The organism is Neisseria chenwenguii (assembly GCF_002216145.1).
Lineage (GTDB): Bacteria > Pseudomonadota > Gammaproteobacteria > Burkholderiales > Neisseriaceae > Neisseria > Neisseria chenwenguii.
The window spans coordinates 1,069,873-1,184,404 of the sequence record NZ_CP022278.1 but is presented as its reverse complement, the minus strand read 5'-3'; the positions used below and the strand labels follow the sequence as shown (position 1 = coordinate 1,184,404).

General features: G+C 52.3%; 115 protein-coding genes, 2 tRNA genes, 3 rRNA genes and 4 pseudogenes (1 of these 124 cut by a window edge). 91 read left to right on the top strand and 33 right to left on the bottom strand.

Annotation, left to right across the window (positions count from 1 at the left end; translation table 11 throughout):
• The 4 genes from gnd to BG910_RS05840 form a co-directional block, all read left to right on the top strand.
• Nucleotides 1-152 carry the 3' end of a decarboxylating NADP(+)-dependent phosphogluconate dehydrogenase gene (gnd, locus tag BG910_RS05855; protein WP_089036031.1) on the top strand. Its footprint begins 1,297 nt before the window's first position, so only the last 152 of its 1,449 coding nucleotides appear in the window; its start codon lies beyond the left edge, outside the window; it ends in the stop codon at nt 150-152.
• A gap of 216 nt (nt 153-368) precedes the next feature.
• Nucleotides 369-1,124, top strand: coding sequence for an ABC transporter permease (locus tag BG910_RS05850; RefSeq protein WP_089037163.1), 756 nt, complete (start codon nt 369-371; stop codon nt 1,122-1,124).
• A gap of 124 nt (nt 1,125-1,248) precedes the next feature.
• The gene (locus BG910_RS05845) at nt 1,249-2,577 is read left to right on the top strand and encodes a M16 family metallopeptidase (protein WP_089036030.1); all 1,329 of its coding nucleotides are present in this window, start codon (nt 1,249-1,251) and stop codon (nt 2,575-2,577) included.
• Nucleotides 2,578-3,169: 592 nt separating this feature from the next.
• Nucleotides 3,170-4,474: a M16 family metallopeptidase gene (locus tag BG910_RS05840; protein ID WP_089036029.1), complete on the top strand. Its 1,305-nt coding sequence runs from the start codon at nt 3,170-3,172 to the stop codon at nt 4,472-4,474.
• A 69-nt stretch (nt 4,475-4,543) separates the two neighbouring features.
• Here BG910_RS05840 and BG910_RS05835 read toward each other — a convergent pair whose 3' ends face one another.
• Together BG910_RS05835 and BG910_RS05830 are read right to left on the bottom strand one after the other, a co-directional pair.
• Entirely contained in the window at nt 4,544-5,773 is a 1,230-nt protein-coding gene (locus BG910_RS05835) for a PilT/PilU family type 4a pilus ATPase (protein ID WP_089036028.1), read from the bottom strand.
• Between the two features lie 56 nt (nt 5,774-5,829).
• Nucleotides 5,830-6,873: a type IV pilus twitching motility protein PilT gene (locus BG910_RS05830; RefSeq protein ID WP_089036027.1), complete on the bottom strand. Its 1,044-nt coding sequence runs from the start codon at nt 6,871-6,873 to the stop codon at nt 5,830-5,832.
• A gap of 138 nt (nt 6,874-7,011) precedes the next feature.
• Between BG910_RS05830 and BG910_RS05825 the strand changes: the two genes are divergently transcribed.
• The 3 genes from BG910_RS05825 (at nt 7,012) to dksA (ending at nt 9,495) form a co-directional block, all read left to right on the top strand.
• Entirely contained in the window at nt 7,012-7,698 is a 687-nt protein-coding gene (locus BG910_RS05825; RefSeq protein ID WP_089036026.1) for a YggS family pyridoxal phosphate-dependent enzyme, read from the top strand.
• A gap of 250 nt (nt 7,699-7,948) precedes the next feature.
• On the top strand, nt 7,949-8,746 hold the full coding sequence (gene proC / locus BG910_RS05820) for a pyrroline-5-carboxylate reductase (RefSeq protein WP_089036025.1): 798 nt from the start codon (nt 7,949-7,951) through the stop codon (nt 8,744-8,746).
• A 332-nt stretch (nt 8,747-9,078) separates the two neighbouring features.
• Entirely contained in the window at nt 9,079-9,495 is a 417-nt protein-coding gene (gene dksA / locus BG910_RS05815) for an RNA polymerase-binding protein DksA (protein WP_089036024.1), read from the top strand.
• A gap of 283 nt (nt 9,496-9,778) precedes the next feature.
• Here the strand turns inward: dksA and BG910_RS05810 are convergent, their stop codons facing one another.
• A complete protein-coding gene (locus tag BG910_RS05810) occupies nt 9,779-10,726 on the bottom strand; it encodes a D-2-hydroxyacid dehydrogenase (RefSeq protein WP_089036023.1) in 948 nt (315 codons plus the stop codon).
• A 129-nt stretch (nt 10,727-10,855) separates the two neighbouring features.
• Here BG910_RS05810 and BG910_RS05805 point away from each other — a divergent pair, with 129 nt between their 5' ends.
• The 6 genes from BG910_RS05805 (at nt 10,856) to rarD (ending at nt 13,645) form a co-directional block, all read left to right on the top strand.
• Nucleotides 10,856-11,185 carry an FKBP-type peptidyl-prolyl cis-trans isomerase gene (locus BG910_RS05805; RefSeq protein WP_089037162.1) on the top strand — a complete coding sequence of 110 codons (330 nt, stop codon included), beginning with the start codon at nt 10,856-10,858 and terminating at the stop codon, nt 11,183-11,185.
• Between the two features lie 332 nt (nt 11,186-11,517).
• Nucleotides 11,518-11,775 (top strand): bacteriocin, encoded by a 258-nt coding sequence (locus tag BG910_RS05800; protein WP_089036022.1) that lies wholly within the window; start codon nt 11,518-11,520, stop codon nt 11,773-11,775.
• Between the two features lie 50 nt (nt 11,776-11,825).
• Nucleotides 11,826-12,131: a hypothetical protein gene (locus tag BG910_RS05795; protein WP_232462247.1), complete on the top strand. Its 306-nt coding sequence runs from the start codon at nt 11,826-11,828 to the stop codon at nt 12,129-12,131.
• Between the two features lie 212 nt (nt 12,132-12,343).
• Entirely contained in the window at nt 12,344-12,610 is a 267-nt protein-coding gene (locus tag BG910_RS05790) for a DUF3079 domain-containing protein (RefSeq protein ID WP_089036021.1), read from the top strand.
• 10 nt (nt 12,611-12,620) lie between these two features.
• Nucleotides 12,621-12,746, top strand: a complete 126-nt coding sequence (locus BG910_RS12980; protein WP_267897791.1) for a hypothetical protein — start codon at nt 12,621-12,623, stop codon at nt 12,744-12,746.
• Entirely contained in the window at nt 12,743-13,645 is a 903-nt protein-coding gene (gene rarD, locus BG910_RS05785; protein WP_089036020.1) for an EamA family transporter RarD, read from the top strand. The genes BG910_RS12980 and rarD overlap by 4 nt, the downstream gene beginning before the upstream one ends.
• Before the next feature lie 62 nt (nt 13,646-13,707).
• Here rarD and glmS read toward each other — a convergent pair whose 3' ends face one another.
• The 4 genes from glmS to BG910_RS05765 form a co-directional block, all read right to left on the bottom strand.
• Nucleotides 13,708-15,546 carry a glutamine--fructose-6-phosphate transaminase (isomerizing) gene (glmS, locus tag BG910_RS05780; RefSeq protein WP_089036019.1) on the bottom strand — a complete coding sequence of 613 codons (1,839 nt, stop codon included), beginning with the start codon at nt 15,544-15,546 and terminating at the stop codon, nt 13,708-13,710.
• 520 nt (nt 15,547-16,066) lie between these two features.
• Entirely contained in the window at nt 16,067-17,434 is a 1,368-nt protein-coding gene (gene glmU / locus BG910_RS05775) for a bifunctional UDP-N-acetylglucosamine diphosphorylase/glucosamine-1-phosphate N-acetyltransferase GlmU (RefSeq protein WP_089036018.1), read from the bottom strand.
• 568 nt (nt 17,435-18,002) lie between these two features.
• Nucleotides 18,003-18,269 (bottom strand): spore cortex protein, encoded by a 267-nt coding sequence (locus BG910_RS05770; RefSeq protein ID WP_089036017.1) that lies wholly within the window; start codon nt 18,267-18,269, stop codon nt 18,003-18,005.
• Nucleotides 18,270-18,387: 118 nt separating this feature from the next.
• The gene (locus BG910_RS05765) at nt 18,388-19,026 is read right to left on the bottom strand and encodes a pyrimidine 5'-nucleotidase (protein WP_089037160.1); all 639 of its coding nucleotides are present in this window, start codon (nt 19,024-19,026) and stop codon (nt 18,388-18,390) included.
• A 213-nt stretch (nt 19,027-19,239) separates the two neighbouring features.
• Between BG910_RS05765 and BG910_RS05760 the strand changes: the two genes are divergently transcribed.
• The 5 genes from BG910_RS05760 (at nt 19,240) to murA (ending at nt 23,543) form a co-directional block, all read left to right on the top strand.
• Nucleotides 19,240-19,488: a BolA family protein gene (locus BG910_RS05760; RefSeq protein WP_089036016.1), complete on the top strand. Its 249-nt coding sequence runs from the start codon at nt 19,240-19,242 to the stop codon at nt 19,486-19,488.
• Nucleotides 19,467-19,682, top strand: a complete 216-nt coding sequence (locus tag BG910_RS05755; protein WP_089036015.1) for a hypothetical protein — start codon at nt 19,467-19,469, stop codon at nt 19,680-19,682. The genes BG910_RS05760 and BG910_RS05755 overlap by 22 nt, the downstream gene beginning before the upstream one ends.
• 8 nt (nt 19,683-19,690) lie before the next feature.
• A complete protein-coding gene (gene mltA, locus BG910_RS05750; protein ID WP_089037159.1) occupies nt 19,691-21,019 on the top strand; it encodes a murein transglycosylase A in 1,329 nt (442 codons plus the stop codon).
• Between the two features lie 507 nt (nt 21,020-21,526).
• Complete coding sequence (rclC, locus tag BG910_RS05745; RefSeq protein WP_089036014.1) at nt 21,527-22,096, top strand: reactive chlorine resistance membrane protein RclC; 570 nt, start codon at nt 21,527-21,529, stop codon at nt 22,094-22,096.
• 193 nt (nt 22,097-22,289) lie between these two features.
• Nucleotides 22,290-23,543 carry a UDP-N-acetylglucosamine 1-carboxyvinyltransferase gene (gene murA / locus BG910_RS05740; RefSeq protein WP_089037158.1) on the top strand — a complete coding sequence of 418 codons (1,254 nt, stop codon included), beginning with the start codon at nt 22,290-22,292 and terminating at the stop codon, nt 23,541-23,543.
• 74 nt (nt 23,544-23,617) lie between these two features.
• Here the strand turns inward: murA and BG910_RS05735 are convergent, their stop codons facing one another.
• The 5 genes from BG910_RS05735 to BG910_RS05715 all read right to left on the bottom strand — a co-directional run bounded on the left by BG910_RS05735 (nt 23,618) and on the right by BG910_RS05715 (nt 28,496).
• Nucleotides 23,618-25,447 carry a trehalase family glycosidase gene (locus BG910_RS05735; protein ID WP_089037157.1) on the bottom strand — a complete coding sequence of 610 codons (1,830 nt, stop codon included), beginning with the start codon at nt 25,445-25,447 and terminating at the stop codon, nt 23,618-23,620.
• Nucleotides 25,428-26,663, bottom strand: a complete 1,236-nt coding sequence (locus tag BG910_RS05730) for an MFS transporter (RefSeq protein ID WP_089036013.1) — start codon at nt 26,661-26,663, stop codon at nt 25,428-25,430. Before BG910_RS05730 ends, BG910_RS05735 begins: the two co-directional genes overlap by 20 nt.
• A 163-nt stretch (nt 26,664-26,826) precedes the next feature.
• A complete protein-coding gene (locus BG910_RS05725; RefSeq protein WP_089036012.1) occupies nt 26,827-27,561 on the bottom strand; it encodes a hypothetical protein in 735 nt (244 codons plus the stop codon).
• Entirely contained in the window at nt 27,558-28,034 is a 477-nt protein-coding gene (locus BG910_RS05720; RefSeq protein WP_089036011.1) for a CYTH domain-containing protein, read from the bottom strand. Before BG910_RS05720 ends, BG910_RS05725 begins: the two co-directional genes overlap by 4 nt.
• Before the next feature lie 36 nt (nt 28,035-28,070).
• Nucleotides 28,071-28,496 (bottom strand): CopD family protein, encoded by a 426-nt coding sequence (locus BG910_RS05715; protein WP_089036010.1) that lies wholly within the window; start codon nt 28,494-28,496, stop codon nt 28,071-28,073.
• A 240-nt stretch (nt 28,497-28,736) separates the two neighbouring features.
• On the opposite strand from BG910_RS05715, the gene BG910_RS05710 reads away from it, so the two are divergent.
• Entirely contained in the window at nt 28,737-29,012 is a 276-nt protein-coding gene (locus BG910_RS05710; RefSeq protein WP_089036009.1) for a hypothetical protein, read from the top strand.
• A gap of 153 nt (nt 29,013-29,165) precedes the next feature.
• Here the strand turns inward: BG910_RS05710 and BG910_RS05705 are convergent.
• From BG910_RS05705 to BG910_RS05675, 7 genes and pseudogenes are all read right to left on the bottom strand, one after another.
• A pseudogene (locus tag BG910_RS05705) lies at nt 29,166-29,714 on the bottom strand (integrase core domain-containing protein); the annotation flags it as partial.
• Nucleotides 29,715-30,066: 352 nt separating this feature from the next.
• Complete coding sequence (locus BG910_RS05700) at nt 30,067-30,804, bottom strand: HvfC family RiPP maturation protein (protein ID WP_089036008.1); 738 nt, start codon at nt 30,802-30,804, stop codon at nt 30,067-30,069.
• Nucleotides 30,791-31,645, bottom strand: coding sequence for an HvfB family MNIO-type RiPP peptide maturase (locus tag BG910_RS05695; protein WP_089036007.1), 855 nt, complete (start codon nt 31,643-31,645; stop codon nt 30,791-30,793). Before BG910_RS05695 ends, BG910_RS05700 begins: the two co-directional genes overlap by 14 nt.
• 70 nt (nt 31,646-31,715) lie before the next feature.
• Complete coding sequence (locus tag BG910_RS05690; protein WP_089036006.1) at nt 31,716-32,012, bottom strand: HvfA family oxazolone/thioamide-modified RiPP metallophore; 297 nt, start codon at nt 32,010-32,012, stop codon at nt 31,716-31,718.
• A 119-nt stretch (nt 32,013-32,131) separates the two neighbouring features.
• Nucleotides 32,132-32,245 (bottom strand): annotated as a pseudogene (locus BG910_RS13230) (HvfA family oxazolone/thioamide-modified RiPP metallophore); the annotation flags it as partial.
• Nucleotides 32,246-32,393: 148 nt separating this feature from the next.
• Nucleotides 32,394-32,863: pseudogene (locus BG910_RS05680) on the bottom strand (HvfX family Cu-binding RiPP maturation protein).
• A gap of 419 nt (nt 32,864-33,282) precedes the next feature.
• Complete coding sequence (locus tag BG910_RS05675) at nt 33,283-33,777, bottom strand: dihydrofolate reductase (RefSeq protein ID WP_089036004.1); 495 nt, start codon at nt 33,775-33,777, stop codon at nt 33,283-33,285.
• Nucleotides 33,778-33,991: 214 nt separating this feature from the next.
• Between BG910_RS05675 and BG910_RS05670 the strand changes: the two genes are divergently transcribed.
• The 7 genes from BG910_RS05670 to BG910_RS05640 all read left to right on the top strand — a co-directional run bounded on the left by BG910_RS05670 (nt 33,992) and on the right by BG910_RS05640 (nt 41,841).
• Nucleotides 33,992-34,876, top strand: a complete 885-nt coding sequence (locus tag BG910_RS05670) for a DegV family protein (protein WP_089036003.1) — start codon at nt 33,992-33,994, stop codon at nt 34,874-34,876.
• A gap of 103 nt (nt 34,877-34,979) precedes the next feature.
• The gene (metG, locus tag BG910_RS05665) at nt 34,980-37,049 is read left to right on the top strand and encodes a methionine--tRNA ligase (RefSeq protein WP_089036002.1); all 2,070 of its coding nucleotides are present in this window, start codon (nt 34,980-34,982) and stop codon (nt 37,047-37,049) included.
• Nucleotides 37,050-37,136: 87 nt separating this feature from the next.
• Nucleotides 37,137-37,589: a macro domain-containing protein gene (locus BG910_RS05660; protein ID WP_089036001.1), complete on the top strand. Its 453-nt coding sequence runs from the start codon at nt 37,137-37,139 to the stop codon at nt 37,587-37,589.
• Between the two features lie 94 nt (nt 37,590-37,683).
• Nucleotides 37,684-38,016, top strand: coding sequence for a zinc ribbon domain-containing protein YjdM (locus BG910_RS05655; RefSeq protein WP_089036000.1), 333 nt, complete (start codon nt 37,684-37,686; stop codon nt 38,014-38,016).
• A 175-nt stretch (nt 38,017-38,191) separates the two neighbouring features.
• Nucleotides 38,192-39,514: a signal recognition particle-docking protein FtsY gene (gene ftsY / locus BG910_RS05650; RefSeq protein ID WP_089035999.1), complete on the top strand. Its 1,323-nt coding sequence runs from the start codon at nt 38,192-38,194 to the stop codon at nt 39,512-39,514.
• A gap of 167 nt (nt 39,515-39,681) precedes the next feature.
• A complete protein-coding gene (gene gltX, locus BG910_RS05645) occupies nt 39,682-41,076 on the top strand; it encodes a glutamate--tRNA ligase (RefSeq protein ID WP_089035998.1) in 1,395 nt (464 codons plus the stop codon).
• Between the two features lie 144 nt (nt 41,077-41,220).
• Nucleotides 41,221-41,841 (top strand): MarC family protein, encoded by a 621-nt coding sequence (locus BG910_RS05640; protein ID WP_232462244.1) that lies wholly within the window; start codon nt 41,221-41,223, stop codon nt 41,839-41,841.
• 174 nt (nt 41,842-42,015) lie between these two features.
• Here the strand turns inward: BG910_RS05640 and mutS are convergent, their stop codons facing one another.
• Complete coding sequence (gene mutS / locus BG910_RS05635; protein ID WP_089035996.1) at nt 42,016-44,613, bottom strand: DNA mismatch repair protein MutS; 2,598 nt, start codon at nt 44,611-44,613, stop codon at nt 42,016-42,018.
• Nucleotides 44,614-44,741: 128 nt separating this feature from the next.
• Between mutS and BG910_RS12235 the strand changes: the two genes are divergently transcribed.
• The 7 genes from BG910_RS12235 to BG910_RS05605 all read left to right on the top strand — a co-directional run bounded on the left by BG910_RS12235 (nt 44,742) and on the right by BG910_RS05605 (nt 49,516).
• On the top strand, nt 44,742-44,954 hold the full coding sequence (locus BG910_RS12235; RefSeq protein WP_123805278.1) for a hypothetical protein: 213 nt from the start codon (nt 44,742-44,744) through the stop codon (nt 44,952-44,954).
• 121 nt (nt 44,955-45,075) lie between these two features.
• On the top strand, nt 45,076-45,801 hold the full coding sequence (locus BG910_RS05630; protein ID WP_089037156.1) for an NAD-dependent epimerase/dehydratase family protein: 726 nt from the start codon (nt 45,076-45,078) through the stop codon (nt 45,799-45,801).
• Between the two features lie 167 nt (nt 45,802-45,968).
• A complete protein-coding gene (locus BG910_RS05625) occupies nt 45,969-46,394 on the top strand; it encodes a carboxymuconolactone decarboxylase family protein (protein ID WP_198344830.1) in 426 nt (141 codons plus the stop codon).
• Nucleotides 46,395-46,558: 164 nt separating this feature from the next.
• Nucleotides 46,559-47,737, top strand: coding sequence for a phosphoglycerate kinase (locus BG910_RS05620; protein WP_089035995.1), 1,179 nt, complete (start codon nt 46,559-46,561; stop codon nt 47,735-47,737).
• A 426-nt stretch (nt 47,738-48,163) separates the two neighbouring features.
• On the top strand, nt 48,164-48,421 hold the full coding sequence (locus BG910_RS05615) for a hypothetical protein (RefSeq protein ID WP_089035994.1): 258 nt from the start codon (nt 48,164-48,166) through the stop codon (nt 48,419-48,421).
• An 82-nt stretch (nt 48,422-48,503) separates the two neighbouring features.
• A complete protein-coding gene (locus BG910_RS05610; RefSeq protein WP_089035993.1) occupies nt 48,504-48,740 on the top strand; it encodes a hypothetical protein in 237 nt (78 codons plus the stop codon).
• Nucleotides 48,741-49,279: 539 nt separating this feature from the next.
• On the top strand, nt 49,280-49,516 hold the full coding sequence (locus BG910_RS05605; protein ID WP_089035992.1) for a hypothetical protein: 237 nt from the start codon (nt 49,280-49,282) through the stop codon (nt 49,514-49,516).
• Nucleotides 49,517-49,614: 98 nt separating this feature from the next.
• Here the strand turns inward: BG910_RS05605 and BG910_RS05600 are convergent, their stop codons facing one another.
• From BG910_RS05600 to BG910_RS05575, 6 genes are all read right to left on the bottom strand, one after another.
• Nucleotides 49,615-50,505, bottom strand: coding sequence for an ABC transporter ATP-binding protein (locus BG910_RS05600; protein ID WP_089035991.1), 891 nt, complete (start codon nt 50,503-50,505; stop codon nt 49,615-49,617).
• 110 nt (nt 50,506-50,615) lie between these two features.
• A complete protein-coding gene (gene yccS, locus BG910_RS05595) occupies nt 50,616-52,757 on the bottom strand; it encodes a YccS family putative transporter (protein WP_089037155.1) in 2,142 nt (713 codons plus the stop codon).
• A gap of 116 nt (nt 52,758-52,873) precedes the next feature.
• Nucleotides 52,874-53,209: a type II toxin-antitoxin system HicB family antitoxin gene (locus tag BG910_RS05590; RefSeq protein ID WP_089035990.1), complete on the bottom strand. Its 336-nt coding sequence runs from the start codon at nt 53,207-53,209 to the stop codon at nt 52,874-52,876.
• Nucleotides 53,206-53,460, bottom strand: a complete 255-nt coding sequence (locus BG910_RS05585) for a type II toxin-antitoxin system HicA family toxin (protein ID WP_089035989.1) — start codon at nt 53,458-53,460, stop codon at nt 53,206-53,208. Before BG910_RS05585 ends, BG910_RS05590 begins: the two co-directional genes overlap by 4 nt.
• An 84-nt stretch (nt 53,461-53,544) precedes the next feature.
• On the bottom strand, nt 53,545-54,936 hold the full coding sequence (gene mnmE / locus BG910_RS05580; RefSeq protein ID WP_089037154.1) for a tRNA uridine-5-carboxymethylaminomethyl(34) synthesis GTPase MnmE: 1,392 nt from the start codon (nt 54,934-54,936) through the stop codon (nt 53,545-53,547).
• A 55-nt stretch (nt 54,937-54,991) separates the two neighbouring features.
• Nucleotides 54,992-55,312 carry a hypothetical protein gene (locus BG910_RS05575; protein WP_123805279.1) on the bottom strand — a complete coding sequence of 107 codons (321 nt, stop codon included), beginning with the start codon at nt 55,310-55,312 and terminating at the stop codon, nt 54,992-54,994.
• Nucleotides 55,313-55,813: 501 nt separating this feature from the next.
• On the opposite strand from BG910_RS05575, the gene BG910_RS05570 reads away from it, so the two are divergent.
• From BG910_RS05570 to BG910_RS05555, 4 genes are all read left to right on the top strand, one after another.
• Nucleotides 55,814-56,737, top strand: coding sequence for a hypothetical protein (locus tag BG910_RS05570; RefSeq protein WP_089035987.1), 924 nt, complete (start codon nt 55,814-55,816; stop codon nt 56,735-56,737).
• A 323-nt stretch (nt 56,738-57,060) separates the two neighbouring features.
• The gene (locus tag BG910_RS05565) at nt 57,061-57,984 is read left to right on the top strand and encodes a hypothetical protein (protein WP_089035986.1); all 924 of its coding nucleotides are present in this window, start codon (nt 57,061-57,063) and stop codon (nt 57,982-57,984) included.
• Nucleotides 57,985-58,387: 403 nt separating this feature from the next.
• A complete protein-coding gene (locus tag BG910_RS05560; protein WP_198344829.1) occupies nt 58,388-61,567 on the top strand; it encodes a putative Ig domain-containing protein in 3,180 nt (1,059 codons plus the stop codon).
• Nucleotides 61,564-62,145 (top strand): calcium-binding protein, encoded by a 582-nt coding sequence (locus tag BG910_RS05555; protein ID WP_089035984.1) that lies wholly within the window; start codon nt 61,564-61,566, stop codon nt 62,143-62,145. Before BG910_RS05560 ends, BG910_RS05555 begins: the two co-directional genes overlap by 4 nt.
• A 116-nt stretch (nt 62,146-62,261) precedes the next feature.
• Here the strand turns inward: BG910_RS05555 and BG910_RS05550 are convergent, their stop codons facing one another.
• Nucleotides 62,262-62,918 (bottom strand): YdcF family protein, encoded by a 657-nt coding sequence (locus BG910_RS05550; protein WP_089035983.1) that lies wholly within the window; start codon nt 62,916-62,918, stop codon nt 62,262-62,264.
• Between the two features lie 16 nt (nt 62,919-62,934).
• Nucleotides 62,935-63,291, bottom strand: a complete 357-nt coding sequence (gene arsC, locus BG910_RS05545; RefSeq protein WP_089035982.1) for an arsenate reductase (glutaredoxin) — start codon at nt 63,289-63,291, stop codon at nt 62,935-62,937.
• A 149-nt stretch (nt 63,292-63,440) separates the two neighbouring features.
• On the opposite strand from arsC, the gene BG910_RS05540 reads away from it, so the two are divergent.
• The 3 genes from BG910_RS05540 (at nt 63,441) to ftsX (ending at nt 66,182) form a co-directional block, all read left to right on the top strand.
• Nucleotides 63,441-63,923, top strand: coding sequence for a TlpA family protein disulfide reductase (locus tag BG910_RS05540; protein ID WP_089035981.1), 483 nt, complete (start codon nt 63,441-63,443; stop codon nt 63,921-63,923).
• Nucleotides 63,924-64,617: 694 nt separating this feature from the next.
• Complete coding sequence (locus tag BG910_RS05535) at nt 64,618-65,268, top strand: cell division ATP-binding protein FtsE (RefSeq protein WP_089035980.1); 651 nt, start codon at nt 64,618-64,620, stop codon at nt 65,266-65,268.
• The gene (gene ftsX / locus BG910_RS05530; RefSeq protein ID WP_089035979.1) at nt 65,265-66,182 is read left to right on the top strand and encodes a permease-like cell division protein FtsX; all 918 of its coding nucleotides are present in this window, start codon (nt 65,265-65,267) and stop codon (nt 66,180-66,182) included. The genes BG910_RS05535 and ftsX overlap by 4 nt, the downstream gene beginning before the upstream one ends.
• A gap of 225 nt (nt 66,183-66,407) precedes the next feature.
• On the opposite strand, the gene BG910_RS05525 is transcribed toward ftsX, so the two are convergent.
• Nucleotides 66,408-67,415: an adenosine deaminase gene (locus BG910_RS05525; protein WP_089037153.1), complete on the bottom strand. Its 1,008-nt coding sequence runs from the start codon at nt 67,413-67,415 to the stop codon at nt 66,408-66,410.
• Nucleotides 67,416-67,538: 123 nt separating this feature from the next.
• Entirely contained in the window at nt 67,539-68,882 is a 1,344-nt protein-coding gene (locus BG910_RS05520; protein WP_089035978.1) for a TolC family outer membrane protein, read from the bottom strand.
• A gap of 269 nt (nt 68,883-69,151) precedes the next feature.
• On the opposite strand from BG910_RS05520, the gene BG910_RS05515 reads away from it, so the two are divergent.
• The 51 genes and pseudogenes from BG910_RS05515 to BG910_RS05285 all read left to right on the top strand — a co-directional run bounded on the left by BG910_RS05515 (nt 69,152) and on the right by BG910_RS05285 (nt 111,528).
• Entirely contained in the window at nt 69,152-69,322 is a 171-nt protein-coding gene (locus BG910_RS05515) for a bacteriocin (RefSeq protein WP_232462243.1), read from the top strand.
• A gap of 31 nt (nt 69,323-69,353) precedes the next feature.
• Complete coding sequence (locus BG910_RS05510; RefSeq protein WP_089035976.1) at nt 69,354-69,566, top strand: hypothetical protein; 213 nt, start codon at nt 69,354-69,356, stop codon at nt 69,564-69,566.
• Nucleotides 69,567-69,631: 65 nt separating this feature from the next.
• The gene (locus BG910_RS05505; RefSeq protein ID WP_089035975.1) at nt 69,632-69,814 is read left to right on the top strand and encodes a hypothetical protein; all 183 of its coding nucleotides are present in this window, start codon (nt 69,632-69,634) and stop codon (nt 69,812-69,814) included.
• A gap of 613 nt (nt 69,815-70,427) precedes the next feature.
• The gene (locus tag BG910_RS05495; protein ID WP_089035973.1) at nt 70,428-71,738 is read left to right on the top strand and encodes an HlyD family secretion protein; all 1,311 of its coding nucleotides are present in this window, start codon (nt 70,428-70,430) and stop codon (nt 71,736-71,738) included.
• Nucleotides 71,738-73,846, top strand: coding sequence for a peptidase domain-containing ABC transporter (locus BG910_RS05490; protein ID WP_089035972.1), 2,109 nt, complete (start codon nt 71,738-71,740; stop codon nt 73,844-73,846). The genes BG910_RS05495 and BG910_RS05490 overlap by 1 nt, the downstream gene beginning before the upstream one ends.
• 68 nt (nt 73,847-73,914) lie before the next feature.
• Nucleotides 73,915-74,382 (top strand): CinA family protein, encoded by a 468-nt coding sequence (locus BG910_RS05485; RefSeq protein ID WP_089035971.1) that lies wholly within the window; start codon nt 73,915-73,917, stop codon nt 74,380-74,382.
• Nucleotides 74,383-74,736: 354 nt separating this feature from the next.
• A 16S ribosomal RNA gene (locus BG910_RS05480) occupies nt 74,737-76,277 on the top strand.
• Between the two features lie 90 nt (nt 76,278-76,367).
• Nucleotides 76,368-76,444: transfer RNA gene (locus BG910_RS05475), tRNA-Ile, on the top strand.
• A gap of 28 nt (nt 76,445-76,472) precedes the next feature.
• Nucleotides 76,473-76,548 (top strand) — tRNA-Ala (locus tag BG910_RS05470).
• A 331-nt stretch (nt 76,549-76,879) separates the two neighbouring features.
• Nucleotides 76,880-79,767, top strand: a 23S ribosomal RNA gene (locus tag BG910_RS05465).
• Between the two features lie 110 nt (nt 79,768-79,877).
• Nucleotides 79,878-79,991, top strand: a 5S ribosomal RNA gene (gene rrf, locus BG910_RS05460).
• The 16S, 23S and 5S rRNA genes sit together here with 2 tRNA genes alongside, the layout of an rRNA operon.
• 438 nt (nt 79,992-80,429) lie before the next feature.
• Entirely contained in the window at nt 80,430-80,735 is a 306-nt protein-coding gene (locus BG910_RS05455) for a ComEA family DNA-binding protein (protein ID WP_089035781.1), read from the top strand.
• A 210-nt stretch (nt 80,736-80,945) separates the two neighbouring features.
• Nucleotides 80,946-81,416, top strand: coding sequence for a type IV pilin protein (locus BG910_RS05450; protein WP_089035780.1), 471 nt, complete (start codon nt 80,946-80,948; stop codon nt 81,414-81,416).
• Between the two features lie 134 nt (nt 81,417-81,550).
• Nucleotides 81,551-81,737: pseudogene (locus BG910_RS12770) on the top strand (IS1595 family transposase); the annotation flags it as partial.
• Nucleotides 81,738-82,079: 342 nt separating this feature from the next.
• The gene (locus tag BG910_RS05440; protein ID WP_089035970.1) at nt 82,080-82,436 is read left to right on the top strand and encodes an NADH-quinone oxidoreductase subunit A; all 357 of its coding nucleotides are present in this window, start codon (nt 82,080-82,082) and stop codon (nt 82,434-82,436) included.
• Nucleotides 82,427-82,906: a NuoB/complex I 20 kDa subunit family protein gene (locus tag BG910_RS05435; RefSeq protein ID WP_089035969.1), complete on the top strand. Its 480-nt coding sequence runs from the start codon at nt 82,427-82,429 to the stop codon at nt 82,904-82,906. The genes BG910_RS05440 and BG910_RS05435 overlap by 10 nt, the downstream gene beginning before the upstream one ends.
• A gap of 82 nt (nt 82,907-82,988) precedes the next feature.
• Nucleotides 82,989-83,132 (top strand): T6SS effector amidase Tae4 family protein, encoded by a 144-nt coding sequence (locus BG910_RS13160; RefSeq protein ID WP_089035968.1) that lies wholly within the window; start codon nt 82,989-82,991, stop codon nt 83,130-83,132.
• Nucleotides 83,133-83,600: 468 nt separating this feature from the next.
• Nucleotides 83,601-83,831, top strand: coding sequence for a hypothetical protein (locus BG910_RS05425; protein ID WP_089035967.1), 231 nt, complete (start codon nt 83,601-83,603; stop codon nt 83,829-83,831).
• Between the two features lie 81 nt (nt 83,832-83,912).
• Nucleotides 83,913-84,500 carry an NADH-quinone oxidoreductase subunit C gene (locus BG910_RS05420; protein ID WP_089035966.1) on the top strand — a complete coding sequence of 196 codons (588 nt, stop codon included), beginning with the start codon at nt 83,913-83,915 and terminating at the stop codon, nt 84,498-84,500.
• Nucleotides 84,493-85,749 carry an NADH dehydrogenase (quinone) subunit D gene (gene nuoD / locus BG910_RS05415; protein WP_089035965.1) on the top strand — a complete coding sequence of 419 codons (1,257 nt, stop codon included), beginning with the start codon at nt 84,493-84,495 and terminating at the stop codon, nt 85,747-85,749. The genes BG910_RS05420 and nuoD overlap by 8 nt, the downstream gene beginning before the upstream one ends.
• Nucleotides 85,749-86,222, top strand: a complete 474-nt coding sequence (gene nuoE / locus BG910_RS05410) for an NADH-quinone oxidoreductase subunit NuoE (RefSeq protein WP_089035964.1) — start codon at nt 85,749-85,751, stop codon at nt 86,220-86,222. The genes nuoD and nuoE overlap by 1 nt, the downstream gene beginning before the upstream one ends.
• Nucleotides 86,194-86,799, top strand: coding sequence for a hypothetical protein (locus tag BG910_RS12230; protein WP_157694036.1), 606 nt, complete (start codon nt 86,194-86,196; stop codon nt 86,797-86,799). The genes nuoE and BG910_RS12230 overlap by 29 nt, the downstream gene beginning before the upstream one ends.
• Nucleotides 86,800-87,084: 285 nt before the next feature.
• Nucleotides 87,085-87,243, top strand: a complete 159-nt coding sequence (locus tag BG910_RS12225) for a hypothetical protein (protein ID WP_157694035.1) — start codon at nt 87,085-87,087, stop codon at nt 87,241-87,243.
• Nucleotides 87,240-87,629: a type II toxin-antitoxin system death-on-curing family toxin gene (locus BG910_RS05405; RefSeq protein ID WP_089035963.1), complete on the top strand. Its 390-nt coding sequence runs from the start codon at nt 87,240-87,242 to the stop codon at nt 87,627-87,629. The genes BG910_RS12225 and BG910_RS05405 overlap by 4 nt, the downstream gene beginning before the upstream one ends.
• Nucleotides 87,630-87,753: 124 nt before the next feature.
• Complete coding sequence (nuoF, locus tag BG910_RS05400; RefSeq protein ID WP_089035962.1) at nt 87,754-89,049, top strand: NADH-quinone oxidoreductase subunit NuoF; 1,296 nt, start codon at nt 87,754-87,756, stop codon at nt 89,047-89,049.
• Between the two features lie 20 nt (nt 89,050-89,069).
• Complete coding sequence (locus BG910_RS13225) at nt 89,070-89,369, top strand: 2Fe-2S iron-sulfur cluster-binding protein (RefSeq protein ID WP_269766462.1); 300 nt, start codon at nt 89,070-89,072, stop codon at nt 89,367-89,369.
• 525 nt (nt 89,370-89,894) lie between these two features.
• Entirely contained in the window at nt 89,895-90,308 is a 414-nt protein-coding gene (locus BG910_RS05390) for an ACT domain-containing protein (RefSeq protein WP_089035961.1), read from the top strand.
• A gap of 93 nt (nt 90,309-90,401) precedes the next feature.
• Nucleotides 90,402-91,373: an MBL fold metallo-hydrolase gene (locus BG910_RS05385; RefSeq protein ID WP_089035960.1), complete on the top strand. Its 972-nt coding sequence runs from the start codon at nt 90,402-90,404 to the stop codon at nt 91,371-91,373.
• 101 nt (nt 91,374-91,474) lie between these two features.
• Complete coding sequence (nuoG, locus tag BG910_RS05380; protein WP_089035959.1) at nt 91,475-93,739, top strand: NADH-quinone oxidoreductase subunit NuoG; 2,265 nt, start codon at nt 91,475-91,477, stop codon at nt 93,737-93,739.
• Nucleotides 93,740-94,182: 443 nt separating this feature from the next.
• Nucleotides 94,183-94,368, top strand: coding sequence for a hypothetical protein (locus BG910_RS12220; protein ID WP_123806073.1), 186 nt, complete (start codon nt 94,183-94,185; stop codon nt 94,366-94,368).
• A gap of 45 nt (nt 94,369-94,413) precedes the next feature.
• On the top strand, nt 94,414-94,674 hold the full coding sequence (locus BG910_RS12215) for a hypothetical protein (protein WP_123806074.1): 261 nt from the start codon (nt 94,414-94,416) through the stop codon (nt 94,672-94,674).
• Between the two features lie 4 nt (nt 94,675-94,678).
• On the top strand, nt 94,679-94,957 hold the full coding sequence (locus tag BG910_RS05365) for a hypothetical protein (protein WP_089035957.1): 279 nt from the start codon (nt 94,679-94,681) through the stop codon (nt 94,955-94,957).
• Between the two features lie 283 nt (nt 94,958-95,240).
• Nucleotides 95,241-96,317 (top strand): NADH-quinone oxidoreductase subunit NuoH, encoded by a 1,077-nt coding sequence (gene nuoH / locus BG910_RS05360; protein ID WP_089035956.1) that lies wholly within the window; start codon nt 95,241-95,243, stop codon nt 96,315-96,317.
• Nucleotides 96,318-96,352: 35 nt separating this feature from the next.
• Entirely contained in the window at nt 96,353-96,763 is a 411-nt protein-coding gene (locus BG910_RS05355) for an ACT domain-containing protein (protein ID WP_089035955.1), read from the top strand.
• 58 nt (nt 96,764-96,821) lie between these two features.
• Nucleotides 96,822-97,301 (top strand): NADH-quinone oxidoreductase subunit NuoI, encoded by a 480-nt coding sequence (nuoI, locus tag BG910_RS05350; protein ID WP_089035954.1) that lies wholly within the window; start codon nt 96,822-96,824, stop codon nt 97,299-97,301.
• Between the two features lie 167 nt (nt 97,302-97,468).
• Nucleotides 97,469-98,437 (top strand): YeiH family protein, encoded by a 969-nt coding sequence (locus tag BG910_RS05345; RefSeq protein ID WP_232462242.1) that lies wholly within the window; start codon nt 97,469-97,471, stop codon nt 98,435-98,437.
• A gap of 50 nt (nt 98,438-98,487) precedes the next feature.
• Entirely contained in the window at nt 98,488-99,141 is a 654-nt protein-coding gene (locus BG910_RS05340) for an NADH-quinone oxidoreductase subunit J (protein ID WP_089035952.1), read from the top strand.
• Nucleotides 99,138-99,443: an NADH-quinone oxidoreductase subunit NuoK gene (nuoK, locus tag BG910_RS05335; protein WP_089035951.1), complete on the top strand. Its 306-nt coding sequence runs from the start codon at nt 99,138-99,140 to the stop codon at nt 99,441-99,443. Before BG910_RS05340 ends, nuoK begins: the two co-directional genes overlap by 4 nt.
• Before the next feature lie 64 nt (nt 99,444-99,507).
• Entirely contained in the window at nt 99,508-101,520 is a 2,013-nt protein-coding gene (gene nuoL / locus BG910_RS05330) for an NADH-quinone oxidoreductase subunit L (protein ID WP_089035950.1), read from the top strand.
• A gap of 376 nt (nt 101,521-101,896) precedes the next feature.
• Nucleotides 101,897-102,199, top strand: a complete 303-nt coding sequence (locus BG910_RS12210; protein ID WP_123806076.1) for a hypothetical protein — start codon at nt 101,897-101,899, stop codon at nt 102,197-102,199.
• Nucleotides 102,200-102,603: 404 nt separating this feature from the next.
• The gene (locus BG910_RS05325) at nt 102,604-102,945 is read left to right on the top strand and encodes a hypothetical protein (RefSeq protein WP_157694034.1); all 342 of its coding nucleotides are present in this window, start codon (nt 102,604-102,606) and stop codon (nt 102,943-102,945) included.
• A 138-nt stretch (nt 102,946-103,083) separates the two neighbouring features.
• Nucleotides 103,084-103,350, top strand: a complete 267-nt coding sequence (locus BG910_RS05320; RefSeq protein ID WP_123806077.1) for a hypothetical protein — start codon at nt 103,084-103,086, stop codon at nt 103,348-103,350.
• A gap of 2 nt (nt 103,351-103,352) precedes the next feature.
• Nucleotides 103,353-103,541: a hypothetical protein gene (locus BG910_RS05315; RefSeq protein WP_089035947.1), complete on the top strand. Its 189-nt coding sequence runs from the start codon at nt 103,353-103,355 to the stop codon at nt 103,539-103,541.
• Entirely contained in the window at nt 103,542-103,766 is a 225-nt protein-coding gene (locus BG910_RS12205; protein ID WP_123806078.1) for a hypothetical protein, read from the top strand.
• Between the two features lie 229 nt (nt 103,767-103,995).
• Complete coding sequence (locus tag BG910_RS05310; protein WP_089035946.1) at nt 103,996-105,513, top strand: NADH-quinone oxidoreductase subunit M; 1,518 nt, start codon at nt 103,996-103,998, stop codon at nt 105,511-105,513.
• A 12-nt stretch (nt 105,514-105,525) separates the two neighbouring features.
• The gene (gene nuoN, locus BG910_RS05305; RefSeq protein ID WP_089035945.1) at nt 105,526-106,968 is read left to right on the top strand and encodes an NADH-quinone oxidoreductase subunit NuoN; all 1,443 of its coding nucleotides are present in this window, start codon (nt 105,526-105,528) and stop codon (nt 106,966-106,968) included.
• A 231-nt stretch (nt 106,969-107,199) separates the two neighbouring features.
• Nucleotides 107,200-107,499, top strand: coding sequence for a DUF2818 family protein (locus BG910_RS05300; RefSeq protein ID WP_089035944.1), 300 nt, complete (start codon nt 107,200-107,202; stop codon nt 107,497-107,499).
• A gap of 125 nt (nt 107,500-107,624) precedes the next feature.
• Nucleotides 107,625-108,749 (top strand): glutamate 5-kinase, encoded by a 1,125-nt coding sequence (gene proB, locus BG910_RS05295; protein ID WP_089035943.1) that lies wholly within the window; start codon nt 107,625-107,627, stop codon nt 108,747-108,749.
• 170 nt (nt 108,750-108,919) lie between these two features.
• Nucleotides 108,920-109,162: a hypothetical protein gene (locus BG910_RS12200; protein WP_157694033.1), complete on the top strand. Its 243-nt coding sequence runs from the start codon at nt 108,920-108,922 to the stop codon at nt 109,160-109,162.
• A gap of 517 nt (nt 109,163-109,679) precedes the next feature.
• Nucleotides 109,680-110,945 carry an FAD-binding domain-containing protein gene (locus BG910_RS05290; protein ID WP_089035942.1) on the top strand — a complete coding sequence of 422 codons (1,266 nt, stop codon included), beginning with the start codon at nt 109,680-109,682 and terminating at the stop codon, nt 110,943-110,945.
• 1 nt (nt 110,946) lies between these two features.
• A complete protein-coding gene (locus BG910_RS05285) occupies nt 110,947-111,528 on the top strand; it encodes a 4'-phosphopantetheinyl transferase family protein (protein WP_089035941.1) in 582 nt (193 codons plus the stop codon).
• A gap of 238 nt (nt 111,529-111,766) precedes the next feature.
• Here BG910_RS05285 and lpxA read toward each other — a convergent pair whose 3' ends face one another.
• From lpxA to lpxD, 3 genes are all read right to left on the bottom strand, one after another.
• Entirely contained in the window at nt 111,767-112,555 is a 789-nt protein-coding gene (lpxA, locus tag BG910_RS05280; RefSeq protein WP_089035940.1) for an acyl-ACP--UDP-N-acetylglucosamine O-acyltransferase, read from the bottom strand.
• 143 nt (nt 112,556-112,698) lie between these two features.
• Nucleotides 112,699-113,154 carry a 3-hydroxyacyl-ACP dehydratase FabZ gene (gene fabZ, locus BG910_RS05275; protein ID WP_089035939.1) on the bottom strand — a complete coding sequence of 152 codons (456 nt, stop codon included), beginning with the start codon at nt 113,152-113,154 and terminating at the stop codon, nt 112,699-112,701.
• A gap of 167 nt (nt 113,155-113,321) precedes the next feature.
• Nucleotides 113,322-114,368 (bottom strand): UDP-3-O-(3-hydroxymyristoyl)glucosamine N-acyltransferase, encoded by a 1,047-nt coding sequence (gene lpxD / locus BG910_RS05270; RefSeq protein WP_089035938.1) that lies wholly within the window; start codon nt 114,366-114,368, stop codon nt 113,322-113,324.
• Nucleotides 114,369-114,532: the final 164 nt, after the last annotated feature.

The window sequence follows — 114,532 nt, the reverse complement described above, 5'->3', positions numbered from 1 at the left end:
CCGAGCGCCTGCCTGCCAATTTGCTGCAAGCCCAACGCGACTACTTCGGTGCCCACACCTACGAGCGCACCGACAAACCGCGTGGCGAGTTTTTCCACACCAACTGGACAGGAAAAGGCGGCGACACCGCATCGACCACCTACGATATTTAATCCTGCCCGAATACGCAAAGGCCGTCTGAATTTTCAGACGGCCTTTTTGCAGTATTTTTAAACCAATCCCCGTAATTTTCATGTTTTCGTTTAAAGCAAACCCAATCCGATTTTGCAAAGGTTTCCTGTCGTGATATGGTAAGAAGTTGGCTACCTGCCGGATTTTTCAGACGGCCTTATGAAAACAAAAAACAGCAAAATGCTGAGGAACACACCATGACCGGTTTTTACACCCTGTTTAAAAAAGAAATCCTGCGCTTCTGGAAAGTCGGGCTGCAAACCGTCGCCGCGCCGATGCTGACTGCGCTGCTCTACCAACTGATTTTTTCCCACGCCGTCGGCCGCCACATCGAAGCGCTGCCCGACGTTTCCTACAACGCCTTTCTGATTCCCGGCTTGGCCATGATGAGCCTGACCCAAAACGCCTTTGCCAACGCATCCAGCAGCCTGATTCAGTCGCGGATTGCGGGCAACCTCGTGTTTATCCTGCTGCCGCCGCTGTCAAACGCCGCTTTTTTTTCCGCCTACATCGGTGCGTCTATGGTACGCGGGCTGATGGTCGGCGCTGGCGTGGTTGCCGTAACCGCGCCGTTCGGCCTGCCCATGCCGTTTCAGCCGCTGTGGATACTCGTTTTCGCCGTTTTGGCCGCGGCGATTATGGGTATGTTCGGCCTGCTGGCGGGTATTGCTGCGGAAAAATTCGACCAACTGGCGATGTTCCAAAACTTCCTTATCATGCCGCTGACTTTTCTCTCGGGTGTGTTTTATTCCATCCACAGCCTGCCGCCGTTTTGGCAGGGCGTCAGCCGCTTCAACCCCGTTTTTTATATGATCGACGGCTTCCGCTACGGCTTTTTCGGCGCAAGCGACGTGCCGCCGTTGCAATCGCTGGCCGTGGTCGGCGGCACCACGCTGGTGTTGGCCGCCGCCGTATGGTGGATTTTGGCTTCGGGCTGGAAACTGCGGAAGTGAGCGGTTTCCTGTTTGAAGCAGACAGGTGCAGGCCGTCTGAAAAGTAAATCTTTTCAGACGGCCTTTATCATTCTGGCACAAACCGTTATCATTAAAGAAAATCAAATCTTGTTTGGAAAGCAATATGTTACGCAAATCCCTTTTCCCGCTGCTTGTTTGCCTGACCGTACCCGCTTGGACGCAGACGCTCTCGGAAACGCTGCCCAACGGTCTGAAAGTCATCGTGAAAGAAGACAAACGCGCGCCGGTGGCGGTTTCCCAGCTTTGGTACAAAGTCGGCAGCGTGGACGAACAGCCGGGAAAAACGGGGTTGAGCCATGCGCTCGAACACATGATGTTTAAAGGCACGCCTACCGTACCCTCGGGCGAATTCAGCCGCCGCGTTGCTGCGCTGGGCGGGCAGTTCAACGCCTACACTAACCGCAGCGAAACGGTTTATTACGAAAACATCGCCGCGGCGAACCTGCCCGAAATCCTCAAGCTCGAGGCTGACCGGATGCAGAACCTCAATTTCAGCGACAAAGAATTTACCAACGAAATGAGCGTTATCCGCGAAGAGCGACGCCAGCGCACCGAAGATTCCGCCGCCGGCAAAATGTGGGAACACATCTACCTCAACAGCTTCACTTCCGCGCCGCTGCGCGCTTCCGTCATCGGTTATATGAACGACCTGCACACGCTCAAAGCCGAGGATTTGCGCGCTTGGTACCAACGCTATTACGCGCCGAACAATGCGACTTTGGTCATCGTCGGCGATGTGGATGCCAAGCGCACGCTGCAAACCGCCGCACGGCTGTTCGGCAGTATTCCCGCCAAAAACCAGCCGCCGCGCAATCAGATCAACGAAGCGGCAGAACGCGCGCCCGTGAGCGCGGAAACCACTTCCGCAGTAACCCGCCAGCCACTGATTGCACTGTCGTACCGCGTGCCCGCGCTGCGGAGAACCGACGACAAAATGCCCTATGCGCTTGACGTGCTTTCCGACATTCTCGCCGGCAATTCTTCCAGCCGCCTCGACAAAAACCTCGTGCGCGGCAAACAAATCGCCTTGAGCGCGGGTGCGGGCTACGATATCCTCAGCCGCGAAATGCCGCTGTTTACCCTCACCGCCATGCCCAACAACGGCGTTTCCTCGCAAACCCTGCTCGCGCAAATGCGCGCCGAAATCAAAGACATCGCCGACAACGGCATCAGCAGCGAAGAGCTCAAGCGCGTGAAAAACATCGCCGAATCCTCCGAAATCTACGCCCGCGATTCCATCGTTTCCCAAGCCTCGCTGATGGGACAGCTGGAAACGCGCGGTTTCCGGTACAGCGACGAAGCCGAAATCCGCCGCCGTTTGCAGAAAGTCAGCGCGGAAGACGTGCAGGAAGCCGCCAAACTCCTGACCGACAGCCGCTCGAGCGTGGTCGTCGTCAAACCGGCGGCTGCGGCAGCACCGGCGAAAAAGTGAACTGTTTCAGACGGCATCTGTCTTAGTAAGGATTTGCCGGCGGGACGTGGGGGGATTTGCGGTGGGAGTTTTCAGACGGCCTTTAAATGGCGTTTAGATGCCGTCTGAAACTTCGGCTACGTTCCGTACAAGCGCTTCGGCAAGCGAAATTTCACGGACGTCGTTCCCGTGCAGGCGGGAATCCACGCCCGAATTTCTGAAACTTATTTTAAAATAAGATATTGCTTGTTATTAACCGTTTGTAAAGTAAGCCGTAAGTGCGGTTAGCCGCCTAAAAGCGGCGTAACCGCACAAACCTGCACCAACCGTATTGTACGAATCGCAGAATCCGCCGCCTGATTTTTCAGACGGCATTTGCGGCAGATGTTTGCAGATATAGCAGCGTACGGTTACGCCGCTTTTAGGCGGCTAACCGCACCTGCCGCCTTGAAAATCAATCTCAGGCCGTCTGAAAAACGTAAACCGCACAAACCCGCCCCCTTGCCGTTCCCCATAAACCCCTAAGAAACATTTCCCGCACCCATGCCGTCTGAATGATTCGACGTTGCCCAGCGATCACCGGATTTCAGACGGCCTTGAAGAAAGCTCCCCCATGACCGCGAAAAAATTCCTTCCCCTCTTCCTTCTCGCCCTGCCGCTGGCCGCCGAATCCGCGGTCAACATCCAACGCTGGAAAACGGCGGAAGGCACGCAGATTCTCTTGGTCGAGCGGCACGAAAATCCCATCGTCGATATGCAGGTCAGCTTCAAGGGCGCGGGTAGCGTGTTCAATCCCGCGGGTAAAAGCCATGTGGCCGAGTTTGCCGCGTCGCTGCTGACGGGCGGAACGAAAAAACTCGACGAGGAAGCCTTTCACGCCAAGGCCAACGACGTTGCCGCCGCGATTTCCAGCAGCAGCGACAAGGAAACCGCTTCCGCCGGCCTGCGCAGCCTGAGCAAATGGCGCAGCCTGCACCGTTCCGTTCGCCTGCTCAACGAAGCCGTGACCGAGCCGCGTTTTGATCCGAACGTATTTGCGCGCAACCAGATGCAGGCCGTAACCGCGCTCCAGCAGCAGGAAACCACGCCGGATTACAACGCCGGCCGCGCGTTTGCCAAACTCGCCTACCCCGACCATCCCTACGGCAACAGCGCAAACGTGACTGTTGACAGCATCAAAAGCGTGACCCTCAACGACATCCGTGCCTTCCACCGCAGCCGTTACGGCAAAGACAACGCCGTGGTGGCCATCGTCGGCGACGTTTCCCGCCGTCAGGCCGATCGTTTGGCGAAAAACGCACTCAAAGGGCTGCCGGACAAAAGCGGTGCAAGCCTGAGTATGCCGCCGGTGGCCAAACAGACCGCGCGCAGCATCAATATTCCGTTTGCGGGCGAACAGGCGCAGATTATCCTCGGCATGCCGCTGATCAAGCGCAAAGATCCCGATTATTACGCGCTGGTGGCCGGTAATTATGTGCTCGGCGGCGGCGGTTTCGACAGCCGTCTGATGAAAGTTTTGCGCGACAGCAAAGGCTACACCTACGGCGTGAACAGCAGCCTCAGCCCCACCACGGAAGAAGGGCCGTTTACCGTGTCGTTCTCCACCCAGAAGAAAAACACCCAAGCCGCGCTGGCCGACGCGCAGACAGTCATCGAACAATTTATCGCCGAGGGCCCGACCGAAGCCGAGTTGCAGCAGGCCAAAGCCAACATCATCGGCAGCTTCCCGCTGCGTTTCGATTCCAACGCCAAGCTGGTCGGCTATCTGAGCCTGATCGGCGTACACGACCTGCCGAGCGACTACCTTGAAGCCTACCCCCAAGCCGTGTCGCAACTGACCGCCGCGCAGGTCAAAGAAGCCTGGCAACGCCGCGTGAAGTTCGACGACCTGCATATTGTGGTGGTGGGCGCGCAGTAGGTTTTTAAGGCAAACAAAAGGCCGTCTGAATTTTCAGACGGCCTTTGCTGTTCCCAAACGCCAAGCGCGTTAAGTCATCAGATTCAAATCGCTGATGCGGTCAAACAGGCGGTCGGGGTTGCCGCCTTCTTCATGAAGCTGGATGCGCAGGCGCAGGTCGTTGGCGGAATCGGCCTGGCGCATGGCTTCGTCGTATTCGACGTAACCTTTGACGTAGAGGTCGAACAGGTTTTGGTCGAAGCTCTGCATACCGTCGCCGCCCGAACGGATCATCAGGTTGGGGATGTCCATCAGTTCGCCGTTGAAAATCAAATCCTGCATGGCGGGGGTGTTGATCAGCAGGTCGATGGCGGCGGTGCGCTGGGCGCGGTTTTTCTTCAACACCAAACGCTGGCCGATGATGCCGGTCAGGTTGAGCGCCAAGTCCATCAAAACCTGTTTGCGGCGATCTTCGGGGTAGAGGTTGAGAATGCGCTCGATGGCCTGGGTGGCGTTGTTGGCGTGGATGGTGAAGACGCACAAGTGGCCGGTTTGCGCAAGCTGCATGGCGTATTCCATGCTGGATTCGCTGCGCACCTCGCCGATACAGACAACGTCGGGTGCTTGGCGCATGGCGCTTTGGATGGCGACTTTCCAGTCGGAAGTATCGACGCCGACTTCGCGCTGGGTAAAGATGCTGCGGCGCGGCTGGTAGATAAACTCAATCGGGTCTTCGATGGTGACGATGTGGCCGGCGAGCTTGTGGTTGCGGTAGTTGAGCATCGAAGCCATGGTGGTCGATTTACCCGAACCGGTCGGCCCGGCGAGAATCAGCAGGCCGCGCGGGGCGAGGGCGAGTTCTTTGAGTTTGCTGGGCAGCCCCAAATCTTCGATTTCGGGAATCTGCTGGTTGATGCGGCGCAACACCATGCCGACGCGGCCTTGCTCGTGGTAGGCGTTGACACGGTAACGGGTGTTGCTGCGCGATTGCACGGAGTAGTTCAGTTCCCATTCGCGGTTGAAGGCTTCGAGCTGGTCGGGATTCATGGTGGATTCGACGATTTCCGCAGTTTCTTTGCCGGTCAGCGCTTTGTGGGGTATGGGAGAAAGTTCGCCGCTGATTTTCATCGCCGGCGGGAAACCTGCGGTGATGAAAATATCCGATGCGCCGCGGGTTTCGGCTTCGGAACACATGCGGTCGAGAATGGGGTGGAGGTGGGTGCCGATTTCGGCGGGGGTCGGAATGCGCGGGTTGTTTTTCTGCGCGTAGGTCTGCACCATGTCCGAGAGTAAGTCGTGTAAGGGATTGTTGTCGCTCATTTTTGTTTTCCGTAATGAAAAGGGTAAAACGGTGGGGTTGGTTTTTTCAGACGGCCTTAACCGATCATGCTTTCCACGTTTTGCGCTTTGCTGCGCGCCACTTCGGCGCTGATGCTGCCTTGGCGCAAAAGCTGCTGGAGCGCCTGGTCGAGCGTCTGCATGCCGTGTGCCTGGCCGGTTTGCAGCGCGGAGTTGATCTGAGCGATTTTGTTTTCGCGGATCAGGTTGCGCACGGCGGGGGTGGAAATCAAAATTTCGTGGGCGGCGACGCGGCTGTTACCGTTGGCGGTTTTCAGCAGGGTTTGCGAAATCACCGCGCGCAGCGATTCCGACAGCATGGATCGCACCATTTCTTTTTCGCCGGCGGGGAACACGTCCACAATACGGTCAACCGTTTTCGCCGCGCCGGTGGTGTGCAGCGTACCGAACACCAGGTGGCCGGTTTCGGCGGCGGTCAGCGCAAGGCCGATGGTTTCCGGGTCGCGCATCTCGCCCACCAGAATCACGTCCGGGTCTTCACGCAGCGCAGAGCGCAGCGCATTGGCGAAACTGTGGGTGTGTTGGTGCAGCTCGCGTTGGTTGACCAGCGATTTTTTACTTTGGTGCACAAACTCAATCGGGTCTTCGATGGTCAGGATGTGCGCGGGCTGGGTTTCGTTGATGTAGTTGATCATTGCCGCCAGCGTGGTCGATTTACCCGAACCGGTCGGACCGGTAACGAGCACGAGGCCGCGCGGATTGTCGGCGATTTTTTGGAAAATGCGCGGGGCTTTGAGTTCGTCCAACGAAAGCACCACGCTCGGAATGGTACGGAACACCGCTGCCGGGCCGCGCTCGGTGTTGAATGCGTTCACACGGAAACGCGCCACGTTGGGCAGCTCGAAGGAAAAGTCCACCTCCAAATCCTGCTGGTAGAGTTTGCGCTGATGGTCGTTCATCACGGAAGTAATCATGTTGCCCACTTCTTCGGCCAACATTTCCGGCAGGTTGATGCGGCGGATGTCGCCGTGAACACGGATCATCGGCGACATCATTGCGCTCAGATGAAGGTCGGATGCTTTGTTTTTCACGCCGAAGGCGAGTAAGTCGGTAATCTGCATTAATGTGCCTCTTGGGATTAGAATTTTGGGCTAGAATTGATGTCTAGGGTCTGTTGATAATAATGTTGTTTATTTTAAATAGATAAACGTATTTTAACAAACCAATTTAGGCAAACAGCTGCGTAAAGGGTCGAAACCATGTCAAGATTGCAACAGAATTATCAAACGGTATTAAACGAAATCGCCCGCGCCGAACAAAACGCCGGCTGCGAAACAGGCGCTGTGAAGCTCATTGCCGTCAGCAAAACCTTTCCCGAAGCCGACATCCGCGAAATCTATCAGGCGGGGCAGCGCGACTTCGGCGAAAACTACATCCAAGAATGGCATACCAAAGCCGAAGCGCTCACCGACCTGCCCGACATCGTTTGGCACATCATCGGCGACGTTCAATCAAACAAAACAAAATTCGTTGCCGAACGCGCCCACTGGCTGCACACGGTAGGCCGTCTAAAAACTGCCGAACGCATCAGCGCGCAAAGGCCGTCTGAAATGCCGCCGCTGCAAGTGTGCATCGAAGTGAACATCGCCGGTGAAGCCGCCAAACACGGCGTTGCCCCCGAAGAAGCCGTCGCGCTGGCGCGGGAAGTCGCGAAACTGCCGAAGATCAAAGTGCGCGGATTGATGTGCGTCGCCAAAGCCGGCAGCAGAGAAACAGAATTGCGCGCGCAGTTCGGCAGAATGCGGCAGCTTCTGACGGATCTGAACGCCGAGGGTATCGCCGCCGACGTTTTATCCATGGGCATGAGCGCAGATATGGAAACCGCCGTCGCCTGCGGCGCAACCCATGTGCGCATCGGCAGCGCGATATTCGGCAGACGGGGTTAGGCCGTCTGAAAAATTGGTTTGCAGACGGGCTTATGTGGAACGGACTTGCCGAACCGCCGTTTTACAAGGGTAGTAGGTACGGTTAGCCGCCCAAAGGCGGCGTAACCGTACAAACCTGCTGTACCGCGCAGATTACCCAATCCGACCATCTGTTTTTTTCAGACAGAATCAGCAGCAGGCATTCCAAAATGACATGGCGTACTACCGAAAAATTCTACGCAATCCCACAATCCACCAAAAAGGATAAAACATGAAAATCTGTTTCTTAGGCGGCGGCAACATGACCGCCGCGATTGCCGGCGGGCTGGCGCGGCAGGGCGGTTGGCAGCTTCACATTGCCGACCGCAGCGCCGAAAAACGCGAACGGCTCGCGCGCGAATTGGGTGCGGCGACCGCCGAAACCCTGCCTGCGCTGACTGCCGCCGATGTTTTGGTGCTTGCCGTCAAGCCGCAGGACATGGCCGCCGCCTGCGCGGCTATTGAGACCAACGGCGCGCTGGTGTTGTCGGTTGCCGCCGGATTGAGCGTCGCCGCCCTGAGCCGTATGCTTGGCGGTACCCGCCGCATCGTGCGCGTCATGCCCAACACTCCCGCGCAAATCGGGCTGGGGATTTCGGGCATGTTTGCCGAACCGAAAACCAGCGTCGCCGACCACGATTTGGCCGACCGCATCATGCGCGCCGCAGGGCAGACCGTATGGCTCGCCGACGAAGCGCAGATGCACGCCCTGACCGGCATCAGCGGCAGCGGCCCCGCCTATGTTTTCTATCTGATGAACGCCCTGTTTGAGGCCGCGCAGGCGCAGGGTTTCGACCCCGAAACCGCCAAACGGCTCGTTTCCGCCACCTTTCAAGGTGCCGCCGAACTCGCCGTGCAGACGGATGCCGACTTCGCCCAACTGCAAAAAAACGTCACCTCAAAAGGCGGCACCACCCACGAAGCCGTCGAAACCTTTAAAGCGCACAAAGTCGCCGACGCCATCGCCGCCGGCGTGGAAGCCTGCGTCGCCCGTTCACAGGAAATGGCGCGGCAGGCAGATGCCGTCTGAAACAGTTGTTTTCTCAGGAAAAAATAAAGGCCGTCTGAATTTCAGACGGCCTTTCCTAAATTTTCACCCAATCGCCGTGTTGTATTTATGCTCATAAAATTTTCCACCGTTTTCCCCGTTTTTTCCCGCTCCGAACACCCCGCGCAAACATTGATTTTCCGCCGTTTACAGACCCATGCCGTGATGTAAGAAAAGCGCAAAAAAGTGCAAATCAGCATACGGTTGCGGCAAATTCTCCAATCAAACCATGCTATGATGCGGCGTTTCCAATCTCCGCCGCCTTGAAAATCCAATAATTAAAGGCACTCTACCTTACAACTGAGAGAAAGATTATGGCAAAACTGACCGAACAAGACATTCTGAATTGGAATGGCCCCGAAGAAGATTATATGAACAGCGACCAGCTCGAATTTTTCCGCGAGCTTCTGGTCAAACTGCAAGACGAACTGATTGAAAAAGCCGAAGTGACCACCGGCCATCTGCAAGAGCATGAGTCCGCCCCCGACCCCGCCGACCGCGCCACGCAGGAAGAAGAATACGCGCTCGAACTGCGCACCCGCGACCGCGAGCGCAAGCTGTTGGCCAAAATCCAGGCCACCATCCGTAATATCGACGAAGGCGACTACGGCTTCTGCGCCGATACCGGCGAACCCATCGGCCTCAAACGCCTGCTTGCCCGCCCGACCGCCACCCTGTCGGTCGAAGCGCAGGAACGCCGCGAACGCATGAAAAAACAGTTTGCCGATTAAGCCGTGAAACGCATAAACCAAAAAGCCGTCTGAAAAATTTTTCAGACGGCTTTTTGCAATGGTGCTGACCGTTATTTTGTTAGAGCGGCGAAATATTCACTGCAAGAGAAATGCCGGAAACGGTGTGATGTTTTATATAACTTTTTGAAAATTATAAATAAACAAAACAGGCCGTCTGAAAAATCAGGCGGCCTGTTTGGATTGTTCACAATTTTATCCACAGGTTTTCAAGGGGAAATGCTTTCAGACGGCCTTGGTCGGATTTCAGGCCGTCTGAAAATGTTTATACCAAATTCTGCGGCTTGCCCGCGATGAAACGGTTGACGTTGTCGAGCAGGATGTTGAAAAGGTTGTCGAACGCTTCGCGGCTTGCCCATGCCGTATGCGGGGTGACGATGAGGTTGGGCAGGCCGTACGAGAGCAGCGGGTTGCCGTTGACAGGCGGTTCTTGGGTTAAGACGTCGAAGCCGGCGCCGCCGATGGTGCCGTTTTGCAGGGCGGTGATGAGGGCAGGTTCGTTGACGAGGCCGCCGCGGCCGCAATTGATAAGGATGGCTTCGGGTTTCATGCGGGCGAATTCGGCGGCGCCGATCATGTCGGCGGTTTGCTCGGTGAGCGGGCAGTGCAGCGAGATGACGTCGGCCGTCTGAACGGCTTTGTCGAAAGAAACGTAGCCGTCGCGGACGGTTTCGGCATGTTTGTGTTCGCCGAAAATGACGTTCATATGGAATGCGCGGGCGTAGCCGGCGAGGGTTCGGCCGATGTTGCCGCGTCCGAAAATGGCGAGGGTTTTGCCGTTTAAATCGCGCATCGGGGCGCCGTAGTGGCAGAAAAACGGCGATTTCTGCCATGCGCCGGCGGCGACGTCGCGCTGGTAGGCGGGCAGGTTGCGCATCAGGGCGATCATCAGCATGAAGGCGTGTTCGGCTACGGATTCGTTACCGTAGGAGCGCACGTTGCAGACGGCGACGCCGGCTTTTTTAGCGGCTTCGACGGCGACGTTGTTGACGCCCGTGGCGGCGACGGCGATCAGTTTGAGCTGCGGATTTTCGGCGACGGCTTCGGCGGAAACGACGGCTTTGTTAGTGATGACGATGTCTGCGCCGCGGATGCGCTCGGACGCTTCTTCGGGGCGGCTGGTGCCGTAGCAGGTCAGCCCGTGGGGAAAGTCGAACGCGAATTTGTGGCCGGGCAGGGTGTCTCTGTCGAGGACGACGATTTTGAGGGTCATGGGGTTTCTCCTTTTTCAGACGGCATGGGAAACATATTATGTTGAAAACCGCCGCCGCCGCAAGGCCGTCTGAAAAGCGCCGGAATGTGCTACCCTAATGCCTCTTTTCAACCTGCAAAACAAGGAAACATCATGAGCCTGATTATTGAAGACATCGTAACCGGAAGCGGCAAAGAAGCCGTCAAAGGCAAAGAAATCACCGTCCACTACACCGGCTGGCTGGAAGACGGCACCAAATTCGACTCCAGCCTCGACCGCCGCCAGCCGCTGACTATCACGCTGGGCGTCGGCCAAGTCATTCAAGGCTGGGACGAGGGTTTCGGCGGTATGAAAGAAGGCGGCAAACGCAAGCTGACCATTCCGGCTGAAATGGGCTACGGCGCACGCGGTGCCGGCGGCGTGATTCCGCCCAACGCCACGCTGGTTTTCGAAGTCGAACTCTTGAAAGTTTACGAATAATTTTGTAAACGCTTGGATTATGTCCGGGAATTGTTCCGTTTGGCGCAAACAGTGCCAAATTGGAATTTTTTTGAAAAACGGGCATTACCCAAAATACTGTTTTAAAGCGTATCAAATTAACGGCATAGGCCGTCTGAATGTTTTTTCAGACGGCCTGATTCGTTTTTTTAAGGCGTGTTTTTACTTGGATTTCATGTATTGTATTGAATTAAAAAGGTTAATTTTCGAATATCATGTAAACTTTTTTGCAGATTCGAGCCTTACTCGGGGCAGACGGAAATAAACGTTTGCTGATATTTTTTCAACTTATTTTTTATTTCAGGAGTGATACTATGAAAACATTGACTGTGGATGAACTGAATCAGGTTTCCGGTGGGTTTGATATCGGTAAAACGATTGCATCGGATGTAGAAACATATTTCGGGGGAGGAACCGGCGTTATGTCAGGTTACTATACAGGCGCAGCATTGGGGACATTAGTCGCAGGCCCGGCTGGAATAGTAGCTGGTGGAGCGGTTGGTGCTGCTGTAGGTGGATATTTGGGTGGTAAATTGGGTTCGGTTGTTTTAGAAAAATCGTTCGGTTATTAATCTGCTGCAATAATTTCATATCCGTCGGGAAATATCGGCGGATATGGAATATGCAAATCATTCTATGGGGTGCAGAAATGAAAAAATTTTGGAAAAATTATAAAAAAAATTTAGTTATATTAGCGGGTTTCCATAAAAACTACTGGAAAGCTTTTGCAGTTATCTGTTTTGGCTCTGCCTTTATTACCCATGCTGCGAATTTCATTTTAAGCGTCTTTATTATTAATCCGAAATATTTTCTTGGTGACGATCATTTTCTTCCCGATGGCATTGTTGCCATACTCTCTACGGTTTTGATATTTGTGATGATGTGGAAATACTTAAAAAGAAAAAAAGAGTTGGATTTAGACGATTGATATCGGCATCTGATGCCGTCTGAAAACGTGTCAGCGGTTTAAATCTCCTCTGAAATTTTCAGTATTCCCATCCTTTATTTTCTTTAAAACATTCACCGTTGATGTTTCTTAACACATCCCGCAAATCAGGTAAAACCCCGGCGGGTGTTTTCAGACGGCCGCTGAAATCATTTATAATTTCACAAACAGAACAACCGTTTCAAAACACATCAATGGCCAAAAAATTCCCGATTTTCCCGAAAAATCCCGATCGCATCTGCTGGGGCTGCGACAAATATTGCCGCGAAGACGATTTGCAGTGCGGCAACGGCTGCGAGCGCATCCAGCATCCCATCGAGCTCGACGGGCGCGAGTGGTACAAAAAAGGCGACTGGAGCAACCTTCTGAGCGAAGCCCAATTAATCGAACTGGGTTTGAAAGAAGCGCCCAAACCAGCCAAACCGCACATCAAACTGCCGCTGAAAAACAAGGCCGTCTGAAAAAACCGTTATGGATTCAAACAACAGCCGCCGCCAAACCCGATGGTTTTCAGACGGCCTTTTTGGTTTTTGCAAAGATTCCGACCTGAAACAGCCGCTTCCCCAATCCATGCCGTCTGAAAACGCTTCCCCATGAACCCCGCACCCGCCCAATCTGCCGACTACCGCACCGGCCTCGTTTACGCCGCCGGCTGTTACCTGCTGTGGGGCGTGTTCCCGCTCTACTGGTATCCGCTGGTCGGCAGCAGCGCCGGCGCCGACTGGATACTCGCCCAACGCATCGTCTGGTCGGCCGTGTTTTCCCTCGCCGTTTTGCTCTTCATGAAACAGGGGCGCAGCCTGTTGCGCGCCTTTGCCGACCGCCGTCTGCTGACCGTGTTTTCCTGTTCCGCCGCCGCCATTTCCGCCAACTGGCTGGTGTATCTCTGGGCCGTTTCGCGCGGGCGCGTGCTCGATGCCAGCCTCGGCTATTTCATGGCACCGCTGATCAATATCCTGTTTGGACGGCTGTTTCTCGGCGAACCGCTCGGGCGCACGCAACTTTTCTCCGTCGCCTGCGCCGCCGCCGGCATCGTCTGGCTTGCCGTTCCCGCCGGACAAATGCCGTGGATTTCCCTGATGCTCGCGTTCAGCTTCGGCATTTACAGCCTCCTGCGCAAACGCGCCCTGCTCGACGCGCTCACCGGCATGACGCTCGAAACGCTGCTGATGCAGCCCTTTGCCGCCGCCTATCTTTGGTATGCCGCACAACACGGCGCAATCTCGTTCGCTGCCCTCAACGCCCTGCAAACCGCCGTTATCATCGGCTCCGGCGCAGTAACCGTCATCCCGCTGCTCCTCTTCGCCGCCGCCGCCAAACGCATCTCCCTCAGCGATTTGGGCATGATCCAATATCTTTCCCCAACCATGCAGTTCGTCCTTGGCCTCGCCCTGTTTCACGAAACCTTCGACATCCACCGCTTCGCCGGCTACGCCTGGGTCTGGCTGGGAGTCGTGGTGTACGCGTTTGGCGCAGTGAGGAGAAAGGCCGTCTGAAAAATTTCAGACGGCCTTTTACCGTTTTGGTTTTAACGGCGTATTAAAACGCCCGACCCTGCCTATTCAACCGTTACCGATTTGGCCAGGTTGCGCGGTTTGTCCACGTCCGTACCGCGCGCAAGGGCGGCGTGGTAGGAGAGGAGCTGCACGGGGATGGTGTGCACGATGGGCGACAAAACGCCGACATGACGGGGCGCGCGGATAACGTGTACGCCTTCGGCTTCGTTGAAGTTGCTGTCCAAATCGGCAAACACGAACAATTCGCCGCCGCGTGCGCCGACTTCCTGCATATTGGCTTTGACTTTGTCGAGCAGCGAGTCGTTGGGCGCGATGACGACGACGGGCATGTTTTCGTCAACCAGCGCCAGCGGGCCGTGTTTGAGTTCGCCGGCGGGATAGGCTTCGGCATGGATGTAGGTGATTTCCTTCAGCTTCAGCGCACCTTCGAGGGCGATGGGGAAGTGGATGCCGCGGCCGAGGAACAGGGCGCTGTTTTTCTTGGCAAATTTCTGTGCCCAAGCGGCGATTTGCGGCTCGAGGTTGAGAACGTGCTGGATGCTGCCCGGAAGTTGGCGCAACTCTTCCACATATTCGCGTGCCTGCGCTTCACTGACGAAGCCGCGCATTTTGCCCAAAGTGACGGCCAGGCCGAACAAGACGACGAGTTGGGTGGTGAACGCTTTGGTCGAAGCGACGCCGATTTCCGCGCCGGCGCGGGTGTAGAGCACCAATTCGCTTTCGCGCGGCAGGGCGGATTCCATCACGTTGCAAATCGACAGGCTGTGGGTTTGGCCGAGCGATTGCGCGTATTTCAGCGCTTCCATGGTGTCGAGTGTTTCGCCGGATTGGGAAATGGTGATGACGAGCTGTTTGGGATCGGCAATCACGTCGCGGTAGCGGTATTCGCTGGCGATTTCGACGTCGGTCGGCATTTTGGCGATACTTTCCAGCCAGTATTTCGCGGTCAGCGCGGAGTAGTAGGATGTGCCGCAGGCGAGGATTTTGATGCCGGTGATGTCGTTGAATACTTCGCGCGCTTTGTCGCCGAAGTTGTCCGGATCGAAACCGCCGTCGAGGAAAACTTCCGCCGTGTCGGCAATGGCGCGCGGCTGTTCGTGGATTTCTTTCTGCATGAAGTGGCTGTATGGGCCGAGTTCTAAAGAGGCGAGCGAGAGTTCGGAGACTTTGACTTTGCGGACGGCTTCGGCGCCGGTTTTGTCGATGAGTTTTTCAAAGCCCTGCGCGTTTAAGAGCGCGATGTCGCCGTCTTCCAGATAGGCGATTTTGCGGGTGAACGCGATGACGGCGGAAACGTCGGAGGCGATGAAGGTTTCGTCTTCGCCAAACGCAACCAAAAGCGGGCAGCCCATGCGCGCAACGACCATTTCTTCGGTGTTGTCCTGCGCAATCACGGCAATCGCGTAGGCGCCGTGGAAACGGGTGGTTGCGGCTTTGACGGCTTCAAAAAGGTTGCCGCCGTTTTGGGTGTATTCGTGGGCAACACTGTGGGCGATGACTTCGGTATCCGTTTGCGATTCGAACACATAGCCCAAACCTTGCAGGCGTTCGCGTTCGGCTTCGAAGTTTTCGATGATGCCGTTGTGTACAACCGCGATTTTGCCGCCGGAAATATGCGGGTGGGCATTGGGCTCGGTAACGCCGCCGTGAGTGGCCCAACGGGTGTGGCCGATACCGATGTGGCCGTGGATGCCTTTTTCTCTGGCTGCGTCTTCCATCAGTTGGACGCGGCCGACACGGCGCACGCGCTTGATTTTTTCGCCGGTGTGGACGGCGATGCCGGAAGAGTCGTAGCCGCGATATTCGAGGCGTTTGAGGCCGTCGGTCAGAAAATCGACGACGTTGTGTTTGGCGCGGATGGCGCCGACGATACCGCACATAGTAAGTTCCTTAGTATCAAAAGGTTACGGGGAAATATAAGGCCGGCCGACTTTCAGACGGCCTTACGGGAAAAATATTACGGCGAGATGATACGCCTGATTGGGGGCGGACGGGTGGGTTTTTATTTGGGCGGTTATTTTTTCAGACGGCCTCAAGCAAACCCGTTTGAATGCCGTCTGAAAATACGGTGGATTTGCAGATGCAGCCGTAGGGTGGGTGTAAACCCACCGCCTGCTCGAAAGACAGGAAAACGCTTTCGGAATTTCAATCGTTTGAATTTTGACCTACGGCCAAACGGTGGGTTTACACCCACCCTACTACGGCGCTGAAACGTCAAATCCGTCATTCCCGCGCAGGTGGGAATCCAGGAGGTTAAATTCAGGCAACTGTTTGTTTTAAAAACATTACCCAACCCAAACTTCCGGATTTCCGCCTGCGCGGGAATGACGTTCACACATTTGCGGATTTGATTTGTTTTTTACAAAAGTCTCAGGCCGTCTGAAAGATTTGTTCAAACCCTCACTTCTTCGGTTTTTCCGGCCGTACCCAGCCTTCAATCACGGTCTGCCGTGCGCGGGCGAGGGCGAGTTTGCCGTCTTCTACGTTTTTGGTGATTGCGCTGCCGGCGCCGGTTGTGGCGCGGTTGCCGAGTTTGACGGGGGCGACGAGGACGCAGTTGGAGCCGATGCGCACTTCGTCGCCGATGACGGTTTGGTGTTTGTTCACGCCGTCGTAGTTGGCGGTAATCGTGCCGGCGCCGAAGTTGGTTTTGCTGCCGACCATGGCGTCGCCGATATAGGTGAGGTGGTTGGCTTTGGTGCCTTGTCCGATGCTGGCGTTTTTGACTTCGACGAAGTTGCCGATGTGGACGTCGTCGGCGAGTTTCGCACCCGGGCGCAGGCGGGCGTAGGGGCCGATGGCGTTGTTGGCGCCGGTTTCGCAGTCTTCGAGGTGGCTGAACGGGGCGATTTTGGTGCCGGCACCGATTTTGGCGTTTTTAATCACGCAGTTGGCGCCGATTTCTACGTCGTCGCCGATTTCGACCTCGCCTTCGATAACGACGTTGGCGTCAATCACGACGTCTTGGCCGTGTTTCAGACGGCCTCTGAGGTCGAAACGGGCGGGGTCGCGCAGGGTAACGCCGGCTTTGAGCAATTCCTGCGCCTGTTCGGTTTGGAAAATGCGTTCGAGTTCGGCGAGCTGGACTTTGTTGTTGACGCCGGCGGCGAGGTGGGAGGCGCGCACTTGCACGGGATGCACGGCGATGCCGTCTGAATTGGCCAGCGCGATGAGGTCGGTGAGGTAGTATTCGCCCTGCGCATTGTTGCTGGAGAGGCTGCCCAGCCAGCTTTCGAGCTTGGCATTGGGGAGGACGAGAATGCCGGTGTTGGTTTCTTTTACGGCTTTTTGCGCGGCGTTTGCATCTTTTTCTTCGACGATGGCCACCACTTTTTCGCCTTCGCGGATGATGCGGCCGTAGCCGGTCGGGTTGTCCAACACGTCGGTCAAGAGACCCACTTCGTCACCGGCGGCTTCCAGCAGGGCTTGCAGGGTGGCGGTGTCGGTGAGCGGCACGTCGCCGTAGAGTACCAGCGTGCGCCCTTCGGCGGGCAGATGCGGCAGCGCCATTTTGACGGCGTGGCCGGTACCGAGCTGTTCGGTCTGTTCGATCCAGACGACGTCGCGTTTGACTTTGGCCAACACCTGCTCCTTGCCGTGGCCGATGACGACGCAGATGTTTTGCGGGTTGAGGCGCGCGGCGGTGTCAATCACGCGCTGCACCATCGGTTCGCCGCCGATTTCGTGCAGCACTTTGGGCATTTTAGAATACATGCGCGTGCCTTTGCCGGCCGCGAGGATGACGATGTTTAAAGGGGATTGGCTCATGATGGTCTCTCGGTTTGGCCGCGTCGCGGCGGCGGTTTGACGGGGTGTGGCCGTCTGGAATTCTTGAAATCAGGCGTGGATTCGCCTGTGCGCACTGTTGTCCGGAATAAATTCCAAAGGCCGTCTGAAAGCCTGAAACGCTGATGTTTCCAGCGTTTTCGGCTTCGGCCGGACTCAAAATCGGCAACGGTCAGGTTTCTGCAATCTGTCCCTCTCCTGCGCAAGGTGCAGGAGAGGGACAGATAGTAGGAACGCCAAGATTTGGCGTCGGAAATCAGCCGTTTTTACGGATTTAATTTGCAAAAAGCCGGTAGGCCGTCTGAAAAACAACTTTCTCTGTTGTGTTACGTCCGCTTGCGGCGGACTAACACGACCTACGTACTACTCTCCTTCCCCCGCGGGGGAGGGTTGGGGAGAGGGCAAAACGGTGGCCGTCTGAAAAAATGTTTTGGGAAACAAAGTCCAAACGCTGCTGTATGGAGGCTGCCCCACCCTAACCCTCTCGTTGACGACAGGAGAGGGAACAGGTTTGCGGGGCGGCAAACTTTTCAGACGGCCTAAACAAATATTACTGAACAGGCGCGGCTTCGGGGTTGTTCCAATGCGTACCGCGCACTTCGCGGGCGGGCGCGTTGTCGGGCTGGATGGCGCGCTGTTCGGGACGGAACTGGTTGTAGCGCATATTGCGGGAGTAGGTGCCGTCTTGGTAAACGACTCGGGTGCCGGGTGCGTATTTCTGGCGCAGGGCGGTGTGGCCGTCGGGTTTCTGGTAGGTTTCCCAAGTGCAGCCGGCGAGGGCGGTTGCGGCGGCGAGGGCGAGGAGGAGGTAACGCATTTTGAGTCCTTTATTCTGTTGGATTTGACAATGTGTTTATTGTACCCGCGGGCGGGGGATAGTGGAATCGCCAAACGCAGGGAACGCAGCTTCGGCGTATGAACAATGCGACAGGCGTTTACAGCGTTTCCGCCCATTTAGCCAATGCGGCCATATCGGGTGCGGCGAAATCGACAAACGGCAAATCGTGCGCTTTTTGGCCGAACCAGATGGTTTGCATGCCCAGATTTTTGGCTTCGTGAAGGTTGTCGGCGCTGTCGTCCACCATGATGCACTGCCCGGACGCGGTGCCGATGCGGGCGCAGACGTTTAAATAGGCTTGCGGGTGGGGTTTGTAGAGCAGGCCGAAGCTGTCGGTACCGGCCAGCAGGGCAAATTCGTCGGACAAACCGAGCGCGCCGACGACGGCTTCGACGTAAAACGTGGGGCCGTTGGAAAAGACGGCTTTGCACCCTTTAAGACGGTTTAAAACCTGCTTAGTTCCGGCGGCCGGAGTCAATTTGGCTAAAATTTCGTCAAGCGGGTGACTTTCACGCAGAAATTCCATCACGTCGATTTCGGGGTGGTGCCGCTGCAAACCCGCAAGCGTCGCGCCGTAGCGGTGCCAGTAATCCTGACGCAGCTGCGAGGCTTCTTCGCGCGGCAGTTTCAGACGGCCTGCGAGGTAGTCGGTCATGGTTTGGTTTATGAGGCGGAAAATGCCGGCATCGGCGTTGTGTAAAGTGTTGTCGAGGTCGAACAGCCAGACGGGTTGCATGGAAAACGGCGCGGAAATTTGAAAGGCGGTTATGATGGCACGGCGCGCGGCGCTTGGCAAAGATTCGGAACGCAGAAAAGGCCGGCGTGTACGCCGGGCGCAGCGCAGACGGCACGCCATCGGTCAAAAAAAGGCCGTCTGAAACCCTCAGCCTGCCGCCGCGAATTCGGTATAATCGCCGCTTCTGTTTATTGGAATTTATAAGGAACAACCATGCTGACCCCCGAACAAGTAAAAGCCCTGATTGAAGGCGTTGTAAACTGCGAATACGTCGAAGTCGAAGGCGACGGCCACCACTTTTTCGCCGTCATCGTTTCCCCCGATTTCGAAGGCAAAGCCCGCCTGGCGCGCCACCGCCTGATTAAAGACGGCTTGAAATCCCATCTCGACAGCAACGAGCTGCACGCGCTCTCCGTTTCCACTGCCGCCACGCCCGCGGAATGGGCGGCCAAACAGGCTTGAGCGCCGGCCGTTTAAATAACGGAGGCCGTCTGAAAAGATTTGTTCAGACGGCCTCCGTTCCGCCCGCCGCGCTTAAACCCGCTGCGGGTTATGTGCTAGAATCCGCCTTAAGTCGAACTCAAATGTTTGATATTCCGATTCATTTTATGCCGTCTGAAATTTTTTCAGACGGCCTTGTTATTGAAGAAACCTGATTACCATGTTGAAAAAAACCGTTTTCCGCGCGGCGCTTTGGGGCGCTGTGGCTGCGATTCTGGCGGCTTGTCCGAGCAGCAAAACCCCTAAAAAAACGCCGACTTACGAAACGCCTGTCGTCAAAGGCGCCGACCGTCCGACCGGTACGCCGCATCCCTTGGGGACGACCGTGACCCCCGGCGGCGGAGCAAGCTATACCGTAGTGAAACACGAAGCGCTGCCGCATTGGGGTTTCCAGCATTTCGTCAGCAGCCTCAAGTCGTTCAAACTCGGCTGCGAAAAACTGAAGAGCCGCGAGGGTTGGCAGGATGTGTGCGCACAGGCGATGCAGACGTCCAACCACCATTTCCCCGCCAAAACCTTTTTTGAGAAATATTTCACGCCCTGGCAGGTCAGCGCCAACGGCTCGCAGGCGGGTACGGTAACGGGTTATTACGAGCCGGTTCTGCACGGCGACACCCGCCGGACGTCCAAAGCGCGTTTCCCGATTTACGGCATTCCGAGCGACTTCGTTTCCGTGCCGCTGCCGGCCAACCTTCGCGGCAGTAAAACCACCGTGCGCGTGCGCGCGACCGGCCAAAACAGCGGCGCCATCGACAGCGCGGGGCAATACAGCGCCGATTTGTCGAAATTCCCCGTCAGCCCGCGCACCACCGCGCTCAAAGGGCGTTTTGAAGGCAACCGCTTCGTTCCCTATTACACCCGCAACCAGATCAACGGCGGCGCCATCAACGGCAAAGCCCCGATTTTGGGTTACGCCGATGATCCGGTCGAACTCTTTTTCATGCAGATTCAAGGCTCAGGCCGTCTGAAAACCCCGAGCGGGCAGTTTGTCCGCCTGGGTTATGCCGACAAAAACGAATATCCCTATGTTTCCATCGGCCGCTACATGGCCGACAAAGGCTATTTGAAACTCGGCCAGACCACCATGCAGGGCATCAAAGCCTATATGCAGCAAAATCCGGGCAAACTCGCCGAAGTGTTGGGACAAAACCCGAGCTACGTCTTCTTCCGCCCGCTTGGCGGCGGCAGCGACCAGGGGCCGGTCGGCGCCTTGGGTACGCCGCTGATGGGCGAATACGCCGGCGCGGTTGACCGCCACTACATCACGCTGGGCGCGCCGCTGTTTGTCGCCACCGCCCACCCGGCCACCGGCCGCGCCCTAAACCGCCTGATTATGGCGCAGGACACCGGCAGCGCGATTAAAGGCGCCGTGCGCGTGGACTACTTTTGGGGCTACGGCGAGGAAGCCGGCAACCTTGCGGGCAAACAGAAAACCACCGGTTATGTGTGGCAGCTCCTGCCCAACGGTATGCAGCCCGAGTATCGTCCGTAAAGAGTGGGTTTAGAAAATAAATGCCGTCTGAAAATTTTTTTCAGACGGCATTTTGGTAGGGTGGATGCCAACCCACCAATGCATTGATTGTTCTGGAAATGGTGGGTTTACACCCACCCTACGGCAGCTATGCTTAGCCGACAAAACGGTTAAATCAAAGTAACTGTTTTTTATTCCTGATTACGGTGAATTTCAAGATGTTGGCTAAGCATAGCCGACCTATGCGCTGCGAAGCAAAAGCGAAGTTTCAGATAGCATGATTCTGCGTGGGCAACAAGTACCCACCCTACTTGCGTTCCTCATACACAACCATGCCGTCTGAAAGAAATTTCCTTTCAGACGGCACTTTCATGTTTTCTAACTCTAAATACCCAATTTAAATATAAATTTCAATCACTTGAGCAGATATAACCAAACTATGCGATTTTTTGGCGGTTCTAGTAATCTCTAGATAAACGATAATGTGCGCTAAAGTTTTTACTCCAATCATTATCACAAGAGGTTATCATGAGCTTTTATCAACACATTGTTCAAAAAATCGCTAATTCCGAGCAGCTGGGCGTACATTTGTGCCGCATTTCGATTGCGCTGGTGTTTTTATGGATTGGCTGGCTAAAATTTATTCCTTATGAGGCCGACAGCATTGTGCCGTTTGTGGCCAACAGCCCGTTTATGTCTTGGCTGTATAATGACCCGGCCAACTACGCGCAATATATGAATCACGAGGGTGCGCTGGTTCCGGAACACCGCGCTTGGCATCTGACCAATAATACCTACGGCTATTCCAACGGCTTGGGCGTGGTGGAAATTATTTTTGCGCTGCTGATTTTGTCGCACTATATTTCGCCGACGCTGGGTTTAATCGGCGCGACTTTGTGTTTCTTAACCCCGTTTGTGACCTACACTTTTCTGATTTTTACGCCGGAAACGTGGGTACGCGGCGCGGATGCGCACACGGGCTTTCCGTATCTTTCAGGTGCAGGCCGTTTGGTGTTGAAAGACGCGATGATGACCGCCGCCGGTTTTGTGGCGATGGTTGATTCGGCGAAAACCATTTTGCGCCGTAAAGAAAATTAAGTTTAATGTTTGATTTGAAACAGAAATAACATGCCGTCTGAAAAATCTTCATTGGATTTTCAGACGGCATTTTTATCACTTGGGTAAGGGTTGGGAAATTTTGCATGGTGGGAAAATTTTCCCTTATAATTTCCTTTTGCCCCCTATTTTTATTGCAAGACGTGAAGCTTGCATGGCTAACGAAAGAACCATTGTGGATAAACTGAAAATCTCCGCCAACGGCCCTTTGCACGGCGAAATTACCGTATCCGGCGCGAAAAACGCCGCCCTGCCGCTGATGTGTGCAGGCCTCCTGACCGCGGGCACACTGCGCCTGAAAAACGTGCCGATGCTGGCCGATGTCAAAACCACCCAGAAACTGTTGCAGGGCATGGGTGCGCGCGTCCTGACCGACAACATCCACGAGTTTGAAATCAACGGCGGCACGGTCAGCAACACCTACGCGCCTTACGAATTGGTGAAAACCATGCGCGCGTCGATTTTGGTACTGGGCCCGACCCTCGCCCGTTTCGGCGAGGCCGAAGTCAGCCTGCCCGGCGGCTGCGCCATCGGCTCGCGCCCCGTTGACCAGCATTTGAAAGGCTTGGAAGCAATGGGCGCGGAAATCGTGATCGAACACGGTTACGTCAAGGCCAAAGGCCGTCTGAAAGGCACGCGCGTATCGATGGACGTCGTAACCGTCGGTGGTACGGAAAACCTGCTGATGGCCGCCACGCTGGCCGAAGGCACGACCATTTTGGAAAACTGCGCCATCGAGCCGGAAGTCGTCGATTTGGCCGAATGTCTGGTGAAAATGGGCGCGAAAATCAGCGGCATCGGCACGCCGACCATGACCGTCGAGGGCGTGAAAGAGCTGTACGGCTGCGAACACAGCGTCGTTCCCGACCGTATCGAAGCAGGAACTTTCCTCTGCGCCGTCGCCATGACCGGCGGCAAAGTCGTGTTGCGCCGCGCCGCGCCGAAAACCATGGAAGTCGTGCTCGACAAGCTGACCGAAGCCGGCGCGGTTATCGAAGCGGGCGACGACTGGATTTCCATCGACATGCAGCAACGCCCCAAAGCCGTGGACATCCGCACCGTCGTCCACCCCGGCTTCCCCACCGATATGCAGGCTCAATTTATGGCGATGAACGCCGTCGCCGAAGGCAACTGCCGCGTGGTCGAAACCATTTTTGAAAACCGCTTCATGCACGTTCCCGAGCTCAACCGTATGGGCGCGAACATCACCGTCGAGGGCAACACCGCGTTTGTCAAAGGAGTGGAATCGCTCTCCGGCGCGGTCGTGATGGCCACCGACCTGCGCGCCTCCGCCAGCCTCGTGATGGCAGGCTTGGTAGCAAGCGGCGAAACCGTCGTCGAGCGCATCTACCACCTCGACCGCGGTTATGAACACATTGAGAAAAAACTCGGCGCCGTCGGCGCAAAAATCGAGCGCGTGCGCGGATAAATTGGGTGTATTAAAAACAAACTACAGGCCGTCTGAAACGTTTCAGACGGCCTGTATAACGTGATACGGCATCATTAAGGTATTTTGTCTGCCAAGGCATCCAATTCCGCTTTTTGCGCGTCGGTCAGCTTGGCGATGCCGAGTACCAGCGATGCGTTGGTCCAGCCGAAGCCGCCTGCGGGTACGTAGTCAAACACGGCGCCGACGTTGCCGTATTCGACGTCGGTTTTGTGCGAGCCTTTGACGACGTTGAATTTTTCGGGAATCAGGCCGTTGTATTCGACGGTGGCGCGGACAATCATCCGCACCCATGCGTAAGCGGCTTCGTGCATTTCCTGTTCAAAGCCGTAGCGTTGCAGCCCTTCCCAGATGAGTATCTGGTGCGGCGCCCAGCCGTAGGGGTAGTCCCATTGGCGTTCGGGGCCGCGGACTTCCGCGCCGATGGGGGCGGTCGATGCGATACCGCCGGCACAGAGCAGCGTGCCGAGCTGGGATTTGACGGTGCGTTCGGCCTGTTCTTGGCTGCACAGTCCTGCCCACAGGGGCAGCAGGTTGGTGGCGGAAACAAAGCGGTTTTGGGTTTTGCGGGCAAGGTTGTAATCGTAAAACGTGCCGTCTTCTTCGTTCCACAGGTATTGCTGTACGGCGTTGCAGCGTGCTTGTGCTTTCTGCTGCCACTGCTCTGTGGTGTGGGTTTCGCCGCGGTGTTCGAAGCCTTGCGGGAAATAGTCGGCAATCAGGGCAGCGATGTCGGTTTCGACGCGGTAGAGGATGGCGTTCAGGTCGACGCAGGCGGTGTCGGCGCAGACGTCGTCGAGGCGGGTGGTGGTGTCGTGGCCGCTTTCGCGCATGGCGCGGTCGTGTACGAAGTAGCGGTCGAGATCCGCGTCTTTAATGCGGCCTTCATCGTGGGCACGTTCGGTTTCTTCAAGGCTCAGGCCGTGTTTGGCAGCGTATTGTTTGAGGATGAAGTCGAAATGGCCCGGCTCGGTTTCTTTGGGACGGCCCTGCCCTTCGTCGAAATAGCGGTTGAGGCCGAGATCGGCGAAGAGATGGGTTTGCGGGTTCATCCAGACGTTTTGGTATTCGTCGATGGCGATGCCCAGATGTTCGGCCAGCCAGTTTTCAGACAGGCGTTGTGCGTAGCGGCGGTAAAACGCGCTCAGATACGGTGTGTAAAACGGCGGCTGCGAACGGGTAAGGTAGTAGCTGCGGTTGGCGTTGAGCATTTTGCCGTAATACTTGATTTGGTAGGCGGTGTTTTCGAGCATGCCTTTGGCCAAATAGTATTGGTCGTGCGCCATCAGGCCGAGTGCGATGAAGTAGCTGTCCCAGCCGTACATTTCGTTGAACCGCCCGCCGGGTACGACATAGGGCAGCGGTGCGTCGGCGGTTTTGTCGTATTTGAGGGCGAGCAGGCCGGGTTTGCGGTCGATTTCGGCGAGCAGGCCGTCTGAAAACGGCGGCTTAGGCAGTTCGACGATTTCGATTTGCGGATGGGCTGCGGTGATGCGGCGGTAGTATTCGAGGCCGTCTGAATCGGCAGCCGGAACATACAGATAGGCTTTGTCGCTGCTGCGCTTTTCGTCGGACAGCGTGGCGAGAATGTTGTCCGCATCCATGCGGCGGCTGAGGGTGTGCCAGTAGTGGGTTTTCATCAGGTGGTCAACGCGCTCGAGCGGCTTCATGAAGACTTTTTCTTCATCCAGTTCGCCGTTGCCCAGCCATACTTCCTGCAACAGGTTGGCCAGATAGTAAGTGCCTTTCACTTCGAGCGTTTCGCCGTTTTCGCCGCGCACGGTGTAGTGTTTGGGGCCGGTGTCGTCGATGGTGATGGTGTTGCTGCCGTCGGTGTCTTCTTGGGCAAGCAGGGTTTTCAGGGTGTCAGTTTTGCGGATGCGCATGTTCGTAATCCTTGATGAATTTGTTCAGCAAAAGCAGGGCAATAATCAAAACGGCGATCGGAATGAGCATGAAGTAAAACGCCTGTGCGCCGCCGACATGTTCGAACAGCATGCCGATAATCCGCGAACCGAGCGTACCGCCCAGTGCGGAGAAAATCACAATCAGGCCGGTCATCGAGCTGTGCATACGTTGCGGCAGGGCGGAAAGTGTGGCGGAACTGATTAACGGATAAACGGGGGCGATAAACAGGCCGATTAAGGGGAAGATAAAACCGATGGCTGGGATTTCGCTAAAAGAATGAATGGTTTGCGGGCTGGTGTTCAACGCCTGCGGCAATACGAAGGCCACAATCGCGGCAGAGATCAGCAGGCAGGCGGTCAAGAGTGCCACCCAATGGATTTTTTTCACCAGTTGCCCCGCCAGAAAACGCCCGGCCGCCAGCGACAAAGCGAGAATGCTCGCCATCTGTACGCTCAGGGTGTCGTTCAGCGACAGCACTTTTTCGTTAAAAGTCGGCAGCCAAGTCATGATGCCCTGTTCCACCATCACAAAGCAGAACGCGCTCAATATGAAAAAAATCGTCAGCGGCAATGCCACCAGTTTCAGCATGCCGGTAAAATCGTCAGCCAAACTGCCTTCCGATTTCGGAATATCCACATCAACCTTGGTAAACAGCAGCAGGAAAAACGCAACCGCAATCAAGCCCGCGAGCAAAAGATAAACACGCAGCCAAGCGTTCGGGTCGGCGGCATCGAAAAATGCCGGAAACAGGAAATAAGCCGAGGCGATACCGATCATGAAAAAGCCTTCAATCGAGCTCATAAAGCTGTTGTGCTGCTCTTTTGTTTCCGTAAACAGGCCGATCATCGAATAAACCGATACCTTGATAAACGCAAACGCCACACCGATACACAAAAACAATACCTGCGACGCGCCGAAGCTGTTGCCGAAAAACATATACAGACACGCGCCGAAAACCAGTGCCAACGCCAACAGCATACTGTTTTTATAGCCGAATTTCGGCAGGAACGATGCTACGAAAAAAGAAACGACGGCAATCGGCAAATCCTTGAATGCCTCCAGAATGCTGGCTTCCGTTTCCGTTACGCCGTAATTGGCGAGCGACTGCTTGATGACGATGCCGACGCTGTTGAGCAATATCGCAAACACAAAATAATTGATGAACAGCGCAAGTTTGATACCGAGGTGTTTCATAGGCTTCTCTTTTTTTCTCTTCCGGTTGTCGATGAAATGATGACGCTGCAAAGCGGTAATGCACTTTGCAACATCACTTTAGACTGTTTACCCGAGAAATAGTTTCACAGGCCGTCTGAAGATATTCTCAACCGTGCCGCCGCTGTTTTCAGACGGCCTTTCTTCATTTCCCCTGCGCTGCAAATTCCAGCGCCGCATCCAGCATTTCCTGCTGCTCGGCGTCGTGGCCGAATTCGGCTTCGATATTGATGTAGGGCAGCCCCGTGCGTGCGGCATAGACGGATAGCGAACCGTCGTCGGGGACGCTGCCGCCTTGTTTGACGACGTTGAAACCGCGGGCGCGGAAAAATTCAAATGCTGCGTCGCTGTTGACGTAAAAATAGTCGTCGGCGTCGCGTTCGGGGTTGACGGCAACCTGCGCATCGGCGCCCGCCAGCGCTTCGACGGCGTAGCTTTCGATGTCGGTGGCGGCATCGGTGTTGTTGTGTAAGGCGATGATTAATTTTGTGTTTCCAAACCGCGTTTGCAGGATTTCGGCGAATGCGGCGAGGGTTTCGGCGGCGGGATTTTGCGCACGGCCGGCGGCAGTGTAGATACGGTTGGGGTCGGCTTGGACGGCGGCGGTTTCGGTTGGGAACGTGAGATAGCGGCTGCCGGATTGTTCGAGTGCGAGCAGGCAGCCGCGCTTGCGCCGGGCAAGGGTGTGGAAAGCGGTTTGTTTGGCGGTGTATTCGTTTTCGTGCGGGTGAAACAGCAAAATGCCGTCGGGTTCGGCGGCGCAATAGCGGCTGATGCGTACGGCGCCGTCGGCTTCCGGCGGAAAACTTTGGCGGCTGACGATAAAATCCGCCGCCCAAAGCGGCGCGGTGGCAAGCAGGAAAATCAGGGTGCGTTTCAAAGCGGCTGTTCCCAAGTGGAATATGGATGTTTGCTCAGATAGGCGTTGGTAAACTTCCCTTCCGAGGTGATTTCCGAGCCCAGCCAGTCGGGGCGGGGGAATGGGGTGTTTTCAGACGGCAGCTCGAGTTCGGCGACGATTAAGGGGGCGTTGTCGCCGAAATATTCGTCGATTTCAAAGGTAAAGCCTTGGAATTCCACTTCATAACGGCGTTTTTCCATTTTAAACGGGCACATCGTCGCCATCATTTCTTCCGCGTGCGCCAGCGGGATTTCGTATTCGAATTCGCTGCGGCTGACGTCGGAAATATAGCCTTTGAGCGTGAGCCACGCGCATTCGCCGACGATGCGCACGCGGATGGTGCGCGCTTTTTCCACGCTCAAATAGCCCTGCCGCAGCGTTTTCGGCGCGGAAGCGGCGGCACGCCAGCCGTCGTTTTTCAAGAGGAAACGGCGTTCGATTTCTACGGTCATTTTCAGACGGCCTTTCTGTCAGTTTCTTTTAAAAAATCAAAACGGTTTGAACATCACTAAATACAGCGCCCCGATCATCAGCAAAACGGGAATTTCGTTAAACACGCGGTAAAATTTGTGCGAATGGCGGCAGGCGCGGTTTTCAAAGCGGCGCAGGTGCGCGCGGCAGATGTGTTGGTAGCCGATGAGCAAAACGCCGATGACCAGCTTGACGTGCACCCAGCCCTGCGCCCACCAGCCGTTGGCAAACGGAACCGCAACGCCGAACACCAGCGCCAGCCAGCCAAACGGCGACATAAATTTATACAGCCGCTGCGCCATGCCCAAAAGACGCGCGTATTCGGCGGGTTCGGCCGCAGCATCTACCTGCGCGAGGTTCACATAAATCCGCGGCAGGTAAAACAGTCCGGCAAACCACGCGATGATAAAAAACACATGAAACAGTTTGAACCACAAATACATTTTTCAGACAGCCTCCAAACGAAACCCCGTCATTTTACCCCGCCGCGCGGCAAAATCGGCGGATTGAAACACTTTTACCACAAAATCCCGCTGCAAAAAGCCCAAACAGACGATTTTTATAGGCGGTTTCAGACGGCATTGTTATAATTCCGTTTACAAAATGAAACTATAAACAACAAAACTAAATAGGCCGTCTGAAAAACAGACCGCCTGTTTTTCAAACAGTTACGGAAGAAAATCATGATCAAACAATTCGAAATCAGCGGAGGCGTGAAAAAAGCGCTGGAAGACTACCTTTCTGCCAACCAAACCGACCTGAAAACCGCGATGGCCGATGAAACGCGCAACGGCGAAGTGGCCGAAATCATCCATGCGGGTTTGCCGATGATGGTGCGCAAAATTTATTCGCTGGAAAAAATGAAAACGTTTTTTTGGACGAAAAAAGAGCTGATGGTCGAATTCGTCGCCATGCGTCTGGCGGCGGCGGATAAGAAAAAACCCGCAAAAAAACGCTGATACCGCTTTCGGGCGGAGGATTGGGGTGTTTTTTTCATAAATTTTTTCAGCATCTCAGATTTCCGTAAAAAGTCTTCCGCCCACCCTATGTCAAACAGGCCGTCTGAAAGCAATAATTTCAGACGGCCTGGATGTAGAAAATCATCGCGTTGTTTACACAACAGGTTGAGAAAAATAAGCCTTCGTCATCTCAAACGGCGTATTGCTCCAAGCCCCTGTACGGCTTAACCGTATTATAAAAGTTCACAAAGCGGCATAACTCCTTACGGCGGTGTTCGGGGTCGTCAAACGTCCGTTTACTGTGCCGCATCTCCGTCAGCGTCCGAATCACGCGCTCGGCTTTGCCGTTGGTTTGTGGACGGGTGATGCGGGTGAACTTCTGAACGATGTTGTTTGACGGCAGGCAGCGCCGAACGGGAGGGAGCCGTTGCCTTTGTATTCCACCCCGTTGTCCGAATACGCACACCCGACAGTGTACGGGCAGCGGTCAATCGCATCGCGCAGCAGGAACTTGGCGGCACTTGAGGCGGTATGGTCGGGCAGGATGGCCGCGTACAGCTCGCGGGAATAGTCGTCGATGGCGACAAACAGGTACTCGGACGGGTCGGCAACGGTTTGTTTTTTCAGCCGCGGCAGCCGTTTGGTATCGAAATGCACCATTTCGCCGGGATAGGATTTGTTGTAGCGTCGGGCTTTTCTCTTCGATTCGCCTGAATCTCTTAAAAGCCGCCCAGGATAAGTGCGCTTGTTACCGTCCGATAGGGCGAGAATGCACCTTGAAAGGGGATTTGGAGAGGGGATTGATGCAGATTTGAATGAGATTTGCAAAAAACAGCCGAATTGGGGATATCGCTCAGTTCGGCTATTTTTTCTCAAAGGTTTCAGACTGATTTTATTGAAAAAGCTGCTAATGGTGGATTTTTCCGCTTTACCACTCTTTAATTAACGGTTTCAGACAGGATTGGCAAACTATTCTATTCCTCCGACACCGGGAATGTCTGTCGACCATTATCTATATTTCTACTTGCAGGAAAACTACTATATATACAATCTGCTATCCACGCAAAGGTAGCAACACACCTGCATCCACCCAGTCGGTTACTGATTCACGAAGCCAAGCCTCCGCTTCCTTATTACCGGTTAATGTTTGTAAGGTTTGGCTTAATTCGGTAAAAGTGGTGCTGTGTTCTTGAAAATGGGTCAACAACAGAAGATCAGCATCTCCGACAGCCTTGTAATAAACTTCGTTTTGCCTGTTTCGCCAAGTAAGGACATAGACGGGTGCATCTTCAATAATGCTTTCCAAGCCGGTAGATACAAAATCACAAGGATAATGCTTGAGCTTGGCAGACGTGGCCCATTGCAGTTTGCTTTGGTCATGCCAAACGCTGACGGTCTTAGGTTGGATAGCTGTTTCGGCATAAAGTAAGTCGGTTTCAAATGCCATCATATATAAAATGTTTTCAGATGGACGATCGTCAGCAGGCAGACAGTGTAAATAAGCCAAAAATGCTGAAGGAATATCGTTAAAAAATGGTGATTCAGGACGGGCTTCAATCAGAAATCTGTTTTGCCAGTCTTGCCAGTTCTTTGAATCAATCAAAACCTGGCTGTCACTGAAACATAAATCAAGAAAGGTTTTCAGATTGTTACGTACGAGCCTGGTATAAACAGCCAAACGCGCCCCATCAATGCCTTCGGGAGCTGGAAGCGACGGATCACGCACATGGTCGGCAAAAACAGCCTGAAAATCCGCACTGCTCTGCCGGTGGGAATTCTTATGCAACCGCATGGCGGATCTCCTCTGCCTGTTGTTGGATTTGTGCAATACGGGCTACTTCGGCTTCGAGTTCGGCAAACGGAGGGTAGTTGTTGTCACGCTCAAGCAAGGTCGGGACGCAGTGCGGCAAACGACTGCAGGTATAAGCAAACAAATCCCATACGTCATCGCAAACGGGCTGTCCGTGAGTATCGATCAGTAATGTTTCGTGTTCTTGGTCGTGTCCGGCCATATGCATATAAGTAATACGATGTATATCGACACTGTCAATATAATCACGGGAAGCCAATATTCCGTGATTGACGGCATTGACATAAATATTATTAACGTCAAGATGAATATCGCAATCCGCCTCCCGGGCAACGGCATTGAGGAATTCTACTTCTGTCATTTCGGCTAGCGGGCTATGGGCATAATAGGAAGTATTTTCCAATGCAATACGCTGTTCTAGAATATCTTGGACTTGGCGGATACGGGCCGCAGTATGACGGACAGATTCTGCAGTAAACGGGAGTGGCAGTAAATCATATATATGACCGTGATGGCTGCAGTAACTCAAATGCTCGGAAAAAAAACCGATGTTATACTGCTTCATAAATTCTTTAATTTGTCTGACAAAATCAGTTTGAAGCGGATCTTGTCCGCCCAAAGAAAGCGACAAGCCGTGACAGGCAACAGGAAACCGTTCGGCTACTTCGTCAAATTTTTTCCTTGCCGCCCCTCCCATACGCAGCCAGTTTTCAGGCGCAATCTCGATAAAACGAATAGGGCCGACTTCCGGGTTACATTGCAGGAATCCATCGGCAAGGCTACGTTTATAACCAAGCCCTGCGCCGCACAGATGGTTGTTCATGTTTGTTTCCTCATTATTATTTGATTGGAAAGCCGTCTGAAACCGTATGTTTCAGACGGCCTATTACAGGTTATTTGCTACCGCATTTACCTTCGCCGCATTTGCCTTCGGCAGATTTGGCATTTTTGCTATGGCTTGCACCGCATTTGCCTTCACCACACTTGCCTTCGCCGGCTTTGGTTTTTGCTTTGCCTTTTTTCGTATGGCTTGCACCACATTTACCTTCGCCACAGGTACCTTCCGCTGCTTTTTTTGCGGCAGTTTTAACAGTTTTAGCGACTGTAGGCTGTTTGGTTTCGGCAGACGCGTATCCGCCTGCTAATGCCAACATGCTTGCCAATGCGATTAAAGAAGCTGATTTTTTCATAAAAATATTCCTATATTAACAATTAAAGGGTTGGAAAAATTAAATAAAAAAGGATGAAGAAATTAAAAAAGACGGGTTGCCTTAAAATTGCCTCAGTACCGGCAACCCGTTGCTGCAAATTATTTGCTGCCGCATTTGCCTTCACCACATTTGCCTTCGGCAGATTTGGCATTTTTGCTATGGCTTGCACCGCATTTGCCTTCGCCGCATTTGCCTTCGGCAGATTTATCTGCATGAGAAGCTGCTTCAACAGCAGGTTTGCCGCTTACGGCTTCCTGTTGGCAGCCGGCCAAAGCCAGAAGGCCTGCTAATGCAATTAAAGATGAACTTATTTTCATGTGTATGTTCCTTATCTAAAAGAATCAAAATGGTTGGAAAAAACTAAAAATCAAAGGTCTCTGTTTTTGTCTTCGACCATTTGCGGGAGAAGAAGTAGTCAAGTGACAAACGCCCCATACCTTGAAGTACCAAAGGCAGCAAAACAACTAAATAAGAGCCATTTTGTAACCGTTGTCACATACGTTGTAACCGTTATCCGAATGGACGGCTGCCCATGCTACAATTGTCAATATAGACAATGCCAAGGCTCCCAATCGTCCGAATAATCCAAAAATTAAAAGTACAGGAACTGCTAATTCAGCTCCGGCAGCAAGACTCCAATTGATATCAGCCGGAATAAGGTTGAATGGGAAAGGAAAAGAATCCTGAATGTCTGCGAACCAATTCTCTCCGCGTATCTTTTCCAAACCGGCTTCCCAGAATTCATATGCGGCAAAGAAGCGCAAACCAAGCAAGCCGAAGTCCTTACCCCAACCATTTGAAAAACGGTTTAGGGATTCGCAATATTTCATCATGTCTCCTGAAAAATAAATCATTTGTACCTGTAGACGGTGGCAGGTTGCTAATTCTGACAAATCTTTTGTCATTTTTATAAAAAAATTTCCAATATATATATTAGCTAATAGCAATGAGAGACTTGAAGCAGATTCATTAAATTAAGTATAGGGAAAGCTTGGTCTGTATTTTGTCCTTGCCATTACTCAAGAGACTGTTTGAAAACCATCTACCCGGGCTTGTTAAAAATAGTTCCCCTCTATTACGTCCGTTTTTCTTGAAAGATCAAAAATATCCGTGAGACGGAGACACTGATGAGAAAGAAATTTTGAAAATGCCGAGGATTTTTAATAAAAAAGCAGCCGAAAATTAGAAATGCCCATTTTCAGCTGCTCTCTCCCTACAAAATTTTTGTCTGCGTATTTTCAGACGGCCTTCAATCCGTCCCGCGCCGCCGGTAATGGACGAACGCAAAACCTGTGCCCTTGGCCGAAACGTGCGCCTCGCGGGAGATTTCCTGCCAATCCTGTTTGGAAAACTCGGGGAAAAATGCGTCGCCCGCAACCTGCAAATCCACTTCCGTAATCCGCAAATCCGTCGCCTGCGGCAGGGCTTGGGCGTAGATTTCCGCGCCGCCCATGATGATGATTTCTTCCGCGCCGCCGCACAAAGCCAGCGCCGCATCCAGCGTTTGCGCCGTTTGCGCGCCCTCGGCGGGATAGTCCGGCTGACGGCTGATGACGATATTCAGACGGCCGGGCAGCGGTTTTTTCGGCAGCGATTCCCAGGTTTTGCGCCCCATGATGACGGGTTTGTCCAGCGTGTAGGCTTTGAAAAAGGCGAAATCTTCGGGCAGATGCCAGGGCATGGTGTTGTTGATGCCGATGCAGCGGTCGGCGGTGCAGGCGGCGATGAGGGTGATTTTCGGCATGATTCAGGCTTTTTTATGGCTGAAATGCTGTTTATTTTAGCGGAAAAGTATCAGGCCGTCTGAAAAACAGGCGTTTAAATATGATTATTTGATTGATTTGAATATTTATCATTATTATGCCCGGGAGGGCATAGACAAGTGAAGTTGCGCCGTTTATCATAAAAACCGACCTTTTATCTGTATTGTGGGTTTTCACTAGAATAAGGATGGAATCATGCCCGGCTCTTATGCCTCCTACCGTTGCGCTGTTCTGGCGACTTCCAGCAGTTCGCTGACCGAAATGACCGACCGCGACAGCCTGATCCAGATTCTGCCGCTGGGCGTGAAAACCGGCTGGAGCGAGCTGGCCGACGGCGTGGAAATCAGCAACTGGGAATACTGCCTGTGGCGTAAAAATCATTTGGACGAACCCACGGCGACCACGCCGCCGCCGCAACAGTTGATGCGCAATACGTTCCAATATCTGCACAAACAGGGTTATCGCGCGGCGATTGTGATTACGCTGAGTGAAATTTTGAGCGATACGGCGGAAGTGGTGCGTAACTTGGCGCAGGAAATGCCGGAATTGAAAATCCATGTAGTCGATTCGGGCATCTGCTGTATGCCTGAGGGCTTTTTTGCACTGGAAGCGCAGCGGCTTTTAGACGCGGGCAAATCGCCGCTGGAAACGGTGGCTTGTCTGGAGCGGCTCAAACCCGGCAGCAACATTATTTTCGGCCTCACTTCGCTCAAGCCGCTCTCGCTCAGCGGAACGCTGACGCGCTTGGGTGCGTCGTTCAGCGACTGGCTCGGCTTGCGGACGACGCTGCGGTTTTCAGACGGCCGTCTGACGCGTTTGGGTTCGGTGTCTGATGATGGGGAAATGTTTAAAGACATCACCGCCAACGTGAAGAAACTGATGGCGGACAAGCCTGCGGAGGATTTTGTGATTTCGGGGCTGTATAGCGGAGATTCGGCTTTTTACCGCCGTTTTGCCGGTTTTTTCCGACAGGAAACCGGCTTGGATTTAGGCAAAGGCTTACCTGTATCCGCTGCGGTGGCGGTGCACGTCGGCATTTCGGGTGTCGGTGTGGGATTGGTGGAGAAAGCCGCCGGATAACCAGATCCGGAAGACAAGGCCGTCTGAATTTTCAGGCGGCCTTTTGCTTTGCCGATGCGGTATAATCCCGCCATCGAAACCCCTTATTTTTAAAGCACAAGCCATGACTAAACGCAAAATTCTCGTTACTTCCGCGCTGCCTTATGCCAACGGCAGCATCCACCTCGGCCACATGGTCGAGCATATCCAGACCGACGTTTGGGTGCGCTTTCAAAAGCTGCGCGGGCATGAGTGCCACTACTGCTGCGCCGACGATACCCACGGCACGCCGGTGATGCTGGCGGCGCAGAAGCAGGGCTTGGCGCCGGAAGACATGATTGCGCGCGTGCGCGAAGAGCATTTGGCCGACTTTACCGGTTTCCACATCGGTTACAGCAATTACTATTCTACCCATTCCCCTGAAAACAAAGCGTTTTCCGAAAAAATCTACTGTGCGCTGAAAGCCAACGGCAAAATCGAAAGCCGCGTTATCGAGCAGCTTTTCGACCCGGAAAAAGAGATGTTCCTGCCCGACCGCTTCGTGAAAGGCGAATGTCCGAAATGCCACGCGCCAGACCAATACGGCGACAACTGCGAAGTGTGCGGTACGACTTACGCGCCCACCGAGCTGATTAAACCTTATTCCGCCGTATCGGGCGCAACGCCCGTATTGCGCGAATCCGAGCATTTTTTCTTCAAACTCGGCGAGTGCGCTGACTTTTTGAAAGCGTGGACGGGCGGCGAAAGCAAACTTTCAGACGGCCGCATCCAGCCCCACCTTCAGCCCGAAGCCTTAAACAAAATGAAAGAATGGCTGGGCGAGGGCGAAAACGCGCTTTCCGACTGGGATATTTCGCGCGACGCGCCGTATTTCGGCTTTGAAATTCCCGATGCGCCGGGCAAATATTTTTACGTCTGGCTCGACGCGCCCGTGGGCTACATGGCCTCGTTTCAAAACCTCTGCGACCGCATCGGCGTTGATTTTAATGAGTTTTTCCAAGCCGGCAGCGAAACCGAAATGTATCACTTCATCGGCAAAGACATCCTCTATTTCCACGCCCTGTTCTGGCCTGCCATGCTGCATTTTTCCGGCCACCGCACCCCGACCGGCGTGTTCGCACACGGCTTCCTCACTGTTGACGGCCAAAAGATGTCGAAATCGCGCGGCACGTTTATCACCGCAAAATCCTATTTAGAACAAAAACTTAATCCCGAATGGATGCGCTACTACATCGCCGCCAAACTCAACAGCAAAGTCGAAGACATCGACTTGAACCTCAACGACTTCATCGCCCGCGTCAACAGCGATTTGGTCGGCAAATACGTCAACATCGCCGCCCGCGCCGCCGGTTTTATCGCCAAACGCTTTGAAGGCCGTCTGAAAGACGTTGATAACAGCGCGCTGTTGGCCAAACTCGCCGCCGAAAGCGAACGCATCGCCGAGAGTTACGAAACCCGCGAATACGCCCGCGCCCTGCGCGACATCATGGCGCTGTCCGACGCGGTGAACGAATACGTCGATGCCAACAAACCGTGGGAATTGGCCAAACAGGAAGGTCAGGAAGCGCGCCTGCACGAAGTGTGCAGCGAATTGATCAACGCCTTTTCCATGCTCACCGCCTGCCTCGCGCCCGTGTTGCCGCAAACCGCCGCAAATGCCGCCCAATTCCTGAATATTCCCGCAATCACTTGGGAACACACCCGTACAACATTGGGCGAACACGCCATCAATAAATACGAACATTTAATGCAACGAGTGGAGCAAAAACAAGTGGACGATTTAATCGAAGCCAACAAACAAAGCATTCAAACTGCAGCTGAAACCGCGCCTGCCGAAGAGGGCAAATACGCGCCCGTTGCCGAGCAAGCCAGCTTCGACGCTTTCATGAAAATCGACATGCGCGTCGCCAAAGTTTTGAACTGCGAAGCCGTCGAAGGCAGCACCAAACTGCTCAAATTCGACCTCGACTTCGGCTTTGAAAAACGCGTGATTTTTTCCGGAATCGCCGCCAGCTACCCCAATCCCGCCGAACTCAACGGCCGCATGGTCATCGCCGTCGCCAACTTCGCCCCGCGCAAAATGGCCAAATTCGGCGTATCCGAAGGCATGATTTTGAGCGCCGCTACCGCCGACGGCAAACTGCGCCTTTTAGACGTACACGAAGGCGCGCAGCCGGGGGATAAAGTCGGTTAAGCAGGAAATACAGGCCGTCTGAATGCTTCGACTACGCCCAGCAACTGATTTTCAGACGGCCTGTTTTCCAAAAAAGGAAAAATCCCCATGCAAACCATCAAAGGTGATCTGATTGCGCTGGCCGAAGCGGGCGGATTCGATGTCATTGTCCACGGCTGCAACTGCCGGCACGCGATGGATGCGGGCATTGCCAAACAGATTAAAGCGCACTTTCCCGAAGCCTACGCCGCCGACTGCGCCACGCCCGAAAGCGCCGGAAAACTCGGCCAAATCAGCGTTGCCGAAATCGGGCGCGACCGTCTGAAATTGTTTGTCGTCAACGCCTACACGCAGGACAACTGGCAGGGCAGCGGCGTTTTGGCCGATTACGCCGCCATCTGCTCGGCCATGCGGCAGGTTAAACAGCGTTTCAGCGGCCTGCGCATCGGTTACCCGAAAATCGGCGCCGGACTCGCGCGCGGCGATTGGTCGGTCATCGCGGCCATTATCGACGAAGAGCTGGCGGGCGAAACGCATACGCTGGTGGAATACGCGCGTTAAGCGGTTTTGCGTGTGGGGTTGGTTTTTCAGACGGCCTGCCCGCCGCTTCCGCTATAATCCCTCCATCCTAGTCCTTCACAAACAGGAGTTCCCCATGTCCCTCCCGCCCTGCCCGCAATGCGGCTCGGAATACACCTACGAAGACGGTACGCAGCTCGTTTGCCCCGAATGCGCCCACGAATGGCAGCCGGGCGAAACCGGCACAGCCGAAGACGTTTTGGAAGTGAAAGACGCCAACGGCGCAATACTGGCTGACGGTGATACCGTTGTTTTGATTAAGGATTTGAAAGTCAAAGGCAGCTCGATGGTCATCAAACAGGGCACCAAAGTCAAAGGCATCCGCCTTCGGGAAGGCGACCACAACATCGGCTGCAAAATCGACGGCAGCGCGATGAATCTGAAATCGGAATTTGTGAAAAAAGCGTAACGTAGCGCGCTGAAATAGAAGGCCGTCTGAAATTCGGTTGCTGAATGCAGCCGGAATTTCAGACGGCCTTGTTTTCTAAAACCGCCTCAAACCGCCCGCACGGCTTGGTTGTTTGCAGATTTCACTTTACAATAAGCGCAGTTATTTGACCGCTTCTTCCTTTTAAGGACACGCCATGTTCAGCTTTTTCCGCCGCAAACCGAAATCCGAAGAAACCGCCCCGAAAACCGAAGCCGCGCCCGAAGCCGCGGCGGAACGGCATTCGGACAGCCAAAATTTAGAAGCCTCGCTGGCGGCCTTGGAAAACGTGTTCAAAACGCAGGCTCAAGCGCAAAGGCCGTCTGAAAACAGCGTTGAAACAGAACGTACAGACGCGGCGGAATCCGAAGCGGCGGCGGTTTCCGAATCCTCCCCGATGCCGTCTGAAATGCCGGCTGTGCAGCAATCCGCCCCTTCTGCCGCAGAAGAGCTTCGGGAAGAGGGCGAAACGGCCGATATTCCCGAAATGCCTGAAGCGGCAGCCGAAGCCGTTCCGACCGAACCGATGCCGTCTGAAACCCCTGATCCCGAAACAGGTGCAAATGAAAAAAACGGCTGGGCGGCGCGTTTGAAACAGGGTTTGTCCAAATCGCGCGACCGCATGGCCAAATCGCTGGCGGGCGTGTTCGGCGGCGGCAAAATCGACGAAGATTTGTACGAAGAGCTGGAAACCGTGCTGATTACCGGCGATATGGGCATGGAAGCGACCAATTATCTGATGAAAGACGTGCGCGACCGCGTGTCGCTCAAAGGTTTGAAAGACGGCGCCGAATTGCGCGGCGCGCTGAAAGATGCGATTTACGATTTGATCAAACCGCTGGAAAAACCGCTGCAACTTCCTGAAAACAAAGAACCTTTCGTCATCATGCTGGCCGGCATCAACGGCGCGGGCAAAACCACTTCCATCGGAAAACTCGCCAAATATTTCCAAGCGCAGGGCAAAACCGTGCTGCTGGCTGCCGGCGACACCTTCCGCGCCGCCGCGCGCGAACAGCTTCAGGAATGGGGGGCGCGCAACAGTGTGACCGTGATTTCGCAGGCCACGGGCGACTCGGCGGCGGTGTGTTTCGATGCCGTTCAGGCCGCCAAAGCGCGCGGCATCGACATCGTGCTCGCCGACACCGCCGGCCGCCTGCCGACCCAGCTTCACCTGATGGAAGAAATCAAAAAAGTGAAACGTGTGTTGCAGAAAGCCATGCCCGATGCGCCGCACGAAATCATCGCCGTACTCGACGCCAATATCGGCCAAAACGCCGTCAACCAAGTCAAAGCCTTCGACGACGCGCTCGGTCTGACCGGCCTGATCGTGACCAAACTCGACGGCACGGCCAAAGGCGGCATCCTCGCCGCGCTGGCCAGCAACCGCCCGATTCCCGTGCGCTACATCGGCGTGGGCGAAGGTATCGACGACCTGCGCCCGTTTGATGCGCGGGCGTTTGTGGATGCGCTGTTGGATTGAGGTTTGAAAACAGCAAAGGCCGTCTGAAACTTCGGCTACGCTCAGCACAAGTGCTTCACTTTGCCCGGCAACCCATCGAAGTTTCAGACGGCCTTTTCCATCCTCTGTGGCAGCATCTTGCCCCAGCGGTTAAAATACCGTTTTCAAACCGTTTTTGGGAACTCACTATGACCGTCAAAACCCGTTTCGCCCCCAGCCCCACCGGCTACCTCCATATCGGCGGCGTGCGCACCGCCCTGTTTTCATGGGCGTTCGCCCGCAAGCACAAAGGCGAATTTTTACTGCGCATCGAAGACACCGACCTTGTGCGCTCCACCGCCGAATCGGTGAACATCATTCTCGACGGCATGGACTGGGTCGGCCTGAATTACGACAACGCCGGCAACGTGGTTTACCAAACGCGCCGTTTCGACCGCTACAAAGAAGTCATCGCCGAACTCTTGGAAAAAGGCGCGGCCTACTACTGCTATTGCAGCAAAGAAGAACTCGAAGCCATGCGCGAAAAGGCCGAAAAAGAAGGCACGGCCACTTACGACCGCCGCTGGCGTCCCGAAGCCGGCAAAACCCTGCCGCCCGTGCCCGAAGGCATCGAACCCGTCGTCCGCTTCAAAACCCCGACCGAAGGCGTAACCCGTTGGCACGATTTGGTCAAAGGCGAAATCAGCATTCCCAACGAAGCACTCGACGACCTGATTATCGCCCGCGCCGACGGCACGCCGACCTACAACTTCTGCGTGGTGGTGGACGACTTCGACATGGGCGTTACCCATGTTATCCGCGGCGACGATCATGTGAACAATACTCCAAAGCAAATCAACATCTTGCAGGCGATGGGCGCAAAACTGCCCGAATACGCCCACCTGCCGATGATTTTGAACGAGCAGGGCAAAAAAATCTCCAAACGCAGCGGCGACACCGTGGCCATCACCGATTTCGGCGCGATGGGCATCCTGCCCGAAGCCATGCTCAACTATCTGGCGCGTTTGGGCTGGGCGCACGGCGACGACGAATTTTTCACGATGGAACAGTTTATCCAATGGTTTGATTTGAAAGACGTTTCCCCGTCGCCCAGCCGCATGGATTTGAAAAAGCTCTATTGGATTAACGCCGAACACATCAAAGCCATGCCGTCTGAAAAACTGGCGGAACTGATTGCCCCGCGTTTGGCTGTGCGCGGCATCAATGACACCGCCAAACCTGCGCTGGAAGAGGTGTTGGCATTGGTGAAGGACCGCGCGCAAGACCTGAACGCGCTGGCCGACGAATGCCTGTATTTCTACGAAAAACAAACCCCTGCTGAAGCCGACGTGCAGAAACATTGGGACGACGAAGCCTCCGCACGTATGCTGCGTTTTGCCGACAAACTCGAAGCGCTGACCGAATGGAGTGCCGACGCCATTCACGAATTGTTCAAATCCTTCTGTGACGAAGAAGGCATCAAAATGGGCAAACTCGGCATGCCGCTGCGTCTGGCCGTCTGCGGCACCGCCAAAACCCCGAGCGTGGACGCAGTATTGGCCTTAATCGGCAAAGAAGAGGTGTTGCGCAGAGTCCGCGCCTGATATTTTGAAACAGAGCAGCGGCCGTCTGAAAAATTTCAGACGGCCTCTCCGTTTTAAAACCGGAAAAATTCAGAAATCCCGAAACAATCCTCCAACCACCCCGAAGCCTGCCGTCTGAAACCGGCAGGCAGAAAGAAAATGCCGATGACTGTGTTGCACCATTTCGGTTTGGCCTTTATGGCCTTTTTCGCCATCATGAATCCGCTGACCAACCTGCCTGTGTACCTGAGCCTGACCGCCAGCGACGACGCAGCGCTCTCCCGCGCCGTTGCACGGCGCAGCCTGCTGATTGCGTTTGCGATTGTGGCGGTGTTTTCCCTGTGCGGACAGTATATCTTCGAAATGTTCGGTATGACGCTGCCCGCGTTGCGCCTGGCCGGCGGCGTTTTGGTGTTTTTAATCGGCTTCCATATGCTGCAAGGCAGACAGTCGCCGGCACACCACCCTGACGACGTTTCACAGCAAAATTGGGAAGACAAAATGAGCGTGGCCGTTTCGCCGCTGGCCACGCCGCTTTTGGCCGGCCCGGGCGCCATTGCCACCGCAATGAATTTATCGGCGCAAGACACGGTATGGATCACTGTCTCCGCCTTTGCCCTGCTTTGTGTGATGACCTATGTTTTGTTTGTGTACGGCAAAACCGTCGTCCGGCTTATCGGCAACAACGCCATGAACGTCATTACCCGTATGATGGGTCTGATTCTGACCGTCATCGGCGTACAGATGCTGATTTCGGGCATACACGGCGCATTTCCGAATTTATAGCCGGCTGCCGCAGCCCATACCGATATGCCGAAAGGCCGTCTGAAAACTTTCAGACGGCCTTTCGTTTGGTAAACAGCGGTGCCGGCAATGCGCGGCAAAGTGAGAAAATCGGCCGGGAGCTCCGTCAGGCAGAATTTTCAGACAGCCGTTTTGGTTTGTGCAACGGCCTCGGCCTCACACCAGCCCTTTGAGCCGGTACAGCGCATCCAGCGCTTCGCGCGGGGTCAGGTCGTCGGGGCTGATTTCGGCCAGGGCTTTGCGCAGCGCGGTTTCGGTTTCAGACGGCCTGTTTTTGCCATCGGCATTTTCATCGACGGCATTTGCTTCTCTTTCTTCGTCTGCCATGTCGGCGTCAGACGGCATCATGCTGAAAATATCCATCTGCGGCTGTTGTGCTGCGGCCTGCTGTTCCAATCCGCTCAAATGCTTTTGGGCGGATTTCAGTGCGCGGGCGGGCAGGCCGGCGAGTTTGGCGACGGCGATGCCGTAGCTTTTGCTGGCGGGGCCGGGTTCGATGTGGTGGAGGAAGACGATGTCCTGCCCCTGTTCGAGCGCGGAGAGGTGCATATTGACGGCTTCGGCGCAGGCTTCGGGCAGGCGGGTAAGCTCGAAATAGTGGGTGGCAAACAGGCTGAAGGATTTGTTTTTCTGCAATAAATGTTCGGCAATCGCCTGCGCCAGCGCGAGGCCGTCGAAGGTGGAGGTGCCGCGGCCGACTTCGTCCATCAATACCAGCGACTGCGGCGTGGCGTGGTGGAGGATGTAGGCGGTTTCGCTCATTTCGACCATAAAGGTGGAACGGTTGGAAGCGAGGTCGTCGCTGGCGCCGATGCGGGTGAAAATCTGGTCGATGCTGCCGATGGTGGCGGATTCGGCGGGCACAAACGCGCCGGTGTGCGCAAGCAGCACAATCAGCGCGACTTGGCGCATATAGGTCGATTTGCCGCCCATATTCGGGCCGGTGAGCAGCATCAGGCGGTGTTTGTGGTCGAGCGCGGTGTGGTTGGGGGTGAAGTGGCGAACCTGCGCTTCGACGACAGGATGGCGGCCGTTTTGGATGTCGATAACAGGATAATCGGCGAACGCGGGGCGGGTGTAGCCGCGCTCTTCGGCATGGCGGGCAAAGGCGGCCAAAACGTCGAGCGAGGCGGCGGCTTTGGCGGCGCGCTGGAGCAGCGGCAAGGCCGTCTGAAGTTCTTTCAGCAGCGCGTCGAAAAGCTGTTTTTCCAATGCCAGCGCCTGCTCTTGCGCAGTTAACACTTTGTCTTCAAAGGCTTTTAATTCGGGCGTGATGAAGCGTTCGGCGTTTTTCAGCGTTTGGCGTCGCCGGTAGTCGGCGGGCGCCTGTTCGGCTTGGATTTTGGAGAGTTCGATATAGAAACCGTGTACGCGGTTGAACTCGACTTTCAGCGTGGAAAGCCCCGTGCGCTCGCGTTCGCGCGCTTCCAAAGAAAGCAGGAATTCGTCGCCGTGGTTTTGGATATGGCGCAACTCGTCGAGCTCGGCGCTGAAACCGTGATTAATCACGCCGCCGTCGCGCAGCCACACCGCCGGTTCGGGCAAAACTGCGGCTTTGAGTTTTTCCGCCAGCGGCAGGGTTTGCGGGAACACGTTTTGCAGCGTTTCCAAAAGGCTGCTGCCCTCGGCGGAAAATTCCGCCTGCGCCAGCTCAAACAGACTGTCGCGCAGCGCCGCCAAATCACGCGGACGGGCATTGCCCACCGCAATCCGCGCGGCAATGCGCTCGATGTCGGCAATGTTTTTCAGACGGCCTTGCAGTGCGGCAAACTGGCTGCGCAACATTTCCACTGCTTCCTGCCGCGCCAGAATATGCGCGCGGCTGCGCAAAGGATGGTGCAGCCACAGCGCGAGCAGGCGGCTGCCCATGTGGGTCGCACAGTCGTCGAGCACGGAAAACAGCGTCGGCGCTTTTTTGCCGCTGATGGTCTGCGTGATTTCCAGATTGCGCCGCGTCGCCGCATCCATGCCGACAAACTGGTTTTCCGTTTCCAGCGAAAGGCCGTCGAGGTGTTGCGGCAGGCCGTTCTGCGTCAGGCGGATATAGTTGAGCAGCGCGCCCGCCGCGCCGATTGCATCGTCGTGAACGCCGCGCTCGAGGCCGAACGCGCGCAAATCCTGAGTGCCGAAATAGTCGGTCAGCAGTTTTTCGCCCGCATCGACGGCAAACTGCCACGCGTTCAGCCGCGTGATGTTGCCGCCCGGAATCTGCGGCGTGTTTTTCTGGTCGGGCAACAGAATTTCCGCCGCCGAAAGCCGTGCCAACTCATCGTTTAACTTTTCAGACGGCACAATCTTGGCCTTAAATTCGCCGCTCTGCAGCGACGCCCAAGCCAGCCCGACCTGCTTTTTCCCCGCATACACCGCCACAATGCGGTTGGTTTCCTTGTCTTCCAAAAACGCCGAATCCGTCAGCGTTCCCGGCGTAACGATGCGCACGACTTTGCGCTCGACCGGCCCTTTCGCCGCACCCACTTCCCCCACCTGCTCGCAAATCGCCACGCTTTTGCCCATCTTAATCAGCCGCGTCAGATACGATTCCGCCGAATGGTAGGGCACGCCCGCCATCTTCACCGGCTCGCCGTCCACCTGCCCGCGCGTGGTCAGCGTGATGTCCAAAAGTTTAGCCGCCTCGACCGCATCGTCGAAAAACATCTCGTAAAAATCGCCCATGCGGTAAAACAGGAGCTTGTCCTGATGTTCGGCTTTGATGGCGAGATACTGCTGCATCATCGGGGAAACGGGTTTGGACATTTTCAGACGGCCTTTTGCGGGGTTTAGGGGAAACAGTATTGTAGCAAACAAAGAATGGGGAAAGGCCGTCTGAAAATGCAAACAAACGTTTTCAGACGGCCTTTGTTTTACCTGAAAAAACACAGTACATGCCACAGACCAACACTAATCCTGTAAAATATTCGCCGAAAATGACGGTTTTGCCCGCAAGCCTTTTTGCGGGCAAAACCGCGTTTTCAACCTTAAAAATCAACAAGAGGATAAAAAATGACAAAAATTGCAATCATCCATTACCGCGCAGTTTGTATGCAGTAAAAACTGATTGGGCTTTTGCAAAACCGCTCAAGCTAAAGGCCGTCTGAAACGGTTGACGCTTTAAACGGCGTTATTCCCGCGCAGGCAGGCATGATGTCCGGAAAAATTCAGACGGCCTGTTCGGCTTTCAATAATAAATATTTAATTGATTTAAAAAGGAAAAACTTTATGAACAAAACCATTTTCGTTGCTGGCGCCACCGGCGTGATCGGCAAACCTTTGTGCAAAATGCTGCTGGACGCGGGCTGGACGGTGTACGGCATCACGCGCACCGAAGCGAAAGCCGCGAAGTTGGCCGAAATGGGCGTGAAGCCCGTGGTTGTCGATGCGTTCGACAAAGCAGGCATCGCGCGCGCGATGGCCGAGGCCAAGCCTTCCGTGGTCAGCCACCAGCTTACCGACCTGCCCGACGGCCTCGCGCCCGAGCAGATGGAAGCCGCGTTGGAGCGCAACGCCCGCATCCGAGAGGAAGGTACGCGCAACCTGGTCGAAGCCGCCGAGCAGGCCGGCGTGGAAAAATTCATCGCGCAGAGCATCGCCTTTGTGTATGAGCCGAAAGAAGGCGTAACCGACGAAGAATCGCCGCTGTTGAACTTCGCTGACCCGACCTACGGCGAAACTTCCCGCGCGGTGCACAGCCTTGAGCAGCAGACGCTGAACGGCAAATTCGTCGGCATCGTTTTGCGCAACGGCCTGCTCTACGGCAAAGGCACCGGCTTTGACGCGCCGTTTGAAGGCATGGCTTCGGTCAACGTCGATGCTGCCGTGCGCGCTGCGTTTCTCGCCATCGACCAAACCGAATCCGGCATTTTCAACATCGCCGACGACAGCCCGACTTTGAGCACCGCAAAAGCGAAAGCAAAACTCGGCTGGGATGCGGGTTTCCGTTTGTAGCGCTTTGATTTTTCAGACGGCCTTTAGACAGGTGTCTTTTTGTTTGCGTAAAAGTTCCGTTTTCGACGAAGAAAGGCCGTCTGAAAATCCCCCCCCAATCTAATTCAGGAGTAAAAATGTCCAAATGATTAAGCAATCCGATTGAAGACGCAGAAATTTTTAACGCCATGCTGGGCGTGGAAACCGCGCTGGGCAACGCATCCATCGATTTATTTCTCAAAGAGCTGATTAAAATCCGCGCCTCGCAGATGAACGGCTGCACATTCTGCATCGATATGCACGTCAAAACCGCGCGCAAAGCGGGCGAGCGCGAAATGCGTCTGCACCATGTTGCCGTGTGGCGTGAGTCGAACCTGTTTTCCGACCGCGAACGCATCGCGCTGGAAATCACCGAAGCGCTGACAAAAATGACCCCGCAGGGTTTGAGCGACGATCTGTACAACCGCGCCCGCAGCGTGTTTTCCGACAAAGAGCTGGCCGAAGTCATGTTTTCCATCGCCCAAATCAACGCCTGGAACCGCTTGGGCGTAGCGTTCCACACGCCCATCGGCCCGATGGATAAGGTGATGGGGCCGGATACGGTTGAGCTGTAATGTGTGTTTTCAGACGGCCTTTTGCAAATAATAGGCCGTCTGAAATTTTTTCCGACCCTGACCCAAATCAAGCCCTGCCCAATCGCGCCTTTACCGCAAAAGGCGCTTGACGGATAATCACAGCTCGAAATTTTTATCTGCAATCCGTTTGAAAAGGAACCGACATGGCATTTTTGAAACTGACCGAGCAGGACGTAAGCGGCAAAACCGTGCTCATCCGCGCCGATATGAACGTGCCGTTTAAAGACGGCAAAATCAGTGACGACACCCGCATCCGCGCCTCGCTCGCGTCGATCAAATACTGTTTGGACAAGGGCGCGTCGGTCATCATCATGACCCACCTCGGCCGCCCGACCGAAGGCGAATTCCACCCCGAAGACGACGTTGCACCGGTGGCCGCGCACTTGGGCGGTCTGCTCGGCAAAGAGGTCAAGGTGCTCAACGACTGGCGCGAAAACAAACCTGCGCTGAACGCGGGTGACGTGGTGATGCTGCAAAACGTGCGCATCAACAAAGGCGAAAAGAAAAACGATTTGGAACTCGGCAAAGCCTACGCTGCGCTGTGTGACGTGTTCGTCAACGATGCGTTCGGTACCGCCCACCGCGCGCAAGCCTCCACCGAAGCCGTTGCCCAAGCCGCGCCCGTGGCCTGCGCCGGCGTTTTGATGGCGGGCGAACTCGACGCGTTGGGCAAAGCCCTGAAAGAGCCTGCGCGTCCGCTGGTGGCGATTGTGGCGGGCAGCAAAGTGTCCACCAAACTGACCATTCTCGAGTCGCTGGCCGACAAGGTTGACCAGCTCATCGTCGGCGGTGGCATCGCCAATACCTTCCTGTTGGCCGAAGGCAAACCCATCGGCAAATCGCTGGCGGAAACCGATTTGGTGGAAGAATCGAAAAAAATCATGGCGAAAATGGCGGCCAAAGGCGGCTCGGTACCGCTGCCGACCGACGTCGTAACTGCGAAAGAATTTGCCGAAAACGCCGCCGCCGAAACCAAAGCCTTAAGCGAAGTCGCCGCAGACGATATGATTTTGGACGTCGGCCCGCAGTCTGCCGCCGCATTGGCGGAAATCCTGAAAAACGCGGGCACAGTCGTGTGGAACGGCCCTGTGGGCGTGTTTGAATTCAACCAATTCGCGGGCGGCACCGAAGCCCTCGCCCGCGCGATTGCCGACAACAGCGCGTTTTCCATCGCGGGCGGCGGCGACACGCTGGCGGCGATTGCCAAATTCGGCATTACCGACAAAATCAGCTACATCTCCACCGGCGGCGGCGCCTTCCTTGAATTTTTGGAAGGCAAAGAGCTGCCCGCCGTAGCCGTTTTGGAAAAACGCGGCGCGTAAGCGGTTGGAACGGTAAAAGGCCGTCTGAATTTTCAGACGGCCTATTTTTGTTGGCACCGTTTGCAGCGGTGCTTTTCGAAGCCGAACTTTTGAAAGATTATGAATGATTTTGTAAACGCCTGATTCCCGTTTGGAATTTTTTAAATCCGCGAGATGCTGCCGGTTTGGTATTTTTTCGTAAATTAAACATCACTTAAGATATTGTTTTCAAACGCGTCAATTTAAAAGCATAGGCCGTCTGAATGTTTTTCAGACGGCCTGATGGTGTTTTATGGGTAAGGATTTTATATATGACTTTGAATTATAAAGGTTAATGCCCGAATTTCATATGGACTTTTCCGGCAGATTCTAACCTTACTTGAGGCAGATGGAAATAAACATTTGCTAATATTTTTTCAACTTATTTTTAACTTCAGGAGTGATATTATGAAAATACTGACTTTGGATGAATTGAACCAGGTTTCCGGCGGATTTGACATTGGACAAACAGTTGCATCGGATGCGGGTGGTTTTGTTGGAGGTTCGGCTGGTATGTTAGCAGGGGCCTACACTGGCATGGCATTAGGAACGTTAATTGCAGGCCCTGCCGGAACAGTGGCAGGCGGTGCTGTCGGTAGGGTCGTCGGTGGATATTTAGGCGGTAAATTAGGTTCATTTGTTGCAGAAAAATCATTTGGTTATTAATCTGTTGTAATGATTCCACATCCTTCAGGAAATATTGATGGATATGGAATCTGTGGATTATCTGATTTAAGAGGATAAGGTAATGAAAAAACTTTGGGAAATGTACAAGAAAAATTTAATTGTATTGGGGAATTTTCCCAAAAACCACTTTAAGGCTTTTGCGGCTATCTGTTTCGGCGCCACTTTCGTTATCTATGCGGTAAATTTTATTTTGAGTGTCTTTATTATTAATCCGAAATATTTTCTCGGTAACAACCATTTCCTCCCCAGTGGGGTTGTAGCCATACTCTCTGCTGTTTTGGTAGAAATCATGATGTAGGAATATCTAAAAAGAAAAAAAGAGTTGGATTTAGACGATTGATATTTGAGTTTGATGCCGTCTGAAAACGTGTCAGCAATTTAAATCTCTTCTGACATATTTTCAGGCGGCCTATTTTTTGTTGGCACCGTTTGCAGCGCCGCTTTTCGAAGCCGAACTTTTGAAAGATTATGAATGATTTTGTAAACGCCTGATTCCCGTTTGGAATTTTTAAATCCGCGAAATGCTGCCGGTTTGGTATTTTTCCGTAAAGTAGGCATCACTTAAGATATTGTTTTCAAACGCGTCAATTTAAAAGAATAGGCCGTCTGAATGCTTTTCAGACGGCCTGATGGTGTTTTATGGGTAAGGATTTTATGTATGACTTTGAATTATAAAGGTTAATGCCCGAATTTCATATGAACTTTTCCGGCAGATACGACTCTTACAGACCATGTGTTGTTTAGGATCCGTGCGCAGGTTTGTCTCCTCAAAAAGCCTGCCGTCGGAATCCTTAAGGATGCATTTGACTTAAACCAATCGAAAGAAGGAATTGAAACATGAAAAAATTTGCTGCTCTGTTGGCAATCGCTGCCCTCTCTACTTCTGCAATGGCTGCTACTGCCACCGCTGAAAAAGCAAAATCCCACAAATCTAAAACTTCCGTCAGCAAAGCTGCCGAAGGTAAAAAAGCCGGCTCTTTGGGTTCCAAATCGACTTTGGATACTAAATCGGCTTCTTCACCTGCTACCGGTACTTCTACCGTTGCACCGGCCGCTGCCAGCGCGCTGAAATAAGCGGATTTCCGTCCATAAAAAAACCTGCCTTCGGGCAGGTTTTTTTATGGACGGAAGATTTTTCAGACGGCCTTTCCGGTTTTTACCAAACTGTCCGTCTACTTCGTCAGTTTCATAAACACTTCTTCCAAATCCGTTTCCGGCAGCGCCATATGCTGAACGCCGACGCCCGCTGTCTTCAGCGTATCCAAAACGCCGGAAAGCTCGTTGTAGTCGTTGAGTTTCAACAGGATTTCGCCGTCTTTTCCGCCGATTTGCAGCGGGCGCAAAACATCGGGCAGGCCGTCTGAAAGTTGCAGCGCCACGCGCAGGCCTTTTTCTTCGTGGAGCAGGTGGTCGGTGGTGTCGAGCGCGACCAGGCTGCCGTGTTTGAGCATGGCGATGCGGCTGCACAGGTTTTGCGCCTCTTCCAGATAATGCGTGGTCAGGATCACCGTGTGGCCTTGCGCGTTGAGACTGTTGATAAACGTCCACAGGCTTTGGCGCAGCTCGACGTCCACACCCGCGGTCGGCTCGTCCAACACAATCACGGGCGGTTTGTGCACCAACGCCTGCGCGACCATCACACGCCGTTTCATGCCGCCGGAGAGGTTGCGCGTAATCGTGTCGGCTTTGTCGGCCAACCCCAGCCGTCCGATGATTTCGTCGACCCATTTGTCGTTGTTTTTAATGCCGAAATAGCCGGACTGAAAACGCAGCGTTTCGCGTACGGTAAAAAACGCGTCAAACACCAATTCCTGCGGCACGACGCCCAGATTCATCCTCGACGCGCGCGCGGATTTGACCACGTCGTGCCCCATCACCGAAATGCTGCCCGAAGTCAGGCGGCCCAAGCCCGCCATCGCCGAAATCAGCGTGGTTTTGCCCGCACCGTTGGGGCCCAGAAGCGCGAAAAATTCGCCTTCGGCGACGGTGAAGGAAACATCGTTGAGGGCGGTGAAGCCGTTGGCGTAGGTTTTGACGGCATGGCGGATTTCGACGGCGTGCATGGTGGTTGGCTTTTGAAAAGGGAAAAAGGTATTTTATCGCTGCAAAGCGGGGGGAGACAACGAACAGGCCGTCTGAAAATTTCAGACGGCCTTTGCGGTATCTGTTAATCCTACTCCGCCGTTTTCCCCGCTCCGCAATGGCGCAGCGCCTGATAACACGGCTCGAGCTGGCGGGCGATGAGGCTGAGCTGCTGCCAGAGGATGTTGCTTTGGCGCTCGTCGCCGGCTTGGCTGCGCAGGGTTTCCAAATCGCTTCGGATACGGCTTAAGGCCGTCTGAAAACTTTCGCTGCTTTGCTGCGGCAGGGTTTCGAGCAGACCGGCGGTTTGGCGGGCGGTTTGGTAGAACTGTTCGGCGAAAGCTTGGTTGCCGCTGTCGGCCATGTGGCTGCGGTAGGCGCCGAGGGCGGAGATGTAGCCGGTGAGCGCGTAGCTGTTTTGCAGCAGGGTGAAGCCTTCTTGGAGGCGGTTGCTGTATTTTTTCGGCTCGCTGCTCATGTCGGAGAGGGTGCTGCCCAGCGCGGCCGTGTATTCGTGGGCACGGCGGCGGACGGTGCGGTATTCGACGTCGTCGCGGCTGCCGTGGCGCAGTTGGTCGGCGATTTTGCCCAGATACGCGCCGTTGCCGGAAACGGCTTGGGCGGCGGTGCGCTCGAGGGTGAGGTATTTCCAGTCCGGCCAGAGGTGGCTGGCGGCTGCCCACGCGAGAACGGCGCCGATAACGGTGTCGATGATGCGCACGGGCATGGCGCTGTACACGTCCAGCCCGGCGAGCGAAAAGCTGGTCAGCGCCTGAATGGTGATGAAAAATGTGGAAAAGCTGTATTTATACGAGCGGCTCACGAAAAACAGCGTGGTGGCGGCGATGACGATCCAGAGTTTGGTTTCGACCGAGGGCGTGAAATACGGCACGAGCGAGCCGACAATCACGCCCAAAACCGTGCCGGCGATGCGCTGGTAAACGCGGCTTTTGGTGGCGGTGTAGTTGGGTTGGGCGACAAACAGCGCGGTAAGCAGAATCCAGTAGCCCAAGTTGAGCTGCAACACTTCGACAATCGCGCAGGCAACGGCGACGACGATGGAGAGCCGCACCGCGTGGCGGAACACGGAAGACTCGAAATTAAGCTGTCCGCGCACGGTCTGCCACACGGTTTTCAGGCCGCCGCCCTCCAGCGCGGCGATGCGTGTGTCGGTATCCGCATCGGCGGTCAGGCTGCTGTTTTCCAGATGTTTGAGTTGGTAATCGACCGAAATCAGATTGTTCAAAAGCTGCTGGAGATTGTGCACCTCGCCCGTGCCTTTGTGGCCGTCTGAAAAATGCGCCAGCGACTGCCGGCAGCCCTCTACCGCGCGTGCGAGGCGTTTGCTGTATTTATACGGACGCCCGCCGCGCAAACCCTCCGCCACATTGCGGCAGGCCTGCCCCTGCATTTCCAGCAGGCGGTGTATGCGGAAAATCAGGTCGGTGTTTTTCAGCTTTTCCGCCAGCTCCGCATAATCCATGTGCGCCGAACTGATGCGCTCGTGAATATCCTGAACCGCAAAATAATAGCGCAGCATCCGCGCCGTACGCGGATGGCGGTGCTGTCCGCGCAAACGGTAAAACAGCGCCGCGCGGCATTGGTTGAACGCCGCCACCACGCCCGTGTTGCGCATCGCCAGATCAATCTGGCGGTTGCCCAGCCAAGCCGCCTCATCGGGATCGAAAAAATCCGCCTTCGCATCGAAATAACCGCCCAGCGCCTCATACGCCGCCGCCACGCTTTCCTGAACGGGGCGGTGCGGGAAAACCATATGAAACACCAGCGTAAACGCGCTGTAGAGCAGCGTTCCGCATAAAATCATCAGCGGATTGGTCAGCCAAAACGACTCCGGCGTATAAGTCAGCGAAGTATAAACCGCCACCGCCAGTGCGCCGAACGCAAACGTGCGGTAACGCAGCCCGACCGCGCCCATAATCGTGAAGCAGAACGTCATCCCCGTCATCGCCGCAATAAACGGCAGCCCCGTGCCCAGCGTCATCTGCGCCGTCAGCGAAGCCAGCGTAAACAGTGCCACCGTCACCACAATATTTTTCAGACGGCCTGTGAGGCGGTTGTCCAAATCCACCAAACCGCCCGCAATAATCCCCAACACAAACGGCATCGCCAGCTTGGGCGCATCGAAATGCCACACCAGCGTCGCAGCGGTAAACACGCTGGCAAACACAGGCAGTGCGGCGATAAGGAGCGGTTTGAGCGGAGGCGTTCTCATGGTTTTTCGGTTTGCGTGGAAAGGCGGAATCAGCGGGAATTGTAACGTTAAAACGGCGGCAGGCAAAAGCAGAAAGGCCGTCTGAAACATTTGTTTTCAGACAGCCTTTTGCATTGTTAACCGCGGACAGCCCGATTCAGCGTCTGCGCAACCCATTCGTTCAGACTGATGTTGCTCGCAGCGGCAGCCGCAGCGGCGGCGGCATGAATCTGCGGGCTGATTCGGACATTAAACCGTCCCGAATAATGTTTGTACGGCCCGATTCCGCGTTCCCTGCAAACGTCCAAATAGGTTTGCAGGCTGACCGCCCCCTCTTTATGCAGGTCGGCCACATTATCGGCATAAAAATCCGCACCGCCGTTCAGGCCGATAAATTCCCCGCGCAAAAGCTCGGTTTCGGGATCGTATTGAATCAGGGCTTTATGCCCGTTGATGTTCATGATGTTGTTCATGGGCTTACTCCGTTTGCTTCCAGCCATTTCCTGACCGCCGCCACCGCGCCCTTGTCTGTATCGGGGCCAGGGTGCGGGCGGTGGAAAACCTGAACCTGTCCGAACAGGATAACCGCCACACGGCTTCCCGCCCGTGCTTCGATTTCGCCGCCAAGTTCGTTAAACAAGGCTTCGATGTCCGCCCATTTGATGCTGCCGGGTATAGGGCGGGCATAAATCAGGCTTAGTGTACGCTGGTGCTTTTTCTTCATGATGTTAATACTGAAATTCGGTACTAATTTTAAACCTGTGACGGTGGTGTGGCAATGAAACAGAAAGATAAAATTCAGACGGCCTCATTTCCCGATACAGAACCGCGAAAAAATCACGCCCAGCAAATCGTCGGCGGTAAATTCGCCGGTGATTTCGCTGCACGCCACTTGTGCCAGCCGCAGGTGTTCGGCCAAGAGTTCGAGCTGGTGGTTGCCGCACAAGGCGGCGTTTTCCAGTTCGGCTTCGGCGGCGTGCAGGGCGTTGAGGTGGCGGCTGCGGGCGAGGAACAGGCTCTCGCTTTCGCCCTGCCAGCCGATTTCTTTGAGCAAGGCCTGTTTGAGCAAGTCCAAACCCGCGCCGGTTTTGGCGGAAAGCCTGATGAGCGTGTCCGCACCCGTAAAATTGCGTAGGTCGTCTGAATGTTGCGCCGGTGCGGTTTCGGAAAACACGCCTGCGTTTTCGCCGGTCAGGTCGGTTTTGTTGTGGATTTCGATGCGTTTCAAACCGGCGGGCAGACCGTCGAGTATGGCTTGGGTTTTGGCGTTCACGCCTTCGCGCGGATCGATGAGCACCAGCGCAACGTCGGCTTCGTTGACGGCTTTGCGGCTGCGTTCGATGCCGATTTGCTCGACCACGTCGTCGGTTTCGCGCAGTCCGGCGGTGTCGATGATGTGCACGGGCACGCCGTCGAGCGTGATTTGTTCTCGCACGGTGTCGCGCGTGGTGCCGGCGATGTCGGTAACGATGGCGATGTCGTCGCCCGCCAGCGCGTTGAGCAGGCTGGATTTGCCTACGTTCGGCGCACCCACCAGCACCACGTTCATGCCTTCGCGCAAAATCGCGCCCTGTTCGGCACTGGCCAACACGGTTTTCAGACGGCCTTGAATGCCCGCCAATTTGCCGCGCGCGTCGGCGGCTTCGAGAAAGTCGATTTCTTCTTCGGGAAAGTCCAACGTGGCTTCCACCAGCATCCTGAGCGTAATCAAATCATCGACAAGCTCATGAATATGCTGGGAAAACGCGCCTTTGAGCGAGCGCAGGGCCATGCGCGCGGCGGATTGGCTGGACGCGTCAATCAAATCGGCCACGCTCTCGGCCTGCGCCAAATCGAGTTTGTTGTTGAGAAACGCGCGCTTGGTGAACTCGCCCGGTTCGGCCAGCCGCGCGCCCAGCTCCACGCAGCGCGCCAGCAGCATCTGCATCACCACCGGCCCGCCGTGGCCTTGCAGCTCGAGCACGTCTTCGCCCGTGAAACTGGCGGGTGCGGCGAAATAGAGCATCAGGCCGTTGTCGATGGCAAGGCCGTCTGAATCGAGAAAATCGGTGTACAAAGCCACGCGCGGCTTGGGCGTTTTGCCGCCGCTGACGGCCTGCGCGAACGGCAGCAGATCTTTGCCTGAAATGCGGATAACGCCCACACCGCCGCGCCCGGGGGCGGTGGCGATGGCGGCGATAGTGGGATTGGGAAAAGACACGGAATGTTCCATTTGATTCTAAGCTGTAAAAATAATTGACCATATAAAAACAAACTTAATCGGTCTGTTCGCTAAAACTTATGCCGTTTCTCTCTGCCAACGATAAAAACTGGCGGCGGGTCAAAATCGGTTTTTTCCTGATAAATTGTTTGAAACCGGATGACTTGAAAGAAATATATCCCTCGGATAATCCCATATGCCATTGATAAATTTCATTTTCTACGTTGACGAGTTCCAAATCATCAACAGCCGGCATATTGGTTCGGTATCGGTCGATTTCTATTTGCAGGTCATAAACATTTTCAAATTTTAAGGTGCAGGGTGACACCCAAAACGAAAAATATTCTTCCGGCGGTTCGGGATTGATCCATTCCAAAATGTAATCAAGGTCAAAAAGCAAATCCGTACGGAAATCATCGACAGGATGAAAAATGAAGCCGTAAATATTGGCATCATCAACCCATTTGATCGAAATCTTTTTCTGTCCAAACCTGTTTTTCTAAAGCGTAGGTTTCCATTTTTCAACCTTTATTTTCATTAAAAATTTCATCGGTTTATATTTTATTTCGGATAATCGGCAGAGAAGCCGAAAAAAGCCTGATTTTGCACACAACCGGAACCGTTGCGTTTCATCGGGAAAGTTTGTCGGTAAATCCAAGATATACCGATTATAGCAAAAGGCCGTCTGAAAACAGATTGTGGGGTTTTCAGACGGCATGATCATCTGTATGGCCGGCTTTGACGGGAGTAAAGCCAGCCGGTCTGCGCAGTGGCTGCGGTTACGACGTTTGAATTAATAAAATGCCGTTTGTTATTTATATGTATTATTTGAATGAAAATATAATAAAATGGCATCAAATTTTAAAGGTTGGAGCAAATGAAAAAAATCATCATACAGGCGGCTTTCGGAACAGGTATTTTAGCTGCTTTGGCGGTGCTGTCTGCCTTTTGGGTCAAACAACCCGATTTGACGCTTACGGAAAGCATAGCCCGAAAGTTTGAAAGCGATGAAGAGCGGAAAGAGCGGCTGCATCAGGAGGCTTTGGTTAGAGAGGAACAGCGGCGGCAGGAATTTTTAAAACAGGCATCGTGCAAACCCGAAAAACCGTTAAGCAAGGGAGAGATTTACGCATTGGCGATGCAGGATTACTGGAAAATCCAGATGAACGAATTATGGGGTGCGGAAGAAAAAATTGACTGGTGGAAAGAGCTAGGGATATTTCTCGATGAAATCCCCAGCGATATTAACGAAAAAATCTGCCAGCTGGAACGGGACGAAGACGGCAAACCGATACGTTTCGGCAATAAAGCCTGCTACCCGTGGAAGCTGACCGAATACGATACCTTTGAAAAACTCCAAGAGTGGAAAGACAACGGCGGCAAAGCGGAGAATTTGGAGGATTTGTTCGGAAACGAATGGCGGGGCGAATATTATGATCCTGAGAAAGGCTTTCTTCAGCAGCCTGATTTTTATAATAAAGAGAGTGATTTTGCAGTAGTGCAGCGGGATTATGGCGGAACGGTATGGTATCCAAGGGATTGTTGCGGATTATTATCCTATGATGAAACAGTTCAGAACGGGTTAGATTCTCAGGTAGTGTATAGCGGATTAGCAAATTTATCTGGAAAAAAGAATGAAATATTCAAAAAAATGTATTTTCTTACGATACGGTTTAAATATATTGATTACAACGTAAAATCTGATAGCGGATTGGAGTATGTTGTAAGTTACGGAAAGAATGAGAATTATATTTTTAGAGTTTTTCCGGTTAGCTCTTGCGGAAAAGTAATCAATTTATAAGAGCTTGAAATATTAATTTATAAGGAATTTTTATGTCTGAAAACAAACAAAGCCTTTTATTTTCTGAAAATAATGGAAATTATGCAGAAACAGTTATGTCTTACTATTTATGGGAGTACAGGCTACTGTAAGAACCGTATATCTTAGATTAAGAAAACAGGCCGCCTGAAAACGCGGTTGTGCGGTAAGCTTTTCAGACGGCATCATCCGTACCTGAGCATCCTCCATGTTTACGACGTTTGAATTTAAAAAAATACCATTTGTCATGTGTTGTTTGCATGAGAAAGTATTATAATGTCATCAAATTTTAAGGGTTGGGCTAAATGAAAAAAATCATCATATGGTTGATTTTCGGAGCAGGTATTTTGTCTGCTTGGGCGGTGCTGTTTGCCTTTATGGTCAAGCAGCCTGACTTGACGCTTATGGAAAGTATTGCCCGCAAATTCGAAAGCCATGAAGAGCGGAAAGAGCGGCTGCATCAGGAGGCTTTGGTCAGAGAGGAAATGCTGAAGCAGGAATTTTTAAAACAGGCATCGTGCAAACCCGAAAAACCGTTAAGCAAGGGAGAGATTTACGCACTGGCAATGCAGGATTACTGGAAAATCCAGATGAACGAATTATGGGGCGCAGAAGAAGAAATCAGCCAGTTAAAAGAAGAAGGGCAGTTTTCCGACGAGGTACCCAGCGATATTAACGAAAAGATCTGCCAGCTGGAACGGGACGAAGACGGCAAACCGATACGTTTCGGCAATAAAGCCTGCTATCCGTGGAAGCTGACCGAATACGATACCTTTGAAAAACTCCAAGAATGGAAAGACAACGGCGGTAAAGCAGAGAATTTGGAGGATTTGTTCGGAAACGAATGGAAGGGCGAATATTACGATCCTGAGAAAGGCTTTCTTCAGCAGCCTGATTTTTATAATAAAGAGAGTGATTTTGCCGTGGTACAGCGGAGTATGAATGAGACTAGATGGTATCCGAGGGATTGTTGCGGGTTATTATCCTATGATGAAGTCATTCAAAAAAAACTGGAACCTAGAATAGCATATCGAGGATTAGTGTCATCATATGATAGAAAAACCGAGCTATTTCAAAAAATGTACTTTCTTCCCATAAAGTTTAAATACATTGATTACAATGTCAGATTTGCTAATGGGCAAGAATTTATCGTGAGTCATGGAGAAGGAAGAGATTATATTTTGTGGGTTTTCCCGGTTAGCTCTTGCGGGAAAATGATAAAGTTCTAAGGGCTTAAAATCTATTTAAATTTAAAAGGAATATCATGTCTGAAAGCAAACAAAACTTCTTATTTGTTGAGAACTCTGGAAATTATGCAGAAACGGTTATGTCTTATTATCTATGGGGAAATCACAACCTCCATCTGATAAAAATATTGCTAATGACGTTTATATTCGTCCAAATAAAGCAATAACCATCAGCTCATCTGCCGAAGAGTACATGAAAAATGTTGGCTACAATGTGCCTTTGCCGCAGCAAAGAATACTTCAACATTTCTTTAATGGAACAGATAAAGATAATAAAAATGTTGAATTGGATAAGATTATTAATGCTGCAAATAAATATGGTATTTTTAAAGGTAAAATAACTTTGAGTCATAGTGAATTTTTTGAGCTGTTTTATAATGAAAAAATGTCTGATGAACTAAACTTTTCTGCGAGCCAATATAGCATTGATACGGATTCTGCCGACTACTGGCAGCGGGCATTGGTTTTCGGATCGACATCATTAAATTTAGACATCAATGACGAAACAGGCATCCGATACGTTTTCGACGCAGCCACAGGCGAGCCTTTATATCTCGAAAATATCCGGGTCAAACCTAATGAAGACAATTATGATTTGGAAAGTTCAGACGGCCTGGCGGCAATCGTCAATCCGGTTTTGAGCCGTATTACCGACCCTTCAGGCATCGGCAGAAAGGTCAATATCAAATATGAAGGGGATTTCGTCGAATTAAACGGCGGAGTGTTTACGCAGGAACAATACCGCGAATATGTGCGGCTGCATCCGAACGACAACAATGCCGATATTCCCGAGCCGCTTTCACCTTATTCCGTTCAAACGATCAATGCGCTTCTTGACGGATTGAAAGAAATGCAGAAACTGCAGGCTGTCCAATTCAGGGACGATCAGGGCCGGTTGGTGCTGTTCGGCTCGAACGGCAACGATAATCTGGAAAATTTCAAGGGATTGGCTGCCGATTTGGCGGATATTTTCAATAACGGTTTGTTACTTGATGTCGGTATTGCTGCTATTAAGCAAAAATTGAGTAAAAAAATCGGTGAGGAATTAGAAGAAATTCTGAAGCAGTATGGCGATCATATTGATGAGGCGGGAAACGGCCTGCTTCCGGGGCTTCTTGCTGCAGCAGGACGACTTGTCGGGGCGGGAGTAGGAGCATCCGTCGGCGCAGTTGCCGGATGGGTAGCCGACTATTATGCAGAAGTCATTTTAAACCACTTCAAACCTTATCTTCAAAACGGCGTGGTTTACGTCAGCGGAGACGGCAACGATACGCTTATCGGTACGGCTCAGGCGGACGAGTTTCACGGCGGTAACGGCGAAGATGCCTATACGGTCAACGGTATGGATACCGTCTTCGATACCGACCTGTCGGGCAGCATCACTTTTTCAGACGGCACGCGTGCAGGCAGGTTCGAGCGCAGCAGCGCGGAGGGCAATGTTTGGCACAGCGTGGACGAAGCAGGCAACCGCGACGGGAAAATCATGGCGCAGCACTTGCAAAACAGTGATGTGCTGATGCTGAAGCACGGCAAAGACACGGCTTTCGTGTACCGTTTTTTCAAAGATACGGATTCGGGAAACGCCGGAGGTTTGGGCATTACGCTGGCGGATAAGTCTGCGGATGGCGCGGCGGCAGAATCGGTAACTTCCAAAGCGGGTTATCTCAACCGCTACAATGTGTTTTACCCTGCGCCTAATGCGGAAACGAATCTTACGGGCGGTCAGAAAGACGACATTATTTTCGCCACCGGCGCGCATTCGCTGAATGCCGATTTGGGGGGCGGCAACGACCGTGTTTACGGTTCGTATGGTGCAGACCGCATTTACGGCGGTGCGGGCAACGATGTGCTGAACGGCAGCGCATATGTGCCGGCAGGAAAGCCTGCTTCGGAAACGGCTGGCGACCGCGACCTGATTATCGGCGGGGCGGGACGTGATTTGATCTACGGCGTAGCCGGCGACGATGTGATTTATTCGGAAGAAAAAGGCAGCCATCTTTCGGAAACGGACAGCGCCGAGCGCGGCGATTGGGTGGCCGCAGGAGAGGGCGATGACGAGGTTTACGGCAGTACCAACCGCGATTTGCTTACGGGCAGCGAAGGCAGCGATACGGTTTTCGGCGGCGCGGGCGACGATGTGGTTTTGGGCGACGGTTTTCTGCGTTTCGGCAACCGCAGCCAATCGGTTTATGTGGAAAGCCCGGCGGCTTCGTTTGATTATACGGTGGTGTCGCCGATGATGCCGTTCGTCCCCGGTATTTTGGTTCCGACCGTTTCTACCGCACCCGCTTCACGGCTGACTGCCGAATTTACTTACGACGGCAGCCAATGGAAGGAAACGGGGACAAACAGCGCCAGCCGCACCCATGTCGATATGGATGCTTGGGAAATCGAAATAAACCGCGAAACGGGCGATTATGCCCTGACCGCCAAAGTGCCCCTCAATGATGAGCTTCATCGTGTGGCAGCCAGCGGGGCTGCCGATTTTTTATACGGCGGCAGCGGCAATGACCTGATTGTCGGCCAAGACGGCAACGATTACGTTATCGGCGGCAAAGGCAGCGATATTCTTTGGGGCGACGACAACCGCGATCCATCGGTATCGGGAGACGATTATCTGGAGGGTGGCGACGGTGACGACAAGCTCTACGGCGGTAAAGGTGATGACACGCTGGCCGCAGACAAAGGACGCGACATGCTCGACGGCGGCGAAGGTTACGATATATATTCGTTTGAAAGCGCTGATTTGCAGAACCCTTACGACGTGAAAACCATTGTCGATACCGACGGACAGGGCATGATTGTGCTTGACGGCAAAAGCCTGCATACCGCGGTATGGACGGCAGATTCCGAACAGTCCGGCCGCTGGGCTTCCGCACAGGGCTGGCAGCTTGATTTGCACGGCAGCCGCCTGCTGTTGACCGGCAAAACTTTTTCCGCGCAAATCGTAGTGGAAGACTTTTCAGACGGCATGTTCGGCCTGAACCTGACCGTGGCCGAAAACCATGCGCCCGAAGTACAAGGCCGTCTGAATACTGTCTTTGCGCAGGCGGGACAGTCATGGACATACACCCTGCCAAACGGCTACTTTACCGACCCGGACGGAGATACTTTGAGTTACCGTGCCACACTTTCAGACGGCACAAGCCTCCCCGACGGACTGAAATTCGATGCCGGTACTCTGACTTTCAGCGGCACACCGGCACAGGCGGAAAGGCTGAAGCTGGAAATCACCGCAAGCGATGCGCAGGGAAAATCCGTTTCATCAGTTTTGGAGGTTGACGTATTGGCAGCGGGCGACCGCGAAAACCAAGTCTTAACCGGAACCGACGGCAGCGACAAACTGCGCAGCGGCTCAGGTAGCGATGTATTGGCCGGCGGTGCGGGTGATGACACTCTGGCAGGGGCGGTATCAACAGCAGCGACACCTATCTCTTTACCCGCGGACACGGCAGCGATGCCGTCCTCGACGCCACACACCACTACGGCCGTTTTACCGATACCCTGCGCTTTGAAGACACCAACGCCGAAAGCGCCCGTTTCAGCCGCAGCGGCGACGACTTGACCGTCAGCGCCTACGGCGGCGGAGACGGCGTAACTGTCGCCAACTATTTCCAATCCGCAGGCTACCGTTCGCTTGATTTCGCCTTTGTCGACAAAACCGTCAACGCAGAAGCCATGAAGAAAGTTTCTCTGGAGGTTTACGGCAGCGACAACGGTGCAACCTTGCAGGGGTGGAGCGGCAACGACGTGATTAAGGGAGGCAGCGGCAGCGAAAAAATCTACGGCTATGCCGGCAGCGACACCATTAACGGCGGCGCAGGCAACGACGAACTGTACGGCGGCGGCAATACCGCCGATACCTATGTTTTCGCCAAAGGCCACGGCAGCGATATTGTGTACGACAGTTCCACACGGCTGGATGCCTTTATCGACAAACTGGTGTTTGAAGAAGCCGTTTTGGCGGATGCGCAGTTTGCCCGCAGCGGCAGCGACCTGCAAATCCGCGTATTCGACAGCGGCGGCCAAGTCAGCATTGCGGATTATTACACTTCAGCCAAACATCAGGCGTTCAGCCCGGTGTTTGCCGACAGCGTACTCAATCCGCAGGACGTCAAAAATATGGTGCAAAACGTAGTCTGATGGTTGGTCGGAGACATTAAAGGCCGTCTGAAACTTCGATGGTTGCTGAGCAATGTCGAAGTTTCAGACGGCCTTTCGGTTTGATGTCTCACAGAAATCCGCTTTTTCAGACGACCTCACCCGTTGCGCGTGAGCAGGTTCCAAATTTTGTTGCCCCAGCTTTCGCAGCGGTAGGCGAACAGCGCGTAGGCTTCCTGAAACAGCAGGCGGTCGCGGTTGGCGCTTTTGCCTAAGAGCGAGGTCGGGGTGGCGGAGGTTTGTGCGCTGATGTCCAAATCGTCGGCAACGGCTCGGGCGCGGGCGAGGTGGTAGGGGTCGCTGACGATGATGACGGTTTTGATGCCGTTTGCGCGCAAGACGGGGCGGATGTTGCGCAGGTTTTCGTAGGTCGAGCGCGAGGTGTTTTCAAACAGGATGTCTTGGGCGCGGATGCCTTGTTTGAGCGCATAACGCCGGCCGACTTCGGCTTCGGTCATGTAGCCTTTTTTCGGCGTGCCGCCGGTAAACGCGATTTTGTCCACGCGCCCGCTCTGATACAGCGCGATAGCATGGTTGATGCGTTCGCGGAACACGGGCGAGGGGCGTTTGTCCCAAGCCGCCGCGCCGAGTACCACCGCCGCATCGGCGTGTGTGTCGTCGGGAAGACGGCCGTTGCCCGTATCGGCCACCTGCCAAAGCGCCGCGCCGAACAGCGCCGCCACCGGCAAAATGCTGAGGGCGACGCCGTAAAACAGGTAATGGCGCAAGCCGGTTCGGCTTCGGAATAAAGACATTTTTCAGACGGCCTGTTTAAACCAGCGCTTCAAAGTTTTCGAGCGGATGGCCGATGGCGGCTTTTTCGGGCGTGACCAAAACCGGCCGTTCAAGCAGCGCAGGATGGGCGGCAACCGCAGCCAGCAGCGCGTCGTTGCCCAAATCGGGGTTGTCCAAACCCAATTCCTTATATAAATCATCTTTCGTGCGCATCATCTCGCGGACAGACGCCACGCCGAGTTTGCGGAAGATTTCGTGCAGCGCGGCAAGGTCGGGCGGCGTGTCGAGATAGCGCACCACCTCGGCCTCGATGCCGCGCGTTTGCAGCCATTCCAAAGCAGCGCGCGATTTGCTGCAACGGTTGTTGTGGTATAAAACAAATTCAGACGGCATGGCAGATCCTTTCAATCGGACGGTCATTATCAACCGCATCGCCCCGATAGGGCAAGCCCGTGCCGGTGCGGCTTTTTGATTTGGGCTAATGATAAGGCCGTCTGAACGCGTTACAATGGCTTACATTTCATTCTTACGGAGCAAAACTGATGAAACGCCTTACCGCCGCCCTTTTTTCCGCCGCCATCCTGACCGCCGCGCCAGCCTTTGCCGCAAGCGAGCTACAAAGCTGGAACGCCGCCACCGCGCAGGACTTGAAATCGCTCAAAGCCCCCGTGTGCATCATCAACCTCTGGGCGACCTGGTGCGGCCCCTGCCGCAAAGAAATGCCCGCCATGTCGGCCTGGTACAAAGCCCAGCCCAAAGGCAGCGCCGATATGATCGGCATCGCACTGGATTCCACCGAAAACATCGGCAAATTCCTCAAACAAACCCCCGTGAGCTACCCGATTTGGCGCTATACCGGCGCGAGCAGCCGAAAATTTATGCAGTCGTTCGGCAACCAAGTCGGTGTGTTGCCGTTTACCGTGGTCGAAGCCCCGAAATGCGGCTACAAGCAAACTATTACCGGCGGCGTCAACGAAAAAAGCCTGACGGCTGCGGTCAACGCGGCGAAGGCGAAATGTAAGTAAAGCGGTTGCACAAACCGTCAGGCCGTCTGAAAAACGTGGGAACGCGGTTTTCAGACGGCCTTTTGAATATCGGGAGGAAACGGCGGGAGCGGATTGTCGGATTCGAGAATCCGACCTGAGCGCCGAATCAATGTTTCAGATGGCTTAAACCGTTTTGCCCTCACCCTAACCTTCCCCCACGGGGGAGGGGACAGTTTGCAGCGTTCCAAACATTTCAGACGGCTTCAAGCGTATGGATGCCGTCTGAGATTTCCGGTGTTCCGCAAACATACTCCCTCTCCCCGTGGGAGAGGGTTAGGAGAGAGGGCTCGTTTGGATTTGTGCAAACATTTCAGACGGCCTCAAGCCGCCCCGTTTTAAACCGTTCTAAAACTGTACCCATTTTTCCCTACTATCTGTGGATAACTTCGGGATAAATTTGAATAGCCAGTCAAACGCCTTGAAATTTCAGGGTGTTTTTGTTTTATGCCGTCTGAAATGCGGCCGGCTGTCTAAATAACGCGAAAACCTTTATAATTCAGGCTTGTTTCGGTTTTTTCAGACGGCCTTTTGCGGGGCGGATGGCGGGTTTTGTCTTTTATCCGGTTTCCCGACCGTTTGTATGCGGTGGTGGAAAAGGCTGTGGATAATTTTGTAGATAACTGTTGAAAGCCCGTTATCAGGCCGTCTGAAAACAGTTTTATCAGGAATTTTTATGATTCGTTTCGAGCAGGTGTCCAAAACCTATCCCGGCGGTTTTGAAGCCTTAAAAAACGTCAGTTTCCAAATCAACAAGGGCGAGATGATTTTTATCGCCGGCCATTCGGGTTCGGGCAAATCGACGGTGTTGAAGCTGATTTCGGGAATTACCAAACCGACTCAGGGCAAAGTATGGTTTAACCAGCAGGATTTGGGCGCATTGAATGAAAACCAGATCGGTTTTATGCGCCAGCACATCGGGATTGTGTTTCAAGACCACAAAATCCTGTACGACCGCAATGTGCTGCAAAACGTCATCCTGCCCTTGCGCATCATCGGCTACCGGCCGGGCAGGGCGGAGGAGCGGGCGCGGATTGCGATTGAGAAGGTGGGGCTGAAAGGCCGCGAGCTGGACGACCCGGTCACGCTTTCAGGTGGCGAACAGCAGCGGCTGTGCATCGCGCGCGCGGTGGTGCATCAACCGAGCCTGCTGATTGCGGACGAGCCGTCGGCCAACCTCGACCATGCGTATGCGCTGGATATTATGGAGTTGTTCAAAACATTCCACGAGGCGGGAACGACGGTGATTGTGGCGGCGCACGATGAAACGCTGATGGCCGACTACGGCCACCGCATTTTGCGTTTGCAGAAAGGGCATCTGGCATGAATTTGATTCATTATGTTTCTCTGCACGTCGAATCGGCGCGCACGGCGCTCAGGCAGCAGCTCGGCCAGCCCGTCGGCACGCTGCTGACGCTTTTGATGCTGGCTGTGGCGATGACGCTGCCGCTGTTTCTTTATTTGGGCGTTCAGAGCGGGCAGAGCGTGTTAGGCCGTCTGAACGAGTCGCCGCAGATTACGGTTTATATGGAACCCGACGCGGCGAAAGCAGATACGGATACGGTGCAGAGCCTGCTGCTGCGCGACAAACGTCTGGAAAGAGTGCGCTTTATCGGCAAACAGCAGGGTTTGGCGGAATTGCAGGCGAATTTGGAACAGGATTTGGTGTCGATGCTCGACGGCAATCCGCTGCCCGACGTGTTCGTCGTTACCCCCGACGCCGCTCTTGCGCCCGACGCGATGCAGGCGCTGTATCAGGATATGGTCAAACTGCCGATGGTCGAATCGGCCACGATGGATACGGAATGGATGCAGACGCTGTATCGGATTAACGAATTTCTGCGCAAGATTTTGTGGTTTCTGGCGGTCACGCTGGGGATGGCGTTTGTTTTGGTGTCGCACAATACCATCCGTTTGCAGATTTTAAGCCGCAAGGAAGAAATCGAAATCACCAAACTTTTGGGCGCGCCCGCGTCGTTTATCCGCCGCCCGTTTCTCTATCAGGCGGTGTGGCAGGGCATTTTGTCGGTCGCCGTCAGCCTCGGCCTGTGCGCCTGGCTGCTGAACGCCGTGTACCCGCTGGCCGACGCGATTTTCGAACCCTACGGCATCAACATCGGCTGGCGTTTTTTTACCTTCGGCGAAACCGCGCTGGTGTTGTGTACCGTAGTCGCGCTCGGTATTTTCGGCGCTTGGTTGGCGACGACGCAGTATTTGTTGTGGTTTAGGGCGAAGAAGTAGTTTTCAGACGGCCTTCTGGCGATCTTTGGTTTTTCAAAGGCCTCGGGCTGTTTTTTTATGGGTATGCGGTAGGAGGAGTCGTGCACGCCGTTGTTTTCCAATCCACTTTATCCGACAGGCCGTCTGAAAATATAGTCAAATAGTTGAGAAACAGTAACGTTGCAGGTCGGGCATAAATGCCCGACCTGCAACGTTACTCAATTTCACTATATTTCGGTGCCCCGTTCAGACGGCCTGTACCGCATCAACCCGCCGGCACCAAACCGATTTTTCCGTTTCATCCATAAACGAAGCCTTGAACGAATTTTTGCATAACGTTCGGATTTCGTCTGTATCCAAATCCAGTTCCCGCGCCAGTTCGATGAAGTTTTGGTTTATATAGCCGCCGAAATAGGCAGGATCGTCGGAATTGACCGTTACCAATACCCCGCGCCGCAGCATCCGCCGCAGATTGTGCTCCCCTAAATGATTCACCACTTTTAATTTCAAGTTGCTTAGCGGACAAACCGTCAGAGGCATTTGTTCTGCAACCAAACGGGCCGTCAACGCATCGTCCTCTTCCGAACGCACACCGTGGTCGATACGCGCTACTTTCAGTAAATCCAGAGCCTCGTAAACATATTCCGGAGGCCCTTCTTCGCCTGCGTGCGCCACCGTTAAAAAGCCTGCTTTGCGCGCTTTGGCAAACACCCGTTCAAACTTGGACGGAGGATGCCCGATCTCGCTCGAATCCAAGCCCACGCCGATGATTTGCTCTTTAAACGGCAAAGCCGTCTTCAATGTTTCAAACGCCGATTCTTCCGGCAAATGGCGCAGGAAACACATAATCAATTTGCTGCCGATGCCCCAGTTTTCCTTTGCTTCGCGACACGCGCGGACAATGCCGTTTAATACCGTTTCAAACGCCACGCCGCGCGCCGTATGAGTTTGCGGATCGAAGAAGATTTCCGTATGCACCACATTGTCTTCGCGGCAGCGCAACAGATACGCGCGGGTTAAGTCGTAAAAGTCCTGTTCGTGCAGCAACACCGCCGCCCCCGCGTAATAAATATCCAGAAACGATTGCAGATTGTGAAAAGCATAGGCCGCGCGCACTTCGTCTGCGTCCGCATAAGGAATCCGCACGCCGTTGCGCTGCGCGATTTCAAACATCAGTTCAGGTTCGAACGTGCCTTCAATGTGGACATGAAGCTCGGTTTTGGGGAGGCGGCGGATCAGTTCGGTATGGGGCATGGCAGGCCTTTCGGTTTCGGATAGGCAGGATTTTACGGGAAACGGGAGCAAGGGGAAAAGAGAGGCCGTCTGAAAATTTTTCAGACGGCCTCGGGTACATAACCGGCGTTTGTTCCATCAATGTTACGGCTTGTCCGGCGCAACGGACGATACCTGCGGGTAAAGCGCATCGTTAACCGCCGAGAGCCGCCGTACCTCCACCAGAACGCCTGAGTTTTTCAGGAGCTCGAGATAGGATTTGACGTAGCCGTATTTGGCTTCGGCCAGTTTCTGTTCGGCATCGGCTTTGGCCTGCTGCGCTTGGATTTCTTCCAGATTGTTGCGCACACCGACTTGGCGGCCGATCTGCGTCGATTCCAGTTTGGCTGTGTTGGCGGCCAGCAGACGCTGCTGGGCAATCATTTGCGCGTGGCTGCTGTCGGTGTTGAAAAACGACTGTTTGACCGACAGGCGTACTTTACGCTCGGCAGCGGTCAACAGGTCGCGGTTTTGCAGTTCGCGTTCGGCGGCTTCTTTTGCCTGGCTATATACCGAACCGCCGCTGAACAGCGGTAGGGAAAGGTTGAGTGAAACGGTCGCACCTTTGCTTCGGTAGCTTTGGTCGTAGCCGTAGTAGTTGTAGGTATTGTTGTAGTTCTGATAGCTGCTGTTGAGTGTCAGCTTCGGCCAATGCCCGCCTTTGGCGGCTTTGTAGGCGGCCTCGGCGTCTTTGACCGCCAAGCGCTGCATCTGCCATTCCTGGTTGTTTTGTTCGGCCAAATCCTGCCATTCCTGCTCTTGGGTGTGTGCCAAAAGGTCGATGTTTTCCGGATTGATGCGCACGGCGCTGATTTGTTCGGAATCCAGCCCGGTCATGTCTGAGAGGGTGTTTTTTGCGATGCGCAGTTTGGTCAGGATGTCCACTTCCTTGGCCACGGCCGTATCGTAGCCGGATTGTGCTTCGTGGGTGTCGAGAATGGTGGCTGCGCCCTGTTTGAACATTTCCTGCGCGCGTTCGAGCTGCTTGGTATAGGCGGCGCGTTCCTCGCGCACGGCTTTGAGCTTGTCCTGCTGGAGCAGGACGTCGAAGTAGGCCTGCGCGACATTGTAGAGCAGTTCGCCCTGGCTGTTGGCCAGTTTGGCATCCGCTGTTTCCGCCGCAACTTTGCCCTGCTTGTAGCGGGCAAACAGCGATTTGTCGAACAGCGTCTGGCTGGCTTGGACGTTCCAGCCGTTGCTGCGGGTGGTCGATGAAAGCGACGGCGGCTGACGGCTGTATTCGGTGTTGGCGGTAATCTGCGGCAGCAACTCGGCTCTGGCTTGGTTTTTCTTCTCACGGTCGGCGTTGCGCTCGTGGCGGGCGGCGGAATGGTCGGCCGAATAGTTCAACGCCGCCAGCCATGCATCAGCCAGCGTAAACGCATGACCTGCGACGGGAAAAGCCAGCAACAGGGCGGTGAAAACAGTAGCGGTATGAAGGGTGCGCATAATATAGAGAAAATCGGTAGGAAGCTGAAAGTTAGAGGCTGATAAAACAAAATAGTTCGCTCCGAAGATGTGCGGTTTTTATCGGAATATATGAAAATACTCTTTCAATTCAATATCATACCACGTTTGGATTTTACGGTTTCTTTACGAGATGAAACACGATAAAACTTAATCAGTCAAACTTAAACGGTCAATCAGACCCAAACAAGGGAGATTTCAGAGATGTCTCGTTTTTTAATTTTTCATTGAAATTTATGAAAGGAAGAATCATGAAAGAGTTGAACGAAAAAGAACTGCAACAGGTTGCCGGTGGTGTTAATTGGAGCAGCTTCCGTAAATCGCTAAAAGACGGTTTCCGCTCTTTGGGTGATGCTGCTGTTGAATTGGCTCACAACGTCCGTGATGAAATTCGCGAATTCCGCGAAGATCACAATTTCTAAGCAGTCAACCCGGCTGTATAGGTGCGCTCCTTTGCAGGAGCGCTTTTTCCGCTTTTTCATAGAGAAGGAACAGAAGATGCAGTTGTTGGATAAAGAAGTGTTGGATCAGGTGGGAGGCGGCTTTCTTCTTGGGCGCCCCGGTAAGGCAGGGTTTATCGGATACTGGGATGTTATCGAGGAGCGGTTGCGTAGAGCGGGCGAAATCCGTATTCCCGAGCCGGTAGTGCCGCTGGAAACACGGTAGACTGTCCGGCTGATTTATAGGCCGTCTGAAAAACGGTTGTTCCGGTCTTTTTGAAAGGAGTTGCCATGATGCTGGTTTTAGGTGTTGATCAATTGAAACGGATAAGCGGTGGTATTGGTCCTCAGTTTTCCGGCTGGGCGCAGGGTTTGGTATTTGTTCCTCTTTTGGAAAAGAGTGGGATTCCTAACCCTGTTCGGGATGAAATAAAATTTGCATATCAAACATGGCGTAAAATAGTAGAAAAGTAAGTATTTTTGAAATGCAGTTGGTTATATAACTTGAGAAAAGCCGTCTGAAAAATTTCAGGCGGCTTTTATTTTACGTTGTGATTATAAAATTTGGTTTTAAGCCGTATTCATAATATGAAATTATAGTTTAAATTTAACAATTTAACTTTGCAAAAAAACATTTTTCAGTGGAGCGATTTTATGTAAGTATCGAAATAATCAGACAGTCTGTCAGGTCTGACTGTAGTCGCCTGAAAATATGAGAGGAGAATAGTGGAACGCAAAACAAAATTGGAATGTTGAGACGGTCGGCGGTGGTGGCGGTTTTTTCTGCGGTGGTGCTTTCTGATTTTTATCTGTTTTCCGGACGCTTCAAAACGGCGCTGTTTTATTCGGCGCTGTTCTGTTTTTTTGTTTGCTTTATTTGGCGCCGGATTGTTCCGCCGTTTCTGTTTCAAAACGCAGGGTCTGATTTTTCAGACGGCATGGTTATGAAAAAATCTTTTTAAATCTTTGCATTAACAAAATTTACAACACATATTCCGAACTAATTGCTTCAGATTTCTGTCGTATCTTTGTGTTCTGAAAATTCCGAGTAGGCCGTCTGAAAACGGTCTTTCTTCTGTTCCGACTTATGACTAATCCTCAAAACCAGCAACAAAACGAACCCAGGCCTTTTTTCCGACCGGAAATTTTGGAGGCCAAGAAAAACAAATGGACCGGCCATGTGGTATTGGCACGGCCGTTTTCGTTTAAATTTATGATCGGTTGCGCAGCGGTTGTGGCGTTGGTGGTGGTGCTGTTTGCCTTTTTCGGCAGCTATACGCGCAAGACGACGGTAGAGGGGCAGCTTCTGCCGTTGTCGGGCTTGGTCAGGGTGTATGCTTCCGATGCGGGGGTTGTGGCGGAAAAAAAGGTTTCCGAGGGCGATTTTGTTAAGAAGGGTGATGTGCTGCTGACGCTTTCGATGCCGAAATACAGCGGCGGTGCGGATGTGCGCGAACGGCTGACGGAAGAGGCGCGCTTGCGCAAAAAACTGCTGGAACAGGAAATCGCGCGGTTGAAAGAGGTGCATGAAAACGATGCGCGTACGGCGGGCGGGAATATAGGCCGTCTGCAAACCCAGCTCGATGATGTGAGAAGCCAAATCAAGGGGCAGAACAGGCGCGTGGCGTTGGCGAAAGAGGTCATCAGGAAATACCGTCCGCTGCTGAAAAAAGGCTTTATTTCTGAACAGCAGATGATGGAATATGAAAACGAATATTTAAACCAGCAGTCGCAGCTGGATACGCTCAAGCGCGAGGAAGCGGGCATTTTGCGCGATTTGGGCGAGGCGCAGAATACGCAGAAAACCATGCCCGACAAGCAGGAATCGGAGTTGAGCCAGCTCAACCGCACGCTTTCGGAACTCAATCAGGAAAGCCTGAATCTGGATTCGCAGCATGAGCAGACGATACGCGCGAGCAAATCGGGCTATGTAACGACGTCGAATGTGGAGGTCGGCCAGCAGGTGGATTCGTCGAGGCTTTTGATGAGTATTGTGCCGAAAGATGCGGAGCTGTCCGCAAATCTGTATGTGCCCAGTTCGTCCATCGGTTTTGTGAAGGCGGGCGACAGCGTGGTGTTGCGCTATCAGGCGTATCCGTATCAGAAATTCGGCCATGCAACGGGCAAGGTAGTGTCGGTGGCGCGGACGGCTTTGGGCAAACAGGAGTTGGCCGGTGCGGGAATGGCGTTTACCGAGCAGCCTAATCAGACGGTTTCGCAAAACCAGCCTGTTTATCTGGTCAAGGTCAAGCTGGATAAGCAGACGATTAAGGTTTACGGCAAAAACCAGCCGCTCCAGGTCGGCATGGCCTTGGAAGCGGATATTTTGAACGAGCGCAAAAAACTTTATGAATGGGTGCTCGACCCGTTGTACAGCATCTCGGGGAAACTGCACTGATGAATTATTTAGACAAACTTTCTTTCGGCTTCGGCAAAAAACTCCCGGTAGTCTTGCAGACAGAGGTGGCCGAGTGTGGCTTAGCCTGTCTGACCGCCATTGCGGGCTACCACGGCTACAACACCGATTTACGCACGATGCGGCAGAAATATTCGCTGTCTCAAAAAGGCATGACGATGGCGCACATCGTGCGTTACGGCAATGAATTAAACTTGACCTCGCGTGCGCTGCGTCTGGATTTGCCTGACCTGCCCAATCTGAAAACGCCCTGTATCCTGCATTGGGACATGAACCACTTTGTTGTGTTGGCGTCGGTAGGCAAGGACAGCATTACGATTATGGATCCCGCCGTCGGGATGCGTAAAATCCGGATGTCGGAGGTGTCGCAGAAATTTACCGGCATTGCGTTGGAGCTTTGGCCGAACACGCATTTTGAGAAAAAAGACGAAAAAGAACGTATCCGTATTTTAAGCCTGCTCAAAGGCGTAACCGGTATCGGCCGCTCGCTGGCGCAGGTTTTACTGTTGGCGCTGGCGCTGGAAGTTTTCACGCTGGTCAGCCCGTTTCTGCTGCAATGGGTGATCGATAATGTGGTGGTTTCCGCCGACCGCAATCTGCTGGTAACACTGGTATTGGGCTTCGGCCTGTTGAAAATCCTGCAAGAGCTGACACGGCTGCTGCAATCGTGGGTCAATATGCACTTGGCGACCACGCTGAACGTCCAGTGGAAAGCCAATATGTTCAAACGCCTGCTGGAGTTGCCCAGCGACTATTTCCAAAAGCGGCATTTGGGCGACATCATTTCCCGCTTCGGCTCGATTGATACCATCCAGGATACACTGACTTCGACGTTTATCGAAGTGGTGCTAAGCGGCATCATGGGGGTTTTTACGCTGGTGCTGATGTTCTTCTACAGTGTAAAACTGACCTTGATTGTTTTGATTGCGCTGGTGCTCTATATCCTGATCCGCTGGCTAGCCTACCGCCCGCTGCGCAATGCGACCGAAGAAAACATCATCCACGACGCCAAGCAGGACACCTATTTCATGGAAACGGTCAGGGGCGTGCAGACGGTCAAACTGTTCGGCAAAAACGAACAGCGGCACAACGTCTGGATGTCGCTGTTTGTCGACACAGTCAATACCAAACTGACCACTCAGAAGCTGGAGAACATATTCAGTTTTGCCAACAAGCTCCTGTTCGGCGTCGAAGGCATCCTGATTGTGTATTTCGGCGCAAGCAACATTCTCGACGGTATCTTTACCGTCGGTGCGCTGACTGCGTTCTGGTCGTATAAAGACCAGTTTGAAACCCGCGTCGGCAAGCTGGTCGACCAATACGTCAAAATCAAAATGCTCAACCTCCAGGCCGAACGTTTGGCGGATATTGTGCTGACCGAAAGCGAACAGGAAACAGCAGATGAATTTCTGCTGCCGCAAATCGAAGGCGACATCGACATTTCCGTCGAAGACGTATCGTTTGCCTACTCCGAAAGCGAACCGCCCGTTTTGCAAAACGTCAGCTTTAAAATCAAGCAGGGCGAATCGCTGGCTTTCGTCGGCAGCTCGGGTTGCGGCAAATCGACTCTGATGCACATCTTAATCGGCAATCTGAAACCCACGGAAGGGCACGTTTACCTCAACGGACACGACATTCACAAGCTCCATCCGCGCTTTATCCGCGATTTGAGCGGTACTGTCACTCAAGACGACGTCCTGTTTTCAGGGTCGATTAGCGAAAACATCAGTTTCTTCGACGAAACGCCCGACCCGCAGAAAATCATGCAGTGCGCAGCTATGGCAGTCATTCATGAAGATATTATGAAAATGCCGATGGGTTACGAAACCCTGATCGGCGACATGGGCAGCGCCTTGTCAGGCGGCCAAAAACAGCGGATTATCCTTGCCCGCGCCTTATACCGCGAACCAAAAATCCTGTTTTTGGACGAAGCCACCAGTAATTTGGACATCGAAAACGAAAAAGCCATCAACCAAAATTTGAAGTTGCTCAACGTAACCAAAATCGTCGTTGCACACCGCAAAGAAACCATCGATGCGGCAGACAGGATTTTGGATTTACGCAAAGATTTGATGACTGAGGCTGTCTGAAAACATTTGGATGTGCAGAATTGGGGCAGGAACGATTTTCAGGCGGCCTAACAACGGAGTTCATAACCATGACCGCACTTCAAACCATCGCCGACCATCTGACCGCCCGCCGCCAAACCGTAACCTGTGCCGAATCCTGCACCGGCGGACTGCTCGCAGGGGCGTTTACCTCAATCTCGGGCAGTTCGCAATGGTTTCACCAAAGTTTCGTCACATACAGCAATAAAGCCAAAGAAGACCGGCTCGGCGTTTTGCCCGCAACCTTACTCAAACACGGTGCCGTCAGCCGCGAAACCGTCGCCGAAATGGCACGCGGCGCTAAAGCCGTTGCCCAAGCCGATTACGCCCTCAGTATTTCCGGCATCGCAGGGCCGGGCGGCGGCGGCAAAGGAAAACCCGTCGGCACCGTATGGTTCGGGCTATCCACGCCCGCAGAAAATATCGAGCGCACCGCATTATTCAGCGGCGACCGCGAAAGCATCCGGCAGCAGGCGGTTGGATTTGCATTGGCGTTGTTGGCGGAACATTTGGTTTGATGAGTTTTGTTTTGAGGCCGTCTGAAAGCAATAATTTCAGGCGGTCCCGGTTTTTTTACGGGAGGTTGGGATTGGGGTGAAACAAAATACGTTTGTAAAACAGCGGGTTTGTATTTTTTGGTGAAATAGTTTCCGGGATATGGTTGACGCTGAGTGGTGGGGGTGTGTATAGTTCGGTTCTTCGCTGCTTTTGCAGCGGTTTTTTCGGGCCGGAGTTTGGTCCGGAAGCGTTCTTTAACAGTACAGATTACCGATAAGTGTGGGTGCTTGGGCCCCACACTGTTTGAAAGACAGGCAAGAAAAAAATCTTGTCGGTTTCTTTGAAGCAGACCAGAAGTTAAAAAGTTAGAGATTGAACATAAGAGTTTGATCCTGGCTCAGATTGAACGCTGGCGGCATGCTTTACACATGCAAGTCGGACGGCAGCGGGGGAGTGCTTGCACTTCTGCCGGCGAGTGGCGAACGGGTGAGTAATGCATCGGAACGTACCGAGTAGTGGGGGATAACTGTCCGAAAGGATGGCTAATACCGCATACGCTTTGAGAAGGAAAGCGGGGGATCGCAAGACCTCGCGCTATTCGAGCGGCCGATGTCTGATTAGCTGGTTGGTGGGGTAAAGGCCTACCAAGGCGACGATCAGTAGCGGGTCTGAGAGGATGATCCGCCACACTGGGACTGAGACACGGCCCAGACTCCTACGGGAGGCAGCAGTGGGGAATTTTGGACAATGGGCGCAAGCCTGATCCAGCCATGCCGCGTGTCTGAAGAAGGCCTTCGGGTTGTAAAGGACTTTTGTCAGGGAAGAAAGGGTTTGGGCTAATACCCCGGGCATATGACGGTACCTGAAGAATAAGCACCGGCTAACTACGTGCCAGCAGCCGCGGTAATACGTAGGGTGCGAGCGTTAATCGGAATTACTGGGCGTAAAGCGGGCGCAGACGGTTCGTTAAGCAAGATGTGAAATCCCCGGGCTCAACCTGGGAACTGCGTTTTGAACTGGCGGACTAGAGTGTGTCAGAGGGGGGTAGAATTCCACGTGTAGCAGTGAAATGCGTAGAGATGTGGAGGAATACCGATGGCGAAGGCAGCCCCCTGGGATGACACTGACGTTCATGCCCGAAAGCGTGGGTAGCAAACAGGATTAGATACCCTGGTAGTCCACGCCCTAAACGATGTCAATTAGCTGTTGGGGCACTTGATGCCTTAGTAGCGTAGCTAACGCGTGAAATTGACCGCCTGGGGAGTACGGTCGCAAGATTAAAACTCAAAGGAATTGACGGGGACCCGCACAAGCGGTGGATGATGTGGATTAATTCGATGCAACGCGAAGAACCTTACCTGGTCTTGACATGTACGGAATCCTTCGGAGACGGAGGAGTGCCTTCGGGAGCCGTAACACAGGTGCTGCATGGCTGTCGTCAGCTCGTGTCGTGAGATGTTGGGTTAAGTCCCGCAACGAGCGCAACCCTTGTCATTAGTTGCCATCATTAAGTTGGGCACTCTAATGAGACTGCCGGTGACAAGCCGGAGGAAGGTGGGGATGACGTCAAGTCCTCATGGCCCTTATGACCAGGGCTTCACACGTCATACAATGGTCGGTACAGAGGGTAGCCAAGCCGCGAGGTGGAGCCAATCTCACAAAACCGATCGTAGTCCGGATTGCACTCTGCAACTCGAGTGCATGAAGTCGGAATCGCTAGTAATCGCAGGTCAGCATACTGCGGTGAATACGTTCCCGGGTCTTGTACACACCGCCCGTCACACCATGGGAGTGGGGGATACCAGAAGTAGATAGACTAACCGCAAGGAGGTCGTTTACCACGGTATGCTTCATGACTGGGGTGAAGTCGTAACAAGGTAGCCGTAGGGGAACCTGCGGCTGGATCACCTCCTTTCTAGAGAAAGAAGGGGTTTTGGCATCCACACTTATCGGTAAACTGTATAGAAGATGCAGGACGGTACCGCATGGTACGGTCAAGGACCTTGGGTTTGTAGCTCAGCTGGTTAGAGCACACGCTTGATAAGCGTGGGGTCGGAGGTTCAAGTCCTCCCAGACCCACCACAAGACGGCAGCCGGAAGGTAGTACACTGGGGGCATAGCTCAGTTGGTAGAGCACCTGCTTTGCAAGCAGGGGGTCATCGGTTCGATCCCGTTTGCCTCCACCATTACTTCCCAAATCAAAGCAGATTGAAGAGTCTGTTTTGATTTGCGGAGTAGATGGCAATATCGAACGCATCGATCTTTAACAAATTGGAAAGCCGAAATCAACAAACAAAGACAATGTCGGTTTGATTTGAAGATTCTGTTTGCAAAAGCAGGCAGGTTGGAGAAGCAAACCACAGTATTTGGGTGATGATTGTATCGACTTAACCCTGAAACACAAAAGGCAGGGTTAAGACACAACAAGCAGTAAGCTTTATCAAAGTAAAGACTTCAAGCCAAGTTGCCTAGTCAACGGGAACGAAAGCGGAGTCAGAGAGGTTCTTGAAATGATAGAGTCAAGTGAATAAGTGCATCAGGTGGATGCCTTGGCGATGATAGGCGACGAAGGACGTGTAAGCCTGCGAAAAGCATCGGGGAGCTGGCAATAGAGCTATGATCCGGTGGTGTCCGAATGGGGAAACCCACTGCATTCGGTGCAGTATCCCTACCTGAATCCATAGGGTAGGAGAAGCGAACCCGGAGAACTGAACCATCTAAGTACCCGGAGGAAAAGAAATCAACCGAGATTCCGCAAGTAGTGGCGAGCGAACGCGGAGGAGCCTGTATACGATAGCCGTTGAGATAGAAGAACAAGCTGGGAAGCTTGACCATAGTGGGTGACAGTCCCGTATTCGAAATTTCAACGGTGGTACTAGGTATACGAAAAGTAGGGCGGGACACGTGAAATCCTGTCTGAAGATGGGGGGACCATCCTCCAAGGCTAAATACTCATCATCGACCGATAGTGAACCAGTACCGTGAGGGAAAGGCGAAAAGAACCCCGGGAGGGGAGTGAAACAGAACCTGAAACCTGATGCATACAAACAGTGGGAGCGGACAAGTTCCGTGACTGCGTACCTTTTGTATAATGGGTCAACGACTTACGTTCAGTAGCGAGCTTAACCGGATAGGGGAGGCGTAGGGAAACCGAGTCTTAATAGGGCGACTAGTTGCTGGGCGTAGACCCGAAACCGAGTGATCTATCCATGGCCAGGATGAAGGTGCCGTAACAGGTATTGGAGGTCCGAACCCACGCATGTTGCAAAATGCGGGGATGAGCTGTGGATAGGGGTGAAAGGCTAAACAAACTCGGAGATAGCTGGTTCTCCCCGAAAACTATTTAGGTAGTGCCTCGAGTATGAGACTGATGGGGGTAAAGCACTGTTATGGCTAGGGGGTTATTGCAACTTACCAACCCATGGCAAACTAAGAATACCATCAAGTTGCTCCTCGGGAGACAGACAGCGGGTGCTAACGTCCGTTGTCAAGAGGGAAACAACCCAGACCGCCAGCTAAGGTCCCAAATGACAGATTAAGTGGTAAACGAAGTGGGAAGGCCCAGACAGCCAGGATGTTGGCTTAGAAGCAGCCATCATTTAAAGAAAGCGTAATAGCTCACTGGTCGAGTCGTCCTGCGCGGAAGATGTAACGGGGCTCAAATCTGTAACCGAAGCTGCGGATGCCGCAAGGCATGGTAGGGGAGCGTTCTGTAGGCCGAAGAAGGTGTGTTGTAAAGCATGCTGGAGGTATCAGAAGTGCGAATGTTGACATGAGTAGCGATAAAGCGGGTGAAAAGCCCGCTCGCCGAAAGCCCAAGGTTTCCTACGCAACGTTCATCGGCGTAGGGTGAGTCGGCCCCTAAGGCGAGGCAGAAATGCGTAGTCGATGGGAAACGGGTTAATATTCCCGTACTTTGATTCAATGCGATGTGGGGACGGAGAAGGTTAGGTTAGCAAACTGTTGGAATAGTTTGTTTAAGCCGGTAGGTGGAAGACTTAGGCAAATCCGGGTCTTCATAACACCGAGAAGTGACGACGATTGTCTACGGACAAGAAGTAACCGATACCACGCTTCCAGGAAAAGCCACTAAGCTTCAGTTGGATCAGAACCGTACCGCAAACCGACACAGGTGGGCAGGATGAGAATTCTAAGGCGCTTGAGAGAACTCGGGAGAAGGAACTCGGCAAATTGATACCGTAACTTCGGGAGAAGGTATGCCCTCTGACGTGAAGGACTTGCTCCGTAAGCGTTGGAGGGTCGCAGAGAATCGGTGGCTGCGACTGTTTATTAAAAACACAGCACTCTGCTAACACGAAAGTGGACGTATAGGGTGTGACGCCTGCCCGGTGCTGGAAGGTTAATTGAAGATGTGAGAGCATCGGATCGAAGCCCCAGTAAACGGCGGCCGTAACTATAACGGTCCTAAGGTAGCGAAATTCCTTGTCGGGTAAGTTCCGACCCGCACGAATGGCGTAACGATGGCCACACTGTCTCCTCCCGAGACTCAGCGAAGTTGAAGTGGTTGTGAAGATGCAATCTACCCGCTGCTAGACGGAAAGACCCCGTGAACCTTTACTGTAGCTTTGCATTGGACTTTGAAGTCACTTGTGTAGGATAGGTGGGAGGCTTAGAAGCAGAGACGCCAGTTTCTGTGGAGCCGTCCTTGAAATACCACCCTGGTGTCTTTGAGGTTCTAACCCAGGTCCGTGATCCGGATCGGGGACCGTGCATGGTAGGCAGTTTGACTGGGGCGGTCTCCTCCCAAAGAGTAACGGAGGAGTTCGAAGGTTACCTAGGTCCGGTCGGAAATCGGACTGATAGTGCAATGGCAAAAGGTAGCTTAACTGCGAGACCGACAAGTCGAGCAGGTGCGAAAGCAGGACATAGTGATCCGGTGGTTCTGTATGGAAGGGCCATCGCTCAACGGATAAAAGGTACTCCGGGGATAACAGGCTGATTCCGCCCAAGAGTTCATATCGACGGCGGAGTTTGGCACCTCGATGTCGGCTCATCACATCCTGGGGCTGTAGTCGGTCCCAAGGGTATGGCTGTTCGCCATTTAAAGTGGTACGTGAGCTGGGTTTAAAACGTCGTGAGACAGTTTGGTCCCTATCTGCAGTGGGCGTTGGAAGTTTGACGGGGGCTGCTCCTAGTACGAGAGGACCGGAGTGGACGAACCTCTGGTGTACCGGTTGTGACGCCAGTCGCATTGCCGGGTAGCTAAGTTCGGAAGAGATAAGCGCTGAAAGCATCTAAGCGCGAAACTCGCCTGAAGATGAGACTTCCCTGAGGGTATAACCCTCCTGAAGAGCCGTTCGAGACCAGGACGTTGATAGGTCGGGTGTGGAAGCGCGGTAACGCGTGCAGCTAACCGATACTAATTGCTCGTGAGGCTTGACTCTATCATTTGAAGAATTTCAGAGATAAAAGCTTACTGATGATTTGATCATCACCATACAGTTGATTTGCCAATCCTGAGGGATTGCGGCTTTACCGGTTTGTACAGTTTAAGTTTGGCGGCCATAGCGAGTTGGTCCCACGCCTTCCCATCCCGAACAGGACCGTGAAACGACTCAGCGCCGATGATAGTGTGGTTCTTCCATGTGAAAGTAGGTCACTGCCAAACACCCATTCCCAGCCCCCGACGATGTCGGGGGCTTTGTTTTTGGACGGAGCAAACGGTGGAGAAAACAAAGAGAGGGTGCAAAAGAGGCGATGCAGGGGAGGCGGATAAGAGCGGGTAAGGGGGTAGCCGATGGGGGAGGAAGGGGTTGTGCTGTCAGTCAGGAAAGGGAGGGCTGTAGGAAGGGAAAGTGAGTGAGAAGAGAGTGAGGGGCGGACGGGAATGCAGATAAGGGAAAAAGACAAACGGTTCCGGTGTTGTTCGGATGAAACATTTGATGACTATAAATGCCACGATAATCAGAAAGGGTTTAAAACGGCGTGGAAAGTTATTTATCATAACGACTGGTGCATCGGTGCAGCCGCGGAAAAACAGCCGGCGGTTGGGCGGATGCGGTGAGTGTTTGGACATTACGGATTTCACAGGAAACGGAAAAAAATCATGAAAAAATTCATTTTTGCTGCGGTAGCGGCATTGGGTACAGCGCTGTCGCTGGCGGCAGTCAACATCAATACTGCGGGTGAGGCCGAGCTGGAAACGCTGCCGGGTGTGGGTCCGGCCAAAGCGAAGGCGATTGTGGCCTACCGTAGTCAGCACGGACAGTTTAAGAGTGTGGACGAGCTGAAGAACGTCAAAGGCATCGGCGAAGGCATTTTTGCGAAGCTGAAGGCCGAGGTGGCGGTTGGCGGTGCGCCTGCGAAGAAGGCAGCCGTACCGGCAGTGAAACAGCCGGTGGTGAAGAAATAGGGCAGATCCTGCCGGAGGCCGTCTGAAACCGGAAACGGGGTCGGGCGGCCTTTGCTGCATCTGCGGGACGGAAAAAAGGTCAAAGTTCCGGTAGTCGGTTAGAAATACGGAATACCTGATGCCGTCTGAAACGGTTCAGACGGCAACCGAAGTTATTTCCATGTCTGTTATAGTAAAACGGCACACGGCAAAGTAGACAAAAGGGAAACAATGAAACAGATTCATCCGCAAACACGGCTTTCCGGCTTTACCTTGACGGAACTGTTGGTCACGCTGGCCATTACCGGCATTTTGGCGACGGTTGCCTATCCGCTCTATCGGGATCATGTCCGTGCTGCGAATCTGCGGGCTGCCCATGCGGCGCTGTTGGAGAATGCGCAGTTTATGGAGCGGTTTTATGCGCAGCGGGGGAGTTTTAAGGCGAATTCGACGACCTGGCCGGAGTTGCCGGTTAAGGAGGCGGGCGGATTCTGTATCCGTTTAAACGGAAATCCGCGTGGGGCGCGGGCGGATAAGTTTATGCTGAAGGCGGTGGCGAAGGATCATGAGGGCGAACCGCGGGTGCTGAAGCTGGACGGGGGTTTGTCGGCGGTGTTGTGCGGGCGTTCGGACAGCCGGTGTACGGACGGGAAGGCGTATTTCGGCGGGGGCGGGGATAAGGAGTGCCGGCCTTTCGGGTAAAGCCTTGGATGAAGGTGGGGGGCTTTGTAAAAAACAGCCCAAAACGGGTACCCCCGTTTTAGACCGGTAATTTCTACGGCTCGGGCCGTCTGAATTTTAGACAGCCTTGCATTCACATTTCAAGTGCAACACTCAACGGTATAGTCTATACCGACTACTACAAAAGTTATGATGCTTGGGATGGCCGCAAATTTAACCATTGGTATATGACCACAGTACACATTTTGCCGAAAAGCAGAACTACATTAACGGAATTAAAGACTTTTGGGCTCAGGCAAATGCCATTTGCGTAAGTTTAACGGTATCCCGAAGAGCCAGTTTTAGCTGTATTTATATTTAGAAGAGTACAAATGGTGGTTGAACAGCAGTGAAATAAAAGCTGATTTTCTATTTTAGAGCAATGGGTAGGAGGTGCTTGGTCTAATTATTCAGGACAACCCTTCCCTGTCATTCAGACACACGTCAAAAGCATCAGTCAGATCAGTCGAAAGAATTATTTCAAAACTCAAAAGCGTAATTAAAAAACATGGATAAGAACCTCTCTCAAAAAACATTGAATTTATTGGTCTTTTTCACAAATTACAGCTTCAAACCTCTAACGGATTCGGTTAAAATATCAATTTTACCCCTCTATATTTTCGGTTAACGAGTCGGGAGCAGCCTATGTTGGCTAACTATTTTCCTGTTCTGGTCTTCATTCTCATTGGCCTGATTGCCGGTGTGGCTTTCTTGGTTTTGGGTACCGTCTTGGGCCCGAAGCGTCACTATGCGGAAAAAGATACGCCGTTTGAGTGCGGCTTTGAAGCATTTGAAAACGCGCGTATGCGGTTTGGCGTGCGTTATTATCTGGTGGCGATTCTGTTTATCCTGTTTGATTTGGAAATTGCGTTCATGTTTCCGTGGGCCGTTGTGTTCAAGGACTTGGGCGCTTTTGGTTTTTGGTCGATGCTGGTTTTCATCGCGGTGCTCACGGTGGGCTTTGTTTACGAATGGAAAAAAGGTGCACTGGAATGGGAATAGAAGGCGTTTTGGACAAAGGCTTCGTAACCGCCAGCGCGGATACGGTGCTGAACTATGTGCGCACGGGTTCGCTGTGGCCGGTGACTTTCGGCTTGGCCTGTTGTGCGGTGGAGATGATGCACGCGGGTATGGCGCGTTATGACCTAGACCGCTTTGGTATCATCTTCCGCCCATCGCCGCGCCAGTCGGATTTGATGATTGTGGCTGGTACGCTCACCAACAAAATGGCACCTGCTTTGCGCCGTGTTTATGACCAAATGGCTGAGCCGCGTTGGGTATTGTCTATGGGTTCATGTGCCAATGGTGGCGGCTATTACCATTATTCGTATTCGGTGGTGCGCGGTGCCGACCGCGTGGTACCTGTTGATGTGTATGTGCCAGGGTGTCCGCCAACTGCTGAAGCTTTGTTATACGGCTTGATTCAGTTGCAGGGCAAAATCAAACGTACTTATACAATTGCGCGACATTAGATTTCAGGCAGCCTGAAAACATTTTAATTTTTTGAAAGCAGATGGAACTAATTAGAGTCGTCAATTTGCAGGATTACAAGGTATTATTGCTTTCGTTATAACTGGCTGGAACGATGCTACAGGGCATATTACTTTGTGGAATGATTACGAGTGTGGAGATAAATGCTATTTTCAGCCAAGTAATGCTAAATTAGTAAGAATTCTATTTTGGAGATTACAAGATTGAAAAAAAATAAAATTTTTATTTTATTAGTTTTGTTAAATATCCCTGTATATGTGGCTAATGAATTAGCCAATTCACGCTATTTCTTGAAAAACTATGGCATGGCATATTGTTTAAACCAATTTGGTTAGACTGATTGGATCAAAAATGATACAGGTTATGCAGTAGAAGCCTATTTTCAATTGGGTAGGCATCATGGTAAAGCGTATCAAGAAGTGGATAACTTTATTAAGCTAGAGTTTCCTAAAATCAAATCTCTGCACAGCAGTGGGAATATGATGATATTTGATTCGTGTTTAAAAATTTATAATTCCAAAAAATATCAGAAATTTATTCGCAGTTTAGATAAATATTATGGTTATACGCAAATAGAATAAAATGATATTTACTTTTGTAAAGTGATGGTTTTCAGGCTGCCTGAAAAGGCAAAAATTAATATTTTAAAAATTTATTAGTTAGGAGTTAATTCTAATGAAAAATCAATCTGGATTGGCAATTTTAGCAACGGTTGTGAGCTGTGTTTTGGCTTTGGTAACTTTCTTGGTAACTGCAGCAGGTGGATTGTGGATTCCAAGCATTGTGGTTGCGATTGTGGCATTGGGTATGTCGGTATTGTGGGGCAAAGGTGGCTTGAAAGTGGCTTTAATTGCTGTTAATGCGGTGGTGTTGGTTTATTTGCTTGCACCATTTCTATTGTCATAAATATTGAGTTAATAATAAGATTTAATGTTTTTAAAACAGCCTGAAAAAAAACATACAATAAGTTGAAATTGGGAATGCAAAATGCGCGTTATTGATTTACAGGCAGCCTGTAGCGAAATTTTGGGCGATAAAGCCAGCAAAATCAGTTTGGCATTTAATGAAGTTACCGTTGAATGCCTGCCTGAACATTATTTGGACGTGATGGCTACCTTGCGCGACCATGAAGCTCTGCGCTTTGAACTGTTGGTTGATTTGTGCGGCGTGGATTACAGTACCTACAAAAACGAACCGTGGCAGGGCAAACGCTTTGCTGTGGTGAGCCAGCTTCTGTCCGTGAAAAACAACCAGCGCATCCGCGTGCGCGTATGGGCGGAAGACGACGGCTTTCCCGTTGTCGATTCCGTTACTGACATCTACAACAGCGCAGACTGGTACGAACGCGAAGCCTTCGATATGTACGGCATCCTGTTCAACAACCACCCCGATTTGCGCCGCATCCTGACCGACTACGGTTTTGTCGGTCACCCGTTCCGCAAAGATTTCCCGATTTCCGGCCATGTAGAAATGCGTTACGACGAAACCGAAAAACGCGTTATTTACCAGCCCGTAACCATCGAGCCGCGCGAAATTACCCCGCGCGTCGTCCGCGAGGAGAACTACGGTGGCTAACAAAATCCGAAACTACACCATCAACTTCGGCCCGCAGCACCCCGCCGCCCACGGCGTATTGCGCATGATTTTGGAGCTCGACGGCGAAACCATCGTCCGCGCCGACCCCCATATCGGCCTTCTGCACCGCGGTACCGAAAAGCTAGCCGAAACCAAAACCTACCTGCAGGCCCTGCCGTATATGGACAGGCTCGACTACGTTTCCATGATGGTCAACGAGCAGGCGTATTGTCTGGCCGTTGAAAAACTGCTCGGCATCGACATCCCCATCCGTGCCAAATACATCCGCACCATGTTTGCCGAAGTCACGCGTATTCTCAACCACCTGATGGGCATCGGTTCGCACGCCCTCGACATCGGCGCCATGACCGCCATCCTTTACGCCTTCCGCGACCGCGAAGAACTGATGGACTTATACGAAGCCGTTTCCGGTGCGCGCATGCACGCCGCCTACTTCCGCCCCGGCGGCGTGTACCGCGATTTGCCCGACTTTATGCCCAAGTATGAATCCAGTAAATTCCGCAACGCCAAAGTATTGAAAGAGCTCAACGAAGCCCGCAAAGGCTCCATGCTCGACTTTATCGACGCCTTCTGCGAACGCTTCCCAAAAAACATCGACACCCTCGAAACCCTGCTTACCGACAACCGTATCTGGAAACAGCGCACCGTCGGCATCGGCGTGGTTTCCCCCGAGCGCGCCATGCAGAAAGGCTTCACCGGCGTCATGCTGCGCGGTTCCGGTGTCGAATGGGACATCCGCAAAAAAGCCCCGTATGAAGTTTACGACCTGATGGATTTCGACATTCCCGTCGGCATCAACGGCGACTGCTACGACCGCTACCTCTGCCGCATCAACGAAATGCGCCAGTCTGTCCGCATCATCAAGCAGTGTTCCGACTGGCTCAAAGCCAACCCCGGTCCCGTCATCGTCGAAAATCACAAAGTTGCCCCGCCCAAGCGCACCGAAATGAAGCGCGGCATGGAAGACCTCATCCACCACTTCAAACTCTTCACCGAAGGCATGCACGTTCCCGAAGGCGAAACCTATACCGCCGTCGAACACCCCAAAGGCGAATTCGGCGTGTACATCATTTCAGACGGCGCGAATAAGCCTTACCGCCTGAAAATCCGCGCCCCCGGCTTCGCCCACCTGCAAGGCATGGACGAAATGGCACGTGGCCATATGCTCGCCGACGTCGTTGCCATTATCGGTACCCAAGACATCGTGTTCGGAGAGGTAGACAGATAATGTTATCCCCAGAATCCCTCAAACAAATCGACACCGAGCTGGCCAAATACCCCGCCGACCAGCGCCGCAGCGCCATTATGGGCGCCCTGCGCATCGCCCAAACCGAAAAAGGCTGGCTCTCCCCCGAAACCATCGAATACGTTGCCGGCTACATCGGCATCCCGCCCGTTGCCGCCTACGAAGTCGCCACGTTTTACAACATGTACGATCTTCAACCCGTCGGCAAATACAAACTTACCGTCTGCACCAACCTTCCCTGCGCCCTGCGTGGCGGTGTCGATGCAGCCGACTACCTGAAGAAAAAACTCGGCATCGGCTTCGGCGAAACTACCGCAGATGGGAAATTCACGTTGCTGGAAGGCGAATGCATGGGTGCGTGCGGCGATGCCCCTGTAATGTTGGTAAACAACCATAAAATGTGCAGCTTTATGGATGCGGAAGCAATTGAGAAGAAATTGGCGGAATTGCAGTAAAGGCCGTCTGAAGAAAGTAGATAAAGCAGAGGTTTTTATTTATTTTATTTTTAATCAAAATTTTGGATATATTATGAAGAAACTAATTTTATTTTTGTCTATGGTTTTAGTACTGCCTTCATCGTTTGCAGTCAGTAACGCTGAAATTAGTAATGCAGTTAGGGAAGCTACTAGTTTGCAATATTGTGGATTTGAGGCTGAAAAGGTATTGCGTCATCAAGGGAAAGCTTATCTTTTCTACTTTACTGCGGGCACTCCTTATGAAGATGAAGGTATAACAAAATGTAGTGCTGGTAGTGGTACAGGAATGGTTCACCTAGCACAATTGGATAACTATGGTAGAGTGATTGAAGCAGATGTTTTAGAAAATTTGGGAATTAATACAAGATTTATCGATGTAAAAAGTGCTGTTATTTCTTCAGGAATATTAACATTTAGGAATTCTGAATTTGGGACGGATCCGGTAACTGGTCAAGAAGACGGTAATTGTTGTGCTAATGATATGTATATTAACCAAATTCAGTTATCCAATCTGAGATTATTAAATCGCCGATTTATTGGTAGGGGAGCTAGATAAGCAAGCGTAGGTTGGGTCTTGACCCAACAAAAACATTAAAGGTCGTCTGAAACATTGCCAATCCGAAGTACAAAATTTCAGCCAGTCTGATGATAAAGAGTAGGGTGGGTAAACCCGCCGACAAAAATTTCAGACGGCCTGTTAAGGCTGTTTGGAAACACAACGTAGGTTGGGTTGTAAACCCAACCTTGCCGATACACAAGGCTGCCTGAAAAGGCCGTCTGAAACCCGTGCACCGATAACTGCGTATTTCAGACTGCCTGAAGCCCCGATCAGGATTTACCCATGATACCGAACCATTCATCTTCTTCCGCACTTGCCCAAGCATTCCAAAAGCAGCAGGCGCAGCAGAATGGCAATCCCGCAGAAGCCAAAGCAACGGTTGAAGCATTGCTGCAAAAAACCGAAATCCGTGAGATGCTGATTAGGCTGCGCGACAAATGAATTATTTGGCCGTATCCGATTTGGTCGAACTGCACGATCATGTGATTACTGCATCGGGCGGTTTGCAGGGTATGCGCGATACAGGCGTGTTGGAAAGTATTTTGGCGCATATCCAAAACGATGAATATTATCCCGATTTTGCCGCCAAGCTGACCCACTTGGTTTATGCCGTCAACAAATCCCATGCATTCAACGACGGCAACAAGCGGACATCTATCATGGCGGGCGTATATTTTTTATTGCTCAACGGCTGGGAAACGGAACGTGTGGCGCACTTCGCAGTTTCTATGGAAGACATTGCCGTAGATATTGCAGCCAATAAGATTAGTAAAGAAACATTGGCCGTATTGATTATGTTCGTGCTGTCATCGGCAAAAACAGTTTGAAATCCGGCTTGAAAAACTTGGCACGAACATTCGATAAAATAAGCAGGCCGTCTGAAACCCGCGCGCCGCTAGCCGCGCATTTCAGGCAGCCCCAACCGAAGCAAACCCAAAATAGGCAAACCAAATGGCTATTTACCAATCAGGCGTAATCTTTGACCGCGTGGACACCCGCGCCCGCGACTGCTGGACGCTCGCGGCCTACCAAGCACGCGGCGGCTATCAGGCCTTGCGCAAAATCTTGAGTGAAAAAATCTCTCAAAACGAAGTCATCGAAGAAGTCAAAACCTCCGGCCTGCGCGGGCGCGGCGGTGCGGGCTTCCCGACCGGTTTGAAATGGAGCTTTATGCCGCGCTCGTTTCCCGGCGAAAAATACGTCGTCTGCAACACTGACGAGGGTGAACCGGGTACGTTTAAAGACCGCGACATCATCTGGTTCAACCCCCATGCCCTGATCGAAGGCATGATTATTGCCGGTTACGCCATGGGCGCGGCGGCAGGCTACAACTACATTCACGGCGAAATTTTCGAGGGTTATCAACGCTTTGAAGAAGCACTGGTCGAAGCCCGCCAAGCCGGTTATCTCGGTGCGAACATCATGGGCAGCGGCTTTACCTTTGACCTGTTCGCCCACCACGGCTACGGCGCCTACATCTGCGGCGAAGAAACCGCCCTGCTCGAATCGCTCGAAGGCAAAAAAGGCCAGCCCCGTTTCAAACCGCCGTTCCCCGCTTCATACGGCCTCTACGGCAAACCCACCACCATCAACAACACCGAAACCTTCGCATCCGTGCCGTTCATCATCCGCGACAGCGGTAAAACCTTCCTCGAAATGGGCGTTGAAAACGCAGGCGGCACCAAACTGTTTTCCATCTCAGGCCACGTCGAACGCCCGGGCAACTACGAAATTCCGCTGGGCACCCCGTTTGCCGAACTCTTGGAAATGGCCGGCGGTATGCGTGGCGGCAAAAAACTCAAAGCCGTCATTCCCGGCGGCTCGTCTGCCCCCGTTTTGCCCGCCGACATCATGATGGGCTTGACGATGGACTACGATGCCATCGCCAAAGCCGGATCCATGCTCGGTTCCGGTGCCGTCATCGTCATGGACGAAGACGTGTGCATGGTCAAAGCCCTGGAGCGTCTGAGCTACTTCTACCACGAAGAATCCTGCGGCCAATGCACCCCCTGCCGAGAAGGCACCGGCTGGCTCTACCGCATCGTCCACCGCATCGCCAACGGCAAAGGCCGCATGGAAGATTTGGAACTGCTCGATTCCGTCGGCAACAACATGGCCGGCCGCACCATCTGCGCGCTCGCCGACGCCGCCGTCTTCCCCGTGCGCAGCTTTACCAAACATTTCCGCGAAGAGTTTGTACACTACATCGAGCACGGTAAGCCGATGAAAGAACATAAGTGGTGTTGAGAAAATAGAAAAGTAAAGCGGTGACCTACTACAAAGTAACGATCATGAATGCAAACTCTGGAAAAGAGGAGTTTGAATGCGCGGAAGACCAATACATTCTTGATGCTGCTGAAGAAAACGGGATAGAACTTCCGTATTCTTGCAGAGCCGGAGCATGCAGCTCTTGTGTTGCCGAAATTATTTCTTATGAATATTTTGATGGGTTTGAAGACCCATATGATACATTTGATTTAGTTCCAGGTTCATGGGGTCTAAACGGGATTCCATATGATATTACAGAAAAATGGACGGTTAATGTAAATGGATTGTATAGGGAATAAAAAAATAATATATGGATTCATTTTTGTTATTTTCATTATTATGTGTGGGGTGGTTTTAAAAGGTACGATTTTTTTATTCAAGTTATATTTTTGGAAATTTGAAAATTTCATATTTTAAAAAAAGGGTATCGTCATTAGATTTAAATGATAAAAATATTGGGTATTTGCTTGTAGAAGATTCGTAGTATATAAAAGGTCCATATCTGTACGGAAGAATAAGTTAAGTAGAAATTCCAAAGGGGATTCAATATATTTTCTTTATGATTGTCAAAATGATTTTTACCAATTGGTTGAAAATAGGGAAATATTTCGAATGATATTACAAGAAAAAAATTAAATCTAGAAAATTTTAGAGATAAAAAAGGGGAGGATTTATACTCTATGTAAGGAAGGCAAAAGAAAATATAGTAAAAATTGCAGTAATAACTTATAGATTGCTATTACATCTCAAAGCATAAAAATCTGAATAATTTCAGAAATCTGAATAATTTCAGACGGCCTGAACCGAAAAAACGAAGACCAGTCATGACCCGCCCCGTCCGCGACCTTGATATATTAATCAGCACCATGCAGCCCGAGCTGCACGAAGGTGTGTACTGTTATGCCACGCTGGCGGAAGGTGCGGCATTGCCGTCTGAAAAAATCATCGCGTCGATACGCGAGCGGGAAGGGCTGTCGGTTATCGTTGAAGAAGAAACCGCGCAAATCTACGGCCTGCAAACGGTGTTTTGCGCGGCTTGGATTACGCTGACGGTGCATTCCGATTTGGCCGCCGTAGGCCTGACTGCCGCCTTTTCTGCGGCGTTGGGGCAGGCGGGCATCAGTTGCAATGTGGTGGCCGGCGTGTATCACGATCATCTTTTTGTGCCGCACGAACAGGCGCAGCAGGCGCTGGCGGCTTTATATAAATTGCAGCAAACGGTGGCTGAGGCCGTCTGAAAAAAAACGGAATTTGATGCCCGATTGCCGCAAGCGGTAGTGCCAGAGCGTATAACCAAAATAATAAATTATGAAACAAAATAGGTCAAAACAATGAAAGTATTGGAATTTTTAAAAGATACGGGTAGGCAGGCCGTTTCGGCTGCCGTCTTTTCCCTGGCTGCAACCGCTGCCCAAGCGGCTGTCTGCAACAATCCCAACCTTGATGTAGTGGTGTTGGGTTCGGGCGGTCCGGAATTGGACGACAGGCGTGCTTCCGTCGGCTATCTGCTGCGTGAAAACGGCAAGGCGCGGATTTTAGTGGATTTCGGTTCGGGCACTTCTCTGAATTTCGAACGTGCCGGGGCGAAAATCGAAGACTTGCAGGCCGTACTGCTCAGCCAGTTTCATGTCGATCACGCCAATGACGTTCCGGCGTTGGTGAAAGGCTCTTTTTTCTCCGACCGCAGCCGTGATTTGCCTGTTTACGGCCCCAGCGGCAACAAAACCGTGCCGGGGTTGAACCAGTATCTCAAGCGCCTGTTTGGGGCGGATGGTGCGTATTCGTATCTGTCTGGTTTTTTGGACGGCAGCGAATCGTTCCGCCTGAAGCCGGTGACTGTTTCGGCCGATACGGCCAAGCCCACGGTGTTTTCAGCCTCGGAAGGCGGCTTCCGCATCAGTGCGGTGCCGGTTACCCACAGCATTATTCCCGCACTGGGCTGGCGGGTGGAGAAAGACGGCTGCGCGGTGGTGTTTTCCAGCGGCACCAGCAATATGGGGCGGACGCTGGACAAGATTACCTCGGGCGCGAATGTGTTTGTCGCGCATAACGCCATCCCCGAAGGCAGTACCGACCGCATTGCGCTGAGGCTGCATATGCCGCCATCGGAAATCGGCAGGATTGCCGGCCAGAGCGGCGTGCGCAACGTGGTGCTGTCGCATTTTATGAACCGCACCGAGCATGTGCAGCCTGCCACCGCGCAAGCCATCCGCAGCCGTTATGCGGGCGCGTTAGCCTTTGCGCAGGACTGCGACATTTATTCCGTACAGAGCGGTAAAAAAACGGGCAGCTGTGCCAAATAAGCCGATACAGCACCAATGGCTTGATTCGAAGCAATACTCAGAGCTTGTAAATGCAGGTTCTTAATAAATATTAAAAGAAACCCGTAACTAGGAAACAAACCATGTTACAAATCGAAATCGACGGCAAACAGCTTGCCGTGAAGCAGGGCACGACCGTTATCGAGGCGGCGCACGAGTTGGGGACTTACATCCCGCATTTCTGCTACCACAAAAAACTTTCCATCGCGGCCAACTGCCGTATGTGTCTGGTGGAAGTGGAAAAAGCGCCCAAACCGCTTCCGGCCTGCGCAACGCCGGTTACAGACGGCATGGTCGTGCACACGCATTCGGCCAAAGCCAAGGAGGCGCAGGAAGGGGTGATGGAGTTTCTGCTCATCAACCACCCGCTCGACTGTCCGATTTGCGACCAAGGCGGCGAATGCCAGTTGCAGGATTTGGCGGTGGGCTACGGCAAATCGGCCAGCCGCTACACCGAAGAAAAACGCAGCGTGGTCGGCAAAGACATGGGGCCGCTGGTTTCTGCGGCGGAAATGAGCCGCTGTATCCATTGCACAAGATGTGTGCGTTTTACCGAAGAAATTGCGGGCGCACAGGAAATCGCCATGGCCGGCCGCGGTGAGCACTCAGAAATCATGCCGTTTATCGGCAAAGTGATTGAAACCGAATTGTCCGGCAACGTGATTGATTTGTGTCCGGTCGGCGCGTTGACCAGCAAGCCGTTCCGCTTCGATTCGCGCACGTGGGAACTCAACCGCCGCAAATCGGTGTCGGCGCATGACGCGCTCGGTTCCAACCTGATTGTGCAAACCAAAGACCACACCGTGCGCCGCGTGCTGCCGTTGGAAAACGAAGCTATCAACGAATGCTGGCTGTCCGACCGCGACCGTTTCGCCTACGAAGGCCTGTATCACGAAAGCCGTCTGAAAAAACCGAAAATCAAGCAGGGCGGCGAATGGGTGGATGTGGATTGGAAAACTGCGCTGGATTATGTGCGCCACACCGCCGAATGCATCGCCAAAGAATACGGCGCGGAGCAAATCGGCATTTGGGCGAACCCGATGAACACGGTGGAAGAATTGTATTTGGCGAAAAAATGGGCAGCGGGTCTAGGCATCACTGCGACAACGGCGCGTTTGCGTGAACATGATGGTCGTCTTTCAGGTAGTTTGAAAGGGGCGCAATGGCTGGGGCAAACGATTGAGCAGCTATTGTCATGTGATGCGGTGTTGATAGTGGGCGCATTGTTGCGTAAAGAGCAGCCTTTGCTGACGGCGCGTTTGCGGCGTGCAGCGAAAAATGGTATGGCGTTGAGCGTGTTGGCAGCAAATCGTGAAGAATTGCATATGCCTTTGTTGACACACGAAATTATTCATCCAAATCAATGGGTAAATTATTTGAATAATGTGCCTGAAAAGGTTTCAGGCAGCCTGAAAAATGGCGAACGCGTGGCGATTATTTTGGGTGCGGACGTGCAAAATCATGATGATTATGCAGGCATTTATGTGGCAGCCGAAAAATTGGCGCAAGAAATAGGCGCGATTTTGGGTGTGTTGCCACAGGCGGCAAACAGTGTGGGCGCAGATGTATTGGACTTTAATCGTGCCAATATTGCCGATATGGTTGCGCAGCCGAAAAAAGCTGTTGTGTTGCTGAATATTGACCCTGAAATTGATGTTTTGGGTGGTGCGCAAGCAATGGCAGCCTTGCAACAAGCGGGTAGCGTGATGGCGTTTACAGTCTATGAAAGTGATGCGTTGCGCGAAGTGGCGGATGTGATGTTGCCCATCGCGCCGTTTACCGAAACCGCAGGCAGCCTGATTAACATGGAAGGGCGTTTGCAGTCGTTTCATGGTGTGGTGCAAGGTTTGGGCGAAAGTCGCCCATTGTGGAAAGTGTTGCGTGTACTGGGTAACCTGTTTGGGCTGGATGGATTTGACTTTGAAACCAGTCAAGACGTGTTAGCTGAAGCATTGGGCGATGTTGCCATGCTGCCTGAAAAACTGAATAACGACAGTAGCCTAACCGCACAAGCCAGCCAAATGCAAACCATGAAAGGCGAACTTGTGCGCGTGGGTGGCATGGGTATTTACCACACCGACCCGATTGTGCGCCGTGCCGCATCGTTGCAACAAACCAGCCACGCCGCCGAACCGCGCGCGGGCGTACACCCCAAAACTTTGGCAAATTTGGGCTTGGCAGACGGAGAAATCGTTATCGCCACACGGCAGGGCAACACAGCTGAAATATTCGTAACCATCCGCGCAGACGACACGCTGCCTGAAAACGTGGTATTTCTGCCTGAACACCCTATTAACGCCCCACTCGGCGGTATGATGAATGTGATTGAATTAAGAAAGGCAGGCTGAAAACAGTAGGAAATAATTTTCAGGCTGCCTGAAAAGGGAATTTGTTGAATGAAAGGAAGTATAACTATTGAGTAATCCAGCTACACACAAAGTAGGTTTCAGGTGATACTTTATCTGGCTTGGCAAAGAAATACGGACTGACTGTTAATGAGCTGAAATTATTTAACGGTTTGAAATCAGACGTGATTAAAATTGGGCAGGTATTGCAATTAACCAAACCTACAACACATAAAGTGGTATCAGGCGATACTTTATCGGTTTTGGTAAAAAATACGGCACGACTGTAACCGAATTGAAATCGTTGAATAATTTGAAGAGTGATTTAATCAAAGTAGGACAAATAAATATTAAAACTTCCCATTGAAAAGGAAGTAGTAGAACTGTATTGGTCTTATGGCGATGAGCAAATCCGTTTAGATGATGTTTCACGACACTACACGGATTTGAATTTACATATTGTTATCAAAGGCTACCAAGCAGGTACTGATGATGAACCTGCTTCGGCTGTTTTTATTAAAATACTTGGTAAAAATTATGATACAGCAACATTTGGGAATGCTTGTGCAACACGAGTCTCATTAGGTTTAATTAATGGTGGAATGCGCATAAAACCTGCTTTTAAAATTTAAGAAGAGCATCATCCATTCTACAAAAAAGGATTTCAGGCTAGTGCGTTGGGGTTAAAAAATTGGTTGCCTTTACCTACTGCATGGGGAGAGGCAGATGTGATTATTTGTAATCCCAAAGATTTAAATGAAGTAGCAGGAAAAATAAATAGTGGGCGTATAAAAAATGGCGTTTATATTATTATCGGAGGATTTGCTCCGCCAACAACAGGTCATGCAACATTGTGGATTGGCAATCAGCGTAATGTAATAGGTAGGCATAATTATATTCATTCAGGAACAGAGCAAACGGTATATTTTTGGAATTAAAATAATGAAAAAATATTTTGTTGTTTTGCTGCTATTGCTTATTCAGCCTATTTATGCCAAACAAAATCTATTTAATCAAGTGGTTAATAAATTTAAATCAGACGAGCAGGCATTGACACAGTTCAGATATTTGGGTCAGTTGCATTGCTTGGATAATAAATTTGGATTGCCTGAAAAATACCAATTATTTAATCATGAATATTTACGATTGTTTAATGGCTTATTTGCTTTGCCTAGATTGATTACGCAGGAAGCGTTAAATAAAACAATTCTTGCAATTTGAACAGAAAAATCTTGGGCAAAGTAAGCTGTATGAAAACAAACTGGATATTTGCTATAAGCTATATTACAACCAATCAAGACTTGATTTGTACGATAAAACGGTAAGCAGTAAGAGAAATTATTATTCTCCCAAAGATGGGGGGTATTTTTCTGATGATGAATTTAATCAGCATATGCGTTATTATCTGCATCATGGGCAAATTGATGTAAAAAGATTTTGGTAGTGTTTCAGGCAGCCCACCCCAAATATTCCTAGTTTCTATGAAAAAGAAAGGGCATAAACCATGCAAGAATGGTTTCAAACCTTATTCGCCCAAACACTTGGCATGGGCACACTTGGCAGCGACATTGGCTTGGTGGTGGCGATTATTGTCAAAATCGTCATCATCCTTGTACCCTTGATTTTAACCGTTGCCTATCTCACTTATTTTGAACGCAAAGTCATCGGTTTTATGCAGCTTCGTGTCGGACCAAATGTGGTTGGACCTTGGGGCTTAATCCAGCCGTTTGCTGATGTACTCAAACTATTGTTCAAAGAAGTAACTCGTCCCAGTGCGTCTGATAAATATTTGTTCTACATTGGACCGATGATGGCACTCGCGCCATCTTTCGCGGCTTGGGCGGTTATCCCATTTAGCGATACTTGGGTGCTAACCAATGTGGATGCAGGGTTACTGTATATTTTGATGATTACATCGTTGTCGGTGTATGGCGTCATCATTGCAGGTTGGGCTTCCAATTCTAAATACGCCATGTTCGGCGCAATGCGTGCTTCTGCGCAGACCATTTCCTATGAAATTGCCATGTCCGCCGCGCTGGTGTGCGTGATTATGGTTTCAGGCAGCCTGAATTTCAAAGACATCGTTGCCGTGCAAGCCACGGGTATTGCAGGTGGTTCTATTTTTTCGTGGAACTGGTTTACCTTGTTTCCCGTGTTTCTTGTGTATCTGATTTCCGCTGTTGCCGAAACCAACCGCGCCCCATTTGACGTAGCCGAAGGCGAAAGCGAAATTGTGGCAGGGCATCATGTGGAATACTCAGGCTTTGCCTTTGCCCTGTTTTTCCTTGCTGAATATATTTTCATGATTTTAATCGGCGCGCTCACCGCCATCATGTTTCTCGGAGGCTGGCTCTCACCGTTTCCGCAAAGTTGGGGCATCATCGGCACACCGTCTGCTGCATGGATGTTTGCGAAGATGGCGTTTGTGCTATACGGCTATCTGTGGATTCGTGCCACCTTCCCGCGCTACCGCTACGACCAAATCATGCGCTTGGGCTGGAAGGTATTGATTCCAGTAGGCTTTATTGCTATTGCCGTACTCGCGGCATGGATGGCTTCGCCGTTGAGTTTGTGGCAATGATTTTCAGGCAGCCTGAAACGCAACTAGGATAAAAAATGAGTGCAATTAAAGAGTTAGATATTTTAATTCACTCCATGCAGCCTGTGCTGAATGAAGGCGCGTATTATTTTATCACGCTGCCTGAACACAGCGATTTGCCGTTTGGCGATATGATTGCCACGATACGCGAATGCGAGGGGGTGTCGGTAGTGGTGCGCGAGGAACTGGCGGTGGCGCGTGGTTGGCAAAACGGCTTTCGTGCGGCGTGGATTACCCTGAACGTGCATTCCGATTTTGCGGCAGTGGGCTTAACAGCAGCGTTTGCTGGTGCGTTGGGTAAAGTTGGGGTCAGTTGCAATGTGGTGGCAGGGCATCATCACGACCATATTTTTGTTCCGTTTGAACAGGCAGATTTGGCAATGCAAACTTTATTGAATTTGCAAAAAAATGCGTTTCAGGCAGCCTGAAAACCATTTCATGATTGATTTTTAAATAAAAACCACTACCAAAAGGGTAGAAGAAATTATGGCAAATTTAGTCAAAACCTTTTTATTGGGCGAGCTGGTCAAAGGCATGGGCGTAACACTCAAAAACTTTTTCGCTCGCAAAGACACGATTTATTTCCCCGAAGAAAAAACGCCGCAATCGGTGCGCTTTCGTGGCTTGCACGCGCAACGCCGTTATCCCAATGGCGAAGAGCGTTGCATTGCGTGTAAATTGTGTGAAGCGGTTTGCCCCGCGATGGCAATCAACATTGAATCCGAACAACGCGATGACGGCACACGCCGTACCACGCGCTATGATATTGATTTAACCAAATGTATTTTCTGCGGATTTTGCGAGGAGGCATGCCCTGTGGACGCGATTGTGGAAACTCACATTTTTGAGTATCACGGTGAAAAACGCGGTGATTTGTATATGACCAAACCGATTTTACTGGCGATTGGTGATAGATATGAAGAAGAAATTGTCAAACGTAAGGCGGCTGACGCTCCCTATCGTTGAAATATTATTTGGATTTTCCCAAATAATATTCAAGTAGTGGTGTAGTTTATGATATACCCATTGTGTATCACTTAAACATTTTGGAAATATTTCATATGAGTATAAAAACTTTATATACTAGAACTGCTATACATATGTTACCTATTACCTTAATGGCGTGGGTGTGTATGAAATTATCTGCATTACCCATTATGCAGGAGTATGGTTTTAGTGCATTAACCATTGCAATTGTAATCGGCATTCTGTTGGGTAATATTGTACCAGTACAATATGTCATGATGTTTTCAGAGGGTTTACAATTCAGTAAAGCACGATTGTTGCGTATAGGTATTGTTTTATATGGTTTTCGAATTACTTTACTGCAATTAGTGAGTGTGGGTTGGGTGGCGTTGTTGGTAGATGGCTTGGTGGTAGCCAGTACATTTTCTTTGGCAATGATGCTTCGTAAACGCTTTCATTTAGAAGATAATACTGCTGCCTTGATTGGTTCAGGCAGCGCGATTTGTGGTGCAGCTGCTGTATTGGCTACACAACCTGTGTTGAAAGCCAAAGAAAGTGATATCAGTGTATCAGTGGCAACTGTTGTTGTTTTTGGTACACTGGCAATGTTTGCTTATCCCATTATGGCGCGTGTCATTTTGCCATCTGATGCATCGGGTATGGCATGGTTTGGTTGGGGTATTTACACGGGGGCTACTGTACATGAAGTAGCACAAGTTGCCGCAGCAGGCAGTGCAGTTAATGCTACAGTAGCTGATGTTGCGGTAATCAGTAAAATGGTTCGCGTGATGTTGTTGGCACCATTTTTGTTGATGTTGCCATGGTTGATGAAGCGTTTTGGTGCGGTGTCTATGCAAGCGAATGAAGGAATTGTGATTCCGTGGTTTGCTTTTGGTTTTTTGGTGATGGTAGGCGTGAATAGTTTTTTATCATTATCTCCTGATGTGTCTCGCATGATTATTGATTTGGATACCTTTTTATTGACTGCTGCAATGTTTGCTCTAGGTATGACGACTCGTTGGCAAAGTGTCAAACAAGCTGGGGTTAAACCATTGTTATTGGCAGGTATTTTGATGATTTGGTTGGTTGTAGGCGGCGGTGTGATTTCTTATGTGGCTTGCCAATTCCTATCGTGATTGTGCCAAATGCTTTAAACATTAAATTCTCTAGAAAGAATACAATAATTATGACGTTCTCCCTAATACTATTTTATTTATTTGCGGCCATTATTTTGTACGGTGCATTACAAACGGTACTGGCAAAAAACCCTATTCATGCTACCTTGCACTTGGTGCTGACTTTTTGCGTTTCGGCAATGATGTGGTTGTTGATGCAGGCAGAATTTCTTGGCATTACATTGGTGGTCGTATATGTAGGTGCAGTCATGGTATTGTTTTTGTTTGTAATTATGATGCTAAATATTGATGTTGAAACCATGCGACAAGGCTTTTGGCGGCATGCTCCTGTGGCTTTGGTTGTGGGCATTTTGATGGCAGCATTATTGATTGCGATTTTTGTTGCACCTGATACCAATTTATCGATTTATGGCAGCCTGAAAGACATTTCTGCCGATTACAGCAATGTGCGTGATTTAGGTATGCAGTTGTACACCACGTATTTGTTACAATTTGAGTTGGCGGCGGTTTTACTGGTGTTGGGCATGGTGGCAGCGATTGCTTTGGTACACCGCAAAACACACAATCCCAAACGCCAAGACCCTGCTGAGCAGGTTAAAGTGTCTGCCGATGAAAATCGTATGCGCCTAGTCAAAATGAAAAGTGAAGTACAAACCTCAGCAACGCAGCCTGAAAACTTGGAAAACGTGGAGAACAACGCATGATTACGCTGACACATTATCTTGTACTCGCTGCCCTGTTGTTCGGCATCAGCACGATGGGTATTTATATGAACCGCAAAAATATTCTCGTGTTGCTCATGTCTATTGAGTTGATGTTGCTAGCGGTAAACTTTAATTTCATCGCTTTTTCACAATACTTGGGAGACACAGCAGGGCAGATTTTCGTGTTTTTCGTCTTGACCGTAGCCGCCGCCGAAAGCGCAATTGGCTTGGCGATTATGGTGCTGGTGTACCGTAACCATAAAACGATAGATATTGCGGATTTGAATACGTTGAAAGGGTAGGGCGGTTTTTCAGGCAGCCTGAAAATAGCCGAAAAAAGTTTTCTAAATTAAAAGGTTCAATCAAATGAACAACATGAATCTATATCTGATAATCGCGCTCACGCCCTTGCTTGGTTCGGTGTTGGCAGGTTTATTTGGCAATAAAATCGGACGCGTTGGGGCGCATTGTGCCACCATTGCTGGCGTGGCGGTATCGGCTTTGTTGTCGGCGTATGTGTTGTACGGTTTCGCCACAGGCACACGCACTAAGTTTGATGAAAATGTCTATACATGGCTCACGATGGGCGGTGTAGATTTTTCAGTTGGCTTTTTGGTGGACAGCCTCACTGCCATGATGATGGTGGTGGTAACGTCTGTGTCGCTGATGGTACACATTTACACCATCGGCTATATGCACGATGAAGAAACGGGTTATCAACGCTTTTTCAGTTATATCTCATTGTTTACATTCAGTATGTTGATGCTGATTATGAGTAATAACTTTATCCAACTGTTTCTCGGCTGGGAGGCGGTGGGTTTGGTGTCGTATCTGCTGATTGGCTTTTATTTTAAACGCGACAGCGCGATTTTCGCCAATTTAAAAGCCTTTTTGGTGAACCGTGTCGGCGATTTTGGTTTTTTGTTGGGCATTGGCTTAGTGTTGGCGTATTTTGGCGGTAGTCTGCGCTATGCAGACGTGTTTGCCTATTTGCCAAACGTAGTGGGTATTCAATTTCTCGGTACGGATTTGATTACTGTAACGTGCTTGTTGCTGTTTGTGGGTGCGATGGGTAAATCGGCGCAATTCCCTTTACACGTTTGGCTGCCTGATTCTATGGAAGGCCCTACGCCAATTTCCGCGCTGATTCACGCGGCAACGATGGTTACGGCAGGTTTGTTTATGGTGTCGCGTATGTCGCCTATGTACGAGATGAGTACAATCGCGTTGAGTTTCATCATGATTATTGGCGCGATTACTGCCTTGTTTATGGGCTTTCTTGGCACGATTCAAAACGATATTAAGCGCGTGATTGCCTATTCCACCTTGTCGCAACTGGGTTACATGACCGTTGCTTTGGGTGTGTCGGCGTACTCCATCGCCATGTTCCATGTGATGACGCACGCGTTTTTCAAAGCCTTACTGTTTTTGGCAGCAGGGTCAGTCATTATCGGTATGCACCACGACCAAGATATGCGCCACATGGGCGGATTGCGTAAATATATGCCTATTACTTGGCTAACCATGTTGCTAGGTAATTTGTCGCTGATTGGTACGCCCTTATTTTCAGGCTTCTATTCTAAGGATTCCATTATTGAAGCGGTACACGCCAGCAATTTAACAGGCAGCGGATTTGCCTATTTTGCCGTGTTGGCGAGCGTGTTCGTAACCGCATTTTATGCTTTCCGTCAATACTTTATCGTATTCCATGGAAAAGAACGTTGGCGCGAAATCGAACATCATCACGATGAACACCACGATGACGGACATCATCACGGTTTGGGCAAACACGACAATCCGCACGAAAGCCCTTGGGTGGTAACTTTGCCTTTGATTTTATTGGCGATTCCGTCTGTGATTATTGGCATATTAACGATTAAACCCTTGTTATACGGCGATTTTTTCAAAGATGTGATTTTTGTTAATCATGAAGCGCACCCCGTGATGAGCAAAATGGCGGAAGGTTTCCATGGCGCGTTTGGCATGGCAACGCACAGTTTTGCTACGCCTGTTTTGTATTTGGCGATTGCTGGTGTGGCGGCAGCGTGGTTCTTGTATGTGAAAGCACCACATCTGCCTGCGAAAATTCAGGCAGTCTGCAAACCGATTTATAACTTGTTGAACAATAAATATTATTTGGACACGATTTATTTTAATGTGTTTTCCAAAGGCAGTCGCGTATTGGGTACATTTTTTTGGAAAGCGATTGATACCGCCATCATTGACAACGGCATCGTAAACGGTGGCGCGAAAGCCGTTGGTGCAATCGCTGCCCAAGTACGCAAAGCGCAAACAGGTTTCATCTACACTTATGCGGCGGCGATGGTGTTTGGTGTGCTGGTGCTGATTGTGGCGTTTTTCTGGAATTTGTGGTTTTGATGCGTAGGTCGGGGTCTTGACCCCGACTTTCAGGCAGCCTGAAAATAAAAAATACGTAGAGCAATAAGTTGATTTAACATCTACTTCTTATGAGTCATATTTATTATGTTTGTAAACAAGTTAACGCCATTAAATAAGCATTTAAATATAAAATTACTTATTTTTTCTAAAATATTTATAACAATAATTTCATATTTTTTATTTAATAGTTATTTTAATAGAAATAATTTATCTGAACCAGAAGTAATTATCTATATTTTAAATGGACTGCTTTTAGTGAATTTAATAGTTTATCGCAAGAGAGAGATATTATAGTGATGGATATTTTAATTTAAAATGGGATAAGTATTACACTGTTGTAACAATTATTGTTTGGATGATTATATTGTTTTTCTTGCAAGTATTTAATTTTAAAATGCATGATTTAGAAAATAATAAAATAGAAAATATATTTTCTGGAAGAATAGTGAATGGAGATAGTGAAAACTATTGGTACAATGATGATGGATATGCTATTTTGCGTTCAAAACCATTTGAAACTGCTAGATATGCACCAGAAACTGCTTGGTTTTTATTTTTAGAAAATGAAGATAAAAAGCGTATAGGCTTTATTGCTTGTAGTTTACTCTTAAAAGAAAATTGCTCTAATTTCTGGAAAAAATTCCTAAAAATGAAGTAATTAAAATTTCTTATCAAAAAATAGATGGTATAGACTACTATATTGGTGGAGAGCATCTGTTGATATTAACAGGACTTGAATCTAGTTATATTTCTATTAGTAAGTTTCAATTAATTCAGAAGTATTATAATGAATTATTTTATTATAAATCATTTATTTTTTAGCTATATTGATGAATTTTATTCTTTATTTTTGGAATAAGTATTTATATTCTTCCTCATATAAAGTTTGAAAAAAATTAATTCACTAAGAAAGGTTTTGATTATGGCGTATCGCGTAAATTTTCGCGTAAATTTTCTATTAGAAATTGGCAATGCTATTAATATGTTCGTCAGGCGGGTGATCCATCAATTTCATCTGAACAAAAAGCAGAACATTATGAGCAGGCAAAGAGAAGTGTAGGTTTGGCAATAGGTGCAATGACACAAAATCTTGCTCAATATAGTGGATTTGATGATAAAACTAATGCAGCAAGGGGTAAATTTTTTGGTGGTGTTACTGCTTTTCAAGCAGTAGATAGATTGCGAGATAATTTTGAAGGTTTTATAGCAGATCATCAGAAAGAAGTTGTTGATATAATTAAGATTCAAGCTATTATGTCTGGTACTTCGGCTATAGCAAGTTTTCTTATGAGTGATAAAATTCCTGCTGGTGGAATTTTTTTGATAGAACTGCAGCAGCCATTACAGCTGTTTCATTGGTATATCCTGGTGGCAAAATGTCTACTCATGACTTTTACAATTTAGAAAATTGGAATGGCTTTGGTTTAGATGTGTTAGAAAATTTTTTTCGTGAAATATATGAATTAGTACCTGACTAAGTTCAATCCTTGGAAAGAAAGTAGTTTAAGTTATAATCAAGTTAATCATGATAAAGTTGATTTAGTGATTGATAGTCAATCAAATATAAAAGATTTATCGACGACTTCATCTGCTCAAGATATGGTTAATAAATTATTTGCGGCATACACATCGGGCGATAAAGATGCTTTATATTCTGTAGTGGCTAATCACGCTTATACGCAACAGCGTAATCAAGAAGTTGCCGAGCAAGTGCAGCAATTAAAAGAAGCCGAACAAGCGCGTGCTGCTGAACAGCTGGTAGAAGCACAGCAAGCAGAACAACAGCGACATAGAATGGTAAGGTCTTAAAAATGCACATTGAAGAACTGTATGAAGCCGTGAGTAATATGGCGGTAGTAACGCAGCATTTGAAAGCAGATGCGGAAAATGCCGTACAAATTCAGCAACAGACCGCCTACCAATTAGGACAAAGATTGCAAGTGTTGGACACAAGTATTGAAACAGCACTTGCTCATCATGTTGAAAAATTGCGCGAGTAAGTGGCGCAACAGGTTGCTGATGGCAGTCAAGACAGTATGCGAGAATTTCAGCAGCAATTAGAAGATTTAAAAAAACAAATGTTGGATTTCAGTCAATTTGCTGCGTTGATTAAAAAAGATTTAAATAAAACAATCGCATTCTATTTTGATGAAAATTGGTGTTTTGTCTGGCGTGGCTTTGATTGCGGTGATTGGTTCTGTGCTGTGGTTGGGTTTTTATTATAAAGATATTATTCAGAAAAATAAGTTAAGCGTGGAAGCTATGCAATTATGCAATTATATAGTCAAGCTGATGTGAAATTATGTCAGGACAAGTTATGTGTTAAAACACAAACTACGCCGCAAGAATTTAGAAAAGATGGGTATATGATTGTTGTACCCAAAAAATAACTTTCAGGCTGCCTGAAACGCAGTTTCAACAAAAAATTTTAAATAAAGAAAACAGGCTAAAACTATGTTTTTCAACAACTTACTCGGCTTGGCAATCTGGGTGCCGATTATCGCAGGTGTGCTGGTGTTGGCAACAGGCTCGGACAGCCGCGCCCCATTGGCGCGTATTCTCGCGCTCATTGGTGCATTGGCAGGATTTTTGGTTACCTTGCCCTTGTTTACCCATTTTGACCGCGTCAATAGCGGCTACCAGTTCACCGAATTGCACGCATGGATTCCCGCGCTCAATCTGAATTACGCGCTGGGCGTGGACGGCATTTCCGTGCTGTTTATCATTTTGAATGCGTTTATCACGCTGATGGTGGTGCTGGCTGGCTGGGAAGTGATTCAAAAACGTCCTGCGCAGTATATGGCGGCATTCCTGATTATGAGCGGCTTGATTAACGGCGCATTTGCTGCGCAAGATGCGATTTTGTTTTATGTGTTCTTTGAAGGTATGCTGATTCCGCTTTATTTAATTATTGGTATATGGGGTGGTCCAAGACGGGTTTACGCGGCGATGAAGCTGTTTTTGTACACGTTATTGGGTTCGCTGCTGATGCTGGTTGCGCTGATTTATTTGGGGGCGCAAGCCGACAGTTTTGCTATTACTGATTTGCAAGCGATTAAGCACATTCCATTGGGTGTGCAACAGTTGATTTTTATCGCGTTTTTCTTGTCGTTTGCGGTGAAAGTGCCGATGTTCCCCGTGCATACTTGGCTGCCTGACGCACACGTTGAAGCCCCCACAGGCGGTTCTATGGTGTTGGCGGCGATTACGCTAAAGATTGGCGCGTATGGTTTCTTGCGTTTTGTGCTACCGATTGTGCCCGATGCGGCGCGTTATTTTGCACCAGCCGTGATTGTGTTGAGTTTGATTGCCGTGATTTATATTGGTATGGTGGCGTTGGTGCAAACCGATATGAAAAAACTGGTGGCGTATTCATCAATCAGCCACATGGGTTTTGTAACGCTGGGTATTTTCCTGTTTAGCGGACTGTTTTCAGGCAGCTCTTTGGGTGAATTGAACGACTGGGGCTTGAAAGGCGCAATTGTGCAAATGATTTCGCACGGTTTTGTGTCTGCCGCGATGTTTATGTGCATCGGCGTGATGTACGACCGTCTGCACAGTCGCAATATCGCCGATTACGGCGGCGTGGTGAATGTGATGCCGAAGTTTGCGGCGTTTATGATGCTGTTTGCGATGGCCAACACGGGCTTGCCGGCGACTTCCGGTTTTGTTGGCGAATTTATGGTGATTATGGGTGCGGTGGAAGTGAATTTTTGGGTGGGTGCACTCGCGGCGTTGACGCTGATTTACGGCGCGTCTTACACGCTTTGGATGTATAAGCGCGTGATTTTCGGCGGCATCGTCAATTCCGAAGTGAAAGAAATGAAAGACATCAACTGCCGCGAATTTACGATTCTCGCCATTTTGGCGGTTGCGGTGTTGGGCATGGGGCTGTATCCGCAGCCCTTTATCGAAGTAGTTCATCAGGCGGCCGACCAACTGATCGCGCATGCCGCGCAGAGCAAGATTTAAAGGGGGCACGATATGAACGGAACAATTTTGAACCTCACCGGCGCGATGCCCGAAATCGTGTTGCTTGCGGCTTTGTGTGTGATTTTGCTGGCGGATTTGTGGATCAGCGATAAAAACCGCCATATCACCCATCTGATGAGTTTGGGTGCGGTGATTTTGACCGCGGGTACGCAGGTTGCCGTGTGGGAACAGGGCAGCACGTTGGCGTTTAACGGCATGTATATTGCAGACGGCATGTCGCGTCTGGCCAAACTCGTGATGTATGCGCTGGTGTTCGGCTTGTTTATCTACGGCGAAACCTACAACCGTGTGCGCGATATGTTTAAAGGCGAGTTTTACACCCTCTCGCTGTTTGCCCTGCTGGGCATGAGCGTGATGGTCAGCGCGGGGCACTTCCTCACCGCCTACATCGGCCTTGAGTTGCTCTCGCTCTCGCTTTACGCCATGATTGCATTGCGCCGCGACTCCGCGTTTGCCGTCGAAGCCGCGTTGAAATATTTCGTACTCGGCGCACTCGCCTCCGGCCTGCTGCTCTACGGCATTTCGATGGTGTACGGCGCCACCGGCACCCTTGATTTCGCCGAAGTTTTGGCCACCGCCTACAACGGCGATGCCAACCCGTGGCTGTTGAAACTCGGCTTGGTGTTTATCGTCGTCGCCGTCGCCTTCAAACTCGGCGCCGTGCCGTTCCATATGTGGGTACCCGACGTTTACCACGGAGCGCCCGTTTCCGTAACCGCATTCGTCGGCACCGCGCCCAAAGTCGCCGCCGTCGTCTTCGCGTTCCGCATTCTGGTAACCGGTTTGGGCACAATACACGCCGACTGGGCGCAGATGTTCGCTATCCTCGCCATCGCCTCGCTTATTGTCGGCAACCTCGCCGCCATCATGCAGACCAACATCAAACGGATGCTGGCCTATTCCACCATCTCCCACATGGGCTTCATCCTGCTCGCCTTTATGGCCGGCGCCGTCGGCTTCACCGCCGGCCTGTATTACGCCATCACATACGCCGTCATGGCCGCCGTCGGCTTCGGCGTGTTGATGGTACTCTCCACCGAAACCGTCGAATGCGAAGACATCCGCGATCTCACCGGACTCAACCACCGCCACGCATGGTATGCCTTCCTGATGCTGCTCGCGATGTTCAGCATGGCCGGCATCCCGCCGCTGATGGGCTTCTACGCCAAGTTCGCCGTCATCATGGCACTTCTCTCGCAAGGCTACGTCTGGCTGGCCGTGTTCGCCGTCATCATGTCGCTGATTGGCGCGTTCTACTACCTGCGCGTCGTCAAAGTCATGTATTTCGACAACCCCGACCACGACCAACCCGTCGGCGGCGACAACGCCGCCAAGCTCCTGCTTACCGTCAACGCCGCCCTGCTGCTCCTCTGGGGCATCATGCCGCAAACCGTCATCGACTGGTGCAAAGCAGCGCTCGACAACACGCTCTAAACCGCGCCAAGCAAACGGCAGCCCGCAAAGGCTGCCGTTTTTTACTGATTGGAACAAGGCTTGCCGCCATTTTTTTCAGACAGCCTGATACAATACAGAACCTTGTTCCGACACCAAAATGCCGTCTGAAAAGCAGACAAAAAGTTTCAGACGGCCTTTAATCGACTTATCCCATTTTTAAGACCCAAAGGCCGTCTGAAAAAAACAACCCCCAAAAAAAGAAAGCTCCCCATGACCCCAACCATGTACATCCTCCTGCTCCTTGCCCTCATTTTTGCCAATGCCCCCTTCCTCACCCAAAAACTGTTCGGCGTCGTTTCCCTAAACAAAAAACACTTCGGCCACCACCTCCTCGAGCTCATCACCGGTTTCGGCCTCACCGCCGCACTCGCCTACCTGCTTGAATCCCGCGCCAGCGCCGTCCACCCCCAAGGCTGGGAATTTTACGCCGTCAATGTCTGCCTCTACCTAGTCTTTGCCTTTCCCGCCTTCGTCTGGCGCTATTTCTGGCACGGCAAAAACCAACAATAAACCACCCCTTGCCATGTAGGCTGGGCTTCAGCCCGGCAACGCAAAAACCATCCCACTTTTTTCAGACGGTCCCCCCCCCACCACCACAGGCCGTCTGAAAAAAACAACTCCATGAAAGCCCCATCATGACCATCCAAAACCTCACCCAAGCCCAACTCATTGTCGTCAAAGTCGGTTCCAGCCTCGTCACCGACGGCGGCCGCGGCATCGACCAACCCGCCCTCGACAACTGGGCAACCCAAATCGCCCGCCTCATCCAAAGCGGCACCCAAGTCGTCTTCGTCTCCAGCGGCGCCATCGCCGAAGGCATCAAACAACTCGGCTGGCCCAAACGCCCCACCGCCATCAACGAACTCCAAGCCGCCGCCGCCGTCGGCCAAATGAGCATCGCCCAAGCTTACCAAAAGGCCTTCGCCCCCCACAAAATCCACACCGCCCAAATCCTCCTCACCCACGACGACCTCAGCAACCGCACCCGCTACCTCAACGCCCGCAGCACCCTCAAAACCCTGCTCGAAAAAGGCATCGTCCCCATCATCAACGAAAACGACACCGTCACCACCGACGAAATCAAACTCGGCGACAACGACACCCTCGGCGCCCTCATCACCAACCTCGTCGAAGCCGACGCCCTCATCATCCTCACCGACCAACAAGGCCTATATGACAGCGACCCCCGTAAAAACCCTGCCGCCCGCCTCATCCCCTGCATCCCCGCCGACTATCCCGACCTCGAAACCATCGCCGGCGGCGCCGGCAGCAGCGTCGGCACAGGCGGCATGTACACCAAAGTCACCGCCGCCAAACGCGCCGCCCTCAGCGGTGCCGCCACCATCGTCGCCAGCGGCAAAGAGCCCGACATCCTCGTCCGCCTCAAACAAGGCCAAAGCATCGGCACCCTCTTCACCAGCAGCCACAACCGTATCAGCGCCCGCAAACAATGGCTGCTCGGCCACATCCAAATCAGCGGCAGCGTTACCGTAGACCACGGCGCCGAACGCGCCCTCACCCAAAACCATGCCAGCCTCCTCCCCGTCGGCTGCATCCGCGCCGACGGCCACTTCCACCGCGGCGAACTCATCTCCGTCCTCAACCCCGAAGGCAAAGAAATCGCCCGCGGCCTCGCCAATTACAGCAGCAGCGAAACCGCCAAAATCCTCCAAACCGACACCGACCACATCGCCGCCAAACTCGGCTACACCGCCGAAGCCGAACTCATCCACCGCGACAACATGGCGCTGCACAGATAAACGCCCGACAAAAGGCCGTCTGAAAAATCTCCCGCATTGAGTGAAAGGAAATTTTCAGACGAGGCCTTTCAGGGCAGTTCGGAAAACCGCCGGATGGTTAAAGAAATCAGCTGTCAACGTAAGCAATAAACGTAGGCTGGGCTTTAGCCCGGTGGGTAGGATTGAGACCATTGCAAAAATCAGAATGGCTGTCTGACGCTTCGATTCCACTCAACGCAAGAACTTTCTCGGACGTCATTCCCGCCTGCGCGGGAACGACGTCGGTTGAAAGATTTGGCGTTTCAGACGGCATCATTATTCGTACGATTACGCTTTGCTCGGGTAAAGCTAATCGTACCTACGTGGGCTGTCCGCAAAGCATCAGCCTTTATACATCTGAAAACCCAGAAAAAGAAGCAAAAAAATGCCTGTAAATCAAAGGCGAATACCTGCAACCACTGCCCGAAGGCTTGTAACGCATTATTTTGCGAATACGGCTGCTGCCCCCGTAACCGTGACCTTCGCACAAGCCTGCTCTTTGGGTTGCATTGCTGGGCTAAAGCCCAGCCTGCGCAGTTTGATGTTTCATCAAGCACAGGTTGGGTTTCAACCCAACAAAACGGTCGACGACCTTTGCAAAAATTAAATCAAATCCGTAAATGTGGGAATGACGGATTTGGCGTTTCAGACGGCCTTTGAACGGTTTTGCAAAGTCGCAGCCATGTAGGTACGATTAGCCGCCCCAAAGCGGCGTAATCGTACAAATCCGCGCAAACGTCCCCTCATTTTTTCAGACGGCATCAGCAGTTATTTCCAAACAGCGCGGCGTACGGTTATACCGTTTGGAACGGCCCACCGCCACCCCGCAGAATTTTCCCGAACCCCATGCCGTCTGAAACCGCTGTCTTCTGCTAAAATCCTTTCATTCCCATCTTTTCAGACGGCCTCCCCATGCAAAATACGACGCTCGTTTGGTTCCGCCGCAATCTGCGCCTTGCCGACAATCTCGCCCTGCAAACTGCCGTTGCTCGCGGTTTGCCGTTGGCAGGGGCTGTGGTGTCAGAGAGGCCGTCTGAAATTTCAAACCCCCGGCAGGCGCGGTTTTTGTATGAATCGGCGGCGGAGCTTTACCGCAATCTGGTCGAACGGAATATCCCGCTTTATATTTTGCAGGGGCGTGCGGAAGAGGAACTTCCTGCGCTGGCGGCACGCCTGAATGCCCGCGCGGTGATTGCCGATGAGGCTTACGCGCCGGCGGAAACGGCGGCGGACAACCGCGTTTGGCGGATTTTGGATGCGCAGGGCGTGCCGTTTGAGCGCGTCAACGACCGTGCGCTGTTTGCCAAAGCCGATTTGATGGGCGAACACGGCCTGCCGTTTACCGATTTCGCGCCTTACCGCAAGGCTTGGCTGGCAGCGTTTGAAAAAGCGGAAAGACCGTCTGAAAACGCGGAAATCCCCGTTCAGACGGCCTGTGGCCTGCCGCCGCTGCCCGATGCGCGGGAAGTGGGCGTTCCGCATGAATTGATGCAGAAAGGCGGCGAAGCGGCAGCTTGGCGGCAATGGGCGGAATTTTCGGAAAAACTCGATTTTTACCCGCTTTTAAAAGATTTTCCCGCCCAAAAAGGCACGTCTCAGCTCGGCGCGTATTTGTCGGCAGGCTGCATTTCCGCGCGTGCGCTGGCGCAGCTTGCTTGGGCACGCGGTGCGAAAGAGTGGCTGAACGGCCTGATCCGGCGCGATTTCTACCAGCATCTTGCGTTCCACCACCGCAATCTGCCGCCGTACACCGCCCGTTCGGACGAAGGAATTTTGCAGTGCTGGCAGCAGGGTCAGACGGGCTATCCGCTTATCGACGCCGCCATGCGCAGCCTGCGCCGCAGCGGTTTCCTTCACCCCGCGCTACGTTGCGCAGCGGCGGAATTTCTGTGCCGCACGCTCGGTCAGAACGCGCAAAACGGCGCGGATTGGTTTGCCGCGCAGCTCGCCGATTACGACGAGGCCGCCAACGCGGGCAACTGGCAGGCCGCCGCGTCGGCAAAACCCGCGAATCCCATCGCCCAATCCCAACGTCTAGATCCCGACGGCACATTTATCCGCCGTTACGTTCCCGAGCTCGCCCACCTGCCGAAAAACCTGATCCACGCGCCGTGGCTGGCGGCGGGGGAAATTGAAACAAACGGCTATCCGCCGCCTGCGGCAGATTGGCGGGGATAAAATGGAAAAGGAAGATCTGGTCTGCTATGTCGGCGGCTGCGGGCTGGCAGTGCATTATCATGCCGCGATGTTGGATGCCGCCGATGCCGCCCGCGTCGCGCGTTCTCCCGGCTTATCGGTGCGGGAGGACTGGCAGGTCAGCCGTGTTTTGAAACACCGCGCCCGAAGCGACGGGCTGGAAATTAAATCTCTGTCGCACAGCAAGGGGTATGCGGCCGTATTGGCTTCGTCGGGAAACGGTGCGGCGGGCGTGGATATGGAAAACTGCCGAAACCGCGATTTTCAGGCGCTTGCGGCGTGGACGGCATCGCCCGAAGAACGGTTGTGGCTGGCGGCGCGCGGCTGGCTTGCGGAGGATTTTTACGCACTTTGGACGCTCAAAGAGGCTTTGGTCAAGGCCTGCGGCTTGGATTTCCCCGCCGGTATGGGCAAAGTCGGGCGGATGTTTGCGGGAGGAAAATCCGCAGGCATCCGCACGCCGGCGGGCAGCGGAGATTGGCACGCGGAAACGCGCGTATTGGCAGAGGATTTTGTGTTGACCTGCGTGTGGCAGGGGGAAGGCTGTCTGAAAATCAGGGGGTAGGTTTCAACCGTTTTCTTTGCGGGGTGGCTGGGTATAGTGAAATTCCTAAAAATCAAAAATCTGATTTAAAGCGTCGGTCGGATTTTTGAATCCGGCATTTCATGCCGCATCAGCTTGTCGGATACAAGTATCCGACCTACATTGTTTCGGTTTGATTAGGAATTTGATTATGACGACCACTGCTTCGGAGTTTTAAAAAGGCCGTCTGAAAATTTCAGACGGCCTTTTGCGTGGGGGGTTAGCGGATGATGCCGCGGGTGGAACGTTTGAAAAAGTCGGCAAACAGCGAAAGCGCGGGTTCGTCTTTTGCTGCGGTTTCGATTTGGGCTTGGGCTTCTTCGAGCGGCAGGCCGCTGCGGTAGAGGAGTTTGTAGGCATTGCGCACGGCGTGGATGGTGTTTTTTTCAAATCCGCGCCGTTTCAGACCTTCGATGTTGACGCCGTAGGGGCCGGCGTGGTTGCCTTGTGCGATGACGTAGGGCGGGACGTCTTGGGCGACGGCGGAACAACCGCCGAGCATGGCGTGGGCGCCGACGACGACGAATTGGTGGATGGCCGACATGCCGCCGACGATGACGAAATCGTCGAGTTCGACGTGGCCGGCGAGGGTGGCGTTGTTGGCGAGGATGCAGCGGTTGCGGATTTGGCAGTCGTGGGCGACGTGGGCGTTGATCATCAGCAGGTTGTCGTCGCCGACGCGGGTGATGCCGCCTCCTTGGACGGTGCCGCGGTGGACGGTAACGTGTTCGCGGATGAGGTTGCGGTTGCCGATGACGGTTTCGGTGGGTTCGCCTTTGTATTTCAAATCTTGGTTGTCTTCGCCGATGCTGGCGAATTGGAAAATGCGGTTGTCTTCGCCGATTTTGGTAATGCCTTTGACGACGATGTGGGAATTGAGTACAGTGTTTTTACCGATTTCGACATTTTCGCCGATGAGGCAGAAGGGGCCGATTTCGACGTTTTCGCCGATTTTGGCGCCGTCTTCAATGATGGCGGTGGGGTGGATTTTTGCGCTGGGATGAATCATGTGCTGCTCCTTTCGGGCATTTTGTGTGTGCGGCCGTCTGAAAAATCGGGGGGTGGCGTTTGGCTCGCGATGAGGCGGGCACTGGGTTGGTGCCGTCTGAAAATGCGGTTTTGAAAAACGGGATTTTCAGACGGCTTGTCTGTTTAGTCGGCAACGATGCGTTTGGCGCACATAATCACGGCTTCGGCGGCGATTTGGCCGTCCACTTTGGCGTAGGCTTGGAATTTGCCGATGCCGCGTTTGAAGGTGAGCAGTTCGACTTCGTAAATGAGCCGGTCGCCGGGAAGGACTTGGCGTTTGAAGCGGGCGTCGTCGATGCCGGCGAAGAAGAAGAATTCGTTTTCTTCGCGGCCGCCGTTGCTGATGATGGCGAGTGCGCCGCAGGCTTGCGCCATGCCTTCGACGATGAGGACGCCGGGCATGGTGGGCAGGCAGGGGAAGTGGCCTTGGAACTGGGGTTCGTTGGCGCTGACGTTTTTGATGGCGCTCAGGGTTTTCATGCTTTCAAAGGCGATGATGCGGTCGAGCTGCAAAAACGGGTAGCGGTGGGGGATGAGTTTTTCGATGTCTTTGGCTTCGATGGGAAGTTTGAATTCCATTGTTTTTCGTCCTTTTAAAAGTGGGTTTTCAGACGGTATGGGGGAGGCCGTCTGAAAAGGGAAGGGGGCGGTATTCTGATGTCTGCGGGTCAGGCTGCATTTCAGAAAGATGCCGGGCTAGAGCCCAGCCTGCGGCTTTGCGGCGGGTTTTGCCGATGTTTCCTGCGTTATTCGTCTTGGCCGTCTGAAGCGCCGCCGAGCTGTGTTTCCAAGGCTTTGATGCGTTTGTTCATTTCGCTCAGATGGCGGATGTAGACAGCGTTGCGCGCCCATTCTTTGTGGGTCTGCATCGGGTAGAGGCTGGCGATGTGCTGGCCGCTTTCTTTGATGCTGTGGGTGATGCAGGTGCCGCCGCCGATGTTGGTTTTGTCGGCGATTTCGATGTGGCCGACGGTGCCGACGCCGCCGCCGATGATGCAGTAGCTGCCGACGGTTACGCTGCCTGAAATGCCGGTCTTGGCGGCGATAACGGTATGGGCGCCGATTTTGCAGTTGTGGCCGATTTGGACTTGGTTGTCGATTTTGGTGCCTGGTCCGACGAGGGTGTCGCTCATGGCGCCGCGGTCGATGTTGGTGTTTGAGCCGATTTCGACGTCGTCGCCGAGGGTCACGCCGCCGGTTTGCGGGATTTTAAACCACGAGCTGCCGGTAAAGGCCAGCCCGAAGCCGTCTGCGCCGATGACGGCGCCGCTGTGGATTTCGACGCGTTTGCCGAGGGTGCAGCCGTAGTAGATGACGGCGTTGGGGTGGATGACGGTTTCGTCGCCCAGCGTGCAGTCGTGTTCGACGACGGCGCCGGCGAGGATGCGGCAGTTTTCGCCGAGTACGGTGTTGGCGCCGATGTAGGCATGTGCGCCGATTTCGCAGCTGGCGGGGACTTTGGCGGTGGACTCGACGACGGCAGTCGGGTGGATGCCGGCGCGGGCTTTTTCAATCGGGGAAAACAGGCGCGCGACTTTGGCGAAATAGAGATACGGGTCGGGCACGATGATGAGGTTGCGGCCGCTAAATTCGTCGGCGGCTTTGGCCGAGACAATCACGGCGCCGGCGCTGCTGGCGGCGACTTCGGTTTTGTATTTGGGATTGGCGAGAAAGCCGATGTGTCCGGCTTGGGCTTGGTCGAGCGGGCGGACGGCGGTTACGGCGATGTCTTCGCCGCGCCATTCGCCGCCGAGTTCGGCGGTAATTTGGGAAAGGGTGTAGGCTTGGGTCATGATGGTTTGCTGTGGAGGTGGGTTTGAACGGGATTTTCAGACGGCATTTGGGAAATTTATTCCAAATAACAGCGTATGTGCCTGCGCGGGAATGATGTTCGCGAAAGTTTCAGACGGCTGTTTTTCAGACGGCCTGAACCCTTGTTGAAAAGTGTTCAGGCCGT

Bases quoted from the DNA above. Each gene is read 5' to 3' on its own strand.
- BG910_RS05850 (WP_089037163.1), top strand. From the start codon at position 369: ATGACCGGTTTTTACACCCTGTTTAAAAAAGAAATCCTGCGCTTCTGG.
- BG910_RS05845 (WP_089036030.1), top strand. From the start codon at position 1,249: ATGTTACGCAAATCCCTTTTCCCGCTGCTTGTTTGCCTGACCGTACCC.
- BG910_RS05840 (WP_089036029.1), top strand. From the start codon at position 3,170: ATGACCGCGAAAAAATTCCTTCCCCTCTTCCTTCTCGCCCTGCCGCTG.
- BG910_RS05835 (WP_089036028.1), bottom strand. From the start codon at position 5,773: ATGAGCGACAACAATCCCTTACACGACTTACTCTCGGACATGGTGCAG.
- BG910_RS05830 (WP_089036027.1), bottom strand. From the start codon at position 6,873: ATGCAGATTACCGACTTACTCGCCTTCGGCGTGAAAAACAAAGCATCC.
- BG910_RS05825 (WP_089036026.1), top strand. From the start codon at position 7,012: ATGTCAAGATTGCAACAGAATTATCAAACGGTATTAAACGAAATCGCC.
- proC (WP_089036025.1), top strand. From the start codon at position 7,949: ATGAAAATCTGTTTCTTAGGCGGCGGCAACATGACCGCCGCGATTGCC.
- dksA (WP_089036024.1), top strand. From the start codon at position 9,079: ATGGCAAAACTGACCGAACAAGACATTCTGAATTGGAATGGCCCCGAA.
- BG910_RS05810 (WP_089036023.1), bottom strand. From the start codon at position 10,726: ATGACCCTCAAAATCGTCGTCCTCGACAGAGACACCCTGCCCGGCCAC.
- BG910_RS05800 (WP_089036022.1), top strand. From the start codon at position 11,518: ATGAAAACATTGACTGTGGATGAACTGAATCAGGTTTCCGGTGGGTTT.
- BG910_RS05795 (WP_232462247.1), top strand. From the start codon at position 11,826: ATGCAAATCATTCTATGGGGTGCAGAAATGAAAAAATTTTGGAAAAAT.
- BG910_RS05790 (WP_089036021.1), top strand. From the start codon at position 12,344: ATGGCCAAAAAATTCCCGATTTTCCCGAAAAATCCCGATCGCATCTGC.
- BG910_RS12980 (WP_267897791.1), top strand. From the start codon at position 12,621: ATGGATTCAAACAACAGCCGCCGCCAAACCCGATGGTTTTCAGACGGC.
- rarD (WP_089036020.1), top strand. From the start codon at position 12,743: ATGAACCCCGCACCCGCCCAATCTGCCGACTACCGCACCGGCCTCGTT.
- glmS (WP_089036019.1), bottom strand. From the start codon at position 15,546: ATGTGCGGTATCGTCGGCGCCATCCGCGCCAAACACAACGTCGTCGAT.
- glmU (WP_089036018.1), bottom strand. From the start codon at position 17,434: ATGAGCCAATCCCCTTTAAACATCGTCATCCTCGCGGCCGGCAAAGGC.
- BG910_RS05770 (WP_089036017.1), bottom strand. From the start codon at position 18,269: ATGCGTTACCTCCTCCTCGCCCTCGCCGCCGCAACCGCCCTCGCCGGC.
- BG910_RS05765 (WP_089037160.1), bottom strand. From the start codon at position 19,026: ATGCAACCCGTCTGGCTGTTCGACCTCGACAACACTTTACACAACGCC.
- BG910_RS05760 (WP_089036016.1), top strand. From the start codon at position 19,240: ATGCTGACCCCCGAACAAGTAAAAGCCCTGATTGAAGGCGTTGTAAAC.
- BG910_RS05755 (WP_089036015.1), top strand. From the start codon at position 19,467: ATGGGCGGCCAAACAGGCTTGAGCGCCGGCCGTTTAAATAACGGAGGC.
- rclC (WP_089036014.1), top strand. From the start codon at position 21,527: ATGAGCTTTTATCAACACATTGTTCAAAAAATCGCTAATTCCGAGCAG.
- BG910_RS05735 (WP_089037157.1), bottom strand. From the start codon at position 25,447: ATGCGCATCCGCAAAACTGACACCCTGAAAACCCTGCTTGCCCAAGAA.
- BG910_RS05730 (WP_089036013.1), bottom strand. From the start codon at position 26,663: ATGAAACACCTCGGTATCAAACTTGCGCTGTTCATCAATTATTTTGTG.
- BG910_RS05720 (WP_089036011.1), bottom strand. From the start codon at position 28,034: ATGACCGTAGAAATCGAACGCCGTTTCCTCTTGAAAAACGACGGCTGG.
- BG910_RS05715 (WP_089036010.1), bottom strand. From the start codon at position 28,496: ATGTATTTGTGGTTCAAACTGTTTCATGTGTTTTTTATCATCGCGTGG.
- BG910_RS05710 (WP_089036009.1), top strand. From the start codon at position 28,737: ATGATCAAACAATTCGAAATCAGCGGAGGCGTGAAAAAAGCGCTGGAA.
- BG910_RS05700 (WP_089036008.1), bottom strand. From the start codon at position 30,804: ATGCGGTTGCATAAGAATTCCCACCGGCAGAGCAGTGCGGATTTTCAG.
- BG910_RS05695 (WP_089036007.1), bottom strand. From the start codon at position 31,645: ATGAACAACCATCTGTGCGGCGCAGGGCTTGGTTATAAACGTAGCCTT.
- BG910_RS05690 (WP_089036006.1), bottom strand. From the start codon at position 32,012: ATGAAAAAATCAGCTTCTTTAATCGCATTGGCAAGCATGTTGGCATTA.
- BG910_RS05675 (WP_089036004.1), bottom strand. From the start codon at position 33,777: ATGCCGAAAATCACCCTCATCGCCGCCTGCACCGCCGACCGCTGCATC.
- BG910_RS05670 (WP_089036003.1), top strand. From the start codon at position 33,992: ATGCCCGGCTCTTATGCCTCCTACCGTTGCGCTGTTCTGGCGACTTCC.
- metG (WP_089036002.1), top strand. From the start codon at position 34,980: ATGACTAAACGCAAAATTCTCGTTACTTCCGCGCTGCCTTATGCCAAC.
- BG910_RS05660 (WP_089036001.1), top strand. From the start codon at position 37,137: ATGCAAACCATCAAAGGTGATCTGATTGCGCTGGCCGAAGCGGGCGGA.
- BG910_RS05655 (WP_089036000.1), top strand. From the start codon at position 37,684: ATGTCCCTCCCGCCCTGCCCGCAATGCGGCTCGGAATACACCTACGAA.
- ftsY (WP_089035999.1), top strand. From the start codon at position 38,192: ATGTTCAGCTTTTTCCGCCGCAAACCGAAATCCGAAGAAACCGCCCCG.
- gltX (WP_089035998.1), top strand. From the start codon at position 39,682: ATGACCGTCAAAACCCGTTTCGCCCCCAGCCCCACCGGCTACCTCCAT.
- BG910_RS05640 (WP_232462244.1), top strand. From the start codon at position 41,221: ATGACTGTGTTGCACCATTTCGGTTTGGCCTTTATGGCCTTTTTCGCC.
- mutS (WP_089035996.1), bottom strand. From the start codon at position 44,613: ATGTCCAAACCCGTTTCCCCGATGATGCAGCAGTATCTCGCCATCAAA.
- BG910_RS12235 (WP_123805278.1), top strand. From the start codon at position 44,742: ATGCCACAGACCAACACTAATCCTGTAAAATATTCGCCGAAAATGACG.
- BG910_RS05630 (WP_089037156.1), top strand. From the start codon at position 45,076: ATGAACAAAACCATTTTCGTTGCTGGCGCCACCGGCGTGATCGGCAAA.
- BG910_RS05625 (WP_198344830.1), top strand. From the start codon at position 45,969: ATGCTGGGCGTGGAAACCGCGCTGGGCAACGCATCCATCGATTTATTT.
- BG910_RS05620 (WP_089035995.1), top strand. From the start codon at position 46,559: ATGGCATTTTTGAAACTGACCGAGCAGGACGTAAGCGGCAAAACCGTG.
- BG910_RS05615 (WP_089035994.1), top strand. From the start codon at position 48,164: ATGAAAATACTGACTTTGGATGAATTGAACCAGGTTTCCGGCGGATTT.
- BG910_RS05610 (WP_089035993.1), top strand. From the start codon at position 48,504: ATGAAAAAACTTTGGGAAATGTACAAGAAAAATTTAATTGTATTGGGG.
- BG910_RS05605 (WP_089035992.1), top strand. From the start codon at position 49,280: ATGAAAAAATTTGCTGCTCTGTTGGCAATCGCTGCCCTCTCTACTTCT.
- BG910_RS05600 (WP_089035991.1), bottom strand. From the start codon at position 50,505: ATGCACGCCGTCGAAATCCGCCATGCCGTCAAAACCTACGCCAACGGC.
- yccS (WP_089037155.1), bottom strand. From the start codon at position 52,757: ATGAGAACGCCTCCGCTCAAACCGCTCCTTATCGCCGCACTGCCTGTG.
- BG910_RS05590 (WP_089035990.1), bottom strand. From the start codon at position 53,209: ATGAACAACATCATGAACATCAACGGGCATAAAGCCCTGATTCAATAC.
- BG910_RS05585 (WP_089035989.1), bottom strand. From the start codon at position 53,460: ATGAAGAAAAAGCACCAGCGTACACTAAGCCTGATTTATGCCCGCCCT.
- BG910_RS05570 (WP_089035987.1), top strand. From the start codon at position 55,814: ATGAAAAAAATCATCATACAGGCGGCTTTCGGAACAGGTATTTTAGCT.
- BG910_RS05565 (WP_089035986.1), top strand. From the start codon at position 57,061: ATGAAAAAAATCATCATATGGTTGATTTTCGGAGCAGGTATTTTGTCT.
- BG910_RS05560 (WP_198344829.1), top strand. From the start codon at position 58,388: ATGTCTGATGAACTAAACTTTTCTGCGAGCCAATATAGCATTGATACG.
- BG910_RS05550 (WP_089035983.1), bottom strand. From the start codon at position 62,918: ATGTCTTTATTCCGAAGCCGAACCGGCTTGCGCCATTACCTGTTTTAC.
- arsC (WP_089035982.1), bottom strand. From the start codon at position 63,291: ATGCCGTCTGAATTTGTTTTATACCACAACAACCGTTGCAGCAAATCG.
- BG910_RS05540 (WP_089035981.1), top strand. From the start codon at position 63,441: ATGAAACGCCTTACCGCCGCCCTTTTTTCCGCCGCCATCCTGACCGCC.
- BG910_RS05535 (WP_089035980.1), top strand. From the start codon at position 64,618: ATGATTCGTTTCGAGCAGGTGTCCAAAACCTATCCCGGCGGTTTTGAA.
- ftsX (WP_089035979.1), top strand. From the start codon at position 65,265: ATGAATTTGATTCATTATGTTTCTCTGCACGTCGAATCGGCGCGCACG.
- BG910_RS05525 (WP_089037153.1), bottom strand. From the start codon at position 67,415: ATGCCCCATACCGAACTGATCCGCCGCCTCCCCAAAACCGAGCTTCAT.
- BG910_RS05520 (WP_089035978.1), bottom strand. From the start codon at position 68,882: ATGCGCACCCTTCATACCGCTACTGTTTTCACCGCCCTGTTGCTGGCT.
- BG910_RS05515 (WP_232462243.1), top strand. From the start codon at position 69,152: ATGAAAGAGTTGAACGAAAAAGAACTGCAACAGGTTGCCGGTGGTGTT.
- BG910_RS05505 (WP_089035975.1), top strand. From the start codon at position 69,632: ATGATGCTGGTTTTAGGTGTTGATCAATTGAAACGGATAAGCGGTGGT.
- BG910_RS05495 (WP_089035973.1), top strand. From the start codon at position 70,428: ATGACTAATCCTCAAAACCAGCAACAAAACGAACCCAGGCCTTTTTTC.
- BG910_RS05490 (WP_089035972.1), top strand. From the start codon at position 71,738: ATGAATTATTTAGACAAACTTTCTTTCGGCTTCGGCAAAAAACTCCCG.
- BG910_RS05485 (WP_089035971.1), top strand. From the start codon at position 73,915: ATGACCGCACTTCAAACCATCGCCGACCATCTGACCGCCCGCCGCCAA.
- BG910_RS05455 (WP_089035781.1), top strand. From the start codon at position 80,430: ATGAAAAAATTCATTTTTGCTGCGGTAGCGGCATTGGGTACAGCGCTG.
- BG910_RS05450 (WP_089035780.1), top strand. From the start codon at position 80,946: ATGAAACAGATTCATCCGCAAACACGGCTTTCCGGCTTTACCTTGACG.
- BG910_RS05440 (WP_089035970.1), top strand. From the start codon at position 82,080: ATGTTGGCTAACTATTTTCCTGTTCTGGTCTTCATTCTCATTGGCCTG.
- BG910_RS05435 (WP_089035969.1), top strand. From the start codon at position 82,427: ATGGGAATAGAAGGCGTTTTGGACAAAGGCTTCGTAACCGCCAGCGCG.
- BG910_RS05425 (WP_089035967.1), top strand. From the start codon at position 83,601: ATGAAAAATCAATCTGGATTGGCAATTTTAGCAACGGTTGTGAGCTGT.
- BG910_RS05420 (WP_089035966.1), top strand. From the start codon at position 83,913: ATGCGCGTTATTGATTTACAGGCAGCCTGTAGCGAAATTTTGGGCGAT.
- nuoE (WP_089035964.1), top strand. From the start codon at position 85,749: ATGTTATCCCCAGAATCCCTCAAACAAATCGACACCGAGCTGGCCAAA.
- BG910_RS12225 (WP_157694035.1), top strand. From the start codon at position 87,085: ATGATACCGAACCATTCATCTTCTTCCGCACTTGCCCAAGCATTCCAA.
- BG910_RS05405 (WP_089035963.1), top strand. From the start codon at position 87,240: ATGAATTATTTGGCCGTATCCGATTTGGTCGAACTGCACGATCATGTG.
- nuoF (WP_089035962.1), top strand. From the start codon at position 87,754: ATGGCTATTTACCAATCAGGCGTAATCTTTGACCGCGTGGACACCCGC.
- BG910_RS05390 (WP_089035961.1), top strand. From the start codon at position 89,895: ATGACCCGCCCCGTCCGCGACCTTGATATATTAATCAGCACCATGCAG.
- BG910_RS05385 (WP_089035960.1), top strand. From the start codon at position 90,402: ATGAAAGTATTGGAATTTTTAAAAGATACGGGTAGGCAGGCCGTTTCG.
- nuoG (WP_089035959.1), top strand. From the start codon at position 91,475: ATGTTACAAATCGAAATCGACGGCAAACAGCTTGCCGTGAAGCAGGGC.
- BG910_RS05365 (WP_089035957.1), top strand. From the start codon at position 94,679: ATGAAAAAATATTTTGTTGTTTTGCTGCTATTGCTTATTCAGCCTATT.
- nuoH (WP_089035956.1), top strand. From the start codon at position 95,241: ATGCAAGAATGGTTTCAAACCTTATTCGCCCAAACACTTGGCATGGGC.
- BG910_RS05355 (WP_089035955.1), top strand. From the start codon at position 96,353: ATGAGTGCAATTAAAGAGTTAGATATTTTAATTCACTCCATGCAGCCT.
- nuoI (WP_089035954.1), top strand. From the start codon at position 96,822: ATGGCAAATTTAGTCAAAACCTTTTTATTGGGCGAGCTGGTCAAAGGC.
- BG910_RS05345 (WP_232462242.1), top strand. From the start codon at position 97,469: ATGAAATTATCTGCATTACCCATTATGCAGGAGTATGGTTTTAGTGCA.
- BG910_RS05340 (WP_089035952.1), top strand. From the start codon at position 98,488: ATGACGTTCTCCCTAATACTATTTTATTTATTTGCGGCCATTATTTTG.
- nuoK (WP_089035951.1), top strand. From the start codon at position 99,138: ATGATTACGCTGACACATTATCTTGTACTCGCTGCCCTGTTGTTCGGC.
- nuoL (WP_089035950.1), top strand. From the start codon at position 99,508: ATGAACAACATGAATCTATATCTGATAATCGCGCTCACGCCCTTGCTT.
- BG910_RS12210 (WP_123806076.1), top strand. From the start codon at position 101,897: ATGATTATATTGTTTTTCTTGCAAGTATTTAATTTTAAAATGCATGAT.
- BG910_RS05315 (WP_089035947.1), top strand. From the start codon at position 103,353: ATGCACATTGAAGAACTGTATGAAGCCGTGAGTAATATGGCGGTAGTA.
- BG910_RS05310 (WP_089035946.1), top strand. From the start codon at position 103,996: ATGTTTTTCAACAACTTACTCGGCTTGGCAATCTGGGTGCCGATTATC.
- nuoN (WP_089035945.1), top strand. From the start codon at position 105,526: ATGAACGGAACAATTTTGAACCTCACCGGCGCGATGCCCGAAATCGTG.
- BG910_RS05300 (WP_089035944.1), top strand. From the start codon at position 107,200: ATGACCCCAACCATGTACATCCTCCTGCTCCTTGCCCTCATTTTTGCC.
- proB (WP_089035943.1), top strand. From the start codon at position 107,625: ATGACCATCCAAAACCTCACCCAAGCCCAACTCATTGTCGTCAAAGTC.
- BG910_RS05290 (WP_089035942.1), top strand. From the start codon at position 109,680: ATGCAAAATACGACGCTCGTTTGGTTCCGCCGCAATCTGCGCCTTGCC.
- BG910_RS05285 (WP_089035941.1), top strand. From the start codon at position 110,947: ATGGAAAAGGAAGATCTGGTCTGCTATGTCGGCGGCTGCGGGCTGGCA.
- lpxA (WP_089035940.1), bottom strand. From the start codon at position 112,555: ATGATTCATCCCAGCGCAAAAATCCACCCCACCGCCATCATTGAAGAC.
- fabZ (WP_089035939.1), bottom strand. From the start codon at position 113,154: ATGGAATTCAAACTTCCCATCGAAGCCAAAGACATCGAAAAACTCATC.
- lpxD (WP_089035938.1), bottom strand. From the start codon at position 114,368: ATGACCCAAGCCTACACCCTTTCCCAAATTACCGCCGAACTCGGCGGC.